Annotated in this window: 95 protein-coding genes, 1 tRNA gene, 1 pseudogene and 3 riboswitches (1 of these 100 only partly in view); of the genes and pseudogenes, 58 read left to right on the forward strand and 39 right to left on the reverse strand. The window is 67.3% G+C overall.

Annotated features, from left to right (window positions below; translation table 11 throughout):
- The 16 genes from ACP7CK_RS13050 to ACP7CK_RS13125 all read left to right on the forward strand — a co-directional run.
- On the forward strand, positions 1-1705 hold the 3' portion of the coding sequence (locus ACP7CK_RS13050; protein WP_426026259.1) for a gamma-glutamyltransferase family protein. Its footprint begins 125 nt before the window's first position; only the last 1705 of its 1830 coding nucleotides appear in the window; its start codon lies beyond the left edge, outside the window; it ends in the stop codon at positions 1703-1705.
- Positions 1706-1729: 24 nt separating this feature from the next.
- Positions 1730-1972, forward strand: coding sequence for an AbrB/MazE/SpoVT family DNA-binding domain-containing protein (locus ACP7CK_RS13055; RefSeq protein WP_426026260.1), 243 nt, complete (start codon positions 1730-1732; stop codon positions 1970-1972).
- Positions 1969-2367: a type II toxin-antitoxin system VapC family toxin gene (locus tag ACP7CK_RS13060; protein ID WP_426026261.1), complete on the forward strand. Its 399-nt coding sequence runs from the start codon at positions 1969-1971 to the stop codon at positions 2365-2367. The genes ACP7CK_RS13055 and ACP7CK_RS13060 overlap by 4 nt, the downstream gene beginning before the upstream one ends.
- Positions 2364-2705, forward strand: coding sequence for an MmcQ/YjbR family DNA-binding protein (locus ACP7CK_RS13065; RefSeq protein WP_426026262.1), 342 nt, complete (start codon positions 2364-2366; stop codon positions 2703-2705). Before ACP7CK_RS13060 ends, ACP7CK_RS13065 begins: the two co-directional genes overlap by 4 nt.
- A 57-nt stretch (positions 2706-2762) precedes the next feature.
- Positions 2763-3647 carry a serine aminopeptidase domain-containing protein gene (locus tag ACP7CK_RS13070; protein WP_426026263.1) on the forward strand — a complete coding sequence of 295 codons (885 nt, stop codon included), beginning with the start codon at positions 2763-2765 and terminating at the stop codon, positions 3645-3647.
- Between the two features lie 32 nt (positions 3648-3679).
- Positions 3680-4522, forward strand: a complete 843-nt coding sequence (locus ACP7CK_RS13075) for an aldo/keto reductase (protein ID WP_426026264.1) — start codon at positions 3680-3682, stop codon at positions 4520-4522.
- 26 nt (positions 4523-4548) lie between these two features.
- Complete coding sequence (locus ACP7CK_RS13080; protein WP_426026265.1) at positions 4549-5211, forward strand: Pr6Pr family membrane protein; 663 nt, start codon at positions 4549-4551, stop codon at positions 5209-5211.
- Between the two features lie 8 nt (positions 5212-5219).
- Positions 5220-6749: a UbiD family decarboxylase gene (locus tag ACP7CK_RS13085; RefSeq protein ID WP_426026267.1), complete on the forward strand. Its 1530-nt coding sequence runs from the start codon at positions 5220-5222 to the stop codon at positions 6747-6749.
- Between the two features lie 42 nt (positions 6750-6791).
- Positions 6792-7121: an AbrB/MazE/SpoVT family DNA-binding domain-containing protein gene (locus ACP7CK_RS13090; protein ID WP_292148303.1), complete on the forward strand. Its 330-nt coding sequence runs from the start codon at positions 6792-6794 to the stop codon at positions 7119-7121.
- Position 7122: 1 nt separating this feature from the next.
- Positions 7123-7440 (forward strand): type II toxin-antitoxin system PemK/MazF family toxin, encoded by a 318-nt coding sequence (locus ACP7CK_RS13095; RefSeq protein WP_426026269.1) that lies wholly within the window; start codon positions 7123-7125, stop codon positions 7438-7440.
- A gap of 74 nt (positions 7441-7514) precedes the next feature.
- Positions 7515-9347: a M14 family metallopeptidase gene (locus ACP7CK_RS13100; RefSeq protein WP_426026271.1), complete on the forward strand. Its 1833-nt coding sequence runs from the start codon at positions 7515-7517 to the stop codon at positions 9345-9347.
- 3 nt (positions 9348-9350) lie between these two features.
- Positions 9351-9758, forward strand: coding sequence for an MAPEG family protein (locus tag ACP7CK_RS13105; protein WP_035307697.1), 408 nt, complete (start codon positions 9351-9353; stop codon positions 9756-9758).
- Positions 9759-9812: 54 nt separating this feature from the next.
- Positions 9813-11180: a TldD/PmbA family protein gene (locus ACP7CK_RS13110; RefSeq protein WP_426026272.1), complete on the forward strand. Its 1368-nt coding sequence runs from the start codon at positions 9813-9815 to the stop codon at positions 11178-11180.
- Positions 11177-11971, forward strand: a complete 795-nt coding sequence (locus ACP7CK_RS13115) for a 3'(2'),5'-bisphosphate nucleotidase CysQ (protein ID WP_426026273.1) — start codon at positions 11177-11179, stop codon at positions 11969-11971. Before ACP7CK_RS13110 ends, ACP7CK_RS13115 begins: the two co-directional genes overlap by 4 nt.
- A gap of 93 nt (positions 11972-12064) precedes the next feature.
- Positions 12065-12310, forward strand: a complete 246-nt coding sequence (locus ACP7CK_RS13120; protein WP_008262601.1) for a DUF4170 domain-containing protein — start codon at positions 12065-12067, stop codon at positions 12308-12310.
- Positions 12311-12377: 67 nt separating this feature from the next.
- Positions 12378-12581, forward strand: a complete 204-nt coding sequence (locus tag ACP7CK_RS13125; protein ID WP_035307695.1) for a hypothetical protein — start codon at positions 12378-12380, stop codon at positions 12579-12581.
- A gap of 67 nt (positions 12582-12648) precedes the next feature.
- Here ACP7CK_RS13125 and ACP7CK_RS13130 read toward each other — a convergent pair whose 3' ends face one another.
- Both ACP7CK_RS13130 and ACP7CK_RS13135 read right to left on the reverse strand, forming a co-directional pair.
- Positions 12649-13314 carry a fused DSP-PTPase phosphatase/NAD kinase-like protein gene (locus ACP7CK_RS13130; protein ID WP_008264112.1) on the reverse strand — a complete coding sequence of 222 codons (666 nt, stop codon included), beginning with the start codon at positions 13312-13314 and terminating at the stop codon, positions 12649-12651.
- A 31-nt stretch (positions 13315-13345) separates the two neighbouring features.
- Entirely contained in the window at positions 13346-14317 is a 972-nt protein-coding gene (locus ACP7CK_RS13135; protein ID WP_426026274.1) for a DMT family transporter, read from the reverse strand.
- A gap of 97 nt (positions 14318-14414) precedes the next feature.
- Positions 14415-14558, reverse strand: a riboswitch (FMN riboswitch).
- A 137-nt stretch (positions 14559-14695) separates the two neighbouring features.
- Here ACP7CK_RS13135 and ACP7CK_RS13140 point away from each other — a divergent pair.
- Genes ACP7CK_RS13140 through lpxK form a run of 4 tightly spaced genes read left to right on the forward strand, consistent with a single transcriptional unit; the run spans position 14696 to position 19519 of the window.
- Entirely contained in the window at positions 14696-16525 is a 1830-nt protein-coding gene (locus ACP7CK_RS13140; RefSeq protein ID WP_426026275.1) for an ABC transporter ATP-binding protein, read from the forward strand.
- Positions 16522-17205 (forward strand): lysophospholipid acyltransferase family protein, encoded by a 684-nt coding sequence (locus ACP7CK_RS13145; RefSeq protein WP_292148291.1) that lies wholly within the window; start codon positions 16522-16524, stop codon positions 17203-17205. The genes ACP7CK_RS13140 and ACP7CK_RS13145 overlap by 4 nt, the downstream gene beginning before the upstream one ends.
- Positions 17202-18506 carry a 3-deoxy-D-manno-octulosonic acid transferase gene (locus ACP7CK_RS13150; RefSeq protein WP_372705948.1) on the forward strand — a complete coding sequence of 435 codons (1305 nt, stop codon included), beginning with the start codon at positions 17202-17204 and terminating at the stop codon, positions 18504-18506. Before ACP7CK_RS13145 ends, ACP7CK_RS13150 begins: the two co-directional genes overlap by 4 nt.
- On the forward strand, positions 18503-19519 hold the full coding sequence (gene lpxK / locus ACP7CK_RS13155) for a tetraacyldisaccharide 4'-kinase (protein WP_426026358.1): 1017 nt from the start codon (positions 18503-18505) through the stop codon (positions 19517-19519). The genes ACP7CK_RS13150 and lpxK overlap by 4 nt, the downstream gene beginning before the upstream one ends.
- On the opposite strand, the gene ACP7CK_RS13160 is transcribed toward lpxK, so the two are convergent.
- The gene (locus tag ACP7CK_RS13160; protein ID WP_426026277.1) at positions 19504-20829 is read right to left on the reverse strand and encodes an amidohydrolase family protein; all 1326 of its coding nucleotides are present in this window, start codon (positions 20827-20829) and stop codon (positions 19504-19506) included. The genes lpxK and ACP7CK_RS13160 overlap by 16 nt on opposite strands.
- Positions 20830-20985: 156 nt before the next feature.
- Between ACP7CK_RS13160 and ACP7CK_RS13165 the strand changes: the two genes are divergently transcribed.
- Positions 20986-21627, forward strand: a complete 642-nt coding sequence (locus tag ACP7CK_RS13165) for a murein L,D-transpeptidase catalytic domain family protein (RefSeq protein WP_426026278.1) — start codon at positions 20986-20988, stop codon at positions 21625-21627.
- Positions 21628-21730: 103 nt separating this feature from the next.
- Positions 21731-22060 carry a hypothetical protein gene (locus tag ACP7CK_RS13170; protein ID WP_426026279.1) on the forward strand — a complete coding sequence of 110 codons (330 nt, stop codon included), beginning with the start codon at positions 21731-21733 and terminating at the stop codon, positions 22058-22060.
- Between the two features lie 65 nt (positions 22061-22125).
- On the opposite strand, the gene purD is transcribed toward ACP7CK_RS13170, so the two are convergent.
- Together purD and ACP7CK_RS13180 are read right to left on the reverse strand one after the other, a co-directional pair.
- Positions 22126-23400, reverse strand: a complete 1275-nt coding sequence (gene purD, locus ACP7CK_RS13175) for a phosphoribosylamine--glycine ligase (RefSeq protein ID WP_426026280.1) — start codon at positions 23398-23400, stop codon at positions 22126-22128.
- Between the two features lie 56 nt (positions 23401-23456).
- A complete protein-coding gene (locus tag ACP7CK_RS13180; protein WP_008261803.1) occupies positions 23457-23618 on the reverse strand; it encodes a hypothetical protein in 162 nt (53 codons plus the stop codon).
- A gap of 64 nt (positions 23619-23682) precedes the next feature.
- Here ACP7CK_RS13180 and xseA point away from each other — a divergent pair, with 64 nt between their 5' ends.
- The 9 genes from xseA (at position 23683) to ACP7CK_RS13225 (ending at position 31716) form a co-directional block, all read left to right on the forward strand.
- On the forward strand, positions 23683-25284 hold the full coding sequence (gene xseA, locus ACP7CK_RS13185) for an exodeoxyribonuclease VII large subunit (RefSeq protein ID WP_426026282.1): 1602 nt from the start codon (positions 23683-23685) through the stop codon (positions 25282-25284).
- A 57-nt stretch (positions 25285-25341) separates the two neighbouring features.
- Positions 25342-25848, forward strand: a complete 507-nt coding sequence (lspA, locus tag ACP7CK_RS13190; RefSeq protein WP_035307679.1) for a signal peptidase II — start codon at positions 25342-25344, stop codon at positions 25846-25848.
- Positions 25849-26022: 174 nt separating this feature from the next.
- On the forward strand, positions 26023-26589 hold the full coding sequence (locus ACP7CK_RS13195) for a DUF3035 domain-containing protein (protein WP_008261403.1): 567 nt from the start codon (positions 26023-26025) through the stop codon (positions 26587-26589).
- A gap of 68 nt (positions 26590-26657) precedes the next feature.
- Positions 26658-27332: a Tat pathway signal sequence domain protein gene (locus ACP7CK_RS13200; RefSeq protein WP_426026283.1), complete on the forward strand. Its 675-nt coding sequence runs from the start codon at positions 26658-26660 to the stop codon at positions 27330-27332.
- Positions 27332-29134, forward strand: a complete 1803-nt coding sequence (argS, locus tag ACP7CK_RS13205) for an arginine--tRNA ligase (RefSeq protein ID WP_426026284.1) — start codon at positions 27332-27334, stop codon at positions 29132-29134. Before ACP7CK_RS13200 ends, argS begins: the two co-directional genes overlap by 1 nt.
- A gap of 121 nt (positions 29135-29255) precedes the next feature.
- A complete protein-coding gene (locus tag ACP7CK_RS13210) occupies positions 29256-30017 on the forward strand; it encodes an NYN domain-containing protein (protein ID WP_426026285.1) in 762 nt (253 codons plus the stop codon).
- A gap of 10 nt (positions 30018-30027) precedes the next feature.
- Complete coding sequence (locus ACP7CK_RS13215) at positions 30028-30282, forward strand: FitA-like ribbon-helix-helix domain-containing protein (RefSeq protein WP_426026286.1); 255 nt, start codon at positions 30028-30030, stop codon at positions 30280-30282.
- Complete coding sequence (locus ACP7CK_RS13220; RefSeq protein WP_426026287.1) at positions 30279-30710, forward strand: type II toxin-antitoxin system VapC family toxin; 432 nt, start codon at positions 30279-30281, stop codon at positions 30708-30710. The genes ACP7CK_RS13215 and ACP7CK_RS13220 overlap by 4 nt, the downstream gene beginning before the upstream one ends.
- Positions 30700-31716, forward strand: coding sequence for an adenosine deaminase (locus ACP7CK_RS13225; protein ID WP_426026288.1), 1017 nt, complete (start codon positions 30700-30702; stop codon positions 31714-31716). The genes ACP7CK_RS13220 and ACP7CK_RS13225 overlap by 11 nt, the downstream gene beginning before the upstream one ends.
- A gap of 188 nt (positions 31717-31904) precedes the next feature.
- Here ACP7CK_RS13225 and pncA read toward each other — a convergent pair whose 3' ends face one another.
- Together pncA and ACP7CK_RS13235 are read right to left on the reverse strand one after the other, a co-directional pair.
- A complete protein-coding gene (gene pncA, locus ACP7CK_RS13230; protein WP_426026289.1) occupies positions 31905-32537 on the reverse strand; it encodes a bifunctional nicotinamidase/pyrazinamidase in 633 nt (210 codons plus the stop codon).
- Complete coding sequence (locus ACP7CK_RS13235) at positions 32537-33508, reverse strand: class 1 fructose-bisphosphatase (RefSeq protein ID WP_426026291.1); 972 nt, start codon at positions 33506-33508, stop codon at positions 32537-32539. The genes pncA and ACP7CK_RS13235 overlap by 1 nt, the downstream gene beginning before the upstream one ends.
- 167 nt (positions 33509-33675) lie before the next feature.
- Positions 33676-33774: riboswitch (glycine riboswitch) on the forward strand.
- Between the two features lie 4 nt (positions 33775-33778).
- A riboswitch (glycine riboswitch) is annotated at positions 33779-33868 on the forward strand.
- Positions 33869-33923: 55 nt separating this feature from the next.
- Between ACP7CK_RS13235 and gcvT the strand changes: the two genes are divergently transcribed.
- From gcvT to ACP7CK_RS13265, 6 genes are all read left to right on the forward strand, one after another.
- Positions 33924-35054: a glycine cleavage system aminomethyltransferase GcvT gene (gene gcvT, locus ACP7CK_RS13240; protein ID WP_426026293.1), complete on the forward strand. Its 1131-nt coding sequence runs from the start codon at positions 33924-33926 to the stop codon at positions 35052-35054.
- A gap of 10 nt (positions 35055-35064) precedes the next feature.
- On the forward strand, positions 35065-35430 hold the full coding sequence (gene gcvH / locus ACP7CK_RS13245; protein ID WP_372705436.1) for a glycine cleavage system protein GcvH: 366 nt from the start codon (positions 35065-35067) through the stop codon (positions 35428-35430).
- Positions 35431-35575: 145 nt separating this feature from the next.
- A complete protein-coding gene (gene gcvPA, locus ACP7CK_RS13250) occupies positions 35576-36922 on the forward strand; it encodes an aminomethyl-transferring glycine dehydrogenase subunit GcvPA (protein ID WP_292150323.1) in 1347 nt (448 codons plus the stop codon).
- Positions 36923-36934: 12 nt separating this feature from the next.
- On the forward strand, positions 36935-38503 hold the full coding sequence (gene gcvPB / locus ACP7CK_RS13255; protein WP_426026295.1) for an aminomethyl-transferring glycine dehydrogenase subunit GcvPB: 1569 nt from the start codon (positions 36935-36937) through the stop codon (positions 38501-38503).
- A gap of 308 nt (positions 38504-38811) precedes the next feature.
- A complete protein-coding gene (locus ACP7CK_RS13260; protein WP_291837821.1) occupies positions 38812-39264 on the forward strand; it encodes a hypothetical protein in 453 nt (150 codons plus the stop codon).
- A gap of 133 nt (positions 39265-39397) precedes the next feature.
- A complete protein-coding gene (locus ACP7CK_RS13265; RefSeq protein WP_372705438.1) occupies positions 39398-39868 on the forward strand; it encodes a DUF6789 family protein in 471 nt (156 codons plus the stop codon).
- Between the two features lie 77 nt (positions 39869-39945).
- Here the strand turns inward: ACP7CK_RS13265 and ACP7CK_RS13270 are convergent, their stop codons facing one another.
- The 5 genes from ACP7CK_RS13270 to ACP7CK_RS13290 all read right to left on the reverse strand — a co-directional run bounded on the left by ACP7CK_RS13270 (position 39946) and on the right by ACP7CK_RS13290 (position 42535).
- Positions 39946-40461: a F0F1 ATP synthase subunit B gene (locus ACP7CK_RS13270; RefSeq protein ID WP_426026298.1), complete on the reverse strand. Its 516-nt coding sequence runs from the start codon at positions 40459-40461 to the stop codon at positions 39946-39948.
- Positions 40461-41033, reverse strand: a complete 573-nt coding sequence (locus ACP7CK_RS13275) for an ATP synthase F0 subunit B' (RefSeq protein WP_008263958.1) — start codon at positions 41031-41033, stop codon at positions 40461-40463. The genes ACP7CK_RS13270 and ACP7CK_RS13275 overlap by 1 nt, the downstream gene beginning before the upstream one ends.
- Positions 41034-41101: 68 nt before the next feature.
- Complete coding sequence (locus ACP7CK_RS13280) at positions 41102-41326, reverse strand: F0F1 ATP synthase subunit C (RefSeq protein WP_008261286.1); 225 nt, start codon at positions 41324-41326, stop codon at positions 41102-41104.
- A 57-nt stretch (positions 41327-41383) separates the two neighbouring features.
- On the reverse strand, positions 41384-42169 hold the full coding sequence (locus ACP7CK_RS13285; protein WP_426026299.1) for a F0F1 ATP synthase subunit A: 786 nt from the start codon (positions 42167-42169) through the stop codon (positions 41384-41386).
- Positions 42170-42175: 6 nt separating this feature from the next.
- Positions 42176-42535: an AtpZ/AtpI family protein gene (locus ACP7CK_RS13290; protein WP_008261665.1), complete on the reverse strand. Its 360-nt coding sequence runs from the start codon at positions 42533-42535 to the stop codon at positions 42176-42178.
- 237 nt (positions 42536-42772) lie between these two features.
- Between ACP7CK_RS13290 and ispH the strand changes: the two genes are divergently transcribed.
- Positions 42773-43744 (forward strand): 4-hydroxy-3-methylbut-2-enyl diphosphate reductase, encoded by a 972-nt coding sequence (gene ispH, locus ACP7CK_RS13295; RefSeq protein ID WP_426026300.1) that lies wholly within the window; start codon positions 42773-42775, stop codon positions 43742-43744.
- 20 nt (positions 43745-43764) lie between these two features.
- Here ispH and scpB read toward each other — a convergent pair whose 3' ends face one another.
- The 5 genes from scpB to ACP7CK_RS13320 form a co-directional block, all read right to left on the reverse strand.
- Positions 43765-44430 carry an SMC-Scp complex subunit ScpB gene (gene scpB, locus ACP7CK_RS13300; RefSeq protein WP_008262461.1) on the reverse strand — a complete coding sequence of 222 codons (666 nt, stop codon included), beginning with the start codon at positions 44428-44430 and terminating at the stop codon, positions 43765-43767.
- Positions 44427-45248, reverse strand: a complete 822-nt coding sequence (locus tag ACP7CK_RS13305) for a segregation and condensation protein A (protein WP_372705441.1) — start codon at positions 45246-45248, stop codon at positions 44427-44429. The genes scpB and ACP7CK_RS13305 overlap by 4 nt, the downstream gene beginning before the upstream one ends.
- A 54-nt stretch (positions 45249-45302) precedes the next feature.
- The gene (gene nagZ, locus ACP7CK_RS13310; protein WP_426026301.1) at positions 45303-46352 is read right to left on the reverse strand and encodes a beta-N-acetylhexosaminidase; all 1050 of its coding nucleotides are present in this window, start codon (positions 46350-46352) and stop codon (positions 45303-45305) included.
- Entirely contained in the window at positions 46349-47131 is a 783-nt protein-coding gene (locus ACP7CK_RS13315; RefSeq protein ID WP_426026302.1) for an SPOR domain-containing protein, read from the reverse strand. Before ACP7CK_RS13315 ends, nagZ begins: the two co-directional genes overlap by 4 nt.
- 80 nt (positions 47132-47211) lie before the next feature.
- Positions 47212-48402: a deoxyguanosinetriphosphate triphosphohydrolase gene (locus ACP7CK_RS13320; RefSeq protein ID WP_292148188.1), complete on the reverse strand. Its 1191-nt coding sequence runs from the start codon at positions 48400-48402 to the stop codon at positions 47212-47214.
- Positions 48403-48544: 142 nt separating this feature from the next.
- Between ACP7CK_RS13320 and erpA the strand changes: the two genes are divergently transcribed.
- A complete protein-coding gene (gene erpA / locus ACP7CK_RS13325) occupies positions 48545-48862 on the forward strand; it encodes an iron-sulfur cluster insertion protein ErpA (protein WP_039245694.1) in 318 nt (105 codons plus the stop codon).
- A gap of 6 nt (positions 48863-48868) precedes the next feature.
- On the opposite strand, the gene ACP7CK_RS13330 is transcribed toward erpA, so the two are convergent.
- From ACP7CK_RS13330 to ACP7CK_RS13340, 3 genes and pseudogenes are all read right to left on the reverse strand, one after another.
- Positions 48869-49051: a hypothetical protein gene (locus tag ACP7CK_RS13330; RefSeq protein WP_426026304.1), complete on the reverse strand. Its 183-nt coding sequence runs from the start codon at positions 49049-49051 to the stop codon at positions 48869-48871.
- Positions 49048-50234 (reverse strand): annotated as a pseudogene (locus ACP7CK_RS13335) (PepSY-associated TM helix domain-containing protein). Before ACP7CK_RS13335 ends, ACP7CK_RS13330 begins: the two are co-directional and overlap by 4 nt.
- A complete protein-coding gene (locus tag ACP7CK_RS13340) occupies positions 50144-52381 on the reverse strand; it encodes a TonB-dependent receptor (RefSeq protein WP_426026305.1) in 2238 nt (745 codons plus the stop codon). Before ACP7CK_RS13340 ends, ACP7CK_RS13335 begins: the two are co-directional and overlap by 91 nt.
- Before the next feature lie 146 nt (positions 52382-52527).
- On the opposite strand from ACP7CK_RS13340, the gene ACP7CK_RS13345 reads away from it, so the two are divergent.
- The 7 genes from ACP7CK_RS13345 (at position 52528) to ACP7CK_RS13375 (ending at position 57537) form a co-directional block, all read left to right on the forward strand.
- The gene (locus tag ACP7CK_RS13345) at positions 52528-52833 is read left to right on the forward strand and encodes a metalloregulator ArsR/SmtB family transcription factor (RefSeq protein ID WP_426026307.1); all 306 of its coding nucleotides are present in this window, start codon (positions 52528-52530) and stop codon (positions 52831-52833) included.
- Positions 52830-53510, forward strand: a complete 681-nt coding sequence (locus ACP7CK_RS13350; RefSeq protein ID WP_426026309.1) for an SdpI family protein — start codon at positions 52830-52832, stop codon at positions 53508-53510. Before ACP7CK_RS13345 ends, ACP7CK_RS13350 begins: the two co-directional genes overlap by 4 nt.
- Before the next feature lie 25 nt (positions 53511-53535).
- A complete protein-coding gene (locus ACP7CK_RS13355; protein ID WP_426026311.1) occupies positions 53536-54471 on the forward strand; it encodes an alpha/beta hydrolase in 936 nt (311 codons plus the stop codon).
- Between the two features lie 58 nt (positions 54472-54529).
- Positions 54530-55333 (forward strand): YgfZ/GcvT domain-containing protein, encoded by an 804-nt coding sequence (locus tag ACP7CK_RS13360; protein ID WP_426026312.1) that lies wholly within the window; start codon positions 54530-54532, stop codon positions 55331-55333.
- Between the two features lie 9 nt (positions 55334-55342).
- Entirely contained in the window at positions 55343-56101 is a 759-nt protein-coding gene (locus ACP7CK_RS13365) for a 3-oxoacyl-ACP reductase (protein ID WP_426026314.1), read from the forward strand.
- Between the two features lie 202 nt (positions 56102-56303).
- Positions 56304-56903 carry a DNA-3-methyladenine glycosylase I gene (locus ACP7CK_RS13370; protein WP_426026316.1) on the forward strand — a complete coding sequence of 200 codons (600 nt, stop codon included), beginning with the start codon at positions 56304-56306 and terminating at the stop codon, positions 56901-56903.
- The gene (locus tag ACP7CK_RS13375) at positions 56896-57537 is read left to right on the forward strand and encodes a ribonuclease HII (protein ID WP_426026318.1); all 642 of its coding nucleotides are present in this window, start codon (positions 56896-56898) and stop codon (positions 57535-57537) included. The genes ACP7CK_RS13370 and ACP7CK_RS13375 overlap by 8 nt, the downstream gene beginning before the upstream one ends.
- A gap of 16 nt (positions 57538-57553) precedes the next feature.
- Here the strand turns inward: ACP7CK_RS13375 and ACP7CK_RS13380 are convergent, their stop codons facing one another.
- From ACP7CK_RS13380 to ACP7CK_RS13425, 10 genes are all read right to left on the reverse strand, one after another.
- Positions 57554-57862, reverse strand: coding sequence for a hypothetical protein (locus tag ACP7CK_RS13380; RefSeq protein ID WP_426026320.1), 309 nt, complete (start codon positions 57860-57862; stop codon positions 57554-57556).
- Between the two features lie 62 nt (positions 57863-57924).
- Positions 57925-58962, reverse strand: coding sequence for a DNA adenine methylase (locus ACP7CK_RS13385; RefSeq protein WP_008258884.1), 1038 nt, complete (start codon positions 58960-58962; stop codon positions 57925-57927).
- 71 nt (positions 58963-59033) lie between these two features.
- A complete protein-coding gene (pyk, locus tag ACP7CK_RS13390) occupies positions 59034-60479 on the reverse strand; it encodes a pyruvate kinase (RefSeq protein ID WP_035308358.1) in 1446 nt (481 codons plus the stop codon).
- A gap of 149 nt (positions 60480-60628) precedes the next feature.
- Entirely contained in the window at positions 60629-62338 is a 1710-nt protein-coding gene (locus ACP7CK_RS13395) for an alkaline phosphatase family protein (protein ID WP_426026322.1), read from the reverse strand.
- Between the two features lie 77 nt (positions 62339-62415).
- The gene (locus ACP7CK_RS13400; RefSeq protein WP_426026324.1) at positions 62416-63360 is read right to left on the reverse strand and encodes a DUF808 domain-containing protein; all 945 of its coding nucleotides are present in this window, start codon (positions 63358-63360) and stop codon (positions 62416-62418) included.
- Between the two features lie 152 nt (positions 63361-63512).
- Positions 63513-64178: an OmpW/AlkL family protein gene (locus ACP7CK_RS13405; protein ID WP_154726664.1), complete on the reverse strand. Its 666-nt coding sequence runs from the start codon at positions 64176-64178 to the stop codon at positions 63513-63515.
- A 122-nt stretch (positions 64179-64300) separates the two neighbouring features.
- Positions 64301-65680, reverse strand: a complete 1380-nt coding sequence (gene hemN / locus ACP7CK_RS13410) for an oxygen-independent coproporphyrinogen III oxidase (protein WP_426026326.1) — start codon at positions 65678-65680, stop codon at positions 64301-64303.
- Positions 65667-65813 carry a cytochrome bd-I oxidase subunit CydX gene (cydX, locus tag ACP7CK_RS13415; RefSeq protein WP_008259678.1) on the reverse strand — a complete coding sequence of 49 codons (147 nt, stop codon included), beginning with the start codon at positions 65811-65813 and terminating at the stop codon, positions 65667-65669. Before cydX ends, hemN begins: the two co-directional genes overlap by 14 nt.
- A 19-nt stretch (positions 65814-65832) precedes the next feature.
- Entirely contained in the window at positions 65833-66981 is a 1149-nt protein-coding gene (cydB, locus tag ACP7CK_RS13420; RefSeq protein WP_035308352.1) for a cytochrome d ubiquinol oxidase subunit II, read from the reverse strand.
- A gap of 27 nt (positions 66982-67008) precedes the next feature.
- A complete protein-coding gene (locus tag ACP7CK_RS13425; RefSeq protein WP_035308384.1) occupies positions 67009-68601 on the reverse strand; it encodes a cytochrome ubiquinol oxidase subunit I in 1593 nt (530 codons plus the stop codon).
- Positions 68602-68799: 198 nt separating this feature from the next.
- On the opposite strand from ACP7CK_RS13425, the gene cydD reads away from it, so the two are divergent.
- Positions 68800-70404, forward strand: coding sequence for a thiol reductant ABC exporter subunit CydD (cydD, locus tag ACP7CK_RS13430; RefSeq protein ID WP_426026327.1), 1605 nt, complete (start codon positions 68800-68802; stop codon positions 70402-70404).
- Entirely contained in the window at positions 70401-72065 is a 1665-nt protein-coding gene (locus tag ACP7CK_RS13435; RefSeq protein WP_426026329.1) for an amino acid ABC transporter ATP-binding/permease protein, read from the forward strand. The genes cydD and ACP7CK_RS13435 overlap by 4 nt, the downstream gene beginning before the upstream one ends.
- 31 nt (positions 72066-72096) lie before the next feature.
- On the opposite strand, the gene ACP7CK_RS13440 is transcribed toward ACP7CK_RS13435, so the two are convergent.
- Positions 72097-72747 carry a helix-turn-helix domain-containing protein gene (locus ACP7CK_RS13440; RefSeq protein ID WP_426026330.1) on the reverse strand — a complete coding sequence of 217 codons (651 nt, stop codon included), beginning with the start codon at positions 72745-72747 and terminating at the stop codon, positions 72097-72099.
- A 178-nt stretch (positions 72748-72925) separates the two neighbouring features.
- Here ACP7CK_RS13440 and ACP7CK_RS13445 point away from each other — a divergent pair, with 178 nt between their 5' ends.
- Positions 72926-73336, forward strand: coding sequence for a hypothetical protein (locus ACP7CK_RS13445; RefSeq protein ID WP_426026332.1), 411 nt, complete (start codon positions 72926-72928; stop codon positions 73334-73336).
- On the opposite strand, the gene ACP7CK_RS13450 is transcribed toward ACP7CK_RS13445, so the two are convergent.
- Complete coding sequence (locus tag ACP7CK_RS13450) at positions 73329-74303, reverse strand: bile acid:sodium symporter family protein (RefSeq protein ID WP_426026333.1); 975 nt, start codon at positions 74301-74303, stop codon at positions 73329-73331. The two genes, ACP7CK_RS13445 and ACP7CK_RS13450, sit on opposite strands and share 8 nt — an antisense overlap.
- Before the next feature lie 80 nt (positions 74304-74383).
- Entirely contained in the window at positions 74384-74998 is a 615-nt protein-coding gene (locus ACP7CK_RS13455; RefSeq protein WP_008261603.1) for a TetR/AcrR family transcriptional regulator, read from the reverse strand.
- 60 nt (positions 74999-75058) lie between these two features.
- Between ACP7CK_RS13455 and ACP7CK_RS13460 the strand changes: the two genes are divergently transcribed.
- Positions 75059-75844, forward strand: a complete 786-nt coding sequence (locus ACP7CK_RS13460) for a Coq4 family protein (protein WP_426026335.1) — start codon at positions 75059-75061, stop codon at positions 75842-75844.
- Positions 75844-76278 carry a DUF2147 domain-containing protein gene (locus ACP7CK_RS13465; protein ID WP_008261622.1) on the forward strand — a complete coding sequence of 145 codons (435 nt, stop codon included), beginning with the start codon at positions 75844-75846 and terminating at the stop codon, positions 76276-76278. The genes ACP7CK_RS13460 and ACP7CK_RS13465 overlap by 1 nt, the downstream gene beginning before the upstream one ends.
- 9 nt (positions 76279-76287) lie before the next feature.
- Here the strand turns inward: ACP7CK_RS13465 and ACP7CK_RS13470 are convergent, their stop codons facing one another.
- A complete protein-coding gene (locus ACP7CK_RS13470) occupies positions 76288-77955 on the reverse strand; it encodes an FAD-binding dehydrogenase (protein ID WP_426026337.1) in 1668 nt (555 codons plus the stop codon).
- 227 nt (positions 77956-78182) lie between these two features.
- Between ACP7CK_RS13470 and ACP7CK_RS13475 the strand changes: the two genes are divergently transcribed.
- The 3 genes from ACP7CK_RS13475 to ACP7CK_RS13485 all read left to right on the forward strand — a co-directional run bounded on the left by ACP7CK_RS13475 (position 78183) and on the right by ACP7CK_RS13485 (position 84152).
- The gene (locus ACP7CK_RS13475; RefSeq protein WP_426026339.1) at positions 78183-81158 is read left to right on the forward strand and encodes a TonB-dependent receptor; all 2976 of its coding nucleotides are present in this window, start codon (positions 78183-78185) and stop codon (positions 81156-81158) included.
- Positions 81159-81379: 221 nt separating this feature from the next.
- On the forward strand, positions 81380-81859 hold the full coding sequence (locus tag ACP7CK_RS13480; protein WP_008260144.1) for a hypothetical protein: 480 nt from the start codon (positions 81380-81382) through the stop codon (positions 81857-81859).
- Positions 81860-82022: 163 nt separating this feature from the next.
- The gene (locus tag ACP7CK_RS13485; protein WP_426026340.1) at positions 82023-84152 is read left to right on the forward strand and encodes a TonB-dependent receptor; all 2130 of its coding nucleotides are present in this window, start codon (positions 82023-82025) and stop codon (positions 84150-84152) included.
- A 51-nt stretch (positions 84153-84203) separates the two neighbouring features.
- Here the strand turns inward: ACP7CK_RS13485 and ACP7CK_RS13490 are convergent, their stop codons facing one another.
- A complete protein-coding gene (locus ACP7CK_RS13490) occupies positions 84204-84665 on the reverse strand; it encodes a MarR family winged helix-turn-helix transcriptional regulator (protein WP_426026341.1) in 462 nt (153 codons plus the stop codon).
- 525 nt (positions 84666-85190) lie between these two features.
- Here ACP7CK_RS13490 and ACP7CK_RS13495 point away from each other — a divergent pair.
- Together ACP7CK_RS13495 and ACP7CK_RS13500 are read left to right on the forward strand one after the other, a co-directional pair.
- Positions 85191-85982 (forward strand): alpha/beta fold hydrolase, encoded by a 792-nt coding sequence (locus ACP7CK_RS13495; protein ID WP_426026342.1) that lies wholly within the window; start codon positions 85191-85193, stop codon positions 85980-85982.
- A 57-nt stretch (positions 85983-86039) separates the two neighbouring features.
- Positions 86040-86870 (forward strand): alpha/beta fold hydrolase, encoded by an 831-nt coding sequence (locus ACP7CK_RS13500; protein ID WP_426026343.1) that lies wholly within the window; start codon positions 86040-86042, stop codon positions 86868-86870.
- A gap of 171 nt (positions 86871-87041) precedes the next feature.
- On the opposite strand, the gene ACP7CK_RS13505 is transcribed toward ACP7CK_RS13500, so the two are convergent.
- Positions 87042-89897: a M16 family metallopeptidase gene (locus ACP7CK_RS13505; RefSeq protein WP_426026344.1), complete on the reverse strand. Its 2856-nt coding sequence runs from the start codon at positions 89895-89897 to the stop codon at positions 87042-87044.
- Between the two features lie 212 nt (positions 89898-90109).
- Here ACP7CK_RS13505 and ACP7CK_RS13510 point away from each other — a divergent pair, with 212 nt between their 5' ends.
- Together ACP7CK_RS13510 and ACP7CK_RS13515 are read left to right on the forward strand one after the other, a co-directional pair.
- Positions 90110-90688 (forward strand): RNA polymerase sigma factor, encoded by a 579-nt coding sequence (locus ACP7CK_RS13510; RefSeq protein WP_426026345.1) that lies wholly within the window; start codon positions 90110-90112, stop codon positions 90686-90688.
- The gene (locus ACP7CK_RS13515) at positions 90663-91634 is read left to right on the forward strand and encodes a FecR family protein (RefSeq protein ID WP_426026346.1); all 972 of its coding nucleotides are present in this window, start codon (positions 90663-90665) and stop codon (positions 91632-91634) included. Before ACP7CK_RS13510 ends, ACP7CK_RS13515 begins: the two co-directional genes overlap by 26 nt.
- Positions 91635-91673: 39 nt before the next feature.
- On the opposite strand, the gene ACP7CK_RS13520 is transcribed toward ACP7CK_RS13515, so the two are convergent.
- The 3 genes from ACP7CK_RS13520 to ACP7CK_RS13530 form a co-directional block, all read right to left on the reverse strand.
- A complete protein-coding gene (locus ACP7CK_RS13520; RefSeq protein WP_426026347.1) occupies positions 91674-92471 on the reverse strand; it encodes a hypothetical protein in 798 nt (265 codons plus the stop codon).
- On the reverse strand, positions 92438-94813 hold the full coding sequence (locus ACP7CK_RS13525) for a TonB-dependent receptor plug domain-containing protein (protein ID WP_426026348.1): 2376 nt from the start codon (positions 94811-94813) through the stop codon (positions 92438-92440). The genes ACP7CK_RS13520 and ACP7CK_RS13525 overlap by 34 nt, the downstream gene beginning before the upstream one ends.
- Before the next feature lie 272 nt (positions 94814-95085).
- A tRNA-Met gene (locus tag ACP7CK_RS13530) sits at positions 95086-95162 on the reverse strand.
- Positions 95163-95203: the final 41 nt, after the last annotated feature.

Below are 95203 nucleotides of genomic sequence, written 5' to 3' on the forward strand. Positions count from 1 at the left end.
CGATCCCTACGCCGGAGTCGGCATAGGCGACCGGGTGACGGGACCGAAATTCATGGGCCGCTCGACCGTCTGGGGCGCGAACGGGGCGGCGGCGACGGCGCACCCGGCGGCCAGCCTGATCGGCATCGACACCCTGAGGCGCGGCGGATCGGCCATCGACGCGGCCATCGCCATCAATGCGGCCCTGGGCTTCCTGGAGCCGGTGGCCAACGGCATCGGCGGCGACGCCTATTGCATGCTGTGGGACCCGAAGCAGAAGACGGTGGTCGGGCTGAACGGATCGGGCGCCAGTCCGCGCGGTCTGAGCCTGGAGACGGCGCGGTCCAAGGCCATCGACGGCTATCTGCCCCGCTATGGCGCCGTGACGGTGAATGTGCCGGGCACGGTGGACGCCTGGTGGAGCGCGCACCAACGCTACGGCAAGCTGCCGTGGAAGGATGTCCTGCTGCCGGTCGCCGAGCTGTGCGAGCAGGGCGTCCCCATGCCCCAGGTCATCGCCTACTACCTGGAACGCAATATGGCGGCCTTCGACCGGGGCGTGATCCCCATCGAGGAGAACGACAACCGCAAACGCATCTGGGCCGCCGGCGGGACGACGCCCAAGGTGGGCGAGGTCTTCGCCAATCCCTTCCTGGGCAAGACGCTACGGATGATCGCCGAGGGCGGCCGCGACGCCTTCTATGACGGGCCGATCGCCGATCAGATCGAGGCCTATTTCAAACGGATCGGCGGCTGGATGACCCGCGCCGACATGGCCGCCCACCGCACCGAATGGGTCGAGCCGATCCAGACCAACTATCGCGGCGTGGACGTCTTCGGCCTGGGGCCCAACACCCAGGGCCTGTCGACCAACCAGATTCTGAACATCTGCGAACAGTTCGACCTGAAATCCATGGGCTTCCAGTCCGCCGCCTCGCTGCACGTCCAGGCCGAGGCCAAGCGGCTGGCGTTCGAGGACCGGGCGCGCTGGTTCGCCGACGACCGCTTCTCCAAGACCCCGGTCGAATGGCTGAACTCAAAGGCCTATGCCGCCGAACGGGCCAGGCTGATCCGGCCGGACCGGGTGATGGACCGGGTCATGCCCGGCGACGCCCCGCACCATGGCGACACCACCTATTTCAGCGTCGCCGACAGCGACGGGATGATGGTCAGCTGGATCCAGTCCAACTATCGCGGCATGGGCTCGGGCCTGGCGCCGGACAATGGATCGGAACCCCTGGGCTTCATGTTCCAGGACCGGGGCGAGCTGTTCGCCCTGAGCGACGGACATCCCAACGTCTATGCGCCCGGCAAGCGGCCGTTCCAGACCATTATCCCCGGTTTCGCGGTCAAGGACGGCGAGCCCTGGATGGCCTTCGGCATCATGGGCGGCGCCATGCAGCCCCAGGGCCAGGCCCAGATCATCATCAACATGGTCGATTATGGGCTTGAGCCCCAGGCGGCGGGGGATGCGCCGCGCTGGCAACACTATGGCTCGTCCGAACCGACCGGCCAGGCGCAGGAGGGGACCGGGGTGCTGCACCTGGAGAGCGGCGTGCCCGAGGCGACCAAGGCGCAGTTGCGAGCGATGGGCTGGACCCTGGGCGAGCCGGACGGCGGGTTCGGCGGCTATCAGAACGTCATGAAGCAGATGAACCCCGGCGGACGCTGGACCTATGGCGCGGCGACCGAGATGCGCAAGGACGGGATCGCCATCGCCTATTGAGGGCGGGGATGTTATGATCGGGTCATGAAGATCGGCGCTCAGGGTCAGGTCGTTATTCCGGCGGAACTGGTGGAACAGGCCGGTTTCGGGCCTGACGACGAGTTGTCAGTCCGGATCGACAGCGGCGTCCTGACCATTCGCGCGGCCAACGACCGACCGCACGCGGCGAAAGACCGCGGGCGCGCACTGATTGAGCATATGCAACGGTATCGTTCCGCCCTGGACATGACGACGGACGACGTCATGGCGATGACGCGGGGCGAATGAGGGTTCTGATCGACAGCAATGTGCTGATCGACCTGATCGACGAGACGCTGTCTTGGCATGACTGGTCAGCGAGCCAAGCCTCAGCGATCCTGAATGCGGAAGGGGCGCTGGTGATCAATCCGATCATCTATGCGGAGGTCTCAATTCCGTTTCTTAATGCAGACACGGTGGAAGCACTGCTGGCTCCGTTTGATCGCGAAGGCCTGCCGTTCGAAGCCGCCTTTCTGGCCGGCAAGGCTTTTCAGGCCTATCTTCGGCGGGGCGGTGTTCGGACTTCGCCCCTGCCTGACTTCTTCATCGGCGCCCACGCCCTGGTCGCCGGATACAGGCTGCTGACGCGCGACGGAGCGCGGTATCGTACCTATTTTCCCGAGCTTGAGCTGATCGCGCCATGACCCGTGACGAGGTCCGCGCCCTGCTGCTGTCGTTGCCCGGCGTGGAGGACGGCGTCTCCTATGGCGAGCCATCGTTCAAGGTGGCGGGGAAGTTCTTCACCTGGCTGCGTCCGAAGCTGGACGACAGTATCGTGGTGCATCTGGATAACCTGGATGAGCGCGAGCTGCTGATCGAGATGGACCCGGCGACCTTTCACTTCACCGATCACTACCGCGACTATCCGATCGTGCTGGCGCGGATCGCGGCGGTCGATCCCGTCTGGCTGAGGGCGGCGCTGGAAAGGCGGTGGCGCAAGGTGGCGCCGAAGCGGCTGGTGAAGGTCTACGACGCCGCTTGACCTGACGTTGGGGAAACCATGCAGGGTCCGTTGAAAATAACAACGGACAGAAACGACATGGGGCGGGCGGTTGAGGATCGGGTCATCAAGGCTCAGGACGGCTGGCCGCTGGAGGCGACGCTGTTCCGGGGCGATGCGCCGAGGATGGCGGTGCTGGTCTCGGCGGGCACGGGGTTTCCGCGCGGCTTCTATGCGCGGTTCGCGCGCTGGATGGCCGAGCGGGGCTGCGTGGTCCTGACCTATGACTATCGCGGAATCGGCGGGTCGCGGCCCGAGGATCTGGCGGCGATGGAGATGGACTATCCCGACTGGGGTCGGCTGGACATGCCGGCGGCGCTGAAGGCGTTGAAGAAGGCGGCGCCGGGTCTGCCGATCTTCCACGTCGGGCACAGCGTCGGGGGCCATTTCGTCGGCTTCATGCCGAACCAGGCCGAGATCGGGCGGCACGCCTTCGTCTCGGTCGGGACCGGATGGTGGGGCGGACACCATCGGACCTATAATCCGATCGAGCTGTTCTTCTGGTTCGGTTTCGGGCCGCACCATCTGCGACGCCACGGCTATGTCCGCGCCGGCAGGCTGTGGCGGGGGACCGACCTGCCGCGCGGGGTGTTCGAGACCTGGAAACGGTGGTGCCTGAAGCCCGCCTATTTCCTGGACGAGCTGAAGTCCGGCGCGCTGGAGCCCCAGGGGTTCGATGCGGTCCGGGCGCCGATCCGGTCCTGGATCTTTCCGGACGACCCCATCGCCACGCCGGGCACAGGGGCGACCCTGCTGAAAGCCTATCCCAACGCCCCGTCCGAGGTCGTGGTGCGTGACGGCCCCGACTATGGGGTGCGACGGGTCGGCCACGAGGGCGCCTTCCGCAAGGGGCTGGAGCCGCTGTGGCAGGAAATCCTGGATTGGTTCGACGCAGGGGTTACGAAGACCGTAGCCGGCGCCTAACTGTGCTGCTCCCGAAAACGAAGGATTTCCCCATGGCTTACGGCGATCAGCCCACAATCACCGTCGATGGCGTCGAGATCCCCCTGCTCGGCTTCGGCACCTGGCAGCTGGAGCCGGCGGACGCGCGCCGGATGGTCGCGGAGGCCCTGCGGATCGGTTATCGCCACATCGACACGGCCTGGATCTACAAGAACGAGAAGGCGGTCGGCGAAGGCATCGTGGATTCGGGCGTGGCCCGCGAGGACATCTTCCTGACCACCAAGATCTGGGTCGAGCATTTCACCCATGACGCCCTGCTGAAACAGGCGAAGGAGTCGGCCGAGAGCCTGGGGACCACGCCGGACCTGCTTCTGCTGCACTGGCCCCGGCCGACGCCGACGTTCGAGGAAACCCTGGGGGCGCTGAACGAGGCCAGGGACCAGGGCCTGACCAAGTCGATCGGCCTGTCCAACTTCCCCTCCAAGGAATTCCGCCAGGCCCAGTCCCTGTCCAAGGCGCGGCTGATCACCAACCAGGTCGAACACCATCCCTATCTGGGGATCGACCAACTGGTGGCGACGGCGGCCGAGCTGGGCTCATCGATCACCGCCTGGTCGCCCCTGGCCCAGGGCAAGATCGCCGACGATGCGACCATCTCCGAAATCGCCGAGGCGCACGGCAAGACCAACGGCCAGGTCACACTGCGCTGGCTGATCCAGAACCGGATCATCGCCATTCCGCGCACGACGAAGGAAAGCCGGGCGCGCGAGAATTTCGACATTTTCGATTTCGAACTGTCGGGTGAGGAGATGCAGCGGATGGACGCCCTGGATCGCGGCGAGCGGCTGGGCGACTGGCTGGACCCGACCTACCAGTGGGACAAGGCCGCCGCCTGATTGACGGCCTGATTTAGGGGGCGCGCATGGTGCGTGAACGGGATCGGCCGCGTCTGTGGCGGGCCGCCTTCGCCGTGATCGGCTGGGCGGCGCTGGCGCTGCAGTATCTGCTGCTGGCGGGGCCGGCGGACGGCTGGGCGGTGGTGACGCGCACCGTCCAGTACTTCAGCTTCTTCACCATACTGACCAACATCCTGGTCGCCCTGGCGCTGACCGGGCCGTTGCTGAAGCCCACAAGACCCCTGGCGCGCTGGACGGCGTCGCCGGCCTTCCGCGCCGCCGTGACGACCTACATCCTGATCGTCGGGGTGGTGTATCATTTCATGATCGCCCCCTACTGGAGCCCCGAGGGGCTGACCCTGGGCGTCAATCTGGTGCTGCACTACGTCATGCCCGCCGCCTTCCTGCTGGACTGGGTGTGGTTCACGCCGAGAGGCCGACTGCGATGGATCGATCCGGTGAAGGCGCTCGGGTTCCCGCTGATCTTCGGCGTCTGGACGCTGGTTCACGGACTTATGACCCACTGGTGGCCCTATGGGTTCGTCAATGTTGACGAACTGGGCCTGGACCGGGTGCTGGCGGTGTTCGCCGGCCTGCTGGTCTGTTTCCTGCTGGTCGGGCTGGCGCTGGTCGGGCTGGATCGGGCCTTCAGTCGAACGAGGCGTGACAGTTCGGCCCCGGCGCTTTAGGCGGAGGCATGGCCTACAAATCCCTGCGTGACTTCATCGACCAGCTGGAAGCCCAAGGCGAGCTGGTGCGGGTTTCCGAGCCGGTCTCGACCGTGCTGGAGATGACCGAGATCCAGACCCGGCTGCTGCGAAACGGCGGGCCGGCGGTGCTGTTCGAAAAGCCGGTCATGCCGGACGGGACGATCAGCCCCATCCCCTGCCTGGCCAATCTGTTCGGCACGGTGAAACGGGTCGCCATGGGGGTGACGCTGGAAGGCAAGAACCGCACGACGGCGGGCGAGCTGCGCGAGGTCGGGGAGTTGCTGGCCTTCCTGCGCAATCCGACGCCGCCGCGCGGCCTGGGCGACGCGATGGAGATGCTGCCCCTGGCCCAGACCGTCATGTCGATGCGGCCCAAGACGGTGAAGAAGGCGCCGGTGCAGGAGGTCGTGCTGAAAGGCGACCAGATCGACCTGACCGCCCTGCCCGTTCAGTCGTGCTGGCCCGGCGAGCCGGCGCCCCTGATCACCTGGGGGCTGGTCGTGACCAAGGGCCCCAGCGAGGACCGCGAGGACGACTTCAACCTGGGCATCTACCGGATGCAGGTCCTGGGCAAGGACAAGGCCATCATGCGCTGGCTGGCGCATCGCGGCGGGGCGCAACACTATGCGCGGCACAAGAAGGCCCGGCCCAAGGAGCCCCTGCCCTGCGCCGTGGTCCTGGGCGCCGATCCGGGCACGATCCTGGCGGCGGTGACGCCCGTGCCGGACACCCTGTCGGAATATCAGTTCGCCGGCCTGATGCGGGGCGCCAAGGCCGAGCTGGTCCCATGCAAGACCGTGCCGCTGATGGTGCCGGCCCAGGCCGAGATCGTGCTGGAGGGCCATGTCCTGCTGGACGAGTTCGAGGACGAGGGTCCGTACGGCGACCACACCGGCTATTATAACTCGGTCGAGAAGTTCCCGGTCTTCCAGGTCAGCGCGATCACCATGCGCAAGGACCCGATCTATCTGACGACCTTCACCGGCCGGCCGCCGGACGAGCCCAGCGTGCTGGGCGAGGCGCTGAACGAGGTCTTCATTCCGCTGCTGCGCCAGCAGTTCCCCGAGATCGTCGACTTCTGGCTGCCGCCCGAGGGGTGCAGCTATCGGATCGCGGTGGTGTCGATGAAGAAGGCCTATCCGGGCCACGCCAAGCGGGTGATGCTGGGCGTGTGGAGCTATCTGCGCCAGTTCATGTACACCAAATGGGTCATCGTGGTGGACCACGACATCGACGCCCGCGACTGGAAGGACGTCATGTGGGCCATCTCGACCAAGATGGACCCGGCGCGCGACATCACCGTGATCGAGTCGACGCCCATCGACTATCTGGACTTCGCCAGCCCCGAGAGCGGCCTGGGCTCCAAGATCGGCCTGGACGCCACCGACAAATGGCCGCCCGAAACCAAACGCGAATGGGGCGAGGAAATCCGCATGGACGAGGCGGTGGTCGAGCGGGTCAACGACCTGTGGGGGCGGTTGGGACTGCCGGGCGACGGAACGCCGATCTGGAAGTAACGCGGCCGCCATGTTATAACTTTGTTGCAACGGAGCGCGATCATGACCAGCAAGGTTCGCAAGATCGGGAATTCGGCCGGGATCATCCTGCCCAAACCGGTGTTGGCCGCGCTGGGCGTCAGCGAGGGCGCCGCCGTCGAGTTCGTCTATGAGCCCGGCAAGGTCACCATCGTGCCGGTGAAGCGCAAGGTGCGCGAAGGCTGGGCGGAAGACTTCGAGGCCTTGGCCAAGGAGGGGCTGACCGAAGAGGATCGGGAATGGCTGGATGCCGACCTGACCAGCGAGACGGACGATGAGTGGGACGCCTCGTCAGAAGAGGATATGGCGCGCATAGAGGCGCAACTGCGGGCTGACGGCGTGGTAAAGCCCTGAGATGGTCCAGCGGGGCGAGATCTGGTGGATCAAGCTGGATCCGACCGTGGGGCATGAGATCCGCAAGACCCGCCCATGCGTGATCGTGTCGCCGGATGCGATGAATCGTAGCGGAGCTTCAATCATCGTGCCGCTCACGGGCGGTGGAGCGCATCGGCGGTTTCGCGTTCCCGCCTCCGTTCAAGACAAGCCGGGCTCAGCCGCCGTCGATCAGGTCCGCACCGTCGACCATACGCGTCTGGGACGACGTATCGGCGAGGCGGACCCGCGCCTGTTGCGTGAAGTTCTCGCCGTCCTGCGTGAGATGTTCGAAGATTAGGTCGCGGAAGGGCGCCCGCGCTGGGCGGCGCGGGTCATACTTGTCAGGCCGAGGCAATCGGCTCACGAAAGGCCATGCGATCCACTTCCCTGATTGCGGCCCTTCTTGCCGCCCTTGCCTGTAGCGTGAGCCCCGCCATGTCCCAGACGCTTCCCAACACCGCGCCGTGGGACCAGGCCTTCCTGCCGCCCGCACCTCAATGGAACGGGGCGTCCAAGGCCTTGCTGCGCGACGCCTCCGATCCCTGGGTCACGGCGTTCGAGGCCGATCCGGCGCATGATTTCAGCCCGAACTACGCCGACACCCGCGCCTGGTTCGACCGGCTGGATCAGGCGAGCGACCTGATCCGCATCGAACAGTTCGGCGTCTCGCCCGAGGGTCGGCCGATCTATGCAGTGATCGCGTCCAAGGATGGCCCGACCTTCGATCCGGCCAAGCCGGTGCTGATGATCCAGGCGGGCATCCACCCCGGCGAGATCGACGGCAAGGACGCGGGCATGATGGTGCTGCGCGACATCGCCTTCTACGGCAAGGACGTCCTGCTGGACCGGGTCAATCTGATCCTGATCCCGATCCTGAGCGTGGACGGGCATGAGCGGGCCAGCGCCTATTCCCGCCCGAACCAGCGCGGGCCGCGCATTCAGGGCTGGCGCAATACGGCGACGAACCAGAACCTGAACCGCGACTATCTGAAGCTGGACCAGCCCGAGATGCGAGCGGTGCGGGGCCTGATCCTGAAATACCGGCCGGACCTGTATGTCGACGTCCACGTCACCGACGGCCTGGATTACCAGTATGACGTCACCTACGGCTTCAACGGCGAGGACGGGTCGTTCAGCCGGTCGCCGAACGGCTCGGCCTGGCTGGACACGGTGTTCAAGCCGGCGATGAACGAAGCGCTGGAGCGCGAGGGTCATATCCCCGGCGAGCTGGTGTTCGGCATCGATGACGACGAGCCCAAGAAGGGCCTGTCGGACGGCGGTCTGGGCGAACGGTTCTCCAACGGTTGGGGTTCGGCGGCCCATGTGCCGACCATATTGATCGAGAACCACAGCCTGAAGCCGCACGAGCAGCGGGTGCTCGGGACCTATGTCTTCATCGAGGAGACGATGCGGCTGCTGGCGGATCAGGGCGCTGCACTGAAGGCGGCGACGGATCAGGACCGGGCCCTGCGTCCCGCCGAAATCCTGGCGAACTTCGAGGCGGAAGAGGCCCCCTCATCCACGCGGCCGTTCAAGGGCGTTCTTTACGAGATGCACCACAGCCCGGCCTCGGGTCGCGACGAGGTGCGCTGGTTGGGCCGGCCCGATCCCGAGTTGTGGTCGATGCCCTTCTATGGGTCCAAGCCGACGCTGACCCTGAAGCGCCCGACGGCCTATTGGATTCCCAGCTATCGCACCGACATCATCGAGCGGCTGAAGATCCACGGCCTCGAGATGGAGACGGTCGAGGCGCCGCGCACGATCAACCTGTCGATGTTGCGCCTGGTCGAGCCGAAACTGGCGACACGGGCCAATGAGGGGCACGTCCAGGCCTCGGTGAAGACGGTCGAGGTCGAGCGCCGCGACTGGACCTTCCCGACCGGTTCGGTGCGCGTGCCGACCGACCAGCCGCTGGGCGACATCGTCGTGCTGCTGCTGGAGCCGCAGTCCAGCGAGAGCTTCTTCGCCTGGGGCATGTTCCCCGAGGTCATGAGCCGGGTCGAATATATCGAGGCCTACGCCATCGCGCCCCTGGCGGAGAAGATGCTGGCCGCCGACCCGGCGCTGAAGGCCGAGTTCGAGGCCAAGCTGGCCGCCGAGCCCGCGTTCGCCGCCGATCCGCAGGCGCGGCTGGCCTGGTTCTATGAGCGGACGCCCTTCTACGACGACCGCTATCTGCTCTATCCCGTCGGCCGCGAGGACTGATCGATGACCACACCCCTGATGCAAGCCGTCCAGGCCGCCGCCCTGTGGAGCGGCCTGCTGATCCTGCTGATGCTGGTCCTGTCGGGGATAGTGGTCAGCGGGCGGCGCAAGCACATGGTCTCGTTCGGCGACGGCGGGAACCCCGATCTGGCGGCCGCGACCCGCGCCTTCGGCAACTGCGCCGAATATGCGGCGCCGGGCATGATCGCCATGCTGTTGCTGGCCGCCGTCGGCGCTCCGGCGTGGATGGTGCATGCCGTCGGCGCGACCCTGCTGGTCGGGCGCGTGGTCCATGCCCTGGGCCTGCTGTTCCAGACAGGACCCTCGCTGGGCCGTGTCATTGGCATGTTGCTGACCTGGGTGGCGCTGCTGACCGCCGCCGTCGGCCTGATCGCCTTCGCAGTCGTCTGATCCTGTTGCAGCGCAACAGGTTGCGGCGCGGCGGGGCGTCCGCCATATCGGGGCATGACCGACACCCTAGATGCGCCTGTTTCCACCGATCTTCTGCCCGATCTTCTGAATGACATCGTCCAGGCGGCCCTGAGGGCCGGCGCCGACGCCGCCGAGGCGGTCAGCGCCGATCGTCGGTCCCTGTCGGTCGGGGTGCGCAACGGCAAGCTGGAAGACGTGGAGCGTGAGGAATCGCGCGATCTGGGCCTGCGGGTCTTCGTCGGCCAGTGTCAGGCCTCGGTGTCGGCGTCGGACCTGTCGCCCGAAACCCGCACCCGCCTGGTGGAACGCGCCGTGGCCATGGCGCGCCTCGCGCCGGAAGATCCCCACGCCGGTTTCGCCCCCGAAGATCGGCTGGCGCGCGGGCCCTTCGTCGATCTGGACCTGTTCGATCCCAGCGAACGGACCGCCTTGATTCTGGAACAGGTTTCCGCCGAGGCCGAGACAGCGGCCCTGGCGGTCGAGGGCGTCGCCCGATCCGAGGGCGGGCATGCGTCCTGGTCGTCCAGCCAGTGGCGACTGGTCACCTCGCACGGGTTCGACGGCGACTATCGCGGTTCGGCCTTTTCGCTGGGCGTCGGGGTGATCGCCGAAAAGGACGGGGCCATGGAGCGTGGCGGCGAGAGCCGTTCGACCCGGCATCTGGCCGACCTGCCGGGCGCCGAGATCATCGGGCGCACGGCCGGCGAGCGCGCCGTAGCCCGGACCGGGGCGCGCAAGATCGCCTCGACCACCGCCCCCGTCATCTTCGACAACCGCATGGCCGGCCAGATCGTCTCGCCGGCCATCGGCGCCATTTCGGGACCGTCGATCGCGCGGGGCACCTCCTTCCTGAAGGACCGGATGGGCCAGAGGGTGTTCGCCGAAGGGGTGACCCTGATCGACGATCCGTTCCGGCCGCGCGGCCTGGGATCGACGCCGTTCGACGACGAAGGGGTCGCGGTCGAGCGGCGCGCCCTGTTCGACGACGGCGTCCTGACCACCTGGCTGCTGAACAGCGCCTCGGCCCGCCAACTGGGGCTGCAGTCCACCGGTCACGCCTCGCGCGGCCTGGCGGGACCGCCGGGGGTCGGAACCCACAATCTGCACATGGAGCCGGGCGACCGCGATCTGGCCGGCCTGATGGCCGATGCGGGGACGGGTCTGCTGGTCACGTCGATGTTCGGGCCGTCGCTCAACGGAAACACCGGCGACTGGTCCGCCGGGGTGTCCGGCTTCTGGTTCGAGAACGGCGAGATCGCCTATCCGGTCAACGAGGTTACGGTGGCCGGCAAGCTGCCCGAGCTTTATCTGCGCCTCCAACGCGGGTCGGACCTGGAGTTCCGGGGCGGGTTCAATGTGCCCAGCCTGATGTTCGACGCGGTGGCCATAGCGGGCAAATGATCGATCTAGCCTCAGATCTGGAGCTGATCCGCCAGGCGGCGATCGACGCCGGGGTGCTGGCGGTCGCAGAGCGCGAGGCCGGGCTGAGGATCGAGTCCAAGGTCGGCGGGTCGCCCGTCACCAGCGGCGACCTGGCGGTGGACGCCATGCTGAAGGACCGGCTGCTGGCCGCCCGGCCCGACTATGGCTGGCTGTCGGAAGAGACGGCGGACACGCCCGAACGCTTGTCGAAGCGCCGGATCTTCATCGTCGATCCGGTGGACGGCACGGTGGCCTATATGAAGCGCCAGCCCTGGTGGTGCGTGCCCATCGCGGTCGTCGAGGACGGCCAGGTGGTCGCCGCCGCCATCCATGCGCCCGAGGTTCAGGAAACCTATGCGGCGGCGCGCGGCGGCGGCGCGCAGCGCAATGGGGCCGTGATCCGGGCGTCCGACGCCGAGACCCTGGACGACGCCTCGGTGCTGGGCGATGCGCGGATGATCGAGGGGTCTCATTGGGACGAGCCCTGGCCGGTGCTGCGGTTCGCCAAGCGCAACGCCCTGGCCTACCGGATGGCCCTGGTCGCCGCCGGCGCCTTTGACGCCGCCCTGGCCCTGACGCCCAAATGGGACTGGGACGTGGCCGCGGGCAGCCTGATCGCCGAAGAGGCCGGCGCCCGCGTCACCGACCATCACGGCCGGCCGTGGCGGTTCAACCGACCCGATCCGCGTCAGGCCAGCCTGGTCTGCGCCGCCCCGGCCCTGCACCCGCTGATCGTTCGGCGCTGTAAAAACGTGCCGCTATCGACCTAGGGCCTGGGTTGAAAAACCCTGTCATACATTGATCCTTAGGCGTTCTGGGCCTATGCCCCGGCAAAAGCTCTCCCCAGACTTCAAGGACACCCGATGGTCGATCAATCCTCCGTCCCGCCCCAGCTGCTTCACCTCGTCATCGGCGGCGAACTGCGTCACCTGGGCGAGCCGACGTTCCGCGATCTTTCGCAAATCGAATTCGTCGGCGCCTTCGGCAGCTACGACGAAGCCAAGAAGGCCTGGAAGGCCCGCGCTCAGGCGACGGTCGACAACGCCCACATGCGCTATTTCATTCTGCACGCCCACAAGCTGATCGACCCGCGCGGCGACGCGGCCTGATCCTGCGACATCAGGGAGCCGAACCGGCTCCCTGATCCGACGTTGAAGTCTGGATGCGAGGAAGAAGATGAACCTGGAACCGCAACAGATCTTCCAACTGGTCAGCCTGCTGGCGGTGCTGGCCCTCTTCAGCATCTCGCTGCGCGGGCAGATCGGGTATGCGCGCTGGTTCAAGAAGTGGGAGGCCGACCGCAAGGCGCGGCGCGACGCCGAGCTTGATGCGGAAGCCCGCGAACGCGGAGACCAGCCCCCGAAAGGCCCCTGGGGCTGAGCCGCCGCTCCTTCACGCCCGTAACCCGGACTTGTTCCTAGGGTGACGGATGCAGAGACAGCGTGGCCTACTCCCGCTTCAGCAACTTCTCGGTCAGCAGCGTGCCCCACCAGCCGGCCTTGAACTCGGCGCGGATCGCCTTGGGGTCGTAGTCGGGGCTGTCGATCCAGTCGATGAAACTGATCCCGCGCGGCTCGATCTCGCTGACGTATTTCTCCAGCGTATAGTCCAGCACGCCGGTGAGGCCCTCGCGCGAGTGGAGGTACTTCTTCGACAGTTCCGCCATGGCGACCGAGATCGGTTCGCCCAGATGGAAGTGGCGATAGAAGACGGCCATCATGCCCGCCCGGTCCGCACCCGACTTGCAGTGGATCAGCACCGGGTATTCGATGGTCGTGAACAGGCGACGCGCGCGGTGAATCCGGTCCGTCTCGGGCGGGTCGCGCGAATCCAGCGGCGCGTCGATCAGGGTCAGGCCCAGGCGTTCGCAGGCTTCCTTCTCCAGCCAGTAATAGCCCTCGTCCCGCTGGCCGCGCAGATTGATGACGGTCTTGACGCCCTTCTTCTTCCAATAGGCCAACTGGCGCGGCGACGGCTGGTTGGTGCGCACAAGGTCTGGACCCAGCCAGTGGGCGTTGGAAAACGCCAGGCGCAGGAAGGCGTGGTCCGCCCAGAAATAATGCCAATGCGCCCGGAAACGGCCCATCGCGGTCGAAAGATCAAAGCGCGCCATGGCCGCCAGATAGCGATCCTGAGCCGCCGCGTCATCCTCCGCTTGCGACGGGGGCCGTGGCGGCCCCGCCCCGCGGCGCCCGACCCTCGATCCAGAAGATGAAGATCGAGGCGCCGACGATCAGGGCGGCGCCCGGCCAGAACCAGATCGAGGGCGTCTGGCCCAGCAGAAGCCAGCCCACGAGACCGGCCAGCGGCGCTTTCAGATCGGCGAAGGGCTGAAGATAGGCCGCGTCGGCCAGCCTGTAGGCGGAGGCCAGAAGATATTGCGCAGCGGCCGTCAGGCCGCCCAGGGCCAGCAACAGCAGCAGACCCGCGCCCTGCGGCAGGGCGAAGGCCAGGTCCGTCGCCACCCCGGCCGGAAGGGCGAAGGAGAAGGCGTTCGCCAAGAGCAGAAGCGCTAGATGGCTGGGCGTGATCAGGACCAGCAGGGATACGGTCAGGGTTTCGGGCGTCTCCTCCCGGGCCAACCATCGGGTCATCACATCGGTGACGGCCCAAAGGGCGGCGGCCAGGACCGGGGTCAGGGCGGCCCATCCCAGGCCTTCGGCTCCGACGCCTGAGACAATGACGGCGCCGATGAAGCCGGTCACCGCTGCGCCGATCCGCGAGGCCGACACCCGCTCCCCCAGAAACAGGGTCGAGCCGATGATGACGAACAGGGGGCCGGTCGCCAACAGCGTCACCATCTGCCAGATCGGCACGCCCGAGACGAAGCCGTAGACGAAGACGTGCACACCCAGGGCCGATGCAAAGGCGCGGATCAGATGCGCCAGGGGCCGGCGCGTCTTCAGCTTGTCCAGTCCGATCCGCACCACGATCGGCAGCATCAGGACCGAAGCGATCAGATATTGCCAGAAGGCCATGCCCGTCGAACTCATGCCGAACTGGCGCGGCAGGACCGATTGCAGGGTGTTGCCACCGGCGAAGACAAGACTGGCCGACAGCATCAACAGCGCGCCCCAGGCGGCGGCGCGGGAGGAAGGCGAGGAAATCTGGTTCAATGGTCGTCCTTTCCGTAACCAGTTTTCCAGGGTTACGGGCGACGACGCGCCGCGCCCGCCGCTCAAGCACGAGCGACGAACGCCGCGAGGCGTTGGGTCCCGTTCTCTTTCATCCGGACTATACCGTCGGCCCCGGAATCACACCGGATCTGCTGACCTCCCCAAGCCGGGGGAGCGCTCGCGGGCTTGGCGTCGCCGCCTTACCGCCGGTGGGGAATTGCACCCCGCCCTGAGAACACTGCAGGCGAACCTGCGCACCCTACTTAGAAAAAGGCCGCTCGATCTTCAACCTGATCCGGGCCGACGAGGAGGGGCGTCCGCTGACGCCTTCGCCTGACAAGCCTTGACTTGAGGAGCGGCTCGGACGACCGAAGGCCGATGACCGCGCCCGCTTCCGAGACCATGCCCCTGCGCGCCCTGCTGGCGCGGATCTGGCGCGATTACCTGTCCCGGCACAAGGGATCGCTGATCCTTTCGGTGCTGTGCGCGGCGATGACGGGCCTGCTGACGGCGGCCCTGCTGAAGTTGCTGGAACCGGCGGTGAACGGCCTGTTCCTGGGCGGGACCGAACCGATCAGCCTGTTCGGGGTCGTCAGCTTCCCCGCAGACAGGGCCATCATCTGGATTCCGGCCGCCATCCTGGCGGTCGCGGTGATGCGGACCCTGGCGGCGCTGGGCCAGGCGGCCCTGGTCAACCGGCTGGGTCACACGATCGTCGGCGACATCCAGATCCGTCTGTTCGGGGCCATGATCCGCGCCGATCTGGCCCGGTTGCGCAGCCAGCATTCGGGCGGCTTCGTCTCGTCGGTTCTGTTCGACGCCAATATGGTGCGCGAGGCCTTCACCTCGGGCGTGGTCAACTACACCCAGAACCTGCTGACCCTGATCGCCGTGCTGATCTATATGGGCTTCATCGACTGGCAGCTGACCATGGTGGTGCTGCTGGGGGTGCCGCTGGTGGCGCTGGTGCTGCGCCGGTTCGGGCGCAAGACCCGCAAGGCCGCGCAAGGCGCCATGGCCGAGACCGAGAACCTGTCCACCGCCCTGATGGAGAATCTGGACGGGGTTCGCCTGATCAAGATCGAGAACCGCGAGGCGGCCGAGCAGGACCGCGTCGCAGAGGTGGTGGCCCGTCGCCAGCGCCACGTCATCAAGGGCGCCAACGCCCGCGCCTTCGCGGGACCGTCCAGCGATCTGGTGGCCTATATCGTTGTCGCCGCCGTCATGGCCTATGCCGGATGGCGGGCGCAGTCGGGCGAGATGACGGTCGGCGGTTTCGCCGCCTTCATCGGCATGTTGCTGGCCGCCGGTCAGGCCCTGCGGCAGGTCACGAATCTGGCGACGGTCATGAGCGAGGGCTTCACCGCCGCTCGCCGCCTGTTCGGCGCCCTGGACATTGAGCCGGAAATCCGTGAGGCGGCTGACGCCAAGGCCCTGCCGTCCGGCCCGGTCGAGGTGGCGCTGGATCAGGTGTCCTTCGCCTATGCGGGGACGGACGCGCCGACTCTGGATGCGGTCTCGCTGCGGGTCGCGCCGGGCGAGACGGTCGCCCTGGTCGGCCCCTCCGGCGGCGGCAAGAGCACCATCCTCAGCCTTCTGCCGCGCTTCTATGACGTCACGGCCGGGGCGGTGCGGCTGAACGGGATAGACATCCGTCAGGTGCGGATCAACGACCTACGCGACCATATCGCCCTGGTGACGCAGGAGCCCTTCCTGTTCGACGACACCATCGCCGCCAACATCGCCTATGGGCGGCCGGGCGCCACGCAAGCCCAGATCGAGGACGCCGCGCGATCCGCCGCCGCCCATGACTTCATCACCGCCCTGCCCGAGGGGTATGACACCCGCGCCGGCGAGGCGGGCCTGCGGCTGTCGGGCGGGCAGCGCCAGCGGATCGCCATCGCCCGCGCCTTCCTGAAGGACGCGCCGATCCTGCTGCTGGACGAGGCGACCAGCGCCCTGGACACCGAGAGCGAGGCCCTGGTCCAGGCGGCGCTGGAGCGGTTGATGGAAGGGCGCGCCACCCTGATGATCGCCCACCGTCTGTCGACCGTTCGCAACGCCGACCGCATCTATGTGATCGAGGCCGGACGCGTGGTGGAGGAAGGCCCGCACGTCGTCCTGGTCGCGCGCGGCGGCCTCTATTCCCGACTGGCCCGCCAGCAGTCTCTGGACGGGACGCCGCCCACGGTCGAGACCGTCGCGTGAGGCCGCTGCGCAACCCGGTGATCCAGTCCGTCCTGGCCTGGACGCTGGCGCAGTGGATGCAGTTCTGCTTCGCCACCATCCGCTGGACCCACGAGAACCAGACGGTCGCCGAACAGGTCTGGGCTCAGGGCGGCGGCGTGCTTTGCGTCTTCTGGCATTCGCGGATCGGCCTGGCCCCGGCGTCGTGGCCGCTGGAACGGGCGCAACCGGCGAAGGGGCTGATCTCGCTGTCGGCCGACGGCGAGTTCATCGCCAAGGCCGTGGCGCGTCAGGGCTTTCCCGCCGTCCGCGGTTCGTCGGCCAACAAGGACAAGGCCGACCGGGCCAAGGGCGGGTCGCAGGCCCTGCGCGACGGCTTGAAACAGTTGAAGATCGGCGCCCTGGCCGTGACGCCCGACGGGCCGCGCGGCCCGGCCAATACCATGGCCGAAGGCCTGCCCCTGATGGCGAAACTGTCGAAGGCGCCGGCCCTGTTCATAGGCCTGTCGTGCAATCCGGCGATCCGCCTGAACAGCTGGGACCGCGCCGTCCTGCCCCTGCCCTTCGGCAAGGGGGCGATCGTCTGGGACCGCGCCGAATTCCCCGAGGGCGGCGACATGGCCGCCGTCATCGAGGACTGGACGGCCCGCATGAACGGGGTCGAGGCGCGGGCTGACGCGATCACGGGGCTGAAGCCGTGACGCCCCTGCCGCTGCTGGCCTATCGACTGCTGACCCGCGCGCTGGAGCCGCTCGCCCCGCGCCTGCTGGACGCCCGCGCGCACAGGGGCAAGGAAGACCCCGCGCGCGTCGACGAGCGGCTGGGCTTCACCCGCGCCGAACGACCCGCCGGCGATCTGGTCTGGCTGCACGGCGTCAGCGTGGGCGAAACCCTGTCGCTGCTGCCCCTGGTCGAACGGTTCGTGAAGACCCGGCCGGACCTGACGGTGCTGGTGACATCGGGCACCGTGACCTCGGCCCGGATCCTGGCCGAACGGCTGCCCAAGGGCGTCATCCACCAGTATGCGCCGGTCGACGGGCCCGGCGTCGTGGCGCGGTTTCTGGATCATTGGCGGCCCAGCCTGGCGATCTTCGTCGAGAGCGAACTGTGGCCGAACATGCTGCTGGAGGCGCATCGGCGCGGCGTCAAACTGGCGCTGGTCAGCGCACGGATCACCGAGAAGACGGTCGAGGGCTGGGCGCGGTTTCCGGCCTCGGCGCGGGCGCTGACCGGGGTCTTCGACCTGGTCCTGCCCCAGGATCAGGCGTCGGGTGAGCGATTGGAGCGCCTGGGCGCGCGGATCGACGGCCTGGTCAATCTGAAGCTGGCGGGCGACGCCCTGCCCCATGACGCCGCCGCCTTCAGCCGCCTGAGCGCCGCCATCGGGGACCGGCCGGTGGTCGTCGCCGCCAGCACCCATGAAGGCGAAGAGATCGCCATTGTCCGCGCCCTGGATAAGCTGGCGGACCGCGCCTGCCTGATCCTGGCGCCGCGCCATCCGGAACGGGGACCGCATATCGCCACAGCCCTGCAGCGAGAGGGCGTGGCCTTCGCCATGCGGTCGCGGGGCGAGACCATCGGTCGAGACACCGACGTCTATCTGGCCGACACCCTGAACGAGATGGGGCTGTTCCTGCGGTTGGCGGATGTGGTGGTGATGGGCGGATCTTTCGCCCCTGCCCTGGGCCTGCCTGCGGTGGGCGGGCACAATCCGCTGGAGCCGGCGCGGCTGGCGCGGCCGACCATCACCGGACCCGACGCCTCCAACTGGGCCACCGTGACCTCGGCCCTGGCCCAGGCCGGAGGTTTGGTCCTGGTTCAGGCGCCCTGGGACCTGCCCGGCGCGGTCGAGCCCTTGCTGGCCGATCCTGCAGCGGCCAAGGCCATGGGCGAGCGCGCCCGGCGCGCCGCCGCCGAAGCGGGCGGCGGATTGGACCGGTTGTGGGCCTTCCTGTCGCCGCTGACGCCGAAAACGGCGACCAGGACGGGTTCTGGCCGATGAAGCTGAACACCCCCCGCTGGTGGTATGTCCGCGACCGCAGCCACGCCCGGCTGACCCGCACCCTGCTGAAGCCCCTCGGCTGGATCTGGGCCGGCGTCACGGCGCGGCGGATCGCGCGGGCGGTCCCGGTCGATCCCGGCTGTGCGGTGATTTCGGTCGGCAATCTGACGGTGGGCGGATCGGGCAAGACGCCGGTGGCGCGCGAGGTGTTGCGACTGCTGCGGACGGCAGGCGTAGAGGCTCAGGCCCTGTCGCGCGGCTACGGCGGGCGGCTGGAGGGGCCGGTGCGCGTCGATCTGCAGATCCATACCGCCGAGGACGTCGGCGACGAGCCCCTGATGCTGGCGCAAGCCTCGCCCGCCTGGATCGCGCGGGATCGGGTCGCGGGCGCGCGGGCGGCGGCGGCCGAGGGCGCGCAGGTGCTGGTGCTGGACGACGGCCATCAGAACCCCGCCTTGAAGAAGACTGTCAGCCTGATCGTCGTGGACGGCGAGACGCGCGAGGACGAATGGCCGTTCGGCGACGGCTCGGTGTTTCCATCCGGCCCGATGCGCGAGCCCCTGGCGGCGGGACTGGCGCGCGCCGACGCCGTGGTGGTGATGCTGCCCGCCGATGTCGCGACGGCCGATCCCGAACTGGTCGCGACCTTCGGCGTCCTGCCCGTCTTCCTGTGCCGCCTGACGCCCGAGGGTCCGCCGCCGGCCGGGCCGCAGGTCGGCTTCGCCGGCATCGCCAAGCCCTGGAAGGTCGAGCGGTCGCTGAAGGCGGCGGGCTGCGACCTGGCGGACTTCGTCCCCTTCCCGGACCATGCGGCCTATAGACCCGAGGACATGGCCTTCCTGCGGGCGCGGGCGGCGGTGTTCCAGGCCGGTCTGGTCACGACGGAAAAGGACTGGGTCCGGCTGACGCCCGACCAGCGGGCCGATGTGACGGCCTGGCCGGTGGTCGCCCGCTTCGAGGATCAGGCGGGGTTCGCCGCCTTCCTGAACGCCCGTCTTCAGTCGGCGCGATAGACGGCTCCGCCCTTCATCACGAACTTCATCCGCTCCAGCTCGGTCACGTCCGTCAGCGGATCGCCCGACACCGCGACGATGTCGGCCGGCATGCCGGGCGCGATCTTTCCGGCCTCGCTGGAAATCCGCAGATGTTCGGCGGCCCCGACGGTGGCCGCCTGGATCGCCTCCAAGGGCGTCAGGCCGGCGCGGACCAGAAGCGCGAACTCCTGAGCATTGTCGCCATGGGCCGAGACGCCGCTGTCCGTGCCGAAGGCGATCCTTACCCCGCCCTCATGCGCGCGGCGCGCCATGTCCAGCATCTTTGGCCCCGCCTCCAGCGCCTTGGCGGTCTGGGCCGGTGTGAAGAAGTTGTTGGGGCCCGAGGCGATGCGGGCGACGAAATCGCCGGCCAACAGCGTGGGCACCAGCCAGGCGCCGTTGGCCTTGAACAGGCGGATCGACTGGTCGTCCAGATAGGTGCCGTGTTCGATGGAGTCGCCGCCCGCGCGCAGGAAGGCGTTGATCCCGTCCACGCCGTGGGCATGGGCCGTGACCTGGCGGCCCATGCGGTGGGCGCTGTCGACGATGGCGGTCAGTTCGGGGTCGCTGAACTGCTGGCCCAGACCCGCAGCGGTGTTGGACAGGACTCCGCCCGTGGCCGTGATCTTGATGATGTCGGCGCCGGCCCGGACCTGGGTGCGGACGGCGCGCATACAGTCGTCCGCCCCCGAACAGATGCTCTCGGACGACAGCAGATGCATGACGTCGTCGCGATAGCCGTTGATGTCGCCATGGCCGCCATGGATGGAGACCGACGATCCCGACGCGATGATGCGCGGTCCCGGCACGTCGCCGTTCCGCACTGCGTTTCTCAGGGCGAAGATCGCCTGATTGCCCGCGCCCAGGTCTGCGACGGTGGTGAAGCCCGCCATCAGGGTGCGGCGGGCGTAGCGGGCGCCCACCATGGCCTGATCGGCGTCGGACAAGGTGACCTCTTCCAGACGGGAATTGGGGTTCTGCTGGCCCGTCAGATGGACGTGGCTGTCGATCAGTCCCGGCAGGACGAAGGCGGTCCGCAGGTCGATGACCTGCCCTTGCGCCGGGTCGCCGACGAAGCCGTCACGCACCTCGACGACCTGGTTCCCTCTGATCACGAGAGTTTTACCGCGCTGCACAACGCCGTTCGACGGGTCGGCCAGCAATCGCCCGGCCTCGACGAACATCGTCGTCGGCTCTGAAGAAACCCCAACCCCTGCGGGGCTTTGCTGCGCCGCCGCGCCTGCGGACAACGCCCCCCATGCCGCCATCGCCAGACCGAAACGCTTCATCGATTTCTCCCCCAAACAGGTGCGCCGCAAAATCGCCCCACAAGGCCAAGGTTGCTTCGCCCGTAACCATTTGAAACAAACACGCCTGAAGACCAACCGCAACGAGGGCGTCGCATGCGGCTATCGAGACGAGGGCTTATTCTGGGCGGATCGGCCATGTTGGCGGGTTGCGCCAGCGCGAGCGCCAAGGCCCCGCTCACCACCGCCGCGACAGTCGCGCCGGTCGTCCCCCCTGCGGCGCCGATCCAGACCGTAAGCGTGACGCCTCCGCCGCTGGATCCGCGGGGTCATGTCCGCAAGGAACTGATGGAACGCGCCATGACGGCGTTGGACGTCCACCACCACAAGATCCCGCTTCGCGACCGCATGTATCTGGTCGATTTCCAGAAATTCTCGGGCGAAGAGCGGCTGTACGAGGTCGATCTGGTCGCCGGCGAGGTCAAGGTCCTGCGCACCTGCCACGGTCGCGGTTCCGACCCCAGCCACTCAGGTTACGCCCAGCGCTTCTCCAATACGCCGGATTCCAACATGTCCTCGGTCGGCGCCTACGCCACCGCCGGCGCCAGCTGGGGGTCGCAACAGGGGCCGAACGTCCTGCTGGACGGGCTGGAATATTCAAACGACAAGGCCCGCGAGCGGGCCATCATCATCCACGGCGCCGACTACGCCGACCCGGACTTCCTGGCGCGCGAAGGCAAGCTGGGTCGCAGCTACGGCTGTTTCTCGGTCGCCCACACCGATCTGCCCGAACTGCGCGAACGCATGGGCGAAGGCCGGCTGCTGTTCGCCTGGGCGTAAGGCTCAGGTCCGGGTTTTAGCCTTTGGCTGACGGCCAAGGCCCAAACGCCATACGCGTAAACACCGGCACCTCGACGCCTTTGCTGCGGTCAAAACGCGAAACATGCACCGCCGGCGCGTTGACGTGCGCCAGCCATATGTCGCCGCCTCCAGGCCCGAACGCCTGGATTTCTACGATCTCGCCTCGGAAGACGTCCTCCAAAATTCCAACGGCTTCGGTAACGGCCTCCACGCGAACTCGCGCTCTTCGCAGGAAGACGAAGGCGCCACCGACCGATGGACCGATTACCACGCCAGTTTTGACGCCCTTGTCGCGCCAGATAAGCAGACCCTCGTCCCCGAAGACCTTCAGACGCGGAAGCGGCGACTGGTATTTGAACTCGGACGCAATCCGCTCAAGGAACTCGCCTGCCGTGAGTTTGCGACGAACTGACATGGGCCGGGTTGGAAGCTTTGCCGCTGTTTCGTCAAATCAAAACCGAAGGTTGGTTGTTGGAGTCAGCCCCGGTCTAGGGCCCGCCAGCCGATATCGGAGCGGTTGAAGCCGCCGGGCCAGTCGATCTTCCGGATGGCGGCATAGGCGCGTTCGCGGGCCTGGGCGATGTCGTCGCCCTCGGCGCAGACGTTCAGGACGCGGCCGCCGGCGGCGCACAGCTGGCCATCTTCGCGGCGTCGGGTCCCGGCGTGGAAGACCTGGACGTGGGGGCCGAAGTCCTGATCGACGCCGCGAATGATCGACCCCTCCAGCGGGCTGTCGGGATAGCCCTTCGCCGCCATGACCACGCAGATCACCGTCTGGGGCTTGAAGGCCGGGGACGGCAGGCCGGAGACGTCGCCCCGCGCGCAGCCCAGCAGATAGGGGACGATGTCCCCGGCCATCCGCATCATCAGCACCTGGCATTCGGGATCGCCGAAGCGGGCGTTGAACTCGACGACCTTGGGGCCGTCGGCCGTGGCCATCAGGCCGGCGTAGAGAACGCCGCGATAGGGGGCGCCCTCCTCGGCCATCTTGCGGATGGTGGGCTGGACGATGAGTTCGTCGGCCTGTTGCACCAGGTCGGCGGTGAAGACCGGGGCGGGCGAATAGGCGCCCATGCCGCCGGTGTTGGGACCGGTGTCGCCGTCGAAGGCGCGCTTGTGGTCCTGGGCGCCGCCGAACAGGACGGCGCGCTGGCCGTCGCACAGGGCGAACAGCGAGCCCTCCTCGCCGTCCATGAACTCCTCGATCACGACGCGGGCGCCGGCGGCGCCGAAGCGGCCGCCCAGCATGCGTTCGATCTCGGCCTCGGCGTCGGCGCGATCCGGGCTGATGGCCACGCCCTTGCCGGCGGCCAGGCCGTCGGCCTTGATGACATAGGGGGGCTTGAACACGTCCAGAGCGGCCTTGGCGTCCTTGACCGTGTCATAGACGCCGTAGCCGGCGGTGGGGATTTCGTGGCGTTCCAGGAAGGCCTTGGAAAAGGCCTTGGACACCTCCAGCTGGGCCGCCTTGGCGGTGGGGCCGAAACAGGGGATGCCGGCCGAGGCCAGACGGTCGGCGAGACCGGCGGCCAGGGCGACCTCCGGCCCGACCACGACCAAGTCCGCCTTGATCTCGCGGGCCAGGGCGGCGAGGCCCTCCGCGTCGTCGGCCTTGACCGAACGGAGCTCGCACAGCTTCTCGATGCCCGGATTGCCGGGGGCGGCGACGAGGCGGGTGACCAGCGGCGACTGGGCGATCTTCCAGGCCAGGGCGTGTTCGCGCCCGCCCGATCCGACGAGGAGAATAATCATGAAGTCGGCAATGACGGGCCTGCGCCGGGCGGTCAAGCGTCCGCCGGGCGGAAGCGTCAGAACAGGGCGGAAAGGACGTAGACGACCAGGCCGATCAGGGCGATCCCGCCGATGATCAGCCAGGGGCTCAAGGCGCCGCCCGCCCCGCTGCGACGCATGAGGTCGCGCTCGCGCGGGTCGCGGTCGTCCGGATCGGTTCCTTGGGGGTCGGCGGCCATGAAAGCCGAACGGGGCGGCGTCGATCCTGTTCCCGCAAGAGGCGACGCAGGCTAGGATGGGCCGATGAGCGACGACTCCTATGTGTTCGAAGGCCCGGCCGAGGCCGCCGCCCCGCGCGACAACAATCCGCCCCTGTCGATCTCCGAACTGTCCTTCGCCCTGAAGCGGACGCTGGAGGAGCGATTCGGCCATGTGCGGCTGAGGGGCGAGGTGTCCAAGGTCAATCGTCACGCCTCGGGCCACATCTATCTGACCCTGAAGGACGACAAGTCGGCCATCGACGGAGTGATCTGGAAGGGATCGGTGCGCGGCCTGGGCGTCCAGCCGGAGGCGGGGCTGGAGGTCATCGTCACCGGCAAGATCACCTCGTATCCGGCGCGGTCGTCGTACCAGATCGTGATCGAGAGCATGGAGGCGGCCGGGGCCGGCGCCCTTTTGGCGCAACTCGAGCGGCTGAAGGTCCGGCTGCGCGAAGAGGGCCTGTTCGAGCCGGGGCGCAAGAAGCCCCTGCCCCAGTTCCCCCGCACCATCGGCGTCATCACCAGCCCGACGGGCGCCGTGATCCGCGACGTCCTGCACCGGATCGCCGAACGCTGGCCCTGCCGGGTGATCGTCTGGCCCGTGGTGGTCCAGGGCGAGGCGGCGTGCGGCCAGGTGTCGAACGCCATCCGCGGCTTCGACGCGATGACTGTCGATGGGCCGATCCCCCGCCCCGACCTGTTGATCGTGGCCCGTGGGGGCGGCTCGGTCGAGGACCTGTGGTGCTTCAACGACGAGGGACTGGCGCGGACGGTGGCGGCGGCGCGGATCCCGATCATCTCGGCCGTGGGGCATGAGACGGACACCACCTTGATCGACTTCGTGTCCGACCGGCGCGCGCCGACCCCCACCGGGGCGGCCGAGATCGCGACGCCGGTGCTGGCGGACCTGAGATATGCGGTCGCCGACCTGGACCGGCGGATGGTCCTGGCGGGGGGGCGGCTGATCGAGGATCGGCGCACGCGGCTGCGCGCCGTGGCGCGGGGTCTGCCGGCGCGGCCGGAGGATCTGCTGGCCCTGGCGCAGCAGCGACTGGACAACGCCGCCAGCCGGCTGGGTTCGGGGCTGCAACGCAATGTCGCCCTGCACGAACGGCATCTGGCCGTGACGGGCGGCAAGCTGAGCCCCGCCCTGTTGCGGGCGCGGATCGAGCGAGGACAGGACCGGTTGCGCGGCGCGGGCGACCGGCTGGGCGCCGCCTTGCAAGCCGGCGTGGCGCGCGGCGAGCGGCGGCTGCTTCAGGTTTCGGCGCGACTGTCGCCCGCCCCCCTGCATCGTCGGCTGGACCAACGCGAGGCGCGGTTGCAGGCGCTTGGGGCGCGGCTGGACGGCGCCATGCCGCGTCGGCTGGAACGGGACGCGGATCGGCTGGCAGGCCTGACGCGCGCCCTGGCCACGCTGGACCCCGGCCGGCCCAAGCCCGGCTTCGCGCGGGTGGAAAATCCGGACGGCGACTGGATCACTTCCGCGGCGACGCTGGAGGCGGGCCAGGCGGTGCGTCTTGTGTTCGGTGACGGCGCAATGGGCGCGATCATCGACGGCGGCGACGGCCGTGCAGCGTCCGCCCCGGCGCGGCCGGCGCCTCGGCCCAAGCCTGCCGCGCCGGGGCAAGGCGACCTGTTCTGACCGGTTCCGTCCGTTTTCCGCTTCGCCCCGGCGGCGCTTCCTGCTAACCGCCGCCCCATGAAGATCCCTCGCATCGCCCTGGCCGCCTATGGCTTCGCCCTTCTGATCATCGTGCTGGACCAGTGGACCAAGGCCTGGATTCTGGGCCTGCCCGACGTCGCATCGATCAGCCAGATCCCGCCCGGCTATGTCTTCGCCGAGGTGCTGCCGCCGATCCTGCGCTTCACCTTTGTTCAGAACACCGGCGTCAGCTTCGGCCTGTTCGGCGGGGGCGAGGCGCGCTGGGGGCTGACCATCTTCTCAGTCATCGTCTCGGCCGGCCTGGCCTGGTGGGCGACCCAGTCGAATCGCCGCCTGCTGATCACCGCCATCGGTTTCGTCATGGGCGGGGCCCTGGGCAATGTCATCGACCGGGTCCGCTTCGGCTATGTGGTCGATTTCATCGACTTCTCCGGCACGGGCGTCTTCCCCTGGGTGTTCAACATCGCCGACAGCGCCATCACCATCGGCGTCATTCTGCTGATTCTGGACAGCTTCCTGTCCGACAAGGCCGCCAAGGCCTGAAACCGGCTTTCGACTGATCCAAAGCCCGTTTCACGGCCTCGGCGAGATCGCCGGCGCAGCGGATCAGGCTCGAAGGTTGGCGCGGCCCCCGAAAAGTCGTAATCACCCCGTCTTCACTATGCCAACAACGCCCGTAGAGGCGTTTCGAGCATCAGCCGATCAGAGCCTGAACCCATGCGTATCCGCAGCGTCGCCGTACTGACCCTCGCCGCCTCCGCCGCGCTCGCCGTGTCGGCCTGCGGCAGCCTCAAGCAAGGCATCGGCCTGACCAAGGTCGTGCCGGACGAGTTCGTGACCGTCTCCACCGCCCCGCTCAGCGTCCCGCCCGAGTACGGCCTTCGCCCGCCCGCACCCGGCCAGCCGCGTCCGCAGGAACTCGCGCCTGAAAGCGCCGCCCGTCAGATTCTGCTGGGTCAGCGCCAGGCCGTCACCCGCACCCCGGGCGAGCAGGTCCTGGTCGCCCAGGCCGGCGCCGACCAGGCCGATCCCCTGGCCCGTTACGTCGTCGACGACGAGTTCGGCGACATCGCGCACAAGGACGAAAGCTTCGCCAACCGCCTGATGTTCTGGCGCAAGGATGACGCATCGACCCAGGCGCCGACCGTCCGCCAGACCTCGGAAGGTCAGACAACGATCGACGCCACGACCGAGGCCGCGCGTCTTCAGGCCCTGACCGGCGGCCAACAGGCCATCACCATCACCCCGCGTCGCAGCGGCGGCTTCAAGCTGCCCGGTCTCTAAGACCTCTTCGCCTCTTTTCTAAGGACGCCTGCCACGGCGTTGGTCCTCTCGCTGTCGGAAGATAACTGATGCGTCGCGTGCTCTCCGCCCTGGCCGCCGTCTCCATTGCGGCCGCTGTCCTGCCCGTCGCCGCCGAGGCGCAGACCTCGCAGCGCCAGCGTGATCGCAGTTCCAGCGGCCAGCAGGCCGATGGGACTGAAAACGCTCCCAGCCGCGCGCCGCGCATCGCGCCCCTGCGCCGCCGGCCCAACGCCGGCCCCTGCCCCTTCGTGAAGGTGCTGTACGACGCCGCCCGCTACGTCGAGCTGGAAGGCGGCCGCGCGGCCGTTTCCAACGTCGGCTACACCGGCGAGATCGAAGGCGTGTCCGCTGACTGCGAATACCGTGAGGCCGATCCGATCCGCCTGGACATGGACATTCTGTTCGAGCTGGGCCGTGGCGAAAAGGCGGCGGGTGACCAGAAGACCTATCGCTACTGGGTCGCCGTGACCGAGCGCAACAACGCCATCCTGGCCAAGGAATATTTCGACCTGCCGGTGGATTTCGACGGCCAACGCACCGCCTCGGTCCATGAACAGCGGACCATCGTGATCCCCCGCGCGGGCATCGACACCAGCGGCGGCAATTTCGAAGTCCTGATCGGCTTCGACGTCACGCCGGAAATGGCCGAGTTCAACCGCTCGGGCAGCCGCTTCCGCGTCAACGCCGGCGTGCCGGCCCAAGCCTCTGCGCCGAACCAATAATGGCTGATCTGAAGACCGTCCTCAGCGAAGCGGTCGCCGCCGCCTTCGCCGCCGAAGGCGTGGATGCGGCCCTGGCTCGCGTCACCCCATCCGACCGCCCCGACCTGGCCGACTTCCAGTCGAACGGCGCCCTGGCGGCCGCCAAGGCGTTGAAGGCCAATCCGCGCGAGCTGGCGGGCAGGATCGCCGAGCGGCTGAGCTCCGACCCGCGCTTCGCCTCGGTCGAAGTGGCGGGACCGGGCTTCATCAATCTGAAGCTGGCCGATGCGCTGCTGGCCGAACGCGCCGCAGAGGTGGCCGCCGACGCCGAGCATGCGGGCGCCGCCGTGGTGGCCGATCCGCGCAAGGTGGTGATCGACTACGGCGGTCCGAACGTGGCCAAGCCGATGCACGTCGGCCATCTGCGCAGCGCCATCATCGGCGAGAGCCTGAAGCGGCTGTTCCGCTTCCGCGGCGACCATGTCACCGGTGACGCCCATTTCGGCGACTGGGGCTTCCAGATGGGGCTGCTGATCGTCGCCTGCGGCGATGAAGGCCTGGCGGAAGGCTTCCTGGTCGAGGGCGACGGCCCCTTCCCGGCCGACAGCCCCGTGACCCTGGCCGATCTGGACCGGCTGTATCCGCTGGCGGCCGGCAAGGCCAAGGAAGACCCGGCCTTCCGCGACCGCGCCCGCAAGGCGACGGCGGAACTGCAGAACGGACGTCCCGGTTATCGCGCCCTGTGGGCTCATTTCGTGGCGGTCAGCCGCGAGGCGCTGAAGCGCGAATACGGCGATCTGTCGGTCGATTTCGACCTGTGGAACGGCGAGAGCGACGCCGATCCCCAGATGCCCGAAATGCTGGCGCACCTGAAGGCGACCGGCCTGCTGGTCGAGGACGACGGCGCCCAGGTGGTGCATGTCGCCAAGCCCGGCGAGACCCGCAAGAAGAAGCTGGCCGACGGTTCGGTGATCGAGGCGCCCTCGCCCCCGCCCCTGCTGGTGATCAGCTCGGAAGGCTCGGCCATGTACGGCACGACCGACCTGGCCACGATCCTGGACCGCAAGAAGGCCCTGGCGCCGGACCTGGCGCTGTACGTCGTCGACGAACGTCAGGCCGAACATTTCGAACAGGTGTTCCGCGCCGCCTATCTGGCCGGCTACGCCGCGGAAGGTTCGCTGGAGCATCTCGGCTTCGGCACCATGAACGGCCAGGACGGCAAGCCGTTCAAGACCCGGGCCGGCGGGGTGTTGAAGCTGCGCGACCTGATCGACCAGGCGACGGACAAGGCGCGCGAACGGCTGCACGAAGCCAAGCTGGGCGACGACCTGTCGCCGGAAGAATTCGAGGCCATCGCGCACAAGGTGGCCATCGCCGCCCTGAAGTTCGCCGATCTTTCGAACGCCCGCACCACCAGCTACGTCTTCGATCTGGACCGGTTCATGAGCTTCGAGGGCAAGACGGGCCCCTATCTGCTGTACCAGTCGGTGCGGATCAAATCCCTGCTGCGCAAGGCCGCCGAACAGGGCGCGACGCCCGGCGCCATCGTCATCGCCGAACAGGCGGAACGCGATCTGGCCCTGACGCTGGACGCCTTCTCGACCGCCGTGTCGGACGCCTATGACAAGCGGATGCCGCATCTGGTGGCCGAGCACGCCTATCGCGTGGCCCAGTCCTTCTCGAAATTCTACGCCGCCTGCCCGGTGCTGGTCGCGCCGGACGAGGCGACGCGGGCTTCGCGCCTGGCCCTGTCAGCTGCGGCCCTGCGTCAGCTCGAGACGGCGCTGACCCTGTTGGGGATCGAGACGCCCGAACGGATGTGACCGCCGTTCTGTGACCTGAAAGACGCGGACTCCGCTGCGCTCCTCTGATTAACCTTTACGGGGGACAGGGGGCGGACGACGGATGGGGAAACCCTACGGTCAGCATCACGGGCGCATTCGCATGGCCGATGGGGCCATTCGCGGCTTCGGTCCCGGCGATTTCACGCCGCCGTTCCTGAAACGCCGCGCCGTCCTCTATGTCGACGGCTATAATCTGTTTCACGCCCTGCTGGACCAGAAGCGGCGAGAATGGTTGTGGCTGGATCTGCAGGCCCTGGGGCGGGGGCTGATCGATCCGATGGAGCGGCTGACCGACGTCGTCTGGGTCAGCGCGCACAAGCCCCAGGCCCGGGCGCGGATGGAGGCGCAGTTCCGCTATGAAACGGCGCTGAGAGCCCGGCGCGTGCGCTGCCTGATGGGCCATTTCGTCGTCCACGGCGAACATTGCCGTGCCTGTGGCCACGGCTGGAGTTCGGCGACGGAGAAGCAGAGCGACGTCAACCTGGCCCTGGCGGTGGCGGACGATGTGGCGGCGAACCGGGTCGATAGCGTCTATCTGCTGACCACCGACGGGGACCATGCGGCCACCGTGCGGTTCGTGCGCGAGGCCTATCCGGACAAGCGGATCGTCAGCGTCGCCCCGCCCGGCCGGCTTCACAACCGCCAGATCGCCAACTGGACCGACGAACTGGTCGGGATCGGCTCCAATCTGCTGGCCCAGTCGATGCTGCCCGACCGACTGAAGACGGCCAAGGGCTGGATCGAACGGCCCGAGGCCTGGAGCGCCCGCCCCATCCTGCCCCCGCCGCCCGATCCGCCGCCGACCGACGACGCAGGGAAGACCAAGGCTGGACATCTGCGGCTGGTGGTGTCGAACGCCTAGTCGGCATGGTATGATTGCCGTCGCCATGAACATCCATGTCCGCAATCTCGACGAAGAAACGGTCCGCGCCCTGGAACAGAGGGCCGCGCGCAACGGCCGCTCGGCCGAGGCGGAGGTGCGCGCCATTCTGACGGCGGCTGCGGCGGTCGAGACGCCGGACAGATCCGACTGGATCCAGACGTCGGATGAGCTGCGAGCGCGTTCGGCCGGACTCAGCCACACGCCGTCCGAAATTCTGGTTCGGGAAAGCCGCGACGAAAGATGAAGGCGGTCATCGACTCCAGCGTCGTGATCAAATGGTTCGTGAAGGAGGATGATGCGGACGCATCGCTCGACCTCCGTTTTCAGCCTTTGGCTGCGCCGGACCTTCTGCTCGTGGAATGGGCCAATGTGTTCTGGAAGAAGGTTCGGCGTCAGGAATACCACGCCGATGACGCGGCCTTAGCCCTGGGGGCGATCGAGCGAGCGAACATAAGCCTGTCGCCCGCCTATGGATTGGCCTTGCGCGCGTTCGATATCGGTCGCGCGCTGGACCATGCCGTCTATGATTGTTTCTACCTGGCCCTTGCCGAACGCCTGAGCCTGCCTTTGATCACCGCCGACGCCAAACTGATGTCCAAAGCGACGCTCGAGCGCGCATCGGTCCGCGTGCTCAATCTATCAAACTGGAAGACCGCCCTCGATGCCGACTGACCTGGACGCCTATATCGCCGGCCTGCCCAAAGCCGAGTTGCACCTGCATATCGAGGGCTCGCTGGAGCCGGAGCTGATGTTCGAACTGGCGCAGCGCAATGGGGTGTCCATCCCCTATGACAGCGTCGAGGCGGTGCGGGCGGCCTATGATTTCTCGAACCTGCAGGATTTCCTGGACATCTATTACGCCGGGGCCGCCGTGCTGCTGACCCGCAAGGATTTCGAGGATCTGGCCTTCGCCTATTTCCAGCGGGCGGCAGCCGATAACGTGCGCCACGCCGAGATCTTCTTCGATCCCCAGACCCATACTGATCGGGGCGTGGCCTTCGGCGTGGTGGTCGAGGGGCTGATCGCGGGCATGGACCGGGCCAAGACGGAACTGGGCGTCAGTTCGGGTCTGATCCTCAGCTTCCTGCGCCACCTGACCGAGGAGGAGGCGTTCGCGACCCTGGAGGCGGCCAAACCCTATCTGCATCATTTCATCGGGGTGGGGCTGGATTCGTCGGAGGTCGGTCATCCGCCGTCCAAGTTCCAGCGCGTCTTCGCCGCCGCGCGTGAGCTGGGCCTGAAACTGTGCGCCCACGCCGGGGAGGAAGGCCCGCCGGCCTATGTCCACGAGGCGCTGGACCTGCTGAACATTGACCGGATGGACCACGGCAACCGCTCGATGGAGGACGAGGCCCTAGTGGAGCGACTGGCGCGCGAGCAGATGACCCTGACCGTCTGCCCCCTGTCGAACCTGAAACTGTGCGTGGTGAATGACCTGAAGGATCACCCCGTGCCGGAGATGCTGCGCCGGGGCCTGCACGTCACCCTGAACTCGGACGATCCGTCCTATTTCGGCGGCTATGTGAACGACAACTACAGCCGGCTGGCGGCGGCGGTGGGGCTGACGCGGGATCAGGTGACGCTGCTGGCGCGGAACAGTTTCGAGGGGTCGTTCCTGGGCGAGGCGGAGAAGGCGGCGTATCTGGCGGAGGTGGAGGCCTACGCGAAGGCGGGCTGACGCCTCTTCTTTCGTCATCCTCCGGCAAGCCGCGTCTTCGCGGCGCAGACCGGGGGACCCAGCGGCGCCGAAGGCGATGCTTCCACCGCTCGATGTTTGAACACCTCGTCCGCGACAGGTTCGCGCTCACGCGCGCCGCTGGGTCCCCCGGTCTCGCTGCGCTCGCCGGAGGATGACGAAAGAGGGGTTTAGGCGAGGACGCTCGCCGCCCCACTCTCCACCACCCCCAGCGCCCGGAAACTGTCCTTCGCCGCCGCCTCGCTGTGCAGCGCGATCGCGCGGCTGGCGTCGGAGATGACCACGGCCTCGAAGCCTTCGCGCACCGCATCCTCGGCGGTGAAGCGGACGCAGTAGTCGAAGGCCAGGCCCGCGAGGAAGACCCGGCTCACGCCCAGGTCGCGCAGCAGGCCGGCCAGGCCCGTCGGGGTGCGATGGTCGTTCTCGAAGAAGCCGGAGTAGGAATCGACCGCCGGGTTGTAGCCCTTGCGGATCACGGCCAGGGCCTTGCGCACCGTGGGCGCGACGTCGGGATGGAAGTCGGCGCCGGGCGAACCCTGGATACAGTGATCCGGCCACAGCATCTGGCGGCCGTAGGCGACCTCGATCTCGGTGAAGGGGGCCGCGCCGGAGTGATTGGAGGCGAAGCTGATCTGGTCCGGCGTGTGCCAGTCCTGGGTCACGACCACGCGGGAGAACCGTTCGGCCAGCCGGTTGATCAGCGGCATGATCCCCGCCCCGCCCGCGACCGCCAGAGAACCGCCCTCGCAGAAGTCGTTCTGCGGGTCGATGACCAGGAGGACGTCAGTCGGACCGATCTGCATCACATGCCCGCGTAGGCGTCGATCTCGTTGGCCGAGCCCAGGGCGACCGGGATACGCTGGTGCAGATGCTCGGGCTGGACGTCCAGGATGGGCTGCACCCCGTCCGTCGTCGCCTTGCCCCCGGCCTGTTCGACCAGGAAGGCCATGGGATTGCCCTCGTACATCAGGCGCAGCTTGCCGGGCTTGGTCGGCTCGCGCTTGTCCCACGGGTAGAGGAAGACGCCGCCGCGCATCAGGATGCGGTGGACGTCGGCGACCATGGCGGCGACCCAGCGCATGTTGAAGTTCTTGCCGCGCGGGCCTTCGTCGCCCTTCAGCAGGTCGCCGATGTAGGTCTGCACCGGCGCGGACCAGTGGCGCAGGTTCGACATGTTGATGGCGAACTCCTTGGTGTCCGGCGAGATGGCGATGTCGTCGTGGGTCAGGATCCAGTCGCCGTCGTTCGACAAGGTGAAGCCCTTCACGCCGGCGCCGGTCGTCAGGACCAGCATGGTCTGGGGACCGTAGAGGGCATAGAGGGCCGCGACCTGGTTGCGGCCCGGCTGCATGAAGTCGGCCTCGGTCGGCGAAGCCGTGGCGGACTTCAGCACCGAGACGATGGTGCCGACCATGGCGTTGATGTCGATGTTGGACGAGCCGTCCAGCGGGTCGAACAGGGCCAGATATTCGCCGGTCGAATGGGACGCCGGCTGGACCTCGTCCATCTCCTCCGAGGCGACGCCGGCGACGGCGGGACAGGCCAGAAGGGCGTCGGTCAGCATGTCGTTGGTCATGACGTCGAGCTTCTTCTGCTCCTCGTCCTGGACATTGATCTGGCCCGAGGCGCCCAGAGCCCCGGCCAGGGCGCCGCCGGCGACGACCTTGCTGATGTCGGCGCAGGTGGCGGCGACGACGGTCAGCACCGCTTTCAGACCCTCGGGCGCGTCGAGCGCGGCGATATGGGCGTCGAGACGGGTGCGGTCGGCGGTCATGCGGTCGGTCCGGTGCGGCTGAGGCGGTTCCCGTTCTTGGCGGGCCAACGGCGCGAGGGCAAGGGCGACGCAACAACAGGCGATGCGAACGGCGACAATGACGCCGCCGGACGGCCTCCGAAAGCCGCCGACGCTTGACTTGGGCCCGGAGTCGGTGGCTTAGGTCGGATGCTCTCGCGGGAGAGTTCGGGACCGGCAGGCCGGCCCCCGACGCCGAAGGCGCAACCGCCCCGGAAACGCTCAGGCAAACGGACCGCGACAGCATACGGACGCTGGAAAGTCGCCCCCTTCTCGGGATCAGGGCGCGCCGACGGAGCAAGGCGGTCTGACCGCCGGAATCTCTCAGGCTTCAGGACAGCGGGGGCGCGAAGACGGCGGAGCTCCGCCACCAAACGCGACCGTGAAAGCCTGAACCATGACCGACCAAGCCCTGAAGACCCCCCTTCTTAAAACGACGCCCCTGAACGCCGCGCACCGCGCCCTGGGGGCCCGGATGGTGGGCTTCGGCGGCTATGACATGCCAGTCCAGTATGAGGGCGTCCTGGCTGAGCACCGCTGGACCCGCGAACACGCCGGCTTGTTCGACGTGTCGCACATGGGCCAGTGCAAGATCACCGGCGAGGACGCGACCGCCCAGTTCGAGCGGTTCGTGCCCGGCGACTATGAAATCCTGAAGGCCGGCAAGCAGAAGTATTCGCTGCTGCTGAACAAGGACGGCGGGATCATCGACGACCTGATGGCCGGCCGCCCGGATCACGACGGCCTGTTCGTCGTCGTCAACGCCGGCAACAAGGACGAGGATTTCGCCTTCTGGGACGCGAACCTGGAAGGCGACGCCAAACTGACGGTGCTGGACCGCGCCCTGATCGCCATCCAGGGACCGGAAGCCGCCGAAGTCATGTCGGCGTACGAGCCGCTCCTGGCCGAGATGGGCTTCATGGAATGCGCCCGGCTGATGCTGTTCGGCGTCGACTGCTATGTCTCGCGTTCGGGCTATACCGGCGAGGACGGCTATGAGATTTCGGTGCCGGCGGACCAGGCCGAGCGCGTCTGGAACACCATCCTGGAGGACGCCCGCGTCAAGCCGATCGGCCTGGGCGCCCGCGACAGCCTGCGCCTGGAAGCCGGCCTGCCGCTGCACGGCCATGACATCGACCCGACGACCTCGCCGGTCGAAGGGGCGCTGACTTTCGCCCTGTCCAAGTCGCGCAAGGAGCGCGCGGATTTCAACGGCGCCGAGCGGATCCTGAAGGAACTGGCCGACGGTCCTTCGCGCGTCCGCATCGGCCTGATCGTCAAGGAAGGCGCCCCGGCCCGTGAAGGCGCCGAGATCGCCGACGCTGACGGGAACGTCATCGGCAAGGTCACCTCGGGCGGCCCCTCCCCTACGCTGGGCAAGAACATCGCCATGGGCTTCGTGCCGCCGGCCTATGCCGCGCTGGGTACGGAGTTGAAGGTCGTCGTGCGCGGCAAGTCCGCCGCCGCCGAAATCGTCGCCATGCCCTTCGTGGCGCAACGCTATTACCGCAAACCGAAGACCGTCTGAGGATCAGATTATGAAGTTCACCAAGGATCACGAGTGGGTCAGCCTGGACGGCGACATCGCCACCGTGGGCATCTCGAAGCACGCCGCCGACGCCCTGGGCGACGTGGTGTTCGTGGAAACGCCTGAGGTCGGCAAGACCGTCGCCAAGGGCGCCAGCTTCGCCGTGGTCGAGAGCGTCAAGGCCGCCTCGGACGTCTACGCCCCCGTCTCGGGCGAAGTGGTCGAGGCCAATGACGCCCTGTCGACCGCCCCGGAAACCGTCAACGCCGCCCCGGAAGGCGACGGCTGGTTCGCCAAGATCAAGGTGTCGGACGCCTCGGAGCTGGACGCCCTGATGGACCAGGCCGCCTACGACGAGTTCCTGAAGACGCTTTGACTTCATCCGCTCATCCCGGCGAAAGCCGGGACCCAGTTCTTTCGCGAGGCAGGGTGCGTGGGATGAGCGGCTCTTCTTTAGATCGACGCGACCGATCGCCCAAAACACTGGGTCCCGGCTTTCGCCGGGATGAGCGGAATAGAACATGCGCTACCTCCCCCTGACGCCCGACGACCGCACGGCGATGCTCGCCGCCATCGGCGCGAAATCGATCGACGACCTGTTCGTGGACGTGCCCGAGGCGGCGCGACTGGACGGGCCGGTGGACCTGCCCCGCGTGGCCGGCGAGATGGAGGTCGAGCGCGCCCTGTCCGCCATGGCCGCCAAGAACGCGACGGCCGGCGCGGTGCCCTTCTTCTGCGGCGCAGGGGCCTACAAGCACCATGTCCCGGCGACGGTGGATCATGTGATCCAGCGGTCCGAGTTCCTGACCAGCTACACCCCCTATCAGCCGGAAATCGCGCAAGGGACCCTACAGTACCTGTACGAGTTCCAGACCCAGGTCGCGAACCTGACCGGCATGCCGGTGGCCAACGCCAGCCTCTATGACGGCTCGACCGCCATGGCCGAGGGCGTGCTGATGGCGACCCGCGTGACCCGCCGCAACAAGGCGGTGATCTCGGGCGGCGTGCACCCCCACTATGTCAAGGCGACCGAAACCGTGGTCCACGCCGTCGGCGTCGAGACCCAGGTCCTGGCCGCCGCCGTCGACGCCGAGGCCGCCGTGATCGACCAGATCGGTCCTGACACGGCCTGCGTCGTGGTTCAGACCCCCAACGTCTTCGGCACGGCGACGGATGTGACCAAGATCGCCGAGGCCGCCCACGCCGCCGGCGCCCTGCTGATCGTCGTGGTCACCGAGGCGGTGTCTATGGGCCTGCTGAAGTCGCCCGGCGAGATGGGCGCGGACATCGTCGCGGCCGAGGGCCAGTCGATCGGCAACGCCCTGAACTTCGGCGGCCCCTATGTCGGCCTGTTCGCCACGCGCGAGAAGCTGATCCGCCAGATGCCCGGCCGCCTGACCGGCGAGACCGTGGACGCCGACGGCGAGCGCGGCTTCGTCCTGACCCTGTCGACGCGGGAGCAGCATATCCGCCGCGACAAGGCGACGTCGAACATCTGCACCAATTCCGGCCTCTGCACCCTGGCCTTCACCATTCACATGAGCCTGCTGGGCGAGACGGGCCTGCGCAAACTGGCCCTGCTGAACCACGAGAAGGCCGTCGCCACCCGCGACGCCCTGGCCGCCATTCCGGGCGTCGAAATCCTGACCTCGCGCTTCTTCAACGAGTTCGCGGTGCGTCTGCCCAAGAACGCGGCCGAAGTCGTCTCGACCCTGGCCGATCACCATGTTCTGGCCGGCGTGCCCTACAGCCGTCTGGCCCCCGATGCGGGCATGGACGACGTCCTGCTGGTCGCCGCGACCGAGACGACGCTGGATGTGGACATCCAGATCCTCGCCAAGTCACTCTCCAAAGTCCTCGGCGCGTAAGGGATCCTGACCATGAGCACCATGAACACCGTCGGCCGTCCGACCGCTCCGAACGCCGTGACGACCAAGCCCGCCACCCTGACCGGCGGCCGCGGCCTGTTGCAGAACGAAGCCCTGATTTTCGAAGGCGACGGCTGGGGCAAGACCGGCGTCGATCTGGCTGAGCCCAAGACGGACGGCTCTGACCTGGGCGACCTGGTCCGCAAGGATCCGATCGGCCTGCCCGGCCTGTCGGAGCCCGAGGCCATGCGGCACTATGTGCGCCTGAGCCAGAAGAACCACGCCATCGACCTGGCCATCTATCCGCTGGGCTCGTGCACGATGAAGCACAACCCGCGCCTGAACGAGAAGATGGCGCGCCTGGCCGGCTTCTCGGACATCCACCCCTTGCAGCCGATCTCGACGGTGCAGGGCGCGCTGGAACTGATGGACACGCTGGCGCACTGGCTGAAGACCCTGACCGGCATGCCCGCCGTCGCCCTGTCGCCCAAGGCGGGCGCGCACGGCGAACTGTGCGGCCTGATGGCCATCCGCGCCGCCCACGAGGCCTCGGGCCAGCATGAGAAGCGCCGCAAGGTTCTGGTGCCCACCAGCGCCCACGGCACCAATCCGGCCACCGCCGCCTTCGTCGGCTACACCGTCGTCGAGGTCGCCCAGACCGAGGAAGGCCGCGTGGACGTCGCCGACCTGGCCGCCAAGCTGGGCGACGACGTCGCCGCCATCATGGTGACCAACCCCAACACCTGCGGCCTGTTCGAGCGCGACATCCTGGAGATCAGCCGCCTGACGCACGCGGCCGGCGCATACTTCTATTGCGACGGCGCCAACTTCAACGCCATCGTCGGCCGGGTTCGTCCGGGCGATCTGGGCGTCGATGCGATGCACATCAACCTCCACAAGACCTTCTCGACGCCGCACGGCGGCGGCGGTCCGGGCGCGGGTCCGGTGGTCCTGTCGGAGGCCCTGGCGCCCTTCGCCCCGGCGCCGTGGGTCGTGCACGACGAGGACGGCTATCGCCTGATCGAGCGCGAGGAAGACGAGGCGGTTCAGGCCTTTGGCCGCCTGTGCGCCTTCCAGGGCCAGATGGGCATGTATGTGCGCGCCCTGTCCTACATGATGTCGCACGGCGCCGACGGCCTGCGCCAGGTGGCCGAGGATGCGGTGCTGAACGCCAACTACATCAAGGCCCGCCTGTCGGACCTGATGAGCCCCGCCTTCCCCGATGGCCCCTGCATGCACGAGGCCCTGTTCGACGACGCATGGCTGAAGGGCACGGACATCACCACGCTCGACTTCGCCAAGGCGATGATCGACGAGGGCTTCCACCCGATGACCATGTATTTCCCGCTGGTCGTCCACGGCGCCATGCTGATCGAGCCGACGGAAACCGAGTCCAAGGCCGAACTGGATCGCTTCATCCACGCGATGCGCCTGTTGGCCGAGGCCGCGAAAGCCGGCGACGTCGATCGCTTCAAGGGCGCGCCCTTCCACGCCCCCTTGCGCCGCCTGGACGAAACCCGCGCCGCCCGCTCGCCGGTGCTGCGCTGGACCGCGCCGGCAGGGTCGAACCAGGCGGCGTAAGGGCGACGGATAGGCCCCGTCATCCCAGGGCTTGTCCCTGGGATCCATACTCCCAGCGCCAGACGAAGGCGCATTCTGCGGAAACACCGGGAGTATGGATCCTCGCCGCAAGGGCGAGGATGACGAAGGTTGAAGAGGGGTGACCTCCCCCTATTGTGTCCTGGAGGCAACAGCCAGAAGCCCTTGATCAATCATGACCAAAGCTTCACGCCGTAGACACGGATCGGCCATGGACACACGGTCTTAACGAGCCTGTGGCAGGCTGGCCACGGTCGCTCTTTCCTCTCCCGAGTCGGGATCGGGCGGTCGTGACGATCGTTGTCACAGGACCTCCCTCCTCTCTGTCTGGCGCCGACTTGACCTTCGCAACCGCGATCCGCCTTCCGTCCTACCGCGCGCGCAGCCGTACGCTTCGCGCGCTGAAGCGTTGGGCGCTGATGGCGGGCGGGCTGTTCGTGGTGCTTCTGGGAATTCTGATCGCGCCCCTGCCGGGTCCAGGCGGCATTCCCGTCATCGCCGTCGGCCTGATGCTGATCCTGAAGAGCTCCTTCTGGGCCAAGCGGCTGTTCATTCGTGCCCAGTACGCCCGGCCCAAATGGGTTTATCCGTTCCGGCGGCTCATGCGCAAAAAGCCGGAGTTCGCTCCTGTCTTCTGGCAGCAGGCCCTGCGCGCCGAGAAGGTCGTGCTTAAGAGACCCCGCCGACGTCTGACGCGGTTGCGGAAGATGCTTCGTCGCTATTTCCGGAAGCTTTTCCGCTAGTTGACAGACCGTCTCGCGGTTGCGGTGTCGCAACTGCTAACCACATCATCGTGAACGCCCTTCTCCCGCTACAGGCGTATTCTGTCTGGGCGTTATCAGAGAACCATCAAATGCGTTGGGAGGCGCTAAGGTCATGATGTCACGCGTACAAAAGGGCATGATCGCGGGCGTCGCCGCGACCGTCGCCGTTTCCTTGCTTGAAATACCCAACCTGTTCCTGAACTGGTTCGACCCGTTCCAGGGGGTCATCGCCACCATGATCGGCATGCCTGGAAACATGGCCGTCGGCTGGGCGATCCACGCCTTCAGCGGCGTCTTCATCCTGGGGCCGCTGTTCGGGGTGCTGTGTCCCCGCCTGCCTACCGACACCCCCGAGACCAAGGGCATCGTCTTCGCCGTCGGCGCCTGGGTGGTGATGATGGGGGCCATCCTGATGCTGGGCGATTACCGGACCTTCTCGGCCGCCGCCGGCTTCGGAACCATCGGCTGGCTGCTGATCACCCATGCGGTGTTCGGCATCGTGCTGGGCAATGTCTACGCCCGGCTGGTGACACGCGAGAAGCGCCAGGCGGCGCATTTCATGGGCGGCGCCACCGCCCACTGACAGCGGGGCACTTAGACACAAGAAAAGGCCCCCAGCGACGCCGGGGGCCTTTTTTCGTTCGGCTAAGCCAGCCGGCCTCAGTTCAGGCGATCGCCGATCTGGGCGATGGCGGCGTCCAGCAGCGGGTCCTTGGCGCCGCCGGCGAGGCGGGCGGCCAGGATCTGTTCCGCGGCCTTGGCGGCCAGGTCGGCGGCGGCCGCCTTGACCTCGGCCGAGGCCTGGGCCTCCGCCTGGGCGATGCGGGTCTCGGCCATCTTCTGGCGACGGGCCAGGGTCTCTTCCAGCTTGGCCTTGGATTCGACTTCCAGACGACGGGCGTCGGCTTCCGCCTGGGCCATCATCTCGGCGGCCTGATCCTCGGCCTCGGCCTTCTCCTTGCGGATCTGGGCCAGCAGGGCCTCGGCCTCGGCGCGCAGGCGGGCGGCCTCGTCCAGGTCGGCCTGGATCTTGGCGCCCTTGGCGTCCAGTTGGGCGGCGGCGATCTTGGGCACGCCGGCGGCGATCAGGATGCCGAAGAAGATCAGCAGGCCGATCCCGACCCAGATCTCCGCATTGGCGAAGCTCCAGATGCCGTGTTCGAAGATCAGGTTCATCAGACGGCTCCCTTGGCCGTAGCCAGCTCGCCCGAGGTGGCGGCCTTGCCGGTCAGGCGCTCGACCATGGCGGCGGCGGCGTCGGAGGCGATCACGGCGACATTGGCCATGGCCGCGTCGCGGGTCTTGCCGATGGCGGTCTCGGCCTCGGCGATGCGGGCGTTGACGACGGCTTCTTCCGCAGCCTGGCGGGCGGCGGCGTCTTCGGTCACGCGGGCCTTGGCGGCGGCGGCCATGGCGCGGGCGTCGGCGCGGGCCTTGGCGACTTCAGCCTGGGCTTGAGCAGCCTGGTCGGCGGCCTCGGCCTGGACCTGACGCGCGGTGGCGACGGCGTTGGAAATCGTATCGGCCCGCTCGTCCATCACCTTGCGAAGGCGCGGCGCGAAGACCTTGGAGACCAGAACATACAGGATGACGAACAGGATCAGCAGATAGCCGATCTGTCCCGCCCAGTGTTCGAACTGGAATTGCGGCAGGCCGCCCGAGCCGTGCTCGGCGGCGGTCGCCGTCTCGGCGTGCAGGTCCGCTTCGACCGAAGCCGGAACCGCATGATTGGTGTGGGTGCTGGCCATGAACCGTCTGCTGCAGGATCAGATGAAACGGCGCGCGGGCGAGCCCCGCGCGCCGGTATCGGCTGATATCAGCCGAAGATCATCAGGATGCCGAGCACGAAGGCCAGGATGCCCAGGGCTTCGGCGAGGGCGGCGCCCACGAACAGGTTGCCGACCTGGCCGGCGGCGGCCGACGGGTTGCGCAGGGCGCCGGCCAGGAACTGACCGAAGATGTTGCCCACGCCCAGGGCCGAACCGATCATGCCCAGGGTTGCGAGACCGGCACCGATGTACTTGGCGGCTTCAGCGTCCATGATTGTATTCCTAGATTTAAGTCGTTGGTGGTTGGGGTGAAGAGACTGGTCCTGCCCTTAGTGGGCGTGGTCCAGGTTGACCACATCATTCAGATAGATGCAGGCCAGAACGGCGAAGACGAAGGCCTGAAGGAAGGCCACGAGAAACTCCAGCGCAGTCAGCGCCACGACCATGCCCAGCGACAGGGCCGCGACCGGGAAGGCCAGCAGGCCGACGCCGCCGCCCAGGCCCAGCAGACCCAGGGAGACGACGAAGCCGGCGAAGATTTTCAGCGCCACGTGGCCGCCCAGCATGTTGCCGAACAGACGAAGCGCCAGGGTGACCGGACGCAGCAGGAAGGAGACGAACTCGATCAGGCCGACGACCGGGCGCAGCGCCAGCGGTGCGCCCATCGGCCAGAACAGCTTGAAGAAGCCCAGGCCGTTCTTGGCGAACCCGACCACCAGCACCAGACCGAAGGTGATCAGGGCGAAGGTGACGGTGATGGCCAGTTGCGACGTCGCCGTGAAGGTCAGGAACAGACCCAGGATGTTCATGCCCAGGATCAGGACGAACAGGGTGAAGACGAACGGGAAATACTTGCGGCCTTCGTGACCGATGATCGAGTCGGCCAGATTGTCGATGAGGCCGAACAGGCCTTCGCCGGCGGCCTGCAAGCGGCCCGGAACGACCTTGGCGTTCGAGGTCACGGCGGCCAGGAAACCGACGATCACGACGAAGGCGGCCGTCATGGCGATGTGTGAATTGGTCACGGCCAAATCGACCGTGCCCAGCACAGGCAGGGTCACGTCAGGAAGATCGATGACCTTCTGAATCTGAAACTGATGAATCGGATCGGCCATGAAGCCCTATCGTTCCCCGTCTTCGTCGGCCTCGACATAAGGATCGGCCGGAGCCGACGTCCCTAACGCCTTGGCCTGCGCCATCAACCGGTTGGCTGTGCGACGCGCCATGTAAATCGACAAGGCGAAGCCCAACAGGACCCCGCCGATCAAACCCCACGGACGGGTCCCGAAGACCCAGTCCGCGATGAAACCCGCCGCAAGACCCACGAAGACGCCGCCGAGAAGCTCGGCGATGATCTTGTAGGCCTGACCCGACACCTGATGGCCGGTCAGCTCGGCGGATTTCTCCACCGTGGTCCGCGCCTCCAATGCGGATGCGCTGTCTTGGAGGCGTTTGATCGCCTCTTCGCGCGATTCCGACATGGGGGACAGGACCTGTGCTCTCAGCGCTCAAACAATGTGTTTGGGCGGGTCTGAATTCGGCGCGGAAACTAATCGTGAGCGGCCAAGAGGTCAAGGCGTCGTGAACGGAGGTTAAATCTTTGTTCGAACTCGATTTTCGCCGGATAAGGCCTGACCGTGGCGATGCGTCGCTGTTCAGGACCAGGGATTCGGTCGCCCAGCATGGCGATATGTCACGCGAACGACTAGGTTGCGGCCATGAACATGCACGTCCCCGCCCCCTCGCCCGAACGCCGCCCCATCGCGGTGCGGCTGGCGACGCCGCGCGGCTTCTGCGCCGGGGTGGACCGGGCGATCCAGATCGTCGAGCGCGCCATCGAGAAATACGGCGCACCCGTCTATGTGCGCCACGAGATCGTCCATAACCGCCATGTCGTCGAGCGGCTGAAGTCCATGGGCGCGATCTTCGTCAAGGAGCTGGACGAATGCCCGGACGATCGGCCGGTCGTCTTCTCGGCCCACGGCGTGCCCAAGTCGGTTCCCGCCAACGCCCAGGCGCGACAACTGCTGTTCCTCGACGCCACCTGCCCCCTGGTGTCCAAGGTCCATGTGGAGGCGGAGCGTCATCATGACGCGGGCCGCCATATCATCCTGATCGGCCACGCCGGCCATCCGGAGGTGATCGGCACCATGGGGCAACTGCCGCCGGGCGCCATCAGCCTGATCGAGACCGAGGCCGACGCCGAATCGTTCGAACGGCCCGGCGACGCCCCCCTGGCCTATGCGACCCAGACCACCCTGTCGGTCGACGACACGGCGGGCATATTGAAGGTGCTGAAGCGGCGCTTCCCCGAACTGCCCGACCCGCACAAGGAAGACATCTGCTACGCCACCACCAACCGCCAGGACGCGGTCAAGGTGCTGGGCGAGGGTTGCGAACTGGTGCTGGTGGTCGGGTCCAAGAACTCGTCCAACTCGGCCCGGCTGGTCGAGGTGGCGATGCGCGCCGGCGCCCGTGACGCCCGGCTGGTCGACGACGCCTCCCAGGTGGACTGGAGCTGGTTCGACGGGGTCCAGACCGTGGGCGTCACCGCCGGCGCCTCGGCCCCCGAACCGCTGATCGCCGCCCTGGTGGACGCCATCGCGGAACGGTTCGACGCCACCGTCACTGAGGACGGGGGGGCGCGCGAGACCGTGACCTTCAAGCTGCCTCGGCTACTGACGACCTGACGCCCCTCTATCGATCCCGCCTAGCGTTCCTCGCCGACAAAGTCCTGCGCGAACTCCGGCGCGTCGTTTTCGTTCGTCAGACTGTCCTCGTCGACGTCCGCGCCTCGTCCCGGATCCGGCAGTTCGAAGCCGACGGGCAGCGACAGGTCCAGCAGGCCCGCCGCCTTCATTTCCTGCACGCCCGGCAGGTCGTACAGGGTCGCCAGGCCGAAATGCTCAAGGAACCGATCTGCGGTGGCGTAGGTGACGGGCCGACCCGGCGTCCGTCGGCGCCCGCGCAGACGCACGAACCCCATCTCCAGCAGCAGGTCCAGCGTGCCCTTCGACAGGGTGACGCCCCGCACGCTCTCGATCTCGGCGCGGGTGACGGGCTGGTGATAGGCGATGATGGCCAGGGTCTCCAGCGCGGCCTTGGACAGGCGGCGGGGCTCCTCTCGTTCCTCGGTCATCATGAAGGCCAGATCCGCCGCCGTGCGGAACCGCCAGCGGTCGGCGACGCAGTCCAGCTCCACGCCCCGCCCCTCGTATCGGGCGCGCAGGCCCGACAGGGCGCGGGCGACGTCGGCGCCTTCGGGCAGACGGCCGGCGATCTCGGCGGCGCTCAGCGGCCCGGCGGCGGCGAACAACAGCGCCTCGACCCGGCGCTCGATCTCGCCATCGTCGGGTTGGAAGGAGAGATCGCTCACGGCGTCAGCTCCAGCGGATGTCCGCCTCCACGGCGTTTCAGATACAGCTCCGCGAAGGGCGCCGTCTGGCGGATGTCCATGGCCCCCTCCTTCACCAGCTCCAGGCTGGCCGACAGGGTCGAGGCGGTATAGCTGGCCTGGCTGGGGCCGTCCGGGTCTTCGGGATGGGGCGCCACCTGGTCCAGCGGGGTCCAGTCGGCCAGGCGCGGCATGATCTCGCGCAGCCAGTCGCGCGCCGCCTCCAGCGGAAAGGCCTCGACCCGCTGGCCGGGCGAATAGCGCCGCCCCTCCTCGCGGCGGCGCTGGGTCACATAGGCGCTCATCAGGTCATACAGGCTGGCGTCGATCCGGTCGGACGGGACGATCACCGTCGCCTGGGGATCGCCCCGCGTGAAGACGTCGCGCTTCAGCTGGGGCCGCGCCATCAGCTGGTCCACCGCCTTGCGCATGGCCTCCAGCTTTTGCAGCCGGAAGGCCAGGGCGGCGGCCATGGCCTCGGCCGGCGGCTCCTCGCCCTTGTCCTTTTCGGTGCGCGGCAACAGCAGGCGAGACTTCAGATAGGCCAGCCAGGACGCCATCACGAGATAGTCCGCCGCCAGGGCGAAATTCCTGCGCCGCGCCTCGTGCACGAAGGCCAGATATTGTTCCGCCAGCCGGGTGATCGACAGTTTCAGCAGATCGACCTTCTGGGTCCGCGCCAGGGCCAGCAGAACGTGAAGCGGCCCCTCGTAGCCGTCCAGATCGACGACGAAGGCCTCGCGCTCCTCGACCTCGGCGGCGGCGCTGAAATCCAGATTGGGCTGAAAGGCGTCGGTCATTCTTGTTGGCCTACCGCGCTTCGCGCTGCTTGAGGCCGATCGGGTCCAGGCGGCTCATGCCTGCGCCTCTCCCACGTCCGGCCCCTTGGCCGCGTCCGTCTTGCCCGCCATCGCCCGGAAGAAGCGTTCGTGGCCCGCGACCGGATCGAGGGGTTCCGGAACACGGACGATCCGCGCCATCGCCGCCTCGGCCCGGCGAAGCGCCCCACCCTTCAGCGGTCCGACTCCCTCGGCGACCTGACGCATCTCATCCATATCGCCGTTCCAGTGGATCACGACGTCGCATCCCGCCTTGAGCGCCTTGTGCGCCCTCTGGGTCAGACTGCCGGACAGGGCGTTCATCACCAGGTCGTCCGACAGCAGCAGACCGCCGAAGCCAAGACGCTCGCGGATCAGTCGGATCGCTTTCTTGGACTGGGTGGCGGGGCGTTTTGGGTCGATGGCGGTGAAGACGATGTGCGCCGTCATGCCGATCGGCATGTCGGACAGGGCTTTGAACGGCGCGAAATCCCAGGCGTCCAAGGTCTCTAGATCGGCATGGACCGTCGGCAAGTCCTTGTGGGTGTCGGCGAAAGCGCGACCGTGGCCCGGCATGTGTTTGACGCAGGGCAGCACCCCGCCCGCTAGTAATCCTTCCGCCGCCGCGCGACCCAGCAGGGCGACGGTCTGCGGATCGCGGCCATAGGCGCGGTCGCCGATGATGTCGTGGGCGCCGGGCACAGGTACGTCCAGCACCGGCAACAGATCAATATTGATTCCCACCTCGCGCAGGTCGTGCGCCATCAGCCGCGCACCCAACCGCACCAGTTCTCGGGCGGCGTCGATATCTCCGGCCGCCTCCAGATAGGCGCTCGCGGGGGGGTATTTGGGCCAGTGGGGCGGTCCCATCCTCTGGACCCGCCCGCCCTCCTGATCGATCAGGATGGGCGCGTCGGCGTCGCCGATGGCGGCCCGCAGTTCGTCGGTCAGGGCCCGCACCTGTTCCGGCGTGTCGATATTGCGCCGGAACAGGATGAAGCCCCAGGGCCGCGCCTCGGCGAAAAAGGCGCGTTCCTCCTCCGTCAGCCGGTGGCCCGAACAGCCGTAGATGGCGGCGGAGGTCACCGAACGATGCAATCCCGTCCGGCGGCCTTCAGGGCGTTGCAGAAGGCGACCGCCCGCTCGCGCGACAGGCCCGAGAAGGTGGTGCGGTACAGGGTTGAACCGCTGGACGAGGTGACTTCGGTCACCCGCTTCTGGGCGCCCGAGGCGTACTGGCCGAAGCGACCCGCGACGGCGGCGTATTCGCGGTCGGCGATCTCGGTGGAGGAGAAGGCGCCGATCTGGACCGAGGCGGAACCCGTGGCGGCGCCGGCGGCCGGCGCAGGCGTCGCCGCTGCGGGGGCCGGGGCGGCCGGACGGGGCGCAGGGGCGGCCGGGGTTGCAGCCGGGGCGGCCTTGGCCGGCGGCAAGCCCTGTCCGGTCGGGGCGGCGGCGGGCGGCGCGGCCGGACGCGGCTGGGGCGCCTCGGGCGGCGGGGTGAAGGTGACGGGCGCGTCGGTCGTCTCGGCCTCGTCGCGATAGACCCGCACCCCGTCGGCCGGATCCACCGGCTGGGCGTCCACGGGCGGGGCGGTCTTCATCTCGCCGACGGGCTGGCCCACGGCGGGCGGCGCGTCGGTCGAGGCGCGCATGCCCGAACGATAGAAGAAGATCACGGCGATGATCAGGACCAGCAGGACCACCGCGCTGATGATCAAAGTCACCGGCGGCGCCTTGCCTCCGCCCGAACCGACATTGCGGCCGCTGCGCGGATCGTAGGAGTTGCGACGGAAGGGCAGGTCGTCGTCGGTCGGGGGCGTATAGGCGCCCCGGCCCGGTCGGTTTTCGTCATCGAAAGACATGGTCGCACTCCGCCGTGGGTTCGGCGCTGCGAATCGGCGCGCCGAATAATGAGTTTAACGCCCCGCCGCCGTCTTTCGAATCACAGATCGAGGGCCAGGTCGAGGCTGAACAGTTTCTGGTGGACTTCTATCGCGTAGCGGTCGGTCATCCCGGCGATGTAATCGCACACCGCGCGCGCCCTTTGGGTCCGGTCTTCGGTGGCCGCCGGCACGGCCCACTCCGGCGGCATCACCTCCGGCTCGGCCATGAACAGCTCGAACAACTGCGACAGCACCCGCCGCGCCTGGCTGCGGGTGCGGTTGACCCGGTAGTGGCGATACATCCGTTCGAACAGGAACTTGCGCAGGACCGCCAGGTCCGCGTGCATGGACCGCGAGAAGTCCACCATGGTCCGCGTCGCCGTGCGCACGTCCTCGGTCGAACCGATCCGGTCCTCCTCCAGCCGCCGCGCCGTCTCGGCCAGGACGTCCTCGACCATGACGCCGATCATCCGCCGCACGGCCTCGATCCGCAGCATCCGGTCGTCGATGGCCGGCCAGTCGCGCCGCACCTCGGCCAGCATGGGTCCGATCAGCGGCACCTGATCGAGGTCCTGCAGGGTGATCAGCCCCGCCTGCACCCCGTCGTCCACGTCGTGATTGTTGTAGGCGATGTCGTCGGCGATGGCCGCGCATTGGGCCTCCAGCGAGGCGAAGGTGCCCAGACGCAGATCCCAGCCCGCCTCCCCGCCCGTCCGATACGGCCGCACCACCGACCAGGCCGGTTCGTCCAGCCGGTGCGACACCGGGCCATTGTGCTTGATGACCCCCTCGACCGTTTCCCAGCTCAGGTTCAGCCCGTCGAACTGCGGATAGCGGTTCTCCAGCTCGGTGACGACACGGAAGCTCTGGACATTGTGGTCGAAGCCGCCGTGGTCGGCCATCTGGATCACCAGCTCGTCCTCGCCCGCATGGGCGAAGGGCGGGTGGCCCAGGTCGTGGGCCAGGGCCACCGTCTCGGCCAGATCGTCGTCCAGCCTCAGCGCATGGGCCAGGGACCGCGCAATCTGGGCCACCTCCAGCGAATGGGTCAGGCGGGTGCGGTAGTGGTCGCCCTCATGCGCCACGAAGACCTGCGTCTTCTCCTTCAAGCGGCGGAAGGCGGTCGCATGGATGATCCGGTCGCGATCGCGCGCGAAGGCCGTGCGGGTCCGGCTGGGCGGCTCGAAGAAGCGGCGGCCCTTGGTCAGATCGGCGCGTTCGGCGTACGGGGCGAGAGGTGTCTGGCTCAAGTCATCAACTTTGAGGCTGCTTTGATGCGGGCGGCCCTTTGCGAACGCCCTTGCGCGCCTCATATAGACAGCCGTGAGCACCGTCCAATCCACAGAACCGTCCACACCCGCCTTCAGCGTCGCCACGCGCGCGCCGGAAGGCATAGTTCTGGCCGCCAGCGCCGCCAAACGTCTCGCCAAACTGGGCGCGGCCGAGGGCAAGACCCTGATGCTGCGCGTGGCGGTGGACGGCGGCGGCTGTTCGGGCTTCCAGTACCGGTTCGAACTGGTCGAGACGGCCGAGGACGACGACCTGCGCATCCAGGCCGACGGCCAGACCGCCCTGATCGACCCGGTCTCGGTCCCCTTCCTGAAGAATTCCGAGATCGCCTATGTCGACGAACTGGCCGGCGCCCAGTTCGTGGTCCGCAATCCCAACGCCGCCTCCAGCTGCGGCTGCGGCGTCAGCTTCTCGATCTGACCGCGGTCAGCGTCGGCGCTGGACCAGGGCCCAAACGGTGACGATCACGGTCGAGGCCAGCAGGGCCGAAAAGACCGCATCCCAGACGCCGTCTCCCAGCAGGGCGCCGATCAGCCCCGTCAGGCTGAGCACGAAGACCGCGACGGGCGCGCCGAAGATGGCCCAGATAGTCAGGTCCTTGCGGCTCATGCCGGTTTCCGCCGTCCCTTGATCAGCCAGAGGTAGAGGCCGGACCCCAGGATGACGATGGTCGCCAGGTCCAGCAGCGCCCACAGGATCTTCAGCCCCAGTCCGCCATAGTCGCCGAAGTGCAGCGGCTGCGACAGCGACAGGGCCTTCACATACCAGGGCGTGGGGGCCACGGCGGCCAGCGCCCCGGTCCGGGCGTCGATCAGGGCCGGCGTGGTCAGATGGGTCGTCAGCGGCGTGTCGCCGTGGAAGAAGACGGCGTAGTGGTGATCGGTCGAATAGTCGGTGCCCGGAAACGCCACGAACTGAAGCGTCTTGCCCGGCAGCGCCTGTTTCGCCCGCTCCACCGCCGCATCCAGCGAGGCCCGCTCGCCGGTCGGCGCGGGGGCGTCATAGGCGACGGTCAGCTCCTTCAGCGCCGTGTTCTTCCAATAGGCCAGGATCGGCGTCGCCAGGGTGTTGACCACGCCCGTCGCCCCCACCACCAACAGCCAGGCCACGGTCACCACGCCCAGCAGGTTGTGATAGTCGAGCCACCGCGTTCGCGCCGCCTTGGTCGCGCGCACCGTGCCGAACGGCAACCGCCGCATGAAGGGGGCGTACAGCACCGCGCCCGACACCACCGCAACGATCAGCATCAGACCCATCAGGCCCAGGAACAGCATGCCCGGCAGGCCCAGGAACAGGTCCGTGTGCAGCTGAAGCAGGAACTCCATCACCGGATGGCCCGCCACCGGCGGGGCGACCGCGCCGCTGGTCTGGTCGATCGGCTCGAAACTGTAGCTCCCGGCCGGGCCGTTCGGATCGACGCTGGTGACGTTCACCACCGGCCGATCCTCGTCAAAGCTCATGAAGGCCGGAACCTCGCCGGGATGGCGCGCCAGGGCCGCCGCCAGCACTTCATCCAGGGTCAGACGCGGCCCGTCCGGATCGGCCGGGGTCCAGGTCTGCTCCAGCAAGACCTCTTCGATCTCGTGGGTGAAGACCAGCGGCAGGCCCGTGACGCACAGCATCAGCAGGAAGAGCGTGGAGACCAGGCTCGACCATTTGTGCGTCCAGGACCAGGCGCGGATGGTCCGCGTCTTCATCCGATCAGAATTCCGCCGAGACCGACAGGCGGAAGGTGCGCGGCGCGCCCAGGGTCAGATAGTTCGAACCCGGATAGCCCCCGACGGCGACCCACTGGTCCTCGTCCGCGAGGTTCTCGACCCGCGCCCGCACCGTCAGATCCTTGCCGCCGGCGACGAAGGCGTAGCGCAGGCCGGCGTCGAACCGGGTCCATTCTTCCAGCTCCAGCGTGTTGGTCGCATTGGCGGGCTGCGCGCCGGTATGGACCGCACGGCCCTCCAGCGTCAGGCCGCTGACCATCGGCACGTCCCATTCGACATTGGCGTTGATCTGGAAGTCCGGCACACCGATGGCGGATTTGCCCGCGTTCGCGGCGGTCAGCGAGCGGTTGATCTCGGCCTCCAGCCAGGTCGCGCCGCCGATCAGGCGCAGGCCGGCGACCGGCTCGCCATAGACGGTCAGTTCGACGCCCTGGTTCTCCTGCTCGCCGCCGTCGGTATAGACGCCTGTAGGCCGGGCGCCCGCGACGGGATCTCCATTGGAGGTGATCGAGACCAGCGCGCTGGGCAGGGTCGTGCGGAAGACGCTCAGCGTGCCGCCGAACGACCCCGCGTCATACTTCACTCCGACTTCGGCCTGTTCAGCGCGAAAAGGTTCCAGCACTTCGCCGCCGTTGCTGACGGTGACTGGCACGGCCGCGTCTCCCCAGCCTGCCACCACCGCGTTCGCCAGCGTCGGCGCGGTGGTTCCTGGCACGAGGGCTTCGGCATAGTTGGCGTACAGCGAGATCTTGTCGCTGGGCTTGTAGACCAGGGCGAAGGCCGGGGTGGTCGCATCGCTGGAATAACCCGAGCCGAAGGCGCCGTCGGCATAGGCGTAGGACTTGGTCTCGATCTCCTGATAGCGCACGCCGACCGTCGCCAGGACGCGGCCGTCTAGGAAGGACAGAACGTCCGCCACGGCGACGCTGGTGTTCTTGACCCGCTCGGTGATGTTCGGATCATCCAGATCGCCCGATACGCTGGTGATGGCCGGCGCAGGCGACAGGGTCGGGTTGCTCAGCGTCCCGAACGCATAGCCGCTGAAGCTCGAGGCCGCCCAGGCGTTCTTCGATTTCGACTGGATCTGCGAGGCCGAGGCCACCAGACGGTGCTCGACCGGCCCGGTCGTCAGGTCGGCGCGCACGCCGATATCGCCGGACCAGACCGTGTCCTCGCGGATGTTGTCAAAGCGATAGCCGCGGATCGCGCCAGCGGCGTCAGCGCGCGGATTGGCCAGGCTGTTGTCTTCCTTGCCCTGACGCCCACCGAAGGCCGCCCAGGCGGTCACGCTGTCGGTCAGGTCGAACTCGCCGCGCACCGCGCCGAACAGCTGCTCCTCGTCGGTGTAGGTCCAGCGCTGCGCGAAATTCTTGTCGGCCGACGGGGCGTCAGGGATGGCCGCCCCCGGCGTCACGCTGGGACGCGGCGCGTCGATGCGATGGTCCTGCCAGCCCAGGTCCGCCGAGAAGCGGGCGCGGTCGCCCCGGCGGTCCAGGCCAAGGCCGACGACGCGCAGCTGGCCGTTCTCGTTCTCCACCGAGCCCTCGCCGTCGCGGCTGACCAGGTTCAGGCGCGCCCCCCATTCTTCCTCGGCGCCGAAGCGACGGGCCAGATCGGCCGCGGCGTAGATCTCGTCATTGCCCGATACCCCTGCCGTCAGGCGCGTCAGGGGTTCGCCGGCGCGCTTGGGCGTCAGGTTGAAGGCGCCGCCTACGCCTGTCCCGCCCGGCGCGGCGCCGTTCAGGAAGGCGCTGGCGCCGCGGAACACCTCGACCCGCTCAACCAGTTCGGCGGCCACGAACTGGCGCGGCAGCACGCCGTACAGGCCGTTGTAGCTCATGTCGTCCGAGAAGACCGGGAAACCCCGGATCACATACAGCTCCTGGAAATTGCCGAAGCCCTTGGACACCCGCACCGTCGGATCGTTCTGCAGCACGTCGCCGATGCCGCGCGCCTGCTGATCGCGGATCAGCGCCTCGGTGTAGTTGCTGGTCGAGAAGGGCGTGTCCATCACGTCCAAATTGCCCAGCAGGCCGACCCGGCCGCCTCGCGCCACCTGCCCGCCGGCATAGGCCGAGGTCAGTCGCACCTGCGATCCCGTCACGACGATCTCGTCCAGTTCGGCAGGCGCGGCCGGCGCCTCCTGCGCCAGGGCAGGCGCGGCGACGGCAAGGGCCAGCAGGCTGGAGGCGCAGGCGAAACGGCGGGTTGGGCGGGTCATGACTTGCAAAATATTCTCAAAATCAGGGAGTGGCGGCTGCATACGCCCCGATGCGATTGCTTTGCAATGGCGAACGCCTCCTCGTGGCCGCGCGTCTTGCCGCACTCGACTTGCAATTAGCCATTTTCCTAATTAGAGTGAGGCCTATGAACGCCCTGTTCAAAGCCCTGTCGCATCCGGTGCGCCGCCGCATCATCGCCATGCTGCGCGCCGGTCCTTTGGCCTCCGGCGACATCGCCGCCGGCTTCGACATGAGCTGGCCCACGATCACCGGCCATCTCAACGCCCTGAAGGAGGCCGGCCTCGTCAGTCCCGAGCGCGAGGGCCAGACCATTCGCTACCGGCTGGAGATCTCGGCGGTGGAAGAGGCCTTGGCCTTTCTGATGGACATCGCCGGGACGGGCGAGACCGCCCAAGTCCTGCCCGTGGCCCAAAAGGAGCCCCGTCGATGAAGGATCGCCTGTCGCTGCTGGACTATCTGACCCTGGCCGTCTTCGCGCTCCAGGCGGCCTTCGCCCTGCATGTCGGCCTCAACGGCCCGACCACGCCGATGCCGATGCACTGGAACGGCCAGTTCCAGGTGGATCGGTGGGGCAGCCGGGTCGAGTTCGCGACCTTCCTCGGCGGCATGACCCTGATCGGCTTCATCGCCACAGCCGGTCTGGGCCTGGCCGCCCTGCGCGCCGTGTCGGAAGGCGACGCCTCGCGCGGTCGTTCCTTGCGGATCGGCCAGAGCATAAGCCTGTTCGTCTTCACCGTCATCGGCCTGCTGATCAGCTGGACAGGCTTGGGCAATGCCACCACCGAGACCGGGCCGGTCGTGACCATGGCGGGGGTATCGCTGATCCTTCTGGTCCTGGGCGCCTTCCTCGGCCGGGTCGCGCCCAATCCGGTGGTCGGGGTCCGCACGCCCTGGAGCTACAAGAGCCGCCTGGCCTGGGACCGCTCCAACCGACTGGCGGGACGCCTGTTCTTCCTGCTGGGGCTCGTCGGTCTGATCGCCGCACCCCTCGCGCCTCAGCCGCTCGGCGCCCTGTCCCTGATCGTCGCCGTCCTGATCGTCGCCGCCCTGTCGGTGTTCGAGAGCTGGCGCGTCTGGCGCAGCGATCCCGACCGCCAGCCCTTCTGAACCTCGTCCAACCAAGGAGACCGCCATGTTGATGCTGCCCCTCGCCCTGCTCGCCGGCCCGGTCTCCACCGAGATCGCCCTGCCCGCCCAGCCCGCGCCGCTGCACGGAACCCTGCTGGCCCCCCAAAGCGCGACCGCCGTCGCCGTCATCCTGCCCGGCTCCGGCCCGACGGATCGCGATGGGAACAGCCCTATGGGCGTCTCCGCCTCGACCTACCGACTGCTGGCCGAGGGGCTGGCGGCCCAGGGGATCGCCACGGTCCGCATCGACAAGCGGGGTATCGCCGCCAGTGCTGCAGCGGGTCCCGCCGAGACCGATCTGCGCTTTGACGCCTATGTCGCCGACGCCCGCGCCTGGGCCGCCGAGGCCGCCGGCCGCGCCGGCAAGCCCTGCGCCTGGCTGATCGGCCACAGCGAGGGCGCCCTGATCGCCTTGAAGGCCGTCGAAGGCGACGAAGACCCCGAATCCAGCAAGGTCTGCGGCCTGATCCTGCTGTCCGGCGCCGGTCGTCCGGCAGGCGCGGTCATTCGCGAACAACTGGCCGCCTTGCCGGAACCGATGAAGGCCCAGGCCTTTTCCGCCCTGACCGAACTGGAAGCCGGCCGCACCGTCGCCGATACGCCGCCCGCCCTGGCCGCCCTGTTCCGTCCCTCGGTCCAGCCCTATCTGATCTCCTGGCTGCCGCTGGACCCCGCCGCCCTGGTCGCCGCCTACGACGGCCCGGTCTTCATCGGCCAGGGGACCACCGACATCCAGGTCGGCGTCGCGGACGCCCAGGCCCTGGCCGCCGCCGATCCGCTGGGGACCCTGAAGCTGTGGGACGGCGTCAATCATGTGCTGAAGACGGCGCCCGCAGACCGGGCCGCAAACATCGCCGCCTATTCCAACCCCGACCTGCCCCTGGCGCCCGGCGTGGTCGAGGATGTGGCGGCCTTCATCCACGATCAGACGGGGCGCTGAAGCCCCCGAGGCGAGAACGGGTCTGGAGCCGGGACATCCGCCTCCCTATCTTGGCGCCATGCCCGTCGCCCCCCTGTCCTCCCGCGCCCTCGTCTCCGTCACCGGCGAGGAGGCCCGGCCCTTCCTGCACAATCTGCTGACCCAGGATGTGGAGACGCTGGGCGAGGGCGAACTGCGGTTCGGCGCCCTGTTGTCGCCGCCCGGCCGGCTGCTGTTCGACCTGTTCATCCTGGGCGAGGCCGAAGGGGTTCTGCTGGACGTGGCCGCAGACCGCCGCGACGCCCTGATCCAGCGGCTGTCGATGTACAAGCTTCGGGCGAAGGTCCAGGTGGCCGCCGACGACCGCCCGGTCTTCGCCGCCTGGCCGGACGCGCCCGCCGGCTTCATTCCCGACCCCCGCACGCCCCTGATGGGCGGCCGCCTGTACGGCGAAGCGGCTGCAGACGCGACCGAGGCCGACTACCACGCCCACCGCCTGTCGGTCGGCGTGCCCGATCCGACCGCCGACGCCCCCCAGGACAAAACCTATCCGATCGAGGCCGATTTCGACCTGCTGAACGGCATCGACTTCCAGAAGGGCTGTTTCGTCGGCCAGGAAACCACCTCGCGCATGAAACGCCGGGGCGCGATCAAGAACCGTATGCTGGCCCTGGACTTCGACGGCCCCCCGCCCCCCTTCGGCGCCGAGGTTCTGAAGGGCGAGCTGCGCGCGGGCGAGGTGCTGTCGGGCCGCGACGGTTCAGCAATGGCCCTGCTGCGCATCGACCGTCTCGACGGCGACCTGACCGTCGAGGGCCGCCCGGTGCGCTTGCGCAAACCCGCCTGGATGGGCCAGGACGTCCTCCCCTCCTCAACCGACTGAGACCCTCCCATGAAGATCGCCGACCAGATCGTCCTCGTCACCGGCGGCGCGCGCGGCGTCGGCGCCGCTGCGGTGCGCGCTTGCGCGCGTGAAGGGGCGCGCGTGATCATCAACTGGCGCGCCAGCGGCGCGGCCGCGACCGCCCTGGCGGCCGAGATCGGCGACCGCGCCGTCGCCCTCCAGGCCGACGTGACCGACCGCGCCGCCGTCGACGCCCTGGTCGCCGCCGCACAGGCCCATTTCGGGGCCCCGATCACCACCGTCGTCAACAACGCCCTGGACTACAGTTTCAACGGCGACGCCCGCTCGCAGATGACCGACATTCGCTGGGACGAACTGGCGGCCCAGTTCTCGACCGTGGTGCGCGGCGCCCTGAACACCATCCAGGCCACGGCGCCGGGCATGGCCGCCGGTCGGTTCGGGCGGGTGATCAACATCGGCACCAACCTGTTCCAGAACCCGGTCGTGCCCTATCACGACTACACCGCCGCCAAGGCCGCGCTCCTGTCCCTGACCCGCACCGCAGCCGGCGACCTGGGTCCCGACGGGATTACCGTGAACATGGTCTCCGGCGGCCTCTTGCGCACCACCGACGCCAGCGCCGCCACGCCGGAAGCCGTCTTCGACCTGATCGCCGGCATGACCCCGCTGCGGTCGGTGACGACGCCCGAGGAATTCGCCGACGCCGCCCTGTTCTTCGCCTCGCCCTGGAGCCGGGCGGTGACCGGGCAGAACCTGGTGGTCGATGGGGGTTTGGTCAGGGACTGAGCCGCAAGACCTTCCCCCGCTTGCGGGGGAAGTGTCAGGTCGTGGCGCGAAGCGACACGCCTGACGATGGGGGAAGTCTTCTTTTTAGCGACACTTCCCTCTCCGACCCTGGTCCGCTGCGCGGACGCCGGGCCACCTCTCCCGCAAGCGGGAGAGGGTCGCGCCCCTTCCCCCACTTCGAACAAACTGGCAACATCGCCACATGACCGACTCACACGCCTCGGGCCGTTGCGGCTGGTGCGGGACCACAGACCCGCTCTACATCGCCTATCACGACACCGAATGGGGCGTGCCGGAACGCGACCCCCGCGCCCTGTGGGAGAAGCTGGTCCTCGACGGCTTCCAGGCCGGCCTCGCCTGGATCACCATCCTGCGCAAACGCGAAGGCATCCGCGACGCCTTCGACGGCTTCGACCCCGAGATCGTCGCCCGCTATGACGAGGCCGACATCCAGCGCCTGCTGGGCGACCCCCGCATCATCCGCTCGCGCGCCAAGATCAACGCCGCCATCCGCGGCGCGCAGATCTGGCTTCAGATGCGTGATGACGGAGAAGACTTCTCCGAATGGCTCTGGTCCTTCGTCGGCGGCGAACCGATCCACACCCCCTTCGCCGACTACCGCCAGGCCCCGACCCAGACCGAACAGTCCGTCGCCATGGCCAAGGCCCTGAAGAAGCGCGGCTTCAACTTCTGCGGCCCGGTCATCGTCTATGCCTTCATGCAGGCCGTGGGCATGGTCAACGACCACCAGACGACCTGCTTCCGTCACGCCCAGGTTCGTGCGATGGCGGGCCATGGCTAAAGCCCCTGCGAATCCGAAAGCCTTCCCCACCCTGGCGCTCGAGACCGTGCTGATCCAGCGCGTCAACGGCCCCGTCTGCGGCGTGGACGAGGCGGGGCGTGGGCCCTGGGCGGGGCCGGTGTCGGCGGCGGCGGTGATCCTGAACCCCGACGACCTGCCGACGGGCATCGACGACTCCAAGGCCCTGACCGAAAAACGCCGCGCGGCGCTGGAGCCCGAGATCAAGGCGCGCGCCGTCGCCTGGGGCGTCGGGTTTGCGTCGGTGGAAGAGATCGAGGACCTGAACATCCTGCACGCCACCGGCCTGGCCATGTGTCGGGCGGTGGAGCAGTTGGCGGTCCAGCCGGTGGCGGCTCTGGTGGACGGCAATTACCGTTTCAAACTGCCGTGCGAGATTCAGACCGTGGTCGGCGGCGACGGCCTGTCCCTGTCGATTGCGGCGGCGTCGATCCTGGCGAAGACGGCGCGTGACCGGCTGATGATCGATCTGGACGCGCAGTATCCCGGCTACGGCTTTGCGCGGCACAAGGGCTACAACGCCCCCATTCATCAGGCGGCGTTGAAGACACTGGGTCCGTGCCCGGCCCACCGACGCGGCTGGTCGCCCATCAAGGCTTTGCTGGAACAGGTCTGAAGCGCGGAACCGCGCGTCAGATGTGCATGAAGCCGCCGAGCAATGCGCCCATCAGGGCGGCGACGGCGGCGCCCGCCAACATCATCATCCAGTGGGGCGGCTGCGCCAGACTGGGCTCCACGTCGTCCTGAGCGGTCTCGACCGCCACCGGCTCGCGCCGTCCATACCGTTCGGCGTTGTGGGTATAGATGCGCGACGCCAGCCGATCCGACGAAATCTCTATGACCGGTTCAGCCGAAATCCATGACTTCGGCTCGGGCGCGGACCGCAGGCGGTAATCCTCTTCGCGCGTGGAGGCCGGGGTGTGAGAGACGAGCGGTTGCATGTCTCTTCAACGACATCGGCTGTGTCGGGTTCCCGACAGAGTCTGCCAAAACCCATTTGTAATCAGGCGGCCACGGGAAGCTCGACCGGCCGATCCGTGACGACGAACAGGTGTTCGACGTTCTTCAGGCGGCCCACCTGGCCCACCTTGACCCCCTTGGGATTATGGATGCCGATCCGGGCGCCGACATAGCGGGGGTGGGCGATTTCGACCACCTGAACATGGCCGCGCGACGACAGCATCTCGACCAGGTCGGCCCGGCTCAGATAGCCTTCGTCGTTGAAACTGACGATCAGGTTGGGGGCGCGCAACCGTTCGATCACGGACCGCAGGGCCGGGCCGATGCCGGGCCGGCTGTTGAAGGCGCTCTTGCGCGTCCTCACGTCCACCCGCTTGTTGGCGACGCCGTAGGTTTCCGGCCGGTCCCACAGGACCAGGCTTTCCCAGCAATGGTAATTGCCCAGATAGGAGTGCTGGTTATAGGGCGGGTCGAGATAGACGAGGTCCGCCTCCACCTGTTCAGCCATTTCGACCGCATCCCCCTGGGTCGCGCGACAGACGCCGCCCACTGAAGGCAGGATATCGGGCATGCGCAGTTCAAGCGGCTTCAGCGCGCGCGGGGCCCACTGTTTCATATAGGCCATCTGAACCCCGGCGGTGGAATCCACCCGGTCGGCCGCCTCCATCAGGCTGACCAGGGCGACGGCCTTCAGTTCGGGCTCCAGACCCATGGCCTCGATCCGGTCGCGCATGGCGTCGATGCGCGCGCCATTGTCCGGGTGAAAATACCGGGCGTCGTGGCAGAAGGCCTGGGTGAACCAGCCGGCCTGGGGCGTGACCGCCCGCAACTCGCCCAGCACCGTCTCCGCCCGCTCGACCCAGCGCTCGCGATCCGCCTGGACATAGGCCGTCGCCAGGATGTGCGCATAGGCGTTGTGATCATTCGACCAGACCTGGAACCCCTGCTTTTTCAGGGCGTGACCCACGCGGGCCGTGCCGGAAAACAGGTCGCAGACCTGGCCGCCCTGCGGCAGAAGCCCCGCGACCACGCCGGTCACATGCCCCAGCAGGGCGCGCTTGGAGCCGATGTATTTGATCATTCGGGCCGCCGATTCATCAGCGCACAGTAGCGTTATAGTTCGCCCGCGCCAGCCTTCCGAAAAAGCCCCCCTCAGCCCTTCTTGCGCCCCTTGGCCTTGGCGGCCGGCGCATGGGCGAGACGCAGCAGATTGGCGGCGCCGGGCGCGCCGAAGGGCGTGCCCGCCAGGATCAGGATGCGTTGGCCGGGCTCGGCCAAACCGTATCGGACCGCCCCTTCCACGGCGTCGTCGGTGACGGCTTCCAGCGAATCGGGCTGGTCGCCCAGGCGCGGCTCCAGCCCCCAGACCAGGGCCAACCGGCGCGCCGTATTCGGATTGGGCGTCAGGACCAGGATCGGCTTCAGCGGCCGCTCGCGGGCCATCCGCCGGGCCGTACCGCCCAGGGTGGTGAAGACCACCAGACAGCCGGTCGACGGCGCGCTGGCCGCCATGGCCGCCGCCCCGACCAGGGCGTCGACGTCATGCTCGTCCATGCCGGCGTGTTCGGCGCCCATCAGCTTGGGCCACATCGGATCGCGTTCGACCCGTTCGATGATCCGGCTCATGATCTCGACCGATTCCAGCGGATAGTCGCCCGAGGCCGTCTCGGCCGACAGCATCAGGGCGTCCGCGCCTTCATAGACCGCATTGGCGACGTCGGTGGCCTCGGCGCGGGTCGGCGACGGGGCGCTGGTCATCGACTCCAGCATCTGGGTCGCCACGATCACCGGCACGCCGCGATTACGCGCCGCACGGACGATCTGCTTCTGCGCCACCGGCACGTCCTCGGGGTCCAGTTCGACGCCCAGGTCGCCGCGCGCCACCATGACCCCGTCGCAGTAGTCGAGGATGGCCTCCAGATCGGCCAGGGCCGCCGGCTTCTCGATCTTGGCCAGGCAGGCCGCCTGACCGTTCACGATCCGCTTCAGCTCGGCCATGTCCTCGGGCTTCTGCACGAAGCTGAGCGCCACCCAGTCCACGCCCTGACGCAGGGCGAAGGCCAGGTCCTCGCGGTCCTTGGGGGTCAGGGCCGACACGGGGATCACGGCCTCGGGCACGGCCACCCCCTTGCGGTCCGACAGTTTCGTGCCGCTCTCGACCGTCACATCGGCCCAGTCGTCGGTGCGGTCGTTGACCCGCAGCCGCACCCGGCCGTCGTCCAGCAACAGCAGCATGCCGGTGCGCAGGGCCTTGAAGATCTCGGGGTGCGGCATCTGCACCCGGGTTTCATCGCCGGGCGTCGGGTCCAGGTCGAACCGCATCTTGTGGCCCGGCTTGACGGCGATCTCGACGTCCTTGAACCGGCCCAGCCGCAGTTTGGGCCCCTGCAGGTCGGCCAGAACGCCCAACGGACGCTGCAGCGCCATCTCGGCCCCGCGCACGGCCTTCAGGGCGGCGGCGTGGTCCTCATGCGTGCCGTGGCTGAAGTTCAGGCGGAAGACGTCCACCCCGGCCTGGGCCAGGGCCTTGACCGTGCCGGGGGCGCGGCTCGCGGGACCGAGGGTCGCGACGATGCGGGCGCGGCGGGCTCTGTTCATGGGGACGTTTCCTGTTCGCTTCCGAGGCCGCCCAAATCACGCCCCGAAAGGGACGGTTGGACGATTTGCCCCCTTCTGCCGATGAAACGTCCCCGACGTAAGGTCACGCCCCCGCTGGGAAACACGAGTTTACGACGCGAAACAGGAGTTTATCGCGCCGGGCTGGCCTCCGTCGCCGGACAGTCGGCCACGGCGAAGCCATTCAGGTCGATACAGCGCCCCTCGACCTTGGGCGCCGGCACCCCGATCACATGCGCCAGGGTGGGGGCGATGTCGATGGTGCGGATAGGCAGGAAGCGCTCTTCGCCGGTCGCGCCGGGCCACCAGAAGATGATCGGCACGCGGCGGTCATATTCAAACGGGCTGCCGTGGCCGGCCAGGGTGCTGCCGACGCGGCCGCCTGCAACGACGTTCTGGGCGAAGGAAAACTGGATGTCGGGCGACCGCGCCGCCACGGTGGACAGACGCATCCGCTCGCGCAGGCTCATCATCTCGGGCTCGTTCGTGGCCGGCAGGGGTTCGGCCAGCAGACGGTCGCGCGTTTCGGCGAAACCGACGTCCGGAAGGGCGCGCAGCAGTTCGACGGCCGCCTCGGCCACCTGGGTGCGCAGCGGATCGGGCAGCGACCGATGCTGGGCGTCTGCGACCATCAGGCCGCTGCCGCCCGCCTGAAGCGGATCGGCGTCCAGATTGAAGCGGGCCTTCAGAACGTCATTCACGCCCTGGATCTCCGACAGGTCGGCGCGGCGCGCGTGGGGATAGCCGTGGTCGTGCAGCCGCTCGACGAAGTCCGAACCGCCATGGTCCGCCGTCAGCACCACCAGGGCGCCGCCGGGAACCTGGGCCAGCCGGTCCAGGAACTCGCCCAGGGCCGCGTCCAGCCGGTGCATCTGTTCGCACATCTCCGGCCCCTGGGTGCCGTACATGTGGCCGATCCGGTCCGTCGCCGACAGGCTGACGCCCAGCATGTCGGTCGTCGCGCCCTGGCCCAGCTTCTGGGTGTCCAGCAGGTATTCAGCGGCCTTCAGCGTCTGCTCGTCCAGCAGGGGCGAGGTGTCGAACTTCAGCCCCGCCGGCGGCAGGGTCGAATGGAAGGTCTGGCCGCGAATGGTCCAGTCCCCGGCCAGCGCCCGGCACTGGTCATTCGTGTAATCCCAGGCGACCGGCGCCAAGCTCATGCCCAGGCGGAAGTCGCGATTGAAGTCCGCCACGGGCGCCAGCTTGGCCTGCGCCGTCTCGCCCGGCTCGACATAGGTGGTCAGGCCGAAGCCCTCGGTGAACCAGAAGGCCTGCCCCTGATGGCCGGCCAGGTTGATCGCGCCCCGGTCCTTGCCCGAGACGGCGAAAACCTTGCTTTGCGGGCTGACGACCTTCAGCCAGTCGCCCAGGGTCGTGGCGCGCAGTTGTTCCGGGCCGACCGGGCCGTTGTCGACGTCGTCGCGTCCGTTCGCCAGGTGGTTGGCGGGCGCGGCCAGGCAATAGACTTCCTTGCCGGTCTTGCCGTCGATCCAGTCGTTGGCGGGGATTCCGGTCTCGGTCGGATGCATGCCCGTCAGAACCGTCGAGTGGCCGGGGCAGGTCTCGGTCAGGCCGTGGGTCTGATAGCCGTTGATCGACACCAGCCCCTGGTCCGCCATCCGGCGCAGGCCGCCCGTGTAGCGGCCGCGGTACTGGTCGAACAGATTGGCGCTGAACTGGTCCACCACGATGGTGACGATCAGCTTCGGAGGCGTCAGGGCCGCAACGGAGGCCTGTGGAGCCGGGGTCGGCGTCTGGCTCTGTCGCGCCATCGCTGGAACGGCGGCGCCGACAAGCGAAACAGCGGCCAGGGCCGCGAGGGCGGTGCGCGACAGGGACATGAGCTTACTCCGGAGACAGGCGTCGGGGTCTAGCGGGCCGGGATTGCAACAGCGTGACAGCTACGGCCCTGGGAGATTTAGTGCGCGGGCTTGGCCCGCAGCCGGCCCAGTTGATGGACCAGCAAGGCGATCAGGCCGCCGACGCTCACGCCGATGATCGCCGCCCCCAGGGCCGTCACGAACCAGCTGACGATCCCATGAAGCGGACCGGTCGCGGCCCCGACCGCATGGGCCAGATGCTCAAGCGGTTCGGCCGGCCAGTGCAGGCCCAGCTTATGGGTTCCGTGAACCAGAATGCCGCCGCCGACCCACAACATGGCGGCCGTGCCGATGGCCGACAGGGCGTCCATCACCACCGGCATTCCCTTGACCAGGCCGCGGCCCAGAGCGCGCACCCCGCCGTTGGGGCGCTCGGCCAGATGCAGGCCGATATCGTCCATCTTCACGATCAGGCCGACAGCCCCATAGACCGCGACCGTCATCGCGATCCCGACCACGGCCAGAACCGCCGCCTGGGTGAGGATCGGCTGGGCGGAGACGTCGGCCAGGGCGATGGCCATGATCTCGGCCGACAGGATCAGGTCGGTCCGAACCGCCCCCGCCACCGTCGTCTTCTCCAGGGTCGCCGGGTCGCCCACGACCGGGGCGGCGTCAGAATGGCCGCCGTGCCCGAAGGCCTCCATCAACTTCTCCGCCCCTTCGAAACAGAGATAGGCCCCGCCGCACATCAGCAGCGGCGTGATGGCCCAGGGAGCGAAGGCGCTCAGCAGCAGGGCGGCCGGCAGGATGAAGATCAGCTTGTTACGGAACGACCCAAGGGCGATCTTGCCGATGATCGGCAGTTCGCGGCTGGGCGACAGGCCGGTGACATAGCGCGGCGTCACCGCCGCATCGTCCACCACGACTCCGGCGGCCTTGGTCGAGGCCTTGCCCGCCGCCGCCCCGACGTCGTCGATCGACGCCGCCGCCATCTTGGCGATCCCCGCCACATCATCGAGCAGGGCGATCAGACCGGAAGGCATGCGGAAATCCCGAAATTGCGCCGCAACAAACGGCTCGCCTCCCGCCTAGGGCGCGCCGCCCGTTTTGTCGAGCGCATCCGCACAAGAGCGAAAGCCCCGCCGGCGAACCGGCGGGGCTTCCATTTCGAACGCATTTCCGATGTCGATTTTTCTTAGAACTTACGGCCTACCCCCACAGAAACGACCCACGGGTCCAGATCCACATCGCTCTTCAGAGCGCCGTCGTTGACGTCGGCGTCGATATTGACCCAGACCTTCTTGACGTCGACGTTCAGGTTCCACGGCCCCTGAATGCCGATGTCGGCGCCCGCTTGCAGGGCGTAGCCGAAGTTGTCGTCCAGATCGACTTTGAAGCCGTTCTTGTCTTCACCGCTGTAGAACAGCATGTAGTTGACGCCCGCGCCGACATAGGGGCTGAAACGACCCTCGGTCAGCGGGCGGTATTGCAGGGTCACGACCGGGGGCAGAACCCAGGTTTCGTGCACGGCGACGTCGGTGGCTCCGCCCTGGGCGCGGATTTCGTGCTTGGTCGTGCCCAAGATCGCCTCGACCGCCAGATGGTCGGTCAGGAAGTAGGTGAAGCCCAGTGTCGGCATGACACTGTCGCCCACATCGACCTTCAGGCCGGAATCGACGCCGGCGGCCGTGGTGATGGCGTTGTCAGCCTCAGAGAAGACATCCGTCACGCGGCCGGTGATGATCCAGTCGCCCTTCTTGGGCATCTCCCAGGCGGCCGGGCTCTGCGCCAGGGCCGGCGCAGCGAAGGCGGCGGCGGCGACAGCTGAGAGGATCAGGGTTTTCAGTTTCATCTTGCTCATCCCCGACGCCCGCTGCCGCCTCATGCGACTTGTCCGAGCGTCTTGACGGGGAAATGCGCCCCCTGCCCCGCCTCGGCCTTGATTTAGCGCAAACCCCGCCAAGGGTTGGACAATCTGTCCAATCAGACCACGCGGGCGTGGCGTTTCTCGATGTCGGCGGCGCCCGGATCAAAGGCGGCGCAGACGGCGCGGACGAACGGCCGGCCAAGATCCGTGACGGTCACGGTCGTCCCGTTCACCTCGATCAAGCCGTCCAGTTGAAACCGCTGCAGCCTCGGCCAGACCGCAGCGACTTCCGCAAGATCACGACCGTGCATGCGGGCGATCTCGGCCACGTCGACCGTGAAGTCGCACATCAGGCGTTCGATGATTTCGCCCACAAAGGCGTCACGCGGATTCAGGGCCACGCCGCGCGCGACCGGCAAGGTTCCGGCCGCGACGTCCGCGCGCCAATCCCGCTCCTGCGCATGGTTCTGGACAAAGCCCTGGGGGGTGCGGCTGATCGAAGAGGCGCCCAGGCCGATGAGCACCGGGGCCTCGTCGGTCGTATAGCCCTGGAAATTGCGATGCAGCCGACCGGCGCGGACGGCGGCGGCCATGGAATCATGCGGCAGGGCGAAATGGTCGAGACCGATGGCTTGCCAACCCTTCTGCACCAGATACCGCGCCGCCGCCTGACTCTGGGTGAAGCGCTCCTCGGGTCCGGGCAGATCGGCTTCCTTGATCAGTTTCTGGTGCGGTTTCATCCACGGCACGTGGGCGTAGCCGAACAGGGCGATCCGTTCGGGCCGCAAGACAGCGATCTGCGCCACGGTCGTGACGACATGCTCGGCCCCCTGAAGCGGCAGGCCGTACATCAGATCCAGATTGAGCGACGTGACCCCCTGGCCGCGCAGCGCCTCGGCCGCCCAGCGGATAGTCTCGAAGGATTCCGGCCGGTTCACCGCCGCCTGCACCTTGGGCGACAGGTCCTGAACCCCCAGGCTGGCGCGGCTCAGACCGATGCGGCCGGCCGCCTCGACCCAGCCCTGGGTCAGGACTTCGGGATCCAATTCAGCGGCGATCTCGAAACAGTCGCCCAGGTCGAACCGGGCGGCCAGACCGGCGAACAGCCGCTCCAGCTCCTCGGGGGGCAGCATGTTGGGCGTGCCGCCGCCCAGGTGGATCGAACCGACCCGCACAGGGCGGCCGATCCGTTCGAGCACGAGATCGGCTTCCTTCAGCAGCAGGTCCACATAGCTGGTCATGACCCCGACGCGGTTCATCGCCCGGGTGTTGCAGCCGCAGTACCAGCACAGCCGCTTGCAGAAGGGGATGTGCAGATACAGAGACGCCGCACGATCAAGGGGCGCGGCGCCGAGCCACGCCCCCCAATCGGCGGCCCCGACGGCGGGCGTGAACTGCGCCGCCGTCGGATAGGAGGTGTAGCGCGGCGCGTGGGCGTCGTAGCGGGCGATAAGCTCGCGCGTCGTCAGCGCGCCGGTGGGGCTAGAGAGGGACATCGACCTCTTTCGACGCATCGACCGACAGGCCCTCATCGCCCTCGTCGAACAGGTGGAACTCGTGCCACAGGCCGTTCAGCACGCCGAAGCCAACCGCCAGTCCGACACCCAGGATCCAGGAAAAATACCACATGGCTTGATGCTCCTTGAGCTCAGTAGAGGTCGGGGTTGGTCTTGAGGGCGGCGGTCGAGGTGCGGCCCCACAGGACGGAATAGACCCAGGTCGTGTAGATCAGGACCAGCGGCAGGAAGATCGCCGTGCAGATCAGCATGATGAACAGGGTCAGGTGGCTGGACGAGGCGTTCCAGACGGTCAGGCTGGACTGGGGATCGACCGAGCTGGGCAGGATGAAGGGGAACATCGACAGGCCGACGGTGGAGATGATGCCCACGGTCGACAGCGAGGAACCGCCGAAGGCCAGGGGGGCCGACCGAAGCCACATGCCGGCCAGACCGACCACCGCGCCGACAAAGCCCAGAGTCGGGGCGATCATCATCCACGGATAGCGGCTGTAGTTGTCCAGCCAGGCGCCCGGCGCGGCTTCGACCGTCGTGCGCAGCGGGTTGGAGAAGCCCTGCATGTCAACGGCGCCGGCGATCCGGAAGCCCACGCCGCCGTAGGCCATATAGAGGCCGCCGGCCGCGAACAGGACCAGAGCCAGGACGCCGGCGACGGTGCCGATCAGGCGCGTCCGGTCCAGCACGGGGCCTTTTTCAGCCTTGATCGACAGCCAGGCCGCGCCGTGCAGCAGCAGCATGGCCACCGACAACAGGCCGGCGATCAGGCTGAAGGGGGTGAACAGGCCCAGCAGATTGCCCTCGTAGAAGGAGCGCAGGTCGCTATCCAGGCGGAAGGGCGCGCCCAAGAGGACGTTGCCGACCGCGACGCCGAACACCAGGGCCGGAACGAAGCTGCCGGTGAACAGCGCCCAGTCCCAGAAGGACCGCCACTTGGGCGACGGACGCTTGGAGCGATACTTGAACGACACGGGCCGCAGGATCAGAGCCGACAAGACCAGGAACATGGCCAGGTAGAAGCCGGAGAAGCTGACGGCGTAGACGAAGGGCCAGGCGGCGAAGATGGCGCCGCCGCCCAGGATGAACCACACCTGGTTGCCCTCCCAGGTCGCGCCGACGGTGTTGATCACCATACGGCGCTCTTCATCCGTCTTGGCGACGAAGGGCAGGAGCGAGCCGACGCCCAGGTCGAAACCGTCGGTCAGGGCGAAGCCGATCAGCAGTACGCCGAGCAGCCCCCACCAGATCAGACGTAGGGTGGCGAAGTCGAGGGGAAGATCCATGGTCGGATGTCCTAAAATCTCTCTGGGTCAGGCCACGGCGGGCGCGGCGGGGCGCTGGCTGGGCGATTGGGCCGGGGCTTCAGGCGTAGGTTCGCCGAACAGTTCCTGCTCGTGGAACGGCCCCTTCTTGATGGCGTAGAGGAGCAACCGGACCTCGACCACAGCCAGGGCGCCGTACAGGGCGGTGAAGCCGATGATGGTCGCCCACAGTTGGGGCACGCTCAGGGACGAGGCGCCGAGGAAGGTCGGCAGCACGCCTTCGACCGCCCAGGGCTGACGTCCGAACTCGGCCAGGATCCAGCCGAACTCGATGGCCACCCACGGCAGCGGCAGGCACAGGACGGCCAGACGCAGGAACCAGCGGGTCTGATGCTTGCGCACGGTGCAGAGGTAGAAGGCCGTGGCGAAGAACAGGATCATGAACATGCCGATGCCGGCCATGATGCGGAAGCTCCAGAACAGGGCCGGCACGTTCGGCACCGTTTCCCACGCCGTCTTCTGGATCAGCTCAGGCGAGGCCATGCGCGGATCGGCGACGTGACGCTTCAGCAGCAAACCATAGCCCAGGTCGCGACGATGGGTTTCGAACACGCCGCGAGCGACGGGATCGGCCGGATCGGCCTTGACCTTCTCCAGGGCGTCATAGGCGATGACGCCGGATTCGATACGGTCCTCGGCGGTGGCGACCAGTTCGAAGATGCCTTCGACCGGCTTGTCGATGGTGCGGGTCGCGATCAGACCCATGACCCACGGCACATGGACGCCGTAGTGGGTTTCGCGATCCTTCATGCTGGGAATGCCGATCAGGGTCAGGCCAGCCGGCGCAGGCTCGGTGTGCCACATGGCCTCGAGCGCAGCGAGCTTCATCTTCTGGTTATCGGTCAGGTTATAGCCCGACTGGTCGCCCAGGACGACGACGGACAGCGAAGCCGCCAGGCCGAAGGCCGAGGCCACGGTCATCGAGCGCTTGGCGAAGCCGACGTGCTTGCCGCGCAGCAGGTAGAAGGCCGAGACGCCCAGAACGAAGACCGAGGCGCAGACATAGCCGGCGCTGACGGTGTGGACGAACTTGGCCTGGGCCACCGGGTTGAAGACCACGGCCATGAAGTCCGTGACTTCCATTCGCATGGAGTCCGGATTGAAGGCCGAGCCCACCGGGTTCTGCATCCAGCCGTTGGCGACCAGGATCCACACAGCCGACAGGTTGGTGCCGAGCGCCACCATGAAGGTGACGAACAGGTGCGCCGACGGCTTCAGCTTTTCCCAGCCGAAGAACATCAGCCCGACGAATGTGGCTTCAAGGAAGAAGGCCATCAGCCCTTCGATGGCCAACGGGGCCCCGAAGATGTCGCCGACATAGTGGCTGTAATAGCTCCAGTTCATGCCGAACTGGAACTCCATGGTGATGCCGGTCGCGACGCCCAGCACGAAGTTGATGCCGAACAGCACGCCCCAGAAGCGGGTGATCGTGCGCCAGATCGGCCGGCGGGTCATGACATAGATCGACTCCATGATGACCAGCATGAAGGACAGCCCCAGGGTCAGGGGCACGAAGAGGAAGTGATAAAGGGCTGTCAGCGCGAACTGCAGCCTGGATAGGTCGACGACCGCGAGGTCGATCATGGCTCAAGGCTCCTTGTAGCCGGCCCCGACGACCGACGTTTCATACGCCCTTAAACGAAGGCGGGGCGGTCGCCTTGATTTCGATCAAAGCCCTCTGTAGCCCCAGGTCGTAGTGGACTGATCGTCCTTGGACATTTCGCCCAACGACGGTTTGTCCAATGGCTTTTGGGGCCGCCCCACGGCTGGAGTCCGCAAATGACATCGGCGCCGATCACAGCCTCCTCCCCTGCGGCCTGGCTGAAACAGACGGCGGCGCCCTGGCGTCGACTGACGATCCTGGCGGGCCTTCTGGCTGTCGCTGACGTGGCGCCGGCCGTGGGTTTCGCGGGCGGCCTGGCCATGACGGTCGCGACCTTCGGATCCTCGCCCTTGGCCGCCCTGCCCTGGCTGCTGTTGGCCGTGTTCAGTCTGATGGCGCGCGGCCTGATCGGCCAGGCGGCGGTGGTGGTCGGCGCGCGCCTGGGCCGGTCGATCAAGACAGACGTGCGCGACCGGCTGCTGGCCGACCTGTTCGGACGCGGCGGCCGCGCCGACGACCGGCTGACCGCCGTAGTCGAGGGCGTCGGCGCGCTGGACGGCTATGTGTCGCGGTTCACGCCTCTGAAGATGGCGGCGGGTCTGTCGCCCCTGCTGATCATCGCCGTGGCCGCCGTCGCCAGCCCGTTTTCGGCCGGCATATTTCTGTTCACCCTGCTGCCCTTCATCTTCGGCATGATCCTGGCCGGCACGGCTGCGGCGGGTGAAAGCCGCCGCCAGTTCCAGGCGCTGGAGCGTTTGTCGGGGCTGTTCGTCGATCGGGTGCGCGCCCTGCCCGCGATCCTGGCCTTCGACGCCCGCGCCCGCACCACCGCCGACATCGCCCGCGCCTCCGACGAGTTGGAACGCCGCACCAACCGCGTGATGCGGATCGCCTTCCTGTCGTCCGGCGTGCTCGAGTTCTTCTCGGCCCTGGCCGTGGCCCTGATCGCCGTCTACTGCGGTTTCAACCTGCTGAAGCTTCTGCCCTTCCCTGCGCCTGAAACGCTGGACCTGCCGCGCGCCTTCTTCGTTCTGGCCCTGGCGCCCGAAGTCTATCAGCCGCTGCGCCGACTGGCCGCCGCCTATCACGACCGCCAGGCCGCCGAATCCGCCGTGCCCGCCCTGGTCACGCCGGAAAGCCCCACGCGGGATCGCCACATCCTGCCCGAGGAGGCGCCGGCGATTCGCTTCACCAAGGTCGCCATCGCCTATGGCGAGGCCGCGCCGGTGATCGCCGATTTCGACCTGGAGGTCCGTCCCGGTCAGATCGTGGCCCTGATGGGCGCCAGCGGCTCCGGCAAGTCCAGCCTGCTGCATCTTTTCCTGGGCCTGTCGCCCCTGACGGCCGGCGAGGTCGTGGTGGGTGGGGCGCGCCTGAGCGAGGCGGGGGATTTCGCCGGCCAGATCGCCTGGGCCAGCCAGAACCCCATCGTCGTGCCCGGCAGTCTCGGTGACAATATCCGCCTGGCCGACCCGTCCGCCTGTCCCGGCCGCATCCTGGTGGCCGCCGGTGAGGCCGGCCTGTTCGGCGATCTGGACCGGCCCATCGACGAACGCGGCGGCGGCCTGTCGGGCGGCGAACGTCGGCGGCTGGGCCTGGCCCGCGCCATTCTGAAACGCGCGCCCATCCTGTTGCTGGACGAGCCGACGGCCAATCTGGACCCGGCCTCCGAAGAGGCCATGCTGGACCTGATCCGCCAAGCCACGCGCGGCCGCACGACCCTGATCGCCACCCATTCCGCCGCTGTAGCGGCCATGGCCGACCGCGTGGTGCGCCTGTGACCAAGACTGTGAACACGACCTCGCCCTCGCGCATCGGCGAACTGATCGCGGCCCAGCGGCGCGCCCAGCGCGGCCGCCTGCGCATCGCCGCAGCCGGCGGCGCGTTCGTCGCGGTGGCCGCCACCTGCCTGCTAGGTCTTTCGGGCTGGTTCATCACAGGCGCCGCCATCGCCGGCGTCGCCGGATCGGCGGCGGTCCAGGCCTTCAACTATATGATGCCCAGCGCGACCATTCGCATGTTGGCCATATTGCGCACCGGCGCCCGCTATATCGAACGGGTCGCCGGTCACGAGGCTGCGTTGAAAGCCCTGGCGCGGCTGCGTCCGCAACTGTTCGACGCCCTCGCCTCCGCCCCGCCCGCCCAGGCCCTGGCCTTGTCGTCCGGCGAGGCCTCGGCCCGACTGGTGCAGGACGTGGATGCGGTCCAGACCCTGTTCGTGCGTCTGTCGGCGCCCTGGGCCTTGGGTGCGGGCGCCGTTTCGGCCGCCCTGCTGGCCGGCATGGCCAGCCCCATGGCGGGCCTGATGCTGCTGCTCGCCATGGGACTGAGCGCGGCGGGTTCGGTGCTGATCGCCCGTCGCCTGGCCGCCCCCGCCGGACGAGAGGTTCAGATCGCCACGGGCGTTCTGAAGGATCGGCTGACCGCCCTGGAAGCCGTTTCTCCGGAACTGAAGGCCTATGGCCTGGACCGCTGGGCGGCCGGCGAGGCGGCCCAGGCCGCCGCCCGTCTCGACCGAAGCCAGATCGTCCTCAGCCAGGCCGGCGGCTGGATGGCCGCCTGGCAGGCGACGGTCACGGGCCTGGCCGTCGCCGCAGTCGTACCCGCCACCCTGGGCGCCGCCCTGCCGATGACGGCCCTCGCCGCCCTGGCCGCCGTCATGGGGATCGAGGCCGCCGCCGGCCTGGTCGGCGCCCTGCAACAGAACGGCGCCGCCGTTGAAGCCGCCCGGCGGCTGGACGCCCTGGCCTCGGCCCCGTCGCTTGCGTCTTCGCCCGCCCCCTCGGAGGCGAGCCTGGTCCTGTCGGCGGACGGCGTTCAAATGGCCCCGCCGATACGCCTGGGCCTGATCGGCCCGTCCGGGTCGGGCAAGACCACGCTGGCTGAACGACTGGTCGGCCTGCGCGACGCCCTGGCGGACGAGGCGCGCTTGGGCGGATTGGACATCGCCGGCGTCGCCCCGGACGACCGCCGCCCGCTGTTCGCCTACGCCGCCCAGGACATCCGCCTGATCGACGGCACGATCCGCGACAATCTGCTGCTGGCCGGCCCCGCCGAAGACGGCGCGCTGTGGCGCGCGCTGGAGGATGCGGCCCTGGCCGAACGGGTCCGCGCCGATCCGGCCGGCCTGGACGCCCGCGTCGGCCCCAATGGCGAGAGACTGTCGGGCGGCGAGCGGCGACGGCTGGGGCTGGCTCGCGCCTATCTTCGGTCCGCGCCCTGGCTGGTGCTGGACGAACCGACCGAAGGCTTGGACCCGACGACCGAGGCCCAGGTGCTGACCGCGCTCGACCGGCGTCTGAAACACTCGGGCCAGGGCCTGATCGTCGTCAGCCACCGCCCCGCCCCGACACAGCTGTGCGACCGGGTCATCCGGGTGGAGGGGATCGCCGAAGACGGAAAGGTCCGCCTGACCGTCACGCGTCAGCTGGCGCCGGTCTAGACGGTTCTATCGCTGGACGACGAAACGGGTTTCAGACTTCGCCTTCGGCGATGTCGCGAAGGCGGTCGGGCTGTTCGATCCGCAGTTCGTTCAGCGACAACAGACGGATCACGCCGGTCGTCTTCAGCTTGGTCAGAACCCGGCTGACGGTCTCGATGGTCAAACCCAGATAGTCGGCGATTTCAGACCGGGTCATCGGCAGCCGGACCTGATCCTCGGTCGACGGCCGCAGGGGATCGCGCGTCGGCAGGTCCAGCAGGAAGGAGGCGATCCGTTCCTGGGCCGTCTTGCGGCCCAGCAACAGCATCTGATTCTGCGCCGCCGCCAGTTCGTGGGTCGCCCGGTCCAGCAAGGCCTCTTCCAGCAAGGGCCGCTCACGGATCAGGGCGCGATAGTCGGTCTTGCGGAACCGGCACAGGGTCGCGTCCTCGATGGCCTCGCCGGAAAAGGCGTAGTCCTGGCCCGTGGCCAGACCGACGAAGTCGCCGGCGAACAGGAAGCCCGTGATCTGGCGCCGCCCATCCGGCAGCAGCTTGTAGACCCGCACTGAACCCGAGGTGATGTTGAACAGATGGATCGCCGGATCGCCTTCGCGGATCAGGGCCTCGCCCGCCTTCAGCGTCACCCGTTCGGCGATGGCGTCGAGACTGGCCAGATCGGAGGAATCCAGGCTGCTGCACACGCTGAAGGCCCGCGCGCCACAAGCGGAACACACCGACTCCTGTCGGCGTTTGGCGCAGTCCGTGGGCAGGGATCGGAGTTCGAGCATGACGAGGGAGGTTAGACTTCGTCACCGACGCACGCAAACGGATTGATGGAGATCAAGGCGGCCATTTCGTCCATGGCCTATCGCGGCGAAAATGAGCGCCCTCCAGTATCGCCGCCTGAACAGCGACGAAGCCGACCAAGCCTATGTGTTGGCCCACATGGGGAACCCCAGTCTGACTCTGGAATCCTGGCGCGCTGTCGTGGATTCGGCCCCGTCCGTCGGCGGGGTCATCGCGGCCGTGGCGAATGATTGCGTCCGGGCCATACTGGCCTATTCCATCTCGACGACGTCCTCAGGCGAGCGGCAGTTCATGGTCGACACCCTGGTCGCCTTCGATCTGTTGCGGCCGGAAAAGCTGATCGAACCGCTCGTCTCCGCCGCCTGCGATCTGGCGCGCAAGGGGTGCAGCTCCATCGGCCTTTCCAGCCGAATCGACGCGCCGGGCTATGACGCCGTCATGCGCCAGATCTCCGACGCCGCCGTGCTTCACCGCGTCATTTGATCCCGTCCTGCGCCTCCTGGCCGTAGCGTCGCGCCAGGACCGCACAGGCGAACAGCTGGATCTGGTGAAACAGCATCAGGGGAATGACGATCAGGCTGACGCTCTGCGCCGCAAACAGGATGGCGGCCATGGGCAGGCCGCTGGCCATGCTCTTCTTCGAGCCGCAGAAGACGATGGCGATCTCGTCCTCGCGCGAAAAGCCCAGCCGCCGGCTGACCAGGGTCGTAACCGCCAGAGCGACCGCCAGGATCATAACGTCCAGAACCACCACCAGCCCCAGGTCCAGATGAGACAGGCGGGTCCAGACCCCGGACACCACCCCGGCGCTGAAGGCGACATAGACGACCAGCAGAATCGAACCCCGATCCACCACCGAGGTCAGACGGCCGTGCCGCGTCAGCCAGCCGCCGATCAGGGGCCGCGCGGCCTGCCCGACGACAAAGGGCGCCAGGATCTGCAAGGCGATGCCTTCGATGGACGACAGCGACACGCTCGCGCCGCCCACGGGCAGCAGCAGCATCACCAACAGGGGCGTGATGACCACTCCGGCCAGATTGGACACCGAGGCGGCGCACAGGGCGGCCGGCACATTGCCCCGCGCGATGGCGGTGAAGGCGATGGAGGATTGGACCGTCGACGGCAGCAGGCACAGATAGAAGAGGCCGATCCTCAGATCCTGAGCCAACCACGGCCCCGTCGCCCAGAACACGGCCAGGCCCATCAGCGGGAACAGCAGGAAGGTGGAGGACAGCACCATCCCCTGCAACCGCCAATGCGACAGTCCCGCCCAGACGGCGCCGGGCGACAGGCGCGCGCCATAGAGGAAGAACAACAGGCCGATGGCCGCCGTCGCCGCCCCTTCGGCGACGTTCGCGCCCGCGCCGCGAGCCGGAGCCAGGGCGGCCAGAACCACCGTGCCGATCAGCATCAGCAGGTAAGGGTCGATCCATCGGCGCAACGCGTTCATGGCCCGGTCCTAGGCCGCGCCTCAGGCGAACGGCAAGCCCCGCATCAGATCGTCATCGGAGGCGAACCGATTCTGATCGTTCAGTTCGCACGCTCGGATCGGGCGACAAAATAGGGCAACAGCCCCGCCACCACCCGCCGACTGGCGTCCTCGTCCTGGTCGAGCATGTTCCTGAGCGGAGTTCCGATCAGGGCCTCGCCGAACGCGCTCAGCGCGATGAAGAGGACCGCCGAAGACAGTCGGTCCCGGCTGGCGTCGGACGGATCGCCCAGTTTCTCCTGAATCACGTGGACCAGCCCGTTGACGGCGTCCCGAACGGGTTCGAGATGTGAGAGATCGCCCTTCAGCACGATCCAGGCCGCCAACTTGCCCGCCCCGCCTTCGGCGAAGGCGTCGAATACGGCGGTGACCAATTCCAGCGGCGCCCCCTCATCGGTACGCAGGCGCGCGATCGCCGCCTCGAGGTCGCGAGACAGATCCGCCACCATCGAACCCATCAAGGCCGACTGGAGCCCCTCGGCCGACCCGAAGTGATGGATCAGATTGGCGTGGGTCATTCCGAGGTCATCGGCGACGGCCTTCAGGGTGACGGAGTCCGGCCCTCCGGACAGCAGTCGCGCACGGGCGCAGACCAGGGCCTCCAGACGAGCTTCATCAGGGGTGCGACGACGACGACGAACGCGTTCTATTGACATCAGTGTTAGTTACATCCATGTAGATAGCAACTGGTTAAGCTCAGTCCCGGGAGAGAGCAAGTGACAGCCGAACTAATGGTCGCGGACGCCAAATTCGATCCGCAAACCCGCACGCCCAGCCGGCTGCGTCCCCGACGCGTCGAGCCGCTCCGGGCGCTTCGCGCCTTGCGCCGTCTCATCGCCGACAAGGAAGATACGACTCAGGTGTTCGAGATCATGAACGCTCTGGCCGGGCGTTCCGTCCGCCGGGGCTATGAGAAGATGCTCGAACAGCCTGAAGGCGCTCGGCAGGCCTATATAATGGTGGAATTGGCGGACCGGCTGCATGATCGGGCGTGGCTGGAGTCGCTCCCGCCGGGCACGGTCGGCCGCGCCTATCTGGACTTCATCGACGAGCGGAACCTCTCGGCCTACGGTCTGGCCGGGGAAAGTCGCAAGGTCGCGGACTCCGAGATCGAAGCGGCTCACCCCTACGCCTGGTATGCGCGCCGACTGCGCGACGTGCACGATCTTTGGCACGTTCTCACCGGCTATCGCACCGACGCGCTCGGAGAAGCCTGTGTGGTCGCCTTCTCTCTCCCGCAGACGCGAAGCGCGGGCTTTGGTCTGATCGCGGCCGGTGTTGCGATCGAAGCCGCCCGGGCCCGCACGGGCCACCCGTGTGCGCGCGCCGTTCTTCAGGCCTGGCTTCGGGGCCGCCGGGCGGCCTGGCTGCCGGCGCTGGACTACGAGGCGCTGATGTCGGTGCCGCTGGAGCAGGCCCGCGCCCGTCTCGGCCTGTCCGGTCCGACCCTCTACGACCGGATTCCGGTCGAACTTCGCAACAGCCTCCTGGTCGCGGCTTGATGGCGCCCCTTTCAGCCGTCCTGATCGCCGGACTTCTGTGCACGGCGGTTGCGGGGCCGGCTGCGGCGGCGGACAGTCGGCTTTTGGGACGATGGCGCACCGCCGCCCAGGGGGGCGTGGTCGAGATCCACGCCTGCGGCTCGGCCCTGTGCGGTCGGCTGGTCGATGCCGCGCCGCTCCGGCGCAATCCGGACCAAAGGGATGTTCGCAATCACGATCCCGCGCTGCGCGACCGTCCGCTGCGCGGGCTGAGGGTTTTGGAGGGATTTCGGGGCGGCCCGACGACCTGGACCGGCGGACCGCTTTACGACCCGGACAGCGGGCGGCGCGCCGCCAGCGGGCGTCTGGTCCTCATCGATCCCGATCACCTTGCGGTGCGAGGCTGCATCGCTCCCCTGCTCTGCCGAACCCAGACCTGGGTGCGGCTGCCCTAGGGCCGCCGGTCAGGCCATGGCCCGACCGGCGGCGCGACCCGTAAAGAGGCATCCGCCCAGGAAGGTGCCTTCCAGGGCGTTGTACCCATGGGCGCCGCCGCCCCCGAACCCCGCAGCTTCGCCGGCCGCGTACAAGCCTTCGAGCACTGTTCCGTCAGGCTTGAGAACGCGACTGTCCAGGTCGGTCTGAATCCCGCCCAGGCTTTTGCGCGTCAGGACATGCAGCTTGACGGCGATCAACGGACCGGACCGGGGATCGAGAAGGCGATGCGGTTTTGCGACCCGGGCGAGACGATCGCCCAGGTATCGGCGGGCGTTGTGAACGCCCTGGATCTGGAGGTCCTTGGCGTAGGGGTTGTCGATCTGCGCGTCCCGGGCCGCGATCACCCGCCGCACCCCCTCGACGTCCAGCAAGGGCGTCGGGGTCAAAGCATTCATCCCGGCGACGAGGTCGCCGAGTGCGTCGGCGACCACGAAGTCGGCGCCGTGCGCCTTGAACGCCTCCACCTCCGGCGACGCGCCCTTGCCCAACCGGGTTCTGAGCACTCTCAGCCAGTCTCCAGAGGTGATGTCGCCATTCTGCTCCGATCCGGAGAGCGCGAACTCCTTTTCGATTATCGCCTGGGTCAGAACGAACCAGGAGTGATCGTGCGCCGCCAGGTCGGGCGTGGTGCGCAGGTGGCGAAGAGTCGAAAGCGTATCGTAGCCCGGCAGGGCCGGGAACGGCAGGCGGCGCCCAAGGGCGTCGAGCCAGAGGGACGACGGTCCGGGCAGGATCCGGATGCCGTGCCCTGGCCAGATCGGGTCCCAATTCCGCAGACCCTCGACATAGTGCCACATCCGGTCACGGTTCACGACGCGGGCCCCGGCCGCCTCGGCGATTTCCAGCCCCCGTCCATCGACATAGGCGGGCACGCCCCTGACCATCTCGCGGGGGGGACTTCCCAGGCGCGCGGGCCACAGACGCCGCACCTTGTCATGATCCCCGCCGATCCCGCCCGTCGCGATCAGCACCGACGGAGCCCGCAGGGTGAAGGACCCCACCGCATCCCGATTGGAGGCCCGGCCGCGCCCGGCCGCGTCCGGCGCCAGTCGAACGCCTGACACCCCTGTGACCCGCCCCGCTTCAACGATCAGGTCGTCGACGCGACAGCGCGGGTGATACGCCAGCCTGCCGCGTGTGTCGGCATCGCGCACGCGGGCTGCGAACGGGCCGCTCACGCCCGTCCCGGTGCCCCATGCGACATGGAACCGGGGGACCGAATTGCCGTGACCATCGGCGCGACCGTCCCCCCGCTCGGCCCAGCCGACCATAGGCGTCAGTCGTATCCCGTGACGCCGTAACCAGGCGCGTTTCTCGCCGGCCGCGAATTCGACATAGGCCTTTCCCCACCGCACCGCCCACTCATCCTCGGCAAGCGGGCCGTCCAGCCGATCCCAGGCCGCGCTGCCCCGCCAGTCCGACCAGGCGAGATCAAAGCCGTCGCGGACGCCCAGGCGACGCTGCTCGGGGCTGTCGACCAGGAACAGGCCGCCGAATGACCAGTGGGCCTGCCCGCCCAGGTTTGCGGCGTTCTCTTGATCCACCAGCGCCACTCTGCGGCCGGCCTGAACCAGCTCGTTGGCGGCGACCAGGCCCGCCAGTCCGGCGCCGACGATCACGGCATCACAGTCCATCCTGTTTCCCCTTTTTCGCGACGCGCGCGGGCGAAGATCGACATCCGAACTCCCCCGTTCCGGATGACCGTCAACCAACACTGCTGTCAATATGTATTGACATGACGGTGAGTAGTGCGAAGTTGCCGACAACCGCCGGTGGCCCCGCCCCGTCGAGCGGAAACATCAGGCGGGAGGAAACGCACATCACGCGCCGCCGACAGACCGGCGCGCTTCGGGAGGATTTCATGGCTTCAGCGGTCAGCATTCGCGCGCGCCTCGCGCTCTCGGTATCGGCGACAGCCTTCCTGATGACCGGCGCGCCCGCGCTGGCGCAGACAACCCCACCTCAGCCGGATTCTGCTCCCGTCGTCGTGGACGACATCATCGTCACCGCCCAGAAACGCGAACAGTCGGTGCAGGACGTGCCCATCGCCGTCACCGCCCTGTCGGCCGAGGCCCTGCAGTCGCGTCAGATCGATGGAGGTTCGGAACTGCTGCGCGCCGTGCCGAACGTCACCTTCTCCAAGTCCAACTTCAGCATGTACAACTTCTCGATCCGCGGGATCGGGACCAAGGCCGTCTCGGCCTCCAGCGATCCGGCGGTGGCCGTCAGCTTCAACAACACGCCCCTTATCCGCAACCGCCTGTTCGAGCAGGAATATCTGGACGTCGCCCGAGTCGAGGTGCTGCGCGGGCCGCAGGGCACCCTGTACGGCCGCAACGCCACCGGCGGCGTCGTCAACATGTTCCCCGAACTGCCCAAGTTCCGATCCGAAGGCTTCGCCGCGGGCGAACTGGGCAACTATGACAGCCGGCGCGGCCAGGCCATGCTCAATGTCCCCTTCGGCGACACATTCGCCGTGCGCGGCGCCTTCGGCTTCACCCAGCGGGACGGCTTCGACTACAACAGCTTCAACGACACCCATGTGAACGACCGCGACCTGTTCACCACGCGTCTGTCCGCCCGGTGGGAGCCGACGGCGCGGTTCCGCGCCAATGCGATCTGGGAGCATTTCGAGGAAGACGACAATCGCTCGCGCACCGGCAAACAGCTGTGCACCACCGATCCGGGTCCGACCCAGGTCGGATCGGCGTCCATCACCACGGCCTACACCCAGGACCAGCTGAGCCAGGGCTGCCTGCCCGGCTCTCTCTACTCCGACGCGGCCTATGGGGCGCCCAACGGAGGATCCTTCGGGCCGGTTCGCCTGCTCGGCACGGGGCCGAACCTCGGCTTTGGCCCCAATTTCGAACTGATCAACCTGATTCCGCTCGGTTTCGACCCCTATGAAGGCGTGGTCCAGTCCCGCGATCTGAGAGAGATCGCCACCAGCTATGATCCGGTGTTCCGCGCCGAAAACGATGTGGTGCAGGTCAATCTGGAATTCGATCTCAGCGACACCCTGACACTCTATTCCCAGACCGCCTATGCCAAGGACGACTATTATGCGTCCCAGGACTATGCCCGCTACGTCTCCAACCCCGCCTTTGTGGACAGCAACAGTGTCTTAGACATCTTCGGCGATCCCGCGCCGTCGACCGCGACGCCGGGCGGGGTCTACACCGACCCTCAACTGGGTCCGTCGGACCGCATCCTGGCCGTGGACATCAGCCAATCGGACAATCGGCAATGGTATCAGGAGTTCCGCCTTCAATCGAAAAACGACGGGCGGTTCAACTTCAGCCTCGGCGCCAACTATCTCGATTTCAAATCTCAGGACGACTATTACGTCTTCAACAACACTTTCTCGCTGATCGCCGAATATTTCTACAATACCGACTTTCTCCCCAACGGCGGGATCGGGACGCGGCCGTGCGACGATACCCAGCCGTTCGAATGCGTCTATGTCGATCCCAATCCGCTCAGCGAGATTAATGGAGAGGGGCACAACTACTTCCGCAGCAAGAACGTCATTCACACCCGGTCCTGGGCCGTCTTCGGTGAAGGATATTGGGATCTGACGCCTGAGCTGAGGCTGACCACCGGCCTGCGCTATACCGAGGATCGCAAGGACACGACCCCCTATCCCAGCCAGCTGCTGCTGGGCGCCAATCTGAATGGCGATCCGGGCCTGGCCACGGGCGGCTATGTGCGCAGCGGCTATTACGCCCTGCCCGACGTCGAACAGAAATGGGAGGCGGTCACCGGTCGGATCGTGCTGGACTGGACGCCGGACCTGTCCTTTACCAACGACACCCTGGTCTATGCGTCGCTGTCGCGCGGCTACAAGGGCGGGGGCACCAATCCGCCGCGCCTGGACCTGAACCCGACCGTGGTCCAGTACCAGCCGCTGGCCGGCACCTTTGAGCCAGAATACGTCAACGCGTTCGAGATCGGGACCAAGAACTCGCTTCTGGACGGCATGCTCCGACTGAACGCCACCGCCTTCTACTACGACTACAAGGACTACCAGGTCTCCCAGATCGTCGATCGCATCTCGCTGAACGAAAACTTCGACGCCAAGATCTGGGGGCTTGAACTCGAGACCGTCTACAAGCCCACGCCCAACTTCCAGATCGACGCCAATTTCGGGTATCTGAAAACCCGCGTTGCAGATGGCGAGGGTTCGATCGACGTGATGAATCGGACGCAGGGCAACGAAGACTGGATCACCCTGCGGCCGTGGATCCAGGTGCCGTCGAACTGTATCGCGCCCAGAGACCTGGCCGAGCAGATCCTCAACAGCCCGTTCGGAACTGAACTCGCGATCTTCTCTCTCAGCGCCCTGTGCGCCGGGTCGTCGCGGTTCGGGACCTTCAATCCCGACCTGGCCTCCAGCCTGCCCTTCTGGCAGTTCTACGGCTTCACCTACGATCCGCTCACCGAGGCGCCGAACGGCGGGCGGGGCTTCGAGGCCGACCTGAGCGGCAACGAACTGCCCAACTCGCCCAACTGGACCGCCAACATCGGGGCCCAGTACAGCTGGTTCCTGGGGGATTGGGACCTGACCCTGCGCGGCGACTACTATCGCCAGGGCGAGAGCTTCTTCCGCGTCTACAACACGGAATATGACCGGCTGGAGGGCTGGGACAATCTGAACCTGTCGGTGTCCCTGACCAACGAGGCGCGGGGCCTGAAGCTTCAGGCCTATGTCAAGAACGTCTTCGACGATGCGCCCATCGTCGACGCCTTCACCAACTCGGACGACACGGGACTGACGACCAACGTCTTCACCCTGGACCCACGGCTGTTCGCCGTGCGGCTGACCAAGTCGTTCTGAGATCGCTGACAGGCCGGTCGACGACCGGCCGCACTGCAAGGCCGTCCCCCCGGCGTCGAAAGACGCCGAGCGGACGGCCTTATTTGGCATTATACTATTGAAAAATATACGTATTTTCCCTTGACTCCAGGTTGCTTACGGCGCTGTAAGTAGGTTGCCCCTAGCGGGTGAACACACGCTCAACGGGTCCATCCAAGGACCCACTCAAAGGGAGGACTATCATGATCAAGACGCTTTCCATCGCCGCCGCGGCGCTCGCTTCCGTCGCTCTGGCTTCCCCCAGCTTCGCCCAATCCTTCTCGCCCAGCTCGGGCAGCGTATCGGGATCAGGCTCGGTCGTCCTGTCTCAGACGACCGTCGTGACCTGCAATGTCTCCATCACCGCAAGCCCGCTGAGCGCGACCAGCGCGCCCATTCCGACCCGCAGCATCACGCCCGGCAGCGCCCTCTGCTTCGCCGTCGGACCCTACGGATCCTGGAGCGCCGCCGTGGTGCCGGGATCGACCACCTCGATCTCCCTGACCATCGGCGCCAACACCGTGGCCAACGATCCCTGCTACGGCACCGTCGTCGCCGCCTGGAACAATGCGACCAGCACGGCCACCTTCAGCAACAATGTGCTGCCGCCCGTGAACGCCGGCGGTCGCAGCTGCACGATCCGCAGCGGCTCGATCCGCATTCCCGGCCTGCAGATCCTTTAAGCCCGGCGCTCCCCTGGATCCCAAACCTGAAAAACCTCGCCGGGCGTCTCTGACGCCCGGCCCTTTTCGCTTCCCCCCTCGGCGAGGCGAACTGGATCCTCATGCCGTGATCAAGGCCGCGTATTTCATGGGCCTTGCGATCCAGGACGGGGGTTGATCGTCCATGCTGGCCCTTCTGGCTCTCATCGCCGTCCAGGAGGCGCTGCCCGCTCCTCCCTCGCCCGCCCAACTGGAAGAGGTCGAAGTGGTCGGGCGACGCGGTGCGGCCAGGGTCGCGCCAGAGCAGGAGCTTGGGCCCGAAGAAATCGACAACCTCGGCGCCTATGACATAGGCGAGGTGATCGCTCGCCTCAGCGAACGTCTGGGCTTCCAGCAACCGCCCGTTGTGATCGTGAACGGCCGCCCGGTCGTGGACGCCCGAAACTTCACGGGCTTCCCGCCCGACGCCCTGGTCCGCGTCGAAGCCCTGCCGCCGCAGGCGGGCGCCCTCTACGGCGGCGATCCTGGGCGGCGGGTCGTCAACATCGTTCTTGAGCCCGAGTTCAGAAGCCGTGACGCTCTGGCGAAGGCGTCCCGGCCGACAGCCGGCGGAACGACGACCCTCTCGCTCGACGCACGCCAATCAGAAATCCAGGGATCCTCGACCTTCCAGATGGGCCTTCAGGGCGCGAGGACCACGCCGCTCTGGGCGGACGAGCGGCCAGGCTATGGTCGAGACCATCCGGGCGGCGGCGGAAACACGCTCCGCCCGCAGGCGCAGACGGCCTCGGTGAATCTATCGGCGACCGGAACCCTGTCAGACTGGTCGACCTCGTTCAGCGCAAGTCTGCAGACCCGGCAGGACCGCTTCGTCTCAAGTTCGGTCGCAACGGCGGACAGGGCGGAAACCCGACAGGAAACAGACGCCCTGACCATGGCCGGGGGCCTGGCGGGACGCGCCCTGGGATGGTCGGTGAGATGGGGGCTCGATGGTCTGGTCTCGGAAGGCCGGCAAAGGGGCGCGACGGATGTGACGGCCCGCACGGTGTCGGCCGTCGCGAAGCTCTCGGCCGACCGGACCCTGATCGACCTGCCGGCCGGCCCCGCCCAGATGACGGTCGATACGCAGTATCTTCGCTCCAGATCCGACATCAGGGCCGCCGGCGTAACCGCAACCCCCTCGTCTCGCGCGCTCGAGCTCCGATCCGGCCTGACGCTGCCGGTCTCGTCCTCGCAGTCAGACGGGGACGGACCCCGGCGGTTGCTCGGCGACCTGGCGCTCAATCTGGGCGGCCGCCTGAGACTGCTCGACGAGGCCGACGCCCAGGGGACGGGGCTGAACGCCGGCGTCGCCTGGGCGCCGTCCGGGAGAGTCCGTCTGGGCACGCAATTCGCTCAGGCGACCGATGCGCCCACCCGTGAACAGCGGTTCGACCCGATCCGCTATGGGCCGCCGCGCACCTTCTATGACTTCCGCCGCGGCGAAGCCGTCGAGATCCAGCCGATTCTCGGCGGCGCCCCGGATCTTCAGGCCCAGGAGACGCAGACCCTGTCCCTCTCGGGATCGACGGGCCCCTTCGGCGCGTGGGGTCTTCAGGCCAGTGTCGATCTTCAGAACACGCGGACGACGAATGCGATCGGGGCCCTTCCCGCCCTGACGCCGGCGACCGAGACGGCCTTTCCGGACCGTATCCTGCGCGACGCCTCAGGCCGCCTGACGGGCATCGACCAGCGGCCGATCAATCTCAAGGCGATCTCGTCCCAAACCCTCTCGTCGGGCCTGACCGCCAATATTCCGCTCGGGAGCGGGGCGCCGGAGGCGTCCAGGCGGGGCTCCGTCCAGGTCGCCTTCAACCACACCTGGCGGCTGGAGGATCGCATCACGATAAACGAAGCCCTGCCCCGCCTTGATCAACTCGCCGGAGACGGCGGCGGCCTGTCGCGTCATCAGTTGGCGTTGCGGCTCGACGGACGATACGCGCGATGGGGTTTGAACCTTGCGGCGACCTGGCGAAGCGGCGCGCGCCTTCGTCGCGATCTGGGGCAGGACGGCCCTGACGATCTGCTTCTGTCGCCCCTGACCCTGATCGGCTTCACCCTCAGCACCGTCCTGTCGTCGCCCAGGAGCGAGGCCTCGGACACGGGGCCGCGCCGTCGCACCCAGGGCTTGCGGCTTGAACTGGGGGTGGAAAACCTCTTCGACGCGCGGCCGACCGCGACCCTGGGGGATGGTCGCCCGGCGCCGGCCTATGGTCGCGATGATCAGGACCCCCTGGGCCGCGTCATTCGCCTCAGCCTCAGCCGACGCTTCTGAGCCTCGAGCCCGGCCCCGCCGAGGCGGCCCGGCCCGGCCCGGCCCCTAGCCTTACCTCGACTTGCGCGACGCAAGGCTTTCGTAGACGGCGTCGCGCAGAGACTTGAGGCGGATGTTGAGATCGCTGAGTTCGGGCATGGTCTGGCCTGAGGCGTCCAGCAGGGCCTCGCCCAGACACCCCGCGCGTTCACGCAGGGCTTGGCCCTCGCTGGTCAGGGTGATCACCACCTGGCGCTCGTTCGCGGGGTTGCGCGCCCGCCGGACAAGGCCGGCGACCTCCAGCCGTTTCAGCAAGGGCGTCATGGTGCTGGGCTCCAGCGCCAATTCGTCGGCGATATCGCCGACCGTCCGGCCGTCCTCCCGCCACAGGACGTTCATCACGAGATACTGCGGATAGGTGACGCCCAGATCGTCCAACAGGGGCTTGTACGCCCGCTGGATGGCCATGCCGGTCGAATAGACGGTGAAGCAAAGCTGGTCCTCCATCGGGACCGGACCTTTGGATTTGGACATTCCGACCTACTCGCTCCTGCACAGGACGAAAGTTATATCGCGATAATTATTCTCTTAACAAGACCGATGACCTGCCTCGCCAGGCCCGTCTCGTCGTGGGCCGGTCGCGGGATTGGATGCGGCGCGCTTCGGAGTGGACGCGCGAAAGGTGCAGCCGGCGGGAATAATTGGCCCTCTTGAGACGTCTAACGTCAGAGCCGCCCGCCCGAGCCAAGGCTGACCATGCCGACCACCTTACTTGTGCATATCCGCAGCGGCCCTCGCAGTCCTGCGACGGGTGGTGGACCAGCCGCCGCTCTTGGCCAGCTTGGCGTTCATTCCGACCATTACGGAGGGCTGACGCCATGCCCGGCGCCCCGCCTCAGACCGGGAGGCGACAGAAAGTTATATATCGCGATAAATATTGGCTTGACAGAACTCCGGCGCTTCATGCATCTTCTTTTAGCGCGATAACTGTTATCGCGATGTCACCTTCACTCTCACGTCCGCCGCCACCATCCCAACCCAGCTCCAAAGGAAACGACCATGATCAAGTTCCGCAACATCCTCCTCGCCGCCGTCGGCGCCGCCAGCATCGGCGGAGCCGCTCAGGCCCAGTCCGTCCAGACGATTCCGGCGGCTCAGACCGTCCGCAACGTCGTCCTGGTTCACGGCGCCTTCGCCGACGGCTCGGGCTGGAGGGCCGTCTATGACGACCTGACCGCTCGCGGCTACCGGGTGACCATCGTCCAGAACCCCCTCACCTCCCTGGCCGACGACGTGGCCGCCACGCGGCGCGCCCTCGCCCGCCAGGACGGCGGAACCATCCTTGTCGGCCACTCGTGGGGCGGCGTGGTGATCACCGAGGCCGGCGTCGACGAAAAGGTGAAGGGCCTGGTCTATGTCTCCGCCCTGACCGCCGATGTCGGCGAGACGGCCGGGGACCAGTATAAGGGCTTCGGCATCCCCTCGACCTTCGTGATCGAGGAACAGGCCGACGGATTCGGCTTCATCAGCGCCGAACGCTTCCAGGAAGGGTTCGCCGCCGACGTCAGCGACGCCGACGCCGCCTTCATGCGCGACTCTCAGGTTCCGATCGCCATGTCGGCCTTCGCCACGCCGGTCACCCAGGCCGCCTGGAGGACGCGCCCGAGCTGGTTCATCGTCGCCACCGAGGACGCCGCCATCGCCCCGGCCATGCTGCGTCAGCAGGCCGAGAAGATCGGCGCCGTCAAGGTCGAGATTCGCGCCAGCCACGTCCCGATGATCTCACAACCGCACGCCGTCGCCGATGTGATCGACCAGGCCGCCCGCAGCGCCGGCGACCGGCCGAACTGACGCCTGCAAACCGACCGAAACCCTCGCCTTCAAACCACCCTCTCAAAGGACATAGCCATGACTTACCTGACCCTCTCCGACGACACCCGCCTGTTCTACAAGGACTGGGGCCCCAAGGACGCTCAACCCATCGTCTTCCACCACGGCTGGCCGCTCAGCGCCGACGACTGGGACAACCAGATGCTGTTCTTCCTGGACAAGGGATTTCGCGTCATCGCCCATGACCGCCGCGGCCACGGTCGATCGGACCAGACCGACACGGGCAATGACATGGACACCTACGCCGCGGACGTCGCGGAACTGGCCGAGGCGCTCGACCTGAAGAACGCCATCCACATCGGTCACTCCACCGGCGGGGGCGAGGTCATCCGCTACGTCGCCCGCAGCCGGCCCGGCCGCGTCGCCAAGGCCGTGCTGATCGGCGCCGTGCCGCCGATCATGCTGGCTACGGCGGCCTATCCCGGCGGTCTGCCGATGGCGGTGTTCGACGGGTTCCGCGACGCGTTCAAGCAGAACCGCGCGCAGTTCTTCCTCGATGTGCCGTCGGGTCCCTTCTACGGCTTCAACCGAGAAGGGGCGGCGGTGAGCGAAGGCCTGATCCGCAACTGGTGGCGCCAGGGCATGGCGGGCGGCGCAAAGGCCCAATACGATTGCATCGCCGCCTTCTCCGAGACCGACTTCACCGAGGACCTGAAAGCGGTCTCTCTGCCGGTGCTCCTGCTGCACGGCGAGGACGATCAGGTCGTGCCGATCGACGCGTCCGCGCACCAGGCTGTCAAGCTGCTGTCGAACGGAACGCTGAAAACCTATCCCGGCCTGTCCCACGGGCTGTTCGCCACCCATCCGGACGTCGTCAACGCCGACCTGCTGGCGTTCATTCAAGGATAGGCAGGGTCTAGCGGCCGAATGCAGGGAACCGGGCCTCTCTGCATTCGGCCGTCGCCCTTCGCGTGAAAGCAGCTGGCCGAGGCGTCGGGCCAAAACCGCGACAATTTGGCCGTTCATTTGAGCAATATGATGGTCTGGGCGGCTAAGCGCCCAGACCATCTGGTTTCGCCCTCAGGCGGCTGGGGCGACAGGCTGAGGGACGACGGTCGTGCGCCATGCACGCTCCGGCGCAAGGTACTGACGCGCGAGTTCCTGAACACGGGCTGGGGTCACCGACTCCAGGTCCGGGATGGTGTTAAGCGTTTCCTCCACAGCCCCTGGTTTGACGCCCACGTCCGCCAGCTGGCCAGCCCACCAGAAGTTGGTGTTCATGCCGCGCCGTGTCGCTTCGATCATGGGCGCGCGCGCGCGGGTCAGTTCATCCTCGGTAATCGGATTTTCGATCAGATCGATCGCGATTGCGTCAACGGCGGCGAAGAAAGCTGGCAGGTTCCGTGGCGTTGTAGCGGCCTGAACAGCAAGGTAGCCGTAATCCGGATAGACGTCCGAGAAAGTCGACGACACGCCAGGCGAATAGGCTAGGGCCTGCCGTTCCCGTATTTCGGCCAGCGCTCGCAGTTTGACGACCTCAGCCAGCACGGCCACCTGCCGCGCCTCAGTGCGGTCGCCGATGACATCGATCGTCGGCCAGGCCACCACGCCTAACGCCTGTTCCGAGGTCCCATCATGATGGAGCACGATGGGCGTTGCGGTGGGAGCGGGAAAGCGACGTTGCGCAGCGCCGGGAGCGGGCGGGGGCGCGGGCTGACGGGCCGGCAGGGCCCCGAAGGTTTTCGCCGTCGCCGCAACGGCCTGATCGACGGTCACATCGCCCACCACGGTCAGACGCAGCGGTCCTTCGGACAGCAGTCGCCTGAGATCATCCCTGAGCGGCTCAATGCTCCACTGGCTGACCAGTTCAGGCGGCGGCGGCGCCTTGCGGCGGTCCCCGCCCGCCAGCAGGGGCGCTGCATCCATACCGAAGACGCCTCCCGGGGTGGCCCGGGTCATCGCAATCGCCGCCGGATAGTTGGCCTTCATCTGGTTGAACGGCTGGCTGCGGAACGCCGGATCGGTCAGCAAGGCAGTCAGAAGCTGCATCTCGAGCTCGAGATCTTGGGGGCGCGTACCGCCGGAGAAAATGAACCGATCTTCGGCCGTGCTCAAACCACCGCCGACCACGCGGCCGGTTAGCGCATAGCTCATCTCGTCCGCCGTCATCCGGCCCAAGCCGCCCGATCTCAGGGTCCCGATCGCGGACTGTCGCGGATCGTCCTCCGATGGCGAAAAGGCGAGCTCGCCCCGGCCTGTCGACACCAGGACCTGGATTTCCTCGTCCTTGAAGTTCGTCTGCTTAACCGTGAGTTCGACGCCGTTGTTGAACGTAACAATTGTGGTGCCCAGTTCTGGCGCCTCGCGGCTGGCGACAACCTCACCAGCCGGACCGAAGTCCGTATAGGGCCACTCCATGCGAGTTATGGGTTTAGGCGGCGCAACGGCCACCTGAGAGGAGGCGTTGAGAACGGATGCAATACGCGACTCTCCCCCTTCTACTGGATCAGGGGAGGTCATCATTGTCAGCGGGCCGTCGCCGTCGAACGCCTTGCGGACAGCCTCGTTGACCGCCGCGGGCGTCAGCCCCTGCACCGAGGCGTTGAAAAGGTCCAGATCGGTGCGAGGCGAGGTGAAGACACGCTGGCCGTTGACCGAGCCGAGCAGCCCTCCAGCGAGTGCGGAGGTTTGGCGCGTCGCTGCGGACGCAACGCGATTTTCCAACGTGGTGCGCCAGTTGTCGATCTCACGTTGAAGCTCCGCTTCGGAGACGCCGAACTCGATCAGCCGGTGGCGTTCCTGGTCGAGGGTCTGCAGCGCCCGCTCCCACTGCCCGGGAAGGTAGGTTGCGGAAACTGTGGAGAGGCGGATGCTCTCAACCAGATCGTCAGCCGAGACTGCGCCAGTCAGGAGCGGTGCGTCGTCCATGCGCGACAACTCGCCGATCCGACGATTGAAGACGGCGAAACCCAGGGCGCGAACTACGCCCTCACGCCTCTCGGCGATCGAATCCAGATCCTTGTCTGGCGCGCTCGACCACGACATGCTGATGGTGTGCGACAGGCCCGGTGCGACGATGAGTTTGGTCGCAGGCGTCCGGGGCGAAACGACGCCAAGGTCCGGCTCCGGACCCGGCTCCCCTTTGGCGGTCCAGTCCCCAAACCCGGCGACGATCTTGCGCTCCATGGCGTCGACGTCGAAGTCGCCCACCGCAATCATGGTGGCGCGTTCAGGGCGGTAGTAGGCTTGGTAGAACTCGACGAAGCGATCGCGGGGCGCGGTGCGTATGACCTCCATGTCTCCGATCGGGAAGCGCTCGACCAGCTTCAGACCCGGGGCCAAGAAGGCCAGTTGCTCATGGCTGGCGCGGGACTGCGGCGTGTTGCGCAGCCGTTCCTCGCCCTCGATCACGCCACGTTCGGCGTCGATGTCCTCAGGGTCCATCAGCGCGCGCGAAACCTGCTCGCGCAGAATGTGCAGGGCCGTGTCGACCGTCTCGTCATTCGAGCGCGGCAGTTCGAGGACGTAGGCGGTTTGGTCGAAGCCGGTGAAGGCGTTGGTGTCGGCGCCGAAGGCCAGGCCCAAGCGCTCGAGGATTGCGAGGAGCTCATTTTCTGGGACATTGGTGGTCCCGTTGAAGGCCATATGCTCCATAAAGTGCGCCAAGCCGCGCTGATTGTCGTTCTCCATTAGCGAACCCGCGTCGATGTAGAGACGCAAGGCCGCCTGTCCGGGAGGTGTTGCGTTGTGCATCACCGCATAGCGCATGCCGTTGGGCATCAGGCCGAACCGAACCGCTGGGTCTGCCGGAACATCGCTGGCGGCGTGAGCCCACGGATCCGACGCCGGGGGCGTCTGAGCGGCGGCCGGGAAGACGGCGCTGAGTGTCAGCGCCGAGGCGGCGGCGAGCAGGATTTGTCGACTCTTGAAACGCATTCTGTTGATCTCTCCCTGAGCGTGGATCGCTCGACTGCTTACGGGCGCGCCATCCTGAATGGACGCGCTCCGAAGCCCCCGGGAGACGACGTTTCTGGAAAGACGAAGAGCTGCGCAACTTACTCAAAAATAATGTTTTAGAGCACAAGGAAGTCTCACAGCCGCTCGTCTTTATGCTGAATACAAGATGAGATTTCGTCGGGGGCGGCGGCATGCGCGATGACTCAAGACAGCGGCTCGTCGCCTGGGTGGCGTCCCAGGTCATGCCACATGAACCGATGGTTCGCAGTTGGCTGCGGCAGCGACTTCAGTCGCCAGACGACATCGACGACTTGATCCAGGAGGCCTACGCAAAACTCGCCGCAATGTCGTCCCTCGAGCAGATCAAGCGTCCCGACGCCTTCTTCTTTCAGGTGGTGCGTAATCTTCTCGTGGACCAGATTCGGCGCAGTCGGGTGGTCCGTATAGAAGCGGCGGCGGAGCTCGACGTCCCGTCCTTCTATGCAGATGAGCCGACACCGGAACGGATCGCCGGCGCTCGGCGTGAACTGGCCCGCGTTGGAGAACTGATCGACGCCCTGCCGGACCGATGCCGCCGTGTGTTTATCCTGCTCAAGATCGAGGGCCTGTCCCGAAAGGAGGTAGCTTCGCGACTCGGCGTCAGCGAGAGCGTGGTGGAGAACCAGGGGGTCAAGGGCCTCCAGAAAATACTCAAGGCGATGAGAGAGGAAACCGGCGATAACGACTATCGCCTCAAGGTGCGACATGAACGTTCGACAAAGCGCCAGTGAAATAGAGGCGGACGCGGCTCGCTGGGTCATGCGTCTAGACCGCGACGGCCGAGAGGCGGTCCGAGCGGACCTTGAGGCTTGGCTAGAAGGCGATATCCGACGCGCGGGCGCCCTGCTGCAGGCGGAAGCAGCCTGGACGCGGCTCGACCGGGCTGCTGGAACGGTCAGCCGGGAGTCCCGCAAAGCCCGACGCGGGGCATGGCGTATGCCGTCGCGTCGCATTCTACTTGGGGGTTTCGCGGCGGCCGCGGCCACCTTCATCGCCGGTGTCGCTATAATCCCGCAGCAGCCGCGGAGCTATGTGACGACCTTGGGCGAAATCCGTCGGCTTCCGCTTGCGGACGGATCGACCGCTTCCATCAACAGCTCCAGCCGTATGAACGTCGACTTCAAGACGGACCTTCGACGTGTCGCGCTTGAGCGGGGCGAAGCCTGGTTCCAGGTCGCGCGTGATCCATCGCGGCCTTTCCGGGTCGAGATTGGCCGGGTTCGCGTACAGGCCGTAGGCACAGCGTTTTCGGTGCGCCGGCTCCACGACGGCGTCGAAGTACGGGTTACAGAGGGTGTGGTGAAGGTTTGGGTCGAAGGCACAGCGGGCCGGACCGTCGAACTGGCTGCGGGAACGACCTCTTTCGTGGGCGAGGGCCGCGACAGCGCTTCTCCCCCCGTGGTGGCCCCCACGGAGATTGATCGCGATTTGGCATGGCGTTCAGGGCAGATCGATCTTGCCGGCGAGACGCTTCAGGAAGCGGTCGCCGAATTCAACCGCTACAACGCCCGAGCGCTGGTCATCGGCGACGAGGCTTTGGCCTCCGAACGGCTCTACGGCGTCTTTCGCCTCGACGATCCCGAAGGCTTTGCCCGGAGCGTCGCCGTTAGTCTCGAGGCTACCGCGACATCGGACGCGGCGGAAATTCGGCTAAGTCGTCCGCAGACAAACCGTTAGCCGTATCGGCGGCGCTATCCGCGCCGCCGACGATGTCGCCTAGAACCGCTTTGTGAGCGCAATATTGAAGTGTCTCAGACGCGGGTCGCCATACCGACTGTAGAAAGAGCCGGTTGTGATATCCACCGGCGGCTGGGTGTTCAGCACATTGGTAACGCCACCGCGCAAATCGGTGTCCTCGCGAACGGCCCACGTGGCGAAGACGTCATGGTAAATCTGGCTGGGTATGCGGGCGCTGCCTTGAAGCGGCTGCACGCTGTGATCCTGACGCAGGTAATAGTCGTTCGAAAAGCGCGATCTCCACCCCACAGACCAGGTGTCGTCCTTGACGAACGCCACGGTGGAGTTGCCTTTCCAGGTGGTGCCGCCGGAACCGCCGAAGCCCGCCGCGAATGCGCCCGTGGCGACGCCCGCCCAGTCCAAGGCCGGAGTGTTCTCTGACCGCTTGATCGACAGTTCGGCCAAGTATGTCGCGTCCGCCTTCAAATCCAGGCGCCCCCCGAAGAGATCGCGACTGTATTCAAGAGCGAAATCCCAGGCCTCAACCCTGACGCCTGCGAGATTGGCGATCGACATGTCGGCGGCGATGATGGGGCCGACGGCGAAGCCGTCGCTCGCTGGCGCGCGGATAAAACGTTCCGGGTGCTCTCGCAGAAAGTCCTCAAACAGCCTTTGCCCGTCGGTGTCTCCAACCTGTGGCGCCAGAAGGGCGCCCGGACTGAAATAGTTGTCCTGCTTTTCTGTCCTGGTCCAGTCAACCGACACACGGACCCCCTCGATCCAGCGCGGCGTAGCGATTATCCCTACAGAGAAGGTCTCTGAACGCTCCGGTAACACATCGGGATTGCCGCCAAGGAAATTGCCCGGTCCCTGAAGGATGTTGAAGCCCGGAAGCAGCGGGGTGCCAATCGGTTCCCCCCCCGTTCCGGATCCGTGACCCTGACAATCTGGACTGGCGTCGCCTGCCGGATCAGCTGATGCAGAAAAGGCGGCAGATAGCCGGTGCCGTAGCTTCCGCGGAAGGCCAAATCCCTGAGGGGCGCCCACTTGGCGCTGTAGGTTGGATCTGTGCGGGAGGACGTGGAGGTGGCATAGTCCGGCGACGCGCCGTTTGCGGGGCAGGGTGTCGACAGCTCCGCCTCAGTCAGTGGACGGGGCACGCTGAGGCAGTTGATGCCTACTAGTCCTCCCCTCCCCTCGATCTCGTCGTACCGCGCCGAGGCGCCGAAGCCGAGTTCATAAACGAGGGGGATATTGTTCTCCGAGCCAATCAGGGGCGCCCAAAACTCGGCATAGGCGCTTTTGGTGTCTTGCCAGCGCTCGGGCGTAAAAAGAACGATAGAGGATTCGGCAGTGCTCTGGGCCGTTCTGGAGTCTCCGTTCCACAACTCCGTTCTCTCGATCAGGGTGCTGAGAGTCGGATAGCCGCCGGGCAGCTTGATGGGCAACGGTCCAGCGAACCTTAAGCTAACAATCTGGGTGGTCGCCTCCGCCGGGCTTCGCATGGAGCCAAAATCGAGGAAGGCATAGTCGATCGGATCAGCGTTGATATCCCGAATTACATCGATGTCGCCGCTACGCAGCGCGGTCAATGTAGCAACGTCGATTCCGGGCGCTGCAAGATTGTCAGTGAAACGGTTCCAGTTGTAGGTGTAGTCGAGGTTCGCCTGCCATTTGAACGGCAGCTGGATAATGGCGCCCGCGAGGAACCGGCGTGTCTCGCTCAAAGACTCGCCTTCGGCGTCCACGCCGATATGGGGCACCGTGACCTGAATAGCTTGCTGAAAGGGGTTGTTCGGGGCGTTGGCTGCAAGGGCGATCGTCGATAGCGCCCTGAGAACACTGCTAGTCGTTCGCGCTTCACTGGCTTGAACCTCGCCGTACAGACGTAGCCAGGAGGTAAGCTCGTGTCGCACGGCGAACGAGCCGCTGAAGCTCTCTTCACCCGATGTGAGCGTCACTCCCTCGCCAAGCGAGTTTCGCGCGGGATCGAGGTTATACTGTCCAGCGTTTGCGACCAGGGCGGCGATTCCATCCACACCGACGCCGCGGAAACCATAGGGTGCAAACGTGTGGTTCGCCCCCAGCGAACCGCCGCCAAAGGCAGGATCGAGGGTCAGATTGGCTCCGTTCTGGCTGCGGATGTTGGGTGTCGCGCCGAGGATCAAATTCTGGTCGAAGTACGGGCTGCCGGCAGCCCGTATGTGCTCATAGCCCTCCGACAGGAAACTCCTGTCTCCCATACGCAACGGGCTGGCGTCCCGATAGCTGGCCGACACCGAGAGGTTTGTCTTCCCGCCGGCGAGATTCAACCCGCCGGAAAGATCAAACCGATAGTCGGGGGCGTCTCCGTCCCATACGTCCGCGTAGACTGTCGTCGTCTCCAGACCGCGGTAATCGCGTTTCATAATGATGTTTATGACGCCGCCGGTGGCTCCGCCGCCGTAAACAGAAGAAGCTGACGAAGGCAGAACCTCAATTCGCTCGATCTGGGCCATGGGTATGCCGACGATGGTCGGCTGCTCCAGAAAGCCGGCCCCCGTGTTGACGCTGGCCAGACGACGGCCGTCCTGAAGAATTAGCGTCTCATTTGTGCCGAGCCCCCTGAGGCGGAGCTGGCTGCGGCCACGGGTGGAGTCAGATGCTTGATCGCTCGAAACGGGCGAAACGCTGGCCGCGAGATTGTCGCGGAAGAACTGTTCCAGGCTTACCGCGCCCGACCGGCGCAAATCTTCCTGAGTGAAGATCTGATAAGGCTGGGCGTCATCCTCGGTATGGCGCACGCTGGTGTTCAGAGACCATCCAGCACCGCCCTGCACAAGAACCTCGGGGAGCACCGTGACCTGATTCCCGGCTTCTTCCGGAAAGGGCACCACCACATAGGCCCCCTCCGAGGGATGTGCGACGGTCAGTCCGGTGCCCTGGAGAAGAGCGGCCAAGCCTGACCGCACCGTATACTGACCGACTACCGGATTGGTTCGACGTCCCTCGGCGTGGCCGGCCGAGATGAGGATTTGCACGTCGGCTTGGCGAGCGAAAGCAGCGACCCCGCTGCTGGCAGGCTGGGCTGGAACGTTGAAGGTCCGGGTCTGGGCCCAGGCGGCGCTCGCCGACAAGACCGCGATAGAAGCGACAGACGTGAACAAGGCGCTGCGCGCGCATGGGCCGAAGGCGTTCATATGGCATCCCCCAAGAATAAAGGGCCCCTCAGCCCCTTTGAACTAGACGGGCGGGGATCGACATTCCTTTACCTCGTTCGAAAATTTGTCAGAGAGCGGTCAGTTCGCCTTCTCCCTGGGGCGCGCGTGGGCTTGCATATTCGCCCGCAGAGCAGGCGGGGGTTATTTTCCACCCCGCTGAGCTTCCACGTGGCTTCGACGGTGGATTTTCGAGGGGTCGGACTTCGGCCAGCAAAAAGCCGCTGAGCGTTATGCTCAGCGGCTGTTTTGTTTGGGTGCGGGAGTAGGATTTGAACCTACGACCTTCAGGTTATGAGCCTGACGAGCTACCGGGCTGCTCCATCCCGCGGCAAGCGGTAGTCGTGAAGGAAGAACGGTTCGAGAAGCCTG

It is taken from the genome of Brevundimonas sp. TSRC1-1, assembly GCF_049898245.1.
Taxonomy (GTDB): Bacteria; Pseudomonadota; Alphaproteobacteria; order Caulobacterales; family Caulobacteraceae; genus Brevundimonas; species Brevundimonas mediterranea_A.

What these genes read in the sequence shown, in the direction of transcription:
- ACP7CK_RS13055 (WP_426026260.1), top strand. Translation starts at nt 1,730, where the DNA reads ATGAAGATCGGCGCTCAGGGTCAGGTCGTTATTCCGGCGGAACTGGTG.
- ACP7CK_RS13060 (WP_426026261.1), top strand. Translation starts at nt 1,969, where the DNA reads ATGAGGGTTCTGATCGACAGCAATGTGCTGATCGACCTGATCGACGAG.
- ACP7CK_RS13065 (WP_426026262.1), top strand. Translation starts at nt 2,364, where the DNA reads ATGACCCGTGACGAGGTCCGCGCCCTGCTGCTGTCGTTGCCCGGCGTG.
- ACP7CK_RS13070 (WP_426026263.1), top strand. Translation starts at nt 2,763, where the DNA reads ATGGGGCGGGCGGTTGAGGATCGGGTCATCAAGGCTCAGGACGGCTGG.
- ACP7CK_RS13075 (WP_426026264.1), top strand. Translation starts at nt 3,680, where the DNA reads ATGGCTTACGGCGATCAGCCCACAATCACCGTCGATGGCGTCGAGATC.
- ACP7CK_RS13080 (WP_426026265.1), top strand. Translation starts at nt 4,549, where the DNA reads ATGGTGCGTGAACGGGATCGGCCGCGTCTGTGGCGGGCCGCCTTCGCC.
- ACP7CK_RS13085 (WP_426026267.1), top strand. Translation starts at nt 5,220, where the DNA reads ATGGCCTACAAATCCCTGCGTGACTTCATCGACCAGCTGGAAGCCCAA.
- ACP7CK_RS13090 (WP_292148303.1), top strand. Translation starts at nt 6,792, where the DNA reads ATGACCAGCAAGGTTCGCAAGATCGGGAATTCGGCCGGGATCATCCTG.
- ACP7CK_RS13095 (WP_426026269.1), top strand. Translation starts at nt 7,123, where the DNA reads ATGGTCCAGCGGGGCGAGATCTGGTGGATCAAGCTGGATCCGACCGTG.
- ACP7CK_RS13100 (WP_426026271.1), top strand. Translation starts at nt 7,515, where the DNA reads ATGCGATCCACTTCCCTGATTGCGGCCCTTCTTGCCGCCCTTGCCTGT.
- ACP7CK_RS13105 (WP_035307697.1), top strand. Translation starts at nt 9,351, where the DNA reads ATGACCACACCCCTGATGCAAGCCGTCCAGGCCGCCGCCCTGTGGAGC.
- ACP7CK_RS13110 (WP_426026272.1), top strand. Translation starts at nt 9,813, where the DNA reads ATGACCGACACCCTAGATGCGCCTGTTTCCACCGATCTTCTGCCCGAT.
- ACP7CK_RS13115 (WP_426026273.1), top strand. Translation starts at nt 11,177, where the DNA reads ATGATCGATCTAGCCTCAGATCTGGAGCTGATCCGCCAGGCGGCGATC.
- ACP7CK_RS13120 (WP_008262601.1), top strand. Translation starts at nt 12,065, where the DNA reads ATGGTCGATCAATCCTCCGTCCCGCCCCAGCTGCTTCACCTCGTCATC.
- ACP7CK_RS13125 (WP_035307695.1), top strand. Translation starts at nt 12,378, where the DNA reads ATGAACCTGGAACCGCAACAGATCTTCCAACTGGTCAGCCTGCTGGCG.
- ACP7CK_RS13130 (WP_008264112.1), bottom strand. Translation starts at nt 13,314, where the DNA reads ATGGCGCGCTTTGATCTTTCGACCGCGATGGGCCGTTTCCGGGCGCAT.
- ACP7CK_RS13140 (WP_426026275.1), top strand. Translation starts at nt 14,696, where the DNA reads ATGACCGCGCCCGCTTCCGAGACCATGCCCCTGCGCGCCCTGCTGGCG.
- lpxK (WP_426026358.1), top strand. Translation starts at nt 18,503, where the DNA reads ATGAAGCTGAACACCCCCCGCTGGTGGTATGTCCGCGACCGCAGCCAC.
- ACP7CK_RS13160 (WP_426026277.1), bottom strand. Translation starts at nt 20,829, where the DNA reads ATGAAGCGTTTCGGTCTGGCGATGGCGGCATGGGGGGCGTTGTCCGCA.
- ACP7CK_RS13165 (WP_426026278.1), top strand. Translation starts at nt 20,986, where the DNA reads ATGTTGGCGGGTTGCGCCAGCGCGAGCGCCAAGGCCCCGCTCACCACC.
- ACP7CK_RS13170 (WP_426026279.1), top strand. Translation starts at nt 21,731, where the DNA reads ATGCACCGCCGGCGCGTTGACGTGCGCCAGCCATATGTCGCCGCCTCC.
- purD (WP_426026280.1), bottom strand. Translation starts at nt 23,400, where the DNA reads ATGATTATTCTCCTCGTCGGATCGGGCGGGCGCGAACACGCCCTGGCC.
- ACP7CK_RS13180 (WP_008261803.1), bottom strand. Translation starts at nt 23,618, where the DNA reads ATGGCCGCCGACCCCCAAGGAACCGATCCGGACGACCGCGACCCGCGC.
- xseA (WP_426026282.1), top strand. Translation starts at nt 23,683, where the DNA reads ATGAGCGACGACTCCTATGTGTTCGAAGGCCCGGCCGAGGCCGCCGCC.
- lspA (WP_035307679.1), top strand. Translation starts at nt 25,342, where the DNA reads ATGAAGATCCCTCGCATCGCCCTGGCCGCCTATGGCTTCGCCCTTCTG.
- ACP7CK_RS13195 (WP_008261403.1), top strand. Translation starts at nt 26,023, where the DNA reads ATGCGTATCCGCAGCGTCGCCGTACTGACCCTCGCCGCCTCCGCCGCG.
- ACP7CK_RS13200 (WP_426026283.1), top strand. Translation starts at nt 26,658, where the DNA reads ATGCGTCGCGTGCTCTCCGCCCTGGCCGCCGTCTCCATTGCGGCCGCT.
- argS (WP_426026284.1), top strand. Translation starts at nt 27,332, where the DNA reads ATGGCTGATCTGAAGACCGTCCTCAGCGAAGCGGTCGCCGCCGCCTTC.
- ACP7CK_RS13210 (WP_426026285.1), top strand. Translation starts at nt 29,256, where the DNA reads ATGGCCGATGGGGCCATTCGCGGCTTCGGTCCCGGCGATTTCACGCCG.
- ACP7CK_RS13215 (WP_426026286.1), top strand. Translation starts at nt 30,028, where the DNA reads ATGATTGCCGTCGCCATGAACATCCATGTCCGCAATCTCGACGAAGAA.
- ACP7CK_RS13220 (WP_426026287.1), top strand. Translation starts at nt 30,279, where the DNA reads ATGAAGGCGGTCATCGACTCCAGCGTCGTGATCAAATGGTTCGTGAAG.
- ACP7CK_RS13225 (WP_426026288.1), top strand. Translation starts at nt 30,700, where the DNA reads ATGCCGACTGACCTGGACGCCTATATCGCCGGCCTGCCCAAAGCCGAG.
- pncA (WP_426026289.1), bottom strand. Translation starts at nt 32,537, where the DNA reads ATGCAGATCGGTCCGACTGACGTCCTCCTGGTCATCGACCCGCAGAAC.
- ACP7CK_RS13235 (WP_426026291.1), bottom strand. Translation starts at nt 33,508, where the DNA reads ATGACCGCCGACCGCACCCGTCTCGACGCCCATATCGCCGCGCTCGAC.
- gcvT (WP_426026293.1), top strand. Translation starts at nt 33,924, where the DNA reads ATGACCGACCAAGCCCTGAAGACCCCCCTTCTTAAAACGACGCCCCTG.
- gcvH (WP_372705436.1), top strand. Translation starts at nt 35,065, where the DNA reads ATGAAGTTCACCAAGGATCACGAGTGGGTCAGCCTGGACGGCGACATC.
- gcvPA (WP_292150323.1), top strand. Translation starts at nt 35,576, where the DNA reads ATGCGCTACCTCCCCCTGACGCCCGACGACCGCACGGCGATGCTCGCC.
- gcvPB (WP_426026295.1), top strand. Translation starts at nt 36,935, where the DNA reads ATGAGCACCATGAACACCGTCGGCCGTCCGACCGCTCCGAACGCCGTG.
- ACP7CK_RS13265 (WP_372705438.1), top strand. Translation starts at nt 39,398, where the DNA reads ATGATGTCACGCGTACAAAAGGGCATGATCGCGGGCGTCGCCGCGACC.
- ACP7CK_RS13270 (WP_426026298.1), bottom strand. Translation starts at nt 40,461, where the DNA reads ATGAACCTGATCTTCGAACACGGCATCTGGAGCTTCGCCAATGCGGAG.
- ACP7CK_RS13275 (WP_008263958.1), bottom strand. Translation starts at nt 41,033, where the DNA reads ATGGCCAGCACCCACACCAATCATGCGGTTCCGGCTTCGGTCGAAGCG.
- ACP7CK_RS13280 (WP_008261286.1), bottom strand. Translation starts at nt 41,326, where the DNA reads ATGGACGCTGAAGCCGCCAAGTACATCGGTGCCGGTCTCGCAACCCTG.
- ACP7CK_RS13285 (WP_426026299.1), bottom strand. Translation starts at nt 42,169, where the DNA reads ATGGCCGATCCGATTCATCAGTTTCAGATTCAGAAGGTCATCGATCTT.
- ACP7CK_RS13290 (WP_008261665.1), bottom strand. Translation starts at nt 42,535, where the DNA reads ATGTCGGAATCGCGCGAAGAGGCGATCAAACGCCTCCAAGACAGCGCA.
- ispH (WP_426026300.1), top strand. Translation starts at nt 42,773, where the DNA reads ATGAACATGCACGTCCCCGCCCCCTCGCCCGAACGCCGCCCCATCGCG.
- ACP7CK_RS13305 (WP_372705441.1), bottom strand. Translation starts at nt 45,248, where the DNA reads ATGACCGACGCCTTTCAGCCCAATCTGGATTTCAGCGCCGCCGCCGAG.
- ACP7CK_RS13315 (WP_426026302.1), bottom strand. Translation starts at nt 47,131, where the DNA reads ATGTCTTTCGATGACGAAAACCGACCGGGCCGGGGCGCCTATACGCCC.
- ACP7CK_RS13330 (WP_426026304.1), bottom strand. Translation starts at nt 49,051, where the DNA reads ATGAGCCGCAAGGACCTGACTATCTGGGCCATCTTCGGCGCGCCCGTC.
- ACP7CK_RS13340 (WP_426026305.1), bottom strand. Translation starts at nt 52,381, where the DNA reads ATGACCCGCCCAACCCGCCGTTTCGCCTGCGCCTCCAGCCTGCTGGCC.
- ACP7CK_RS13345 (WP_426026307.1), top strand. Translation starts at nt 52,528, where the DNA reads ATGAACGCCCTGTTCAAAGCCCTGTCGCATCCGGTGCGCCGCCGCATC.
- ACP7CK_RS13350 (WP_426026309.1), top strand. Translation starts at nt 52,830, where the DNA reads ATGAAGGATCGCCTGTCGCTGCTGGACTATCTGACCCTGGCCGTCTTC.
- ACP7CK_RS13355 (WP_426026311.1), top strand. Translation starts at nt 53,536, where the DNA reads ATGTTGATGCTGCCCCTCGCCCTGCTCGCCGGCCCGGTCTCCACCGAG.
- ACP7CK_RS13360 (WP_426026312.1), top strand. Translation starts at nt 54,530, where the DNA reads ATGCCCGTCGCCCCCCTGTCCTCCCGCGCCCTCGTCTCCGTCACCGGC.
- ACP7CK_RS13365 (WP_426026314.1), top strand. Translation starts at nt 55,343, where the DNA reads ATGAAGATCGCCGACCAGATCGTCCTCGTCACCGGCGGCGCGCGCGGC.
- ACP7CK_RS13370 (WP_426026316.1), top strand. Translation starts at nt 56,304, where the DNA reads ATGACCGACTCACACGCCTCGGGCCGTTGCGGCTGGTGCGGGACCACA.
- ACP7CK_RS13375 (WP_426026318.1), top strand. Translation starts at nt 56,896, where the DNA reads ATGGCTAAAGCCCCTGCGAATCCGAAAGCCTTCCCCACCCTGGCGCTC.
- ACP7CK_RS13380 (WP_426026320.1), bottom strand. Translation starts at nt 57,862, where the DNA reads ATGCAACCGCTCGTCTCTCACACCCCGGCCTCCACGCGCGAAGAGGAT.
- ACP7CK_RS13385 (WP_008258884.1), bottom strand. Translation starts at nt 58,962, where the DNA reads ATGATCAAATACATCGGCTCCAAGCGCGCCCTGCTGGGGCATGTGACC.
- pyk (WP_035308358.1), bottom strand. Translation starts at nt 60,479, where the DNA reads ATGAACAGAGCCCGCCGCGCCCGCATCGTCGCGACCCTCGGTCCCGCG.
- ACP7CK_RS13395 (WP_426026322.1), bottom strand. Translation starts at nt 62,338, where the DNA reads ATGTCCCTGTCGCGCACCGCCCTCGCGGCCCTGGCCGCTGTTTCGCTT.
- ACP7CK_RS13400 (WP_426026324.1), bottom strand. Translation starts at nt 63,360, where the DNA reads ATGCCTTCCGGTCTGATCGCCCTGCTCGATGATGTGGCGGGGATCGCC.
- ACP7CK_RS13405 (WP_154726664.1), bottom strand. Translation starts at nt 64,178, where the DNA reads ATGAGCAAGATGAAACTGAAAACCCTGATCCTCTCAGCTGTCGCCGCC.
- hemN (WP_426026326.1), bottom strand. Translation starts at nt 65,680, where the DNA reads ATGTCCCTCTCTAGCCCCACCGGCGCGCTGACGACGCGCGAGCTTATC.
- cydX (WP_008259678.1), bottom strand. Translation starts at nt 65,813, where the DNA reads ATGTGGTATTTTTCCTGGATCCTGGGTGTCGGACTGGCGGTTGGCTTC.
- cydB (WP_035308352.1), bottom strand. Translation starts at nt 66,981, where the DNA reads ATGGATCTTCCCCTCGACTTCGCCACCCTACGTCTGATCTGGTGGGGG.
- cydD (WP_426026327.1), top strand. Translation starts at nt 68,800, where the DNA reads ATGACATCGGCGCCGATCACAGCCTCCTCCCCTGCGGCCTGGCTGAAA.
- ACP7CK_RS13445 (WP_426026332.1), top strand. Translation starts at nt 72,926, where the DNA reads ATGAGCGCCCTCCAGTATCGCCGCCTGAACAGCGACGAAGCCGACCAA.
- ACP7CK_RS13450 (WP_426026333.1), bottom strand. Translation starts at nt 74,303, where the DNA reads ATGAACGCGTTGCGCCGATGGATCGACCCTTACCTGCTGATGCTGATC.
- ACP7CK_RS13455 (WP_008261603.1), bottom strand. Translation starts at nt 74,998, where the DNA reads ATGTCAATAGAACGCGTTCGTCGTCGTCGTCGCACCCCTGATGAAGCT.
- ACP7CK_RS13465 (WP_008261622.1), top strand. Translation starts at nt 75,844, where the DNA reads ATGGCGCCCCTTTCAGCCGTCCTGATCGCCGGACTTCTGTGCACGGCG.
- ACP7CK_RS13470 (WP_426026337.1), bottom strand. Translation starts at nt 77,955, where the DNA reads ATGGACTGTGATGCCGTGATCGTCGGCGCCGGACTGGCGGGCCTGGTC.
- ACP7CK_RS13475 (WP_426026339.1), top strand. Translation starts at nt 78,183, where the DNA reads ATGGCTTCAGCGGTCAGCATTCGCGCGCGCCTCGCGCTCTCGGTATCG.
- ACP7CK_RS13480 (WP_008260144.1), top strand. Translation starts at nt 81,380, where the DNA reads ATGATCAAGACGCTTTCCATCGCCGCCGCGGCGCTCGCTTCCGTCGCT.
- ACP7CK_RS13485 (WP_426026340.1), top strand. Translation starts at nt 82,023, where the DNA reads ATGCTGGCCCTTCTGGCTCTCATCGCCGTCCAGGAGGCGCTGCCCGCT.
- ACP7CK_RS13490 (WP_426026341.1), bottom strand. Translation starts at nt 84,665, where the DNA reads ATGTCCAAATCCAAAGGTCCGGTCCCGATGGAGGACCAGCTTTGCTTC.
- ACP7CK_RS13495 (WP_426026342.1), top strand. Translation starts at nt 85,191, where the DNA reads ATGATCAAGTTCCGCAACATCCTCCTCGCCGCCGTCGGCGCCGCCAGC.
- ACP7CK_RS13500 (WP_426026343.1), top strand. Translation starts at nt 86,040, where the DNA reads ATGACTTACCTGACCCTCTCCGACGACACCCGCCTGTTCTACAAGGAC.
- ACP7CK_RS13505 (WP_426026344.1), bottom strand. Translation starts at nt 89,897, where the DNA reads ATGCGTTTCAAGAGTCGACAAATCCTGCTCGCCGCCGCCTCGGCGCTG.
- ACP7CK_RS13510 (WP_426026345.1), top strand. Translation starts at nt 90,110, where the DNA reads ATGCGCGATGACTCAAGACAGCGGCTCGTCGCCTGGGTGGCGTCCCAG.
- ACP7CK_RS13515 (WP_426026346.1), top strand. Translation starts at nt 90,663, where the DNA reads ATGAACGTTCGACAAAGCGCCAGTGAAATAGAGGCGGACGCGGCTCGC.
- ACP7CK_RS13525 (WP_426026348.1), bottom strand. Translation starts at nt 94,813, where the DNA reads ATGAACGCCTTCGGCCCATGCGCGCGCAGCGCCTTGTTCACGTCTGTC.